This window comes from Sedimentimonas flavescens (genome assembly GCF_025154035.1).
In the GTDB taxonomy this organism is placed as follows: Bacteria; Pseudomonadota; Alphaproteobacteria; order Rhodobacterales; family Rhodobacteraceae; genus Rhodobacter; species Rhodobacter flavescens.
In genome coordinates this window covers 229,508-341,468 of the sequence record NZ_JAOALJ010000003.1, presented here as the reverse complement: position 1 = coordinate 341,468, position 111,961 = coordinate 229,508, and the positions used below count along the sequence as shown (strand labels likewise).

The following is a 111,961-nucleotide window of genomic DNA, read 5'->3' as shown; positions in this document are numbered from 1 at the left end:
CGCCCGCATCTCCACCGGGGCAAGCGACTTTCTCAGCTCGGATTGCGTCAGCTGCGGCGCCTGCGTGCAGGCCTGCCCGACCGCGACGCTGGTCGAGAAATCGGTCGAGGAGATCGGCACGCCCGAACGCTCGATCGTCACCACCTGCGCCTATTGCGGCGTGGGGTGCAGCTTCGAGGCACAGATGCGCGGCGATACGCTGGTGCGCATGGTGCCCTGGAAGGGCGGCGAGGCGAACCGCGGCCATTCCTGCGTCAAAGGCCGCTTTGCCTGGGGCTATGCTACCCACAAGGACCGCATTCTGAACCCGATGATCCGCGACAGCATCGACCAGCCCTGGCGCGAGGTCGGCTGGCAAGAGGCGCTCGACTTCGCCGCCGGGCGGCTCAAGGCCATTCAGGCCAAGCATGGCAAAGATTCGGTCGGCGTCATCACCTCGTCGCGCTGCACCAACGAAGAGACCTTCCTGGTGCAAAAGCTCGCGCGCGCAGTCTTTGGCACGAACAACACCGATACCTGCGCGCGGGTCTGCCACTCGCCCACCGGCTACGGGCTGAAGCAGACCTTCGGCACCTCGGCCGGCACGCAGAATTTCGACTCGGTCGAGCAGACCGATCTGGCGCTGGTGATCGGCGCGAACCCGACCGACGGCCACCCTGTCTTTGCCTCGCGGCTGCGCAAGCGGCTACGGGCGGGTGCGAAACTGATCGTTGTCGATCCGCGCCGGATCGACCTGCTGGAAACCCCGCATATGGGCGACGGCTGGCACCTGCCGCTGCGCCCCGGCACCAATGTCGCCGTGCTGACCGCGATGGCCCATGTCATCGTGACCGAAGGGCTGACCGACGACACCTTCATCGCCGAGCGCTGCGATCTGGACGAATGGGCCGACTATGCCGAGTTCGTGCGCAGCCCCGACTATGCCCCCGAAGCCGTCGAGGCCCTGACCGGCGTATCGGCCGCCACGATCCGCGAGGCTGCCCGCGCCTATGCCGCCGCCCCCAATGCCGCGATCTACTACGGGCTTGGCGTGACGGAACATTCGCAGGGCTCGACCACGGTTATCGCCATCGCGAACCTAGCGATGATGACCGGCAATATCGGGCGAGAGGGCGTGGGCGTGAACCCGCTGCGCGGCCAGAACAACGTGCAGGGCTCGTGCGACATGGGGTCCTTCCCGCATGAGCTGCCGGGCTATCGCCATGTCTCGGACGATACCGCCCGCGCGATCTTCGAAAAGGCCTGGGGCGTCACCCTCGACCCCGAGCCGGGCCTGCGCATCCCCAACATGCTCGACGCCGCGGTGTCGGGCGCGTTCAAGGGCATCTACATCCAGGGCGAGGACATCCTGCAATCCGACCCTGACACGCGCCACGTCTCGGCCGGTCTGGCGGCGATGGATTGCGTCATCGTGCATGACCTCTTCCTGAACGAGACCGCGAATTACGCGCATGTCTTCCTGCCCGGCTCGACCTTCCTCGAGAAGGACGGCACCTTCACCAATGCCGAGCGCCGCATCAACATGGTGCGCCGCGTGATGGCGCCCAAGAACGGCTATGCCGACTGGGAAGTGACCCAGATGCTGGCCAATGCCATGGGCGCGGACTGGCACTACACGCACCCAAGCGAGGTGATGACCGAGATCGCCGCGACGACGCCGGGCTTTGCCAATGTGACCTACGAGATGCTGGACGCGCGCGGCTCGGTCCAGTGGCCCTGCAACGATGCGGCGCCCGAGGGCTCGCCCATCATGCATGTCGATGGTTTCGTGCGCGGCAAGGGGCGCTTCATCCGTACGGCCTACGTGCCGACCGACGAGCGCACCGGCCCGCGCTTCCCGCTCTTGCTGACCACCGGGCGAACCTTGTCGCAATATAACGTGGGCGCGCAGACCCGGCGCACCGCGAACAGCGTCTGGCACGAGGAAGACCGGCTCGAGATCCACCCGCATGACGCCGAGGTGCGCGGCATCAAGGAAGACGACTGGGTGCGGCTGGCCTCGCGCGCGGGCGAGACCACGCTGCGCGCGACGATCACCGATCGCGTCTCGCCCGGCGTCGTCTACACGACCTTCCACCACCCGAACACGCAGGCCAATGTGGTCACCACCGACAATTCGGACTGGGCGACGAACTGCCCCGAATACAAGGTGACCGCCGTGCAGGTGGGGCTGTCGAACGGCCCCTCGGACTGGCAGGAGGATTACGCGGCCCTGTCGGAAGCCTCGCGCCGGATCGAGGCTGCCGAATGACCCTGCCGCGCGGAGCCACGCAGATACCACTGGCAGGCGGCGCCTCGGAGGTGCTGGCCGAAGAGGTGCCGGTGGCACTGGTCTATGACGGCGTGACGCAAGCGGTGATGATGGCCACGCCTGCGGATCTGGAGGACTTCGTTCTGGGCTTTGCGCTGAGCGAGGGGCTGATCGAAGCACCATCCGAGATTGTCCGCACCGAGATCGTGCCGCAGCAGCGCGGGATCGAGGCGCGGGCCTGGCTGGCGGCCCCGGCAGGTGCGCGCTTCAAGGAACGGCGTCGCGCGACCACCGGGCCGGTCGGCTGCGGGCTATGCGGTATCGACGGTCTCGAACAGGCTTTGCGCCCGCTGCCGCGGGCGCCCCGGAGCGGGGGTGCCGGGCTGGCGCCCGGCGCCCCCGCCCGTGCCCTCGCCGCCCTGCGCACGGCGCAACCGTTGCAGGACGCGACGCACGCGATCCATGCCGCCGGGTTCTGGGCCGAGGACTGCGGGCTTGTGCTGCTGCGCGAGGATGTTGGGCGGCACAATGCGTTGGACAAGCTGGCCGGCGCGCTGACACGCGCGGGGATTGCGCCCGCGAATGGGGCGATCGCGATGACCTCGCGCATCTCGATCGATCTGGTGCAAAAGGCGGTTACCATCGGCGCGCGGGCGCTGATCGCGCCCTCAGCCCCCACCGCGCTGGCCGTGGCCGAGGCGCGCGCGGCCGGGTTGCACCTGATCGCGCGCGCTCCGAGCACCGAAACCCTGATCGATTACACCGCGCCCGAGCGCACCGAGGAAGACGCCGCATGAGCACCGACAAGCTGATCCGCATGGCCAACCAGATCGCCACCTTCTTCGAGGTGCAGCCGGGCGACGGGGCTGCGGCCACGGCCGCGCATATCAACGATAACTGGTCGCCGCCGATGCGCGCGACGCTTCTGGGAATGATCGCGAACGGCTCGCCCGAATTGCACCCGCTGGTCGTGGCGGGCGCGAAACTGATCCGCCCCGCACCAAGCCGCTAGGCACGGGCCTTCGGGTCAGGATTGCAGGCGCTCGACCTGGGCGCGCAGCTCTTCCGCCTCATGGCGCGCGGCGCGCAAGCCATCCATCGCGGCGCGCAGCTCGGCCTCGGTCTGGGCAAGCTGATTGCTCAGCTCGGCCTCGCGCGCCTCGATATAGGTAACGGCCTGATCGCGAGTTTCCTCGGCCTCGTGCAGGGCCTGGGCCATCTGCTCCAGCTCGCCCATGTCGGCCTGGGTCACGCGGGTCAGCCGGTGGATCAGCCACGAGGCGAACCAGCCCAGACAGAAGGCGACGAAGAGGATGATCGCGGTGGCGAAGACGAATTCGGTGCGGTTCATGGCGCGGTCATCCTCAGTTCTGCTTGGGGATCAGGTTGTCCGGACGCGGCTTGGGCCGGGCCTTGGCTTCGGAGGCGGGGGAGACGGGAATTTCCACGGCCTGTTGCCCGTCGACATCGCCCTCGGGCGCAGGCTCTTCCATCGGAGCTGCGTCCTCCATAGGCGGTGCGTCGCCCTCGGGCAGGACCTCAGCAGGGTCTGCCTCGGTCATCTCGGGCGCAGCGGTTTCCGGAGCGATCGCTTCGGGGAGCTCTTCCTCGATCGGCTCTCCATCCAGCAGCACGAACTCGATGCGGCGGTTCGCTTCGCGGCCTTCCTCGGTCTCGTTATCGGCCAGGGGTTGCGTCTCGCCATAGCCCTTGGCGGTGATGTTGCCCACCAGAACCCGGCGGTCGCGCAGCGCGCTCAGCACGGCGGCGGCGCGTTCCTGTGACAGGTTCAGGTTCATCTCGTCGCGGCCCTGACTGTCGGTATGGCCCGCCAGTTCCATGCGGAAACCCTGACAATCCTTCATAGCCGCGGCCAGGGCGTCGAGCGTTTCGGCCCCGTCAGCGGCAATGGTCGAAGAGCCCGGCTCGAAGCTGATCTTGTGCTGCGCCAGAACCCCGTTCAGCCGCGCTACGCATTCGGGCCCGTCGGGCAGCGCCAGCACCGGGTCAAGCCGCTTGTCGTAGCGCACGTCAAGCTCCATCGCGGCCGCTTCGCCCAGATGCCCCGAGAGGATCCGCGCCACCGCGTCCGAAGCCTGCGGGCTGCCGCTGATACCGGTGACACGCACCACATCTGGGCGCACGACGACGCGGCCCTGCTCGACCTCGCCCAAGGCTTCCAGCGCCGCCAGAACACGGGTGGGCCAGCCAGCAGGCAGATCCGCATCGACGCGGGTCGCGCCATAAACCGCTTCGAACCCAAACTGGGCGCGGGCGAAGTTCTCGACCAGCCCGCGTTCGCGGTCGTCGAGCACCCGGCCGCGCAGCGTGACCCTGCCGGTCTCGCTCAGGATCGCCGAAAACTCGGGAACACCCTCCGATGTATCGGGTTTCTTCTGCAATTCGGCCTTCAGCGAGAACACCTCGGGCAGATTCGATTCCAGCTCGCCCACGGCCTTGTCGAAGGTCTCCGGCGTGACGCTGTCAGCGGCGATCAGCGCGATATCGGCATCCGAGTAGGTGATCGTGCCCGAACCCATCTCGTTGAGCGCGCCGATTCCCATCTCTACGGCGGCCGCCCAATCGGGCGAGGGCGTGCCCATACCGAGGGTACAGCCAAGCGTGCCCTTCGCCCCGGCCCCCCGAGCGGCGGCCAGGATGCGGTCGCGCGCGCGCTCGGTATCAGCCGAGCAGGCGTCGAAGCGCGCGCCCTCTTCGTCGATCAGGAAGCGCAGGGTGAAAGGCGTGATCACCGGACGCGGCGCCGAGATGTCGAAGCTCAGCTTCAGATCGGCCGGGCGGCGGCGCGCCAGCGATGTCTCGATACGCGCCTTTTCTTCGGGGCTGTCGGTGATGGCCGTGACAAAGACCTTGCCCGGCTCGACCGAGATTTTCGAGCGCGGAACGGTGCGCAGCGTTGCGGTGGCGAACGCGACAGCCTCGTCCCAACCCGGCGGGGCGGGGTAGTCGGCCGAGGCCAGCATGTCGGTAACGGTGCCCTCACCCACCAGCGCGCGCAACTCCTCGATCAGGGCCGTGCGGTCCACCCCGGCGGGCACTAGCCCGATCAGCGAGATGCCGTCATCGTTGCGCAGCACCTCAAGCGAGAAATCCGGCGCCACCAGCGCCTGCGCGCTTTCCACATCGGTATTGTCCACGACGCGCGCCCCATCGACCAACGTGCTGGCCAAGGTCAGCGCGCGGAACCGGTCGGCCTCGGAGGGCGCGGTGCCTAGCAAGATGACCTGCAAACCATCGGTCTGCACCCGCACCCAGCTGTGGCCCGCAGCCTCCATCGCCAGTCGCACGGCATTGCGCGAACGGATCTCGATCACCGTGGCCGAACCGCCTGCGATCAGCCCCGACAGCACGAAAGCCGTGGTAAAGGCTGCGGTGGTCAGGATCGTGTTGCGCAGGCGCATGTCGTCTGTGCCTCCCGGGCGGCTTGCGTTGCGCTCCGTCTTAAGGGCGCAACCCCTTGGGATCAATTACACGATTGCGCCAACGGCAAGAAACAGCGCAACGATCAGCCCGGTATCGCGGTTCGAGCGGAACAGCCGCAGGCAATTGTCGGGGTCATCGATGTCCAGTTGCCGCATCTGTCCATAGAGGTGCCAGCCAAAGGCCCAGGGAGCCGCCGCGCAGATCGCGAGCGTCAGCCCCGGCACCCGCGCGGGCAGCAGCGCCCAGAGGATCGCCGCCGTCATCAATATGACCGACCCGATCAGGAAGGCGTTGAGCCATCTGGCGCTATCGGCACCGAACAGCCGGGCGGTGGACTTCACGCCAATCAGCGCGTCATCCTCCTTGTCCTGATGGGCGTAAATCGTGTCGTAAAAGAGCGTCCAGACCAGTCCGGACAGGTAAAGCAGCACGGCCGCCGGGTGCAGACTGCCCGAATGCGCCACCCAACCCACCAGCGCCCCCCAGTTGAAGGCGATGCCCAGGAAGACCTGCGGCCACCAGGTGAAGCGCTTTGCGAAGGGATAGATCGCCACCGGCACCAGCGCGGCGATGCCCAACAGAATCGTCGCCCAGTTGAAGGTGAACAGAATCAGCGCCGAGACCGCCACCTGCGCCCCGAGCCAGATCAGCGCCTGGCGCACCGTCACCTGCCCCGACGGAATCGGGCGCGAGCGCGTGCGCGCCACCTGCCCGTCAATATTCCGGTCGGTGATGTCGTTCCAGGTGCAGCCCGCGCCGCGCATCAGCACCGAGCCGATCGTGCAGCCCACCGCCAGCCACAGATCCGACAGGCGCGGCGCATCCACCGCCGCCGCCAACGCGATGCCCCACCAGCAGGGCAGCAGCAATAGCCACGTCCCGATCGGGCGGTCGGCGCGGCTCAGCCGCAGGTAGGGTCGCCAGGCTGCCGGGGCGTAGCGATCGACCCAATTGCCCTTGACCGCATCCGCAACCTGCCCCTGAGGCTCTGGCTTTTCGATTGTGCCGGTCATAAGTTCGCCCCATGGAACGTGCCAAGATCAGATTGTGTGTAGAGCACCCTTTGGGTGAGGGGCAAGCCGTGCCGCTGAACGAGGCGCAGGCGCATTACCTTTTCGGGGTGATGCGGCAGGGTCCGGGCGCCCGCGTCGCGCTGTTCAACGGGCGCGACGGCGAATGGACGGCCGAGGTTGCCGAGGCAGCAAAGAAGCGCGGCACGCTGATCTGCCTCGGTCAGGCCGCGCCGCAGCTAAACCCGCCCGACCTGTGGCTCATCTTCGCGCCGATCAAGAAAGAGCGCACCGACTTCATCGTCGAGAAAGCGGCCGAGCTTGGCTGCGCGCGTATCCTGCCGGTGCAGACCGAATTCACCAACGCCGGCCGCATCAAGCAAGATCGCCTTCAGGCCCATGCGATGGAGGCCGCCGAGCAATGCCTTGGCACCTTCGTTCCGACCGTCGATGACATGGCCCCCCTGCGCAAGCTGCTCGACGGTTGGGACCCTGCGCGCCGCATCCTGTGGGCCGACGAAAGCCTTGTGGGCGCCGCCGAGACGCTGGCTGGCCTGACGCCCGGCCCCTGGGCCATCCTGATCGGCCCCGAGGGCGGTTTTTCCGAGTCCGAGCGGGCAAAACTGTGCGCTCTGCCTTTCGTCACCCCGGTCAGCCTTGGCCCGCGCATCCTGCGCGCCGATACAGCCGCCTGCGCGGCGATCACGCTCTGGCAGGCGGCACTTGGGGATTGGCGATGATCCGCCCCGAACTGCGCGCGACCCTCACACGCCATGCCGAGACCGGGGTGGCCTTGGCGGCAACTGCGCTTGGCCTCTGGATCGCCTCGCGCGGCGGCTACATCCTGATCCCCTTCGGGCTTGCGATGGCGGCGGTCTGCCTTGGCTGGGCCGCGCTCGCGTTTCGCCGCGCGCGTTTCGCCCGCCCGGTGTCGAACCCCGGCCTTGTCGATCTCGACGAGGGGCGCATCGGCTATTACGGCGCGGGTCAGGGGCTTGGCGGTTATGTCGCACTCGAAGACCTGACCGAGATCAGGCTGCTGACCCTCTCGGGCACGCAATACTGGCGGCTCAAGTCCTCTGACGGGCAGGCGATCATGATCCCCACGGCGGCGGCGGGCGGCGAGAAACTGTATGACGCATTCGCCACCCTGCCCGGTATCGACATGGGGGCGCTGACGGTCGCTCTTGATCGGCGCATTGCCGCACAAAGCCTGTGGACCCGCCCCGCGACGCACTAACTTGACACCGGGCGCCGATAGCGCCACCTGTTCCTTCCCGGTTCCGTAAGAAAGGCAAGCCCATGTCCATTCCCCAGCAAGGCGGTGGCCCTATCGAGCGGTTCGAGCAACTGGCCGAGTTTCTTGCCTCGGGCGAGAAGCCGCGCGATGCCTGGCGGATCGGGACCGAGCATGAGAAATTCGGCTATTGCCAGGATGTGCTCAAACCGCTGCCCTATGACGGCCCGCGCTCGATCAAGGCGATGCTCGAAGGGCTGCGCGACGAGTTCGGCTGGACCCCGGTCTATGAGCAGGACAACATCATCGGGCTGAGTTTCCCCGACGGATCGAATGTCAGCCTTGAGCCTGGCGGGCAGCTGGAACTGTCGGGAGCGCCGCTCGAAACCATCCACCAGACCTGCGACGAGGTGAACGAGCACCTGCGCGAGGTGCAGACCATCGCCGACCGCATCGGTGCGCGCTTCATCGGGCTTGGCGCCGCGCCGGAATGGCACGCGGACGAGATGCCGATGATGCCCAAGGGCCGTTACCGGTTGATGACCGACTACATGGACAAGGTCGGCACCATGGGCAAAACGATGATGTATCGCACCTGCACCGTGCAGGTGAACCTCGATTTCGGCTCGGAAGCCGACATGGTGCAGAAGATGCGCGTGGCGCTGTCGCTGCAACCGGTGGCGACGGCGCTATTCGCCAACTCGCCCTTCCTCGATGGCAAGCCCAACGGCATGAAGTCGTGGCGCGCGAATATCTGGCAAAACCTCGACCCGGCACGCACGGGTATGCTGCCCTTCATGTTCGACGAGGGCGCGGGCTATGAAGCCTATGTCGATTACGTCCTCGATGTGCCGATGTATTTCGTCTACCGCGACGGCAAGTATATCAACGCGCTCGGTCAGTCGTTCCGCGACTTCCTGAAAGGCGAGCTGCCCGCCCTGCCGGGTGAAAAGCCCACGCTTTCGGACTGGGCCGATCACCTGACCACCGTTTTCCCCGAAGCGCGTTCGAAGAAATATATCGAGATGCGTGGCGCCGATGGCGGCCCGTGGCGCCGGCTGTGCGCGCTGCCCGCGCTCTGGGTCGGGCTGATGTATGACCAGTCCGCGCTCGATGCCGCCTGGGATCTGGTGAAGGGTTGGGACCACGAGACCCGCGAGGCCCTGCGCCGCGCTGCGGCCAAGGATGCGCTGCAAGGCGAGGTCAACGGCATCAAGCTGCATGACATCGCGCGCGAAACGGTGGCAATCGCGAAATCGGGCCTCAAGGCGCGGGCGCGCCCCGGTGCGGGCGGGCTGATCCCGGATGAGACGCATTTCCTCAACGCGCTTGAGGAATCGGTCGAGACCGGCCGGGTTCCGGCCGATGAGCTGCTCGAGAAATACCACGGCGAATGGAACGGCGATCTGAGCCGGATCTACGCCGAATACAGCTACTGATCGCTAGCCGCGCGGCACCTTGGGGACTGAGCTTTCACCCCAGGGGTTGCCGCCTGCACCACCCGCCCCGCCCGAGCCGCCGCCAAAGCGGTTCGCGCCGGGCTGCGAGGGCTGGACGTAGAAATACAAGAGCACCAGCCAGCCAAAGAGCGGGATCAAGGCCGCCAGAAGCCACCAGCCCGACTTGTCGATGTCATGCAGGCGGCGCACCGCTGCCGCCAGCATCGGCAGGAGCATCGCCAGCGAGAAGATCCCGCCAAGCGGCCCGCCCCGGTCTTCATAGGCCCACATGCCGGGGCCACGCGTCATATGGCCGGTGCCAAAGATGATGTTGTCGAGGATCCCGAGCGCGATCTGGCACAGGAAGATGAAGAGTACGAAATACCAGTATTCCGAGCGCGCAGCGCGCCCCGAGAACGTCGCGTATTTCGACAGGCAAGTGCGAACGGCGCTTTTGAAATCCATCTTGGCCTCCAATCCTGGGGACCATTTCACCACCGTTGCGGCGGTTTTCCAATGGCCCTTTGGCTTAGAGGTTATCCTCGACCCGGAAGCCCTCGGGGATAGCGTCACGCCCGTCCAGCACCAGATCGGCCATGACCTGCGCGACCTTGGGCGCCATGCCAAAGCCGATCTTGAACCCGCCATTGGCGATGAAATGCCCCGCACGGCCCGGCCATTCGCCCAGCATCGGCGCGCGCGAACGCGCACGCGGCCGCACGCCCGCCCAACGGTCCACCACCTCGGCGCCCTCCAGCACCGGGCAGAGGCGCCGCGCCTTGGCAACCAGATCGTCAAGCTGCGCGTCGGTCGTGTCGGGCGCATCGAAATCACGCTCCGACGTCGAGCCGATGGCGATCGTGCCATCGGCATGGGGCACGATATGCACGCTCTCGGCATAGACCTGCGGCACCGCGCCGGCATCGAAGCGCAAAAGCGCCGACTGCCCCTTGATCCCGCCGCCCACGGTCTTGCCGAAGGCCGCGTTCAATTCCAGCAACCCCTGCCAGCCGGTTGCGTGGATCACCGGGCCGATCTCGGCGCCGTCACCGATCACGATCTCACCGCCCAAAGCAGTGATCGCGGCAGCCAGCGCCGCACCGGCGGCGCGGGGAGCCGCCCGCGCGCTCAGCGTGTCGTGGATCACAAGGCCCGTGGGCGAGAGCGGCGCGAGGGCGCCAAACTCGGACAGGGGCGCCACGCGCCAGATCGCGGCCGCACCCCAATGCGCGATGGCACCCGCCGCGCGTTCTTCGGCCCGTGTCACGGCGGCGGCATCGGCCAAGGGCTGAATCCGGCCAAGCCGCGCGTAACCCGCATCCTTGCCGCCCGCCTCGCGCACGCCCGCCCAGAAGACTTCGGCCATCAGCAGGCTTTCCAACTGGAATTGCTTCTTGGGGTTCCAGTTTTCGGGCACATGCGGGGCCAGCGCGCCCACCGTCCCGCCTGATGATCCGGCACCAAGCCGCACCGACTCGATCAGGCGCACCTTCACGCCCCGGCGCGCAAGCTCATATCCGCAGGCCAGACCGAAGGCGCCGCCGCCGCGCACTGTCACCCATTCGCCTCTTGCCATCGCCTGCTCCTTTCGCCAGTGTCGCGCGGACCTTTCGTGCAAGGCACTACCCCCGATGACCCTCCCTGACCAGAGCCAAGCCGCGCTCGACTGGCGCGACGGATCGACACCTGTTTCGACACGCTTCGACGATCCCTATTTCAGTCTCGCCAATGGTCTGGCCGAGACGCGACATGTCTTCTTGGCGGGCAACGGCCTGCCTGAGCGGCTGTGCCCGGGCTTTCAGATCGCCGAACTTGGCTTCGGCACCGGGCTGAACCTGCTCGCCACGGCGATTGCGGCAGGCGATGTGCCGATCCGCTTCACCTCCTTCGAGGCCTTCCCGATGTCGGCCCCCGAGATCGCCCGCGCCCTGACCGCCTTCCCCGAGGCGCTGGCCGTGGCCGCGCCCTTCCTTGAGGCATGGGGGCAAGGCCGCACCCGCTTCAGCATCGGCGCGATTGAGGTCGAGGTGATCCTAGGCGATGCGCGCCAGACCCTGCCCGCATGGCAGGGCCGCGCCGATGCCTGGTTCCTCGACGGTTTCTCCCCTGCCAAGAACCCCGAGCTATGGGGCGAAGATCTGATGGCCGAGGTCGCGCGTCACACCGCGCCGGGCGGCACCTTCGCCACCTATACCGCTGCGGGCTTCGTGCGCCGCGGCCTTGCCGCCGCGGGCTTCGCGGTCGAGCGCGCACCGGGACACGCCGGCAAACGCCACATGAGCCGGGGCGTCAAGCCGTGAGAGAGCAGAACCTGCGCGCCGGGATCGGCATGATGGTCGCCACGACCGTCGTCTTTGCCCTGCAAGACGGTATCTCGCGCCACCTCGCGGGGACCTATAACACCTATATGGTGGTGATGATCCGCTACTGGTTCTTCGCGCTTTTCGTGCTGGCGATCGCCGCGCGCAGCACCGGTGGGATACGGGGGGCCGTGCGCTCTCACCATCCGTTCCTACAAGCGTTCCGCGCACTGCTGCTGGTGGCCGAGATCTATGTGATGATCTACGCCTTCGTGCATCTGGGGCTGATCGACACCCATGCGGTCTTTATCTGCTACCCGCTTCTCGTGGCCGCCCTCTCGGGCCCGGTTCTGGGCGAGAAGGTCGGCTGGCGGCGCTGGAGCGCAATCGCCATCGGCTTTCTGGGCGTGCTGGTCATCCTTGAACCCGGCTCGGGCATGGTCTCGCTCGGCGCGGCGGTGCCGCTGCTCGCGGCGGCGATGTTCGCGCTTTACGGGCTTCTCACGCGCTATGTCGCGCGCAAGGACGCAGGCGAGGTGTCGTTCTTCTGGACCGGCATCGTCGGTGCGCTGTTCGCAACCGCCGTCGGCATGTGGTTCTGGCAACCGATGAGCGGCACCGACTGGCTCTGGATGGGCGTGCTGTGCCTGACCGCCGTGGCGGGTCACTGGATGCTGATCCGCGCCTATGAGATCGCCGAGGCCTCTGCGCTGCAACCCTTCGCCTATCTGCAGCTGGTCTGGGGCGCGGCCATGGGCATGAGCATCTTCGGTGATACGCTGCGCCCCAACGTAGCGCTTGGCGCGGCCATCGTCGCGTCGGCGGGATTGTTCACGCTGTGGCGTGCGCGGCAGGTGGCGCGTTAGGGCGCAAGCCCGCGCAACTCGTCCGAGAATTTCACCGCAGGCTTGCCAAGCCGCGCGCGATAGACCGGCAGGCTTTCGGCCACCCGCATGACGTAATTGCGGGTCTCGGTGAAGGGGATCATCTCAATCCAGTCCACGACATCGGCCGTGGGCAGGCGCGGATCGCCGCGCTCCTCGATCCAGCGGCGCGGACGTCCGGGGCCCGCGTTGTAGCCCGCCGCCACCAGCACCGGCGAGGCCCCGAATTCGTCGCGTAACTTGGCGAGATAGGCCCCACCGAGCCGCGCGTTATAGGTCGGGTCCGAGGTCAGCCGTCCGGCCTCGTAGGGCAGGCCCAATTGCGCGGCCATCATCTTGGCGGTGCCCGGCATCAACTGCATCAACCCGCGCGCGCCCGCATGGCTGACCACGGCAGGGTCGAACTCGCTCTCGCGCCGGGCAATGGACAGCGCCAGTTCCTCGGGCACGCCCAGATCATGCGTCGTCAGATCCGGAATCGGGTAATAGGCCGAGACCAGCACGACCCCCTCATTCGCGGCACGCTTGGCAAGGCTCAGCGCCAGATAGGCGTTCTTCCACTCAAGCGCGAGATCGGCCAGCGGCGCGATTTGGTCGGTGGGCAGGCTTTCCTCGAGATGAAGCAAAAAGCGCTCGGCCAATGCCTCCTGCCCCGCTTCGTTTAGAAGAACCGCCGCCTGAAACACCGAATGCCCGGTGTAGCTGCCCTGCCGCCAGTCGGGCAGCGCGGGCGGCGCGGCGAAGGCCGGATCGAGTGGCACCCCCGCGCGTTCGGCCGACAGCAGGCCGTAGAAGGCCGTCTGCCAGCGCGCACCCTCGGTATAGGCGGCCTGCGCCTCGACCGGCTTGCCCAGACGTTCCAGTGCGCGGCCACGCCAATAGGCCCCGCGCGAGGCGCTGATCGGGCTTTGCACGGCGGCGCTGAAAGCCTCGAAATGCTGCAACGCGACCGGAGCATCGCCCAGCTTCAGCGCGGCATAGCCCGCCAGCCATTCCAGCTCGGCATAATCGCCGCCCTGCGCCCCCAGGCGATGGCGCGCCGCGACCTTGTAGGCGGTGCGCGCGTCGCCCGCACGCAGGAACCAGCGCGCAAGATTGCCGCGCAGCTTGCTCCACAGCTTTGGGTCGCCCAGACTCTGCGCATCGGCCGAGCGTTCGAGTACAAGATCCGCCGCAGCCCCTTCAAGGTCATTGCGCCAGCGCCACATGGCCCGGTCAAGCGCAAGTCCGGGCGAGCCCAGCATCCGCTCGGGCACCGCTGCCACCAGCGAGTCCACGCCTTTTTCGCGCGCCTGCAAGGCGATCCGCGCTGCTGCAACTGCCCGCGTCCCCGGGGTCACCAGGTCAAGCATCCGCCGCGCCTGATCAAGCGCACCCGCGTCCAACATCGCCTGCATCCGCCCGCCGTGATGCTCGGCCAGAAGATCGCCGTGACGCGCCACGAACGCGGCCTGCTCGTCCGCGCTCATTTCCAGATTACGCCAGGCAACCGCGGCCACTGTCCCGGCGCGCTCTGCCTGCCCCGTAGCCTGCAAAGCTTCAACCAGCGCAATTGCGCCCTCACCGGTCTGCGGCGCACCGTGCGAGAAATAGGCGATCACCTGATCGGCAGGCGCCCCGGCCAGCGTGGCTTCGCCCTTGCGGCGCAACAACTCCATCCCTGGCCAATCGGCGCGACGGCGGCTGAAGTCGGCGTAATCGACAAATGCACCCTCGCCCGCGCGCAGCCTGTGCCACTCGACGATATCGAAGGCAATCGGCCCCGCTATGCGCGCATTGGATTGCGCTTTGTCCCAGTCGCCCGCCCCAACCGCCCGCATGGCCACGGCAAGGGCCTGCGGATCGTCCGCGCGGGCAGGCGCGGCAATGGCAAGGGACGCGGCCAGCAAGGCCGCTAGGGTAAGCTGTCGGATCATGGCCTGCTCGGGTGTTTTCCCCTTCCTGCCCGTTCAGGGGGGTCGATGCAATTCACAAGTTGGCAAGGGCGCGGCGCTCGCCTATGTTCCGCGCGATTTCAACGGGCGAATCCGCCCACTTCTCAAGGAGCGTGTCATGTTCAAAGGGTCCTTCCCCGCACTCATCACGCCGTTCAAGAACGGCGAGCTGGATCTGGACACGCTCAAGAAACTTGTCGAGTGGCATATCGAGCAGGGCAGCCACGGCCTCGTGCCGGTGGGCACCACGGGCGAAAGCCCGACCCTGAGCCATGACGAGCATAACCGCGTGATCGAAGAGGTCGTGAAGGCCGCTGCCGGGCGCATCCCGGTCATCGCCGGCGCGGGCTCGAACGCGACCGCCGAAGGGGTGGAGCTGATCCGCCACGCCGAGGCCGCCGGGGCCGATGCGGCGCTGGTCGTCACGCCCTATTACAACAAGCCGACCCAGGGCGGCATGATCGCGCATTTCACCGCGATGCACGATGCCAGCACTCTGCCGATCGTGATCTACAACATCCCCGGCCGCTCGGTCGTGGACATGCTGCCCGAAACCATGGGCGAGCTGGCGAAACTGCCGCGTATCGTCGGCGTCAAGGACGCGACAGGCGATCTGGCGCGCGTGGCCAAGCAGCGCCTGACCTGTGGGGCGGATTTCGTCCAGCTCTCGGGGGAGGATGCGACGGCTGTGGGCTTCAATGCCATGGGCGGCGTCGGCTGCATCTCGGTCACCGCGAACGTCACGCCCAAGCTTTGCGCGGAAATGCAGGAAGCAACGCTGGCCGGCGACTATGCCAAGGCGATGGAGTATCAGGACAAGCTGATGCCGCTCCATATCGCGATCTTCCTTGAGCCGGGTGTGGCCGGGGCCAAATACGCGCTCTCGAAACTCGGAATGTGCTCGGCCGAGGTGCGCCTGCCCCTCACCGAGCTTTCGGACGCGACCAAGACCAAGATTGACGCGGCCATGCGCCACGCTGGCCTGATCTGATACACCGCTGTATCGGAACGAAGAGAGGGGGGCTTTGCCCCCCTCTTTGCTTTCGCAAATTCACCCCCCAAGGTATTTCGACCAAGAAGAAAGACATACCGTTTCTTCTTGGCGGAAATACCTAGGGGGTCCGGGGGCAGCGCCCCCGGCCTTGGCCTGTTCAGACCGAGTGCAGGTACAGCTCGTAATCCACATCCGAAATCCAGCTGGCAACCCGCGCGTATTCGGCCGCCTTGATCGCGGTGAAGGTTCGGTGCATGTCCTCGCCGAGCGCATCCTTCAGGAAGGCCGAGTTCTGGGCAGCGCGGATCGCCTCGCGCCAGTCGCCGGGGATCGGCAGATCGTCTGACCCCTCGTAGCCGTTGCCCGTCGTCTCGGGGCCCGGATCGATACGGTTTTTCAGGCCATGCCGGATACCCGCCAGGACGGTTGCTGCGACAAGATAGGGATTCGCGTCGACGCCCGAGGGGCGATGCTCGACCCGACGCGCGGCCACGGCGCCCGCCGGGATGCGCAGCGCGACCGAGCGGTTGTTCACTCCCCAGCTGGGCGAGACCGGCGCATAGGACTGGTTGGCAAAGCGCCGCCAGCTGTTGCCATGCGGCGCGAAGACCAGCATCGACTCGCCCATGGTCTGGCGCAGGCCGCCGATCGCGTGGCGGATCGTGTCGGTCCATTCGCCCTCGACCGCCTCGGCGAAAACGTTGCGGCCCTGATCGTCTTGCAGCGAGACGTGGAAATGCATCCCCGAGCCCGCGTATTTCTCGATCGGCTTGGCCATGAAGCAGGCCACCACGCCGCGTCGGCGCGCCTGCATCCGCACGATCCGCTTCAGGCGCACCAGATCGTCGGCGGCCTCCATCACATCGGTGCGGTAATGCAGCGTCAGCTCATACTGCCCCGGTGCATATTCCGAGATTACCGTCTCGGCCTTGATCCCCATCGCCTCAGCGGCGCGGTAGATGTCGGAGAAGAGCGGCTCCATCCCGTGCAGGTGATCGACCGAATAGACCTCGGTCCATTCGGAACGGCGGCCATCGAGCACCGCCGCCGCCGGGCGCACGCCCTGCGCGCGGTCGGGGTCGAGCAGGAAGAACTCCAGCTCAAAAGCGCCCGCGGGCTTCAGCCCCTCGCCCGCCATGGCGTCGATCTGGCGTTTCAGCGCGTGGCGCGGGTCCGAGGTCATCTCGGCACCGTCGAGGTGATACATGCTCATCAGCACCTCGCCCCGCGCGGGGTTGGTGCCGTAAAGCGGCTTCAAGCTGCCCGGGATCGGCCAGGCGCGCAGGTCACCATCGCCCTGATCCCAGATCAGGCCGGTTTCGTGCACGTCCTCGCCCACGATATCGAGGCCGAGGATCGAGATCGGCAGGTGGCGGCCCGATTTGTAAAGGCCGAGCAGTTCGTGGCGGCGGATGATCTTGCCGCGCCCGATGCCATTGGCATCATGCAGCACGATGTCGAAGGCCTCGATCTCGGGGTGGAGGGCGAGAAAGTCTTCGGCTTCCTGAACGGTGGAGCCGGTCGGAGAGTTGGTCATTTTCAGGTCTCGAACAAATGGCCCAGCACATCGGCGAAGGCGGCGACCAGGCGGTCGATCTGCGCTTTCGTGGTGACAGGGCTGATCAGCATCATGTTGTGGAAAGGCGCGATCAGGCAGCCGCGGTTCAGCAGCCCGCGATGGATCGCGGCCTCAAGCGCGGGCTTGTGCGCGCCCTCGGCCTCGGCGCCGTTTTGCAGCGGGCCGGGCGCGCAGATGAACTCCACCCGCGCGCCGACGCGCACCACATGCCAGGGCGCAGCGAAGCGTTCGACCTGCTTTGTGAGCCCCGCGCTTAGTCGCGCGGCGCCCGCCTCCATCCGGGCATAATTCTCGGGCGTCATCACCTCGGAGAGGTTCGCCACGAGGCAGGCAAACTGCATCGGGTTGGCGGAAAGCGTCGTTCCCATGCCGGAATGCCCCGAAGGGCGGCTCGCGTCATAGTCGGCAAAGCGCGCGGCGACCGCATCGCTGACGCCCCAGACGGCGGTGGGCATCCCGCCCGCCACGCATTTGCCGACGACGAAAATATCCGGGCTCAGCCCGTGCACGCGGGTATAGCCGCCAAGGCCCGAGCTGATCGTATGCGTCTCGTCAATGATCAGGAGCGCGTCGTAGCGCGTCGCCAGCTCGCGCAGCCCCGCATGGAAGCCCGGTGCAGGCAGCACCATGCAGGAGTTGGTCATCACCGGCTCAGTCAGGATCGCGGCGACATCGCCCTTGGCCAGCGCCGCCTCGACCGAGGCGAGATCGTTGAACTCGGCCGCAACGGCAAGCTTCGTCAGATCTGCGACCTGCCCCACAAGGCCCGGTCGGGCCTCGGTCGCGCCATCATGCAGGTGCACCATCGCGTCGTCCACGGTGCCGTGATAGCAGCCGTTGAACACCAGAACCTTGGTCTTGCCGGTCACCGCGCGGGCCACGCGCAGCGCGAAGCGGTTGGCGTCGGTCGCGGTGGTGGCGATCTGCCAGCGCATCGGGCCGAACCGCTCCGAAAGCAACTGTCCGGCGGCCAGCGCGGCCTCGGTCGGCAGCATATAGGTCAGGCCCTGACCCGATTGCGCCCGGATCGCGCGCGCGACGGGGGGCGGCGAATGGCCGAACATCGAGCCCGTGTCGCCCAGGCAGAAATCGTCGATGCGATGGCCGTCGATATCCTCGATCACCGAGCCCTTGGCCCGCGCCACCAGCATCGGAAACGGTTGCGGCCAGTCGCGCATCCAGTGCATCGGCACGCCGCCCAGATAGCCCTTGGCACCTGCATCCAGTGCCGCGCGGGTGCGCGGACGGGCCGCGCGATACCGCTCGCCCTCAAATGCCGCGAATTCCGCGATCCGCGCCGCGCTGACGCCGCCGATCATATCCTGTCCCATGATACCTCCCCCGGGATAATCCGGCAGAGCCAATCATGCCGCCATTACGCCGTCAACGGGCCTCGTCACGTTCCGCTTCGGCAGCCTCTTCCAGCTCTTCGGCCGAGGTGTCGGAGAGCGGCGTGAAAACGGCCCAATCGCCCTCGCCCTCGGGCCTGGTCAGGGTGGTGCGATCGACATTGCGCAGCAGGTTCGCCTTGGCAAGGAAATGCGCGCTGATCGGGGCGGTCAGGAAGATGAACAGCGTGATCATCAGCTCATGCAGCGTCAGGCTGTCGCGGAACGCTGCGAAGTAGATCATCGAGGCGATCAGCACCGCGCCCACGCCAAGCGTCGCGGCCTTGGTCGGCGCGTGCAACCGCGTCATCGGGTCGGGCAGCTTGACCAGCCCGAAACTCCCAACGAGGCCGAAGAAGCCGCCGATCACAAGCAGCGCCGAAATCAGGATTTCCCAGAACAGATCCATAGCGCCCTCACTCGATGATATCGCCGCGCAGCAGGAACTTGCCATATGCCACGGTCGCCACGAACCCGGTCATCGCATACAGGATCGATGCCTCGAAAAAGATCGCCGTCCCCTCCCAGATGCCAAACAGCACCAGAAGCGCGATCGCATCCACCGCCATCGTGTCAAGCGCCAGAACCCGGTCGGTCACGCCCGGGGCGCGCACCACGCGATAGAGGTTGAACAAGAGCGCAAGCGCGAAGCATCCGATGGAGAAATAGAGCGCATAGGTGATCATTCGAAAATCTCCTTCAGCCGGCGCTCGTAGCGCTCCTTGATCTCGTCGCGTACGCCGTCGGGGTCGGGCGCGTGCAGGCAATGCACCAGCAGGCTGTGCCCGTCGGCGGACAGTTCGGCCGTCAGCGTGCCCGGCGTCATGGTGATGGTGCCCGCCAGAACCGTGATCGCCTCGGGTTCATGCAGGTCGAGCGGCACGGTCACCCAGGCCGGTCGCAGCTTGTCGTTGGGCACGAAGAGCACGATCTTCGCAACCGCGATGTTCGACTTGATGATGTCCCACATGACGATGGCGATATATTCCACGATGCCGGGAAAATTGCGGATCACCGGCCGGTCGGGCCAGTAGGGCGCGGTGATCCACGGAATCACGAGGCCCATCAGCAGCCCGAACACGAGCGAGTTGATCGTATATGCGTTGGCCAGCAGCAGCCAGACCACCGTCAGGAGCAGGGTCAGATGCGGGTGCGGCAGGAATCTCTTCAGCATCGCGTCCTCCCTCAATATCCGCTGGCCGGCTCAGCCGGGGCGTCAGTGCCGTGATCTTCGGCGGGTGGGTGGCCCTCGGCGGGTTCGTTCGCGTGGCTGTCCTCATGCCCCGAGGTCGCGGCCCAGGCCCGCTCATAGGCGCCCACCATCACCGCATCGATATAGGCCGAGGGCGTGTAGAGCTGCTGCGCCGTGGCATTCAGCCAGGCAGTTGTCGGGCCGGCAAAAACCGTCAGCGCAACAAGCCCCGCGATCAGCCCTCCGGTCGCGGTGAAGGCCAGACCCGGCGAGCTTGCATCCCTCGTGGGTTCCGGCTGATCGCCCGCAGCGGCATGGGCCTTCCAGAACACGGTCGAGCCCGCACGACCAAAGCCCACGATGGCGATAAGCGAGGTCACCAGCACGACGCCCCAGAGCCACCACTGGCCGCGCGTCGCATCGAGGATCATCAGCTTGCCGATGAAGCCTGACAGCGGCGGCATCCCGGCCATGGCGATAGCGCCCGCAAAGAACATCCCCGCGATCAGCCCGGCGTTGCGAATGGGCGGCACCGGCGTGATCGCAAGGCCCGCCGCCCCGCGCCGCTCGCGCACCAGATCGACGATCAGGAACAGCGCGGCCGCAGCCAGCGTCGAATGCACCATGTAGTAAAGGCCCGCGCCGGTCGCGCCTTCGGTGAATTGCGCGAAGGCCAGCATCATCGTGCCGACCGAACCGATCACCGAATAGGCCACGGTGCGCCCCATGTCGCGCGCGCCCAGAACGCCGATCATGCCGATGATCAGGCTGATGGCGGCGGCGGGCAGAAGCACCTCTTGCGCGAGCCAGCCGATCGTGCCGCCCGCCGGGAAGACCAGCGTATAGATCCGCACGATGGCATAGACGCCGACCTTGGTCATGATCGCAAACAGCGCCGCCACCGGACCGGGCGCGTTGGTATAGGTCGCGGGCAGCCAGAACTGGAACGGCACCAGCGCGGCCTTGACCGCGAAAACCAGCATCAAAAGCCCCGCGCCGACGCGCAGAAGGCCTGTCTCGCTGGCCGGCATTACCGCCACTTTCTGCGCCAGATCGGCCATGTTCAGCGTACCGGTGACCGAATAGATCGTGCCGAGCGCGAACAGGAACAGCGTCGAACCCGCGAGGTTATAGACCACATATTGCACGCCCGCCTTCAGCCGCGCCTCGCCGCCCGAATGGATCATCAGGCCATAGGAGGCAATCAGCAGCACCTCGAAGAAGACAAAGAGGTTGAACGCATCCCCCGTCAGGAAGGCGCCGTTGATCCCCATCATCTGGAACTGCATGAGCGAATGGAAATGCCACCCCCGCTTGTCCCATCCCGAACCGATCGAGTAGAGCACGACGGCAAGCCCCAGCACCGAGGTCAGCAGCAGCATCAGGGCCGAGAGACGGTCGAGCACCAGGACGATGCCGAAGGGCGCCTCCCAATTGCCAAGGCGGTAGACCTCGGGTCCATTGGTGCTGGCCGAAACCGCCAGCGCGATCGCCAGCGCGACCAGCGCGGTCATCCCCGCGACCGAGAAAACCCGCTGCGAGCGCAGATCGAAGCGCATCCACAGCACGATGAGCGGTGCCAGAAAAGCCGGCAGAACGACCGGTGCGACGATCCAGTGATCCATCACTTCTTCTCCTCCGGCCCGAGATCGATCCGGTCATCGCCTGCCTCGATGAAGGCGCCAAGCGACAGCATCACCACCACGGCCGTCATCCCGAACGAGATCACGATGGCGGTCAGAACCAGCGCCTGCGGGATCGGGTCGGTGTAACCGGCGGTCTCGGCACCCGCATGGCCGAGGATCGGCGGCAGGTTGACCGCCAGCCGTCCGGTGGCGAACAGGAAGATGTTCACCGCGTAGGACAGCATCGCCATGCCCAGAACCACCGGGAAGGTTCGTAGCCGCAGGATCAGATAGATCCCCGCGGCGGTCATGATGCCGACAGCGCTTGCAACCAGAGCTTCCATTATTGTTCCTCCCCACGCGCTTTCAGCCAGCGGCGCGGCAGCGGTGTGCCCTCAGGGTAAGCTACCGAGGAAACCGCCGCGACCTCGCGCGCCTCGGGTTTCTCGGCCACGATATGGGCACCTCTTTCCTCATCCAGCACGGCTGCGCGCCGGGCCAGACGGCTCAGCCCGCCCAATGCCAGCAGCACCGAGCCGACAACCCCCAGGAACACGCCCAGATCGAAGCCCGCCGCCGTGGCCAGCTCGAACTTCTCAAGCCCGGGCAGTTTGAAATAGCCGAAGTCCGAGGTCAGGAACGGCATCCCGTTGAACCAGGCGCCGGCGCCGGTGATCCCGGCGGCCAGCACCCCGCAGGCGATCAGCACATGGTAGTAAACCTTCTGCCGCGCCTGGGTCCAGGCAAAGCCCGAGGCCATGTATTGCATGACCAGCGCGATAGCGACCACAAGACCGGCGATGAACCCCCCGCCCGGCAGGTTGTGCCCGCGCAGGAAGATGAACACGCCAACCAGCAGCGCTATGGGCAGCAATACACGCGTCGCCACCAGAAGCATCAGCGGGTGCTTGTCGCCGCCGCGCAGCATGTCGGGGCGCCAGGCGATTAGCTTCTTCGAAGCCGTGCCATTCAGGAGCGCCTCGGTCAGCGCAAAGATCACCAGCGCGGCGATGCCGAGCACCGTGACCTCGCCGTAGGTATCGTAGCCCCGGAAGTCCACGAGGATCACGTTCACGACGTTGTCGCCGCCGCCCAGCTTGTAGGAGTTTGCCAGGTGGTAGTTCGACATTGTCTCGAAGGCGAAGTCGCGCACCATCAGCGCATAGATCAGCGCGCCAATCCCGAGACCGCCCGCAATGGACAGCACCGCGTCGAAGCCCTGCTTGAGGCGGCTCGACTCGATCTTGGTCGTCTTGGGCAGGAAGTTCAGCGCCAGAAGCATCAGCACCGCCGTCACGATCTCGACCGAGATCTGCGTCAGCGCAAGGTCGGGCGCCGAGAGATAGATAAAGCAGATCGATACGATCAGGCCGACGATCGAGATCAGCACCAGCGCAAGGAAGCGGTTATGGTGGAAGGCGACAACACAGCCCGTGGCGGTGATCAGCATCACCCAACCCACCAGCGCGACCGGCGTGATCGGAAGCATCTCGCGCGTGGGCGGACCCTGCGTGCCGCCGCTCCAGGCCCAGACACCCACGGCGATCGAAGCCAGCGTGAACATCATCAGGTAGCGCGCCATCGAACCGTTGTGCAGACCCGAGGTGATCCAGCTTGCCACGCAGGCGCAGCGCGCCACGATCCAGTCGAAGATCGCCTTGGCCTCGGGGCGCGGGGCGGCCTCCCACATGCGCTTAAGGGGGGCAAAGCTGAGCAGCAGCACGATACCGCCAGCCGTCGCGATCATCGACATGACGAGCGCCGGGGTCAGCCCGTGCCAATGTTTGATCGGATGCATGTGCAGCCCGCCGCCGACGACCGCATCGGCCGCCATCTGCACCACCGGCCCGGCGAAGGTCATCGGCATCAGGCCGATCAGCACCACCAGCACGACAAGGAAAGCCGGGCTCAGCCACATGCCGAAATTCGGATCATGCGGTTTGTGCGGATAGTCGTCGCGCACCGGGCCGAAGAAGCCATGCACAATGAAGCGGAACGAATAGGCGGCCGAAAACAGCGCCGCGATCACCGCGACCAGCGGCACCAACCACGCCGCACCCGCCCAGACGGTATGCGCGGCCTCCTCAAGCATCAGTTCCTTCGACAGGAAGCCGTTAAAGAGCGGGATCCCCGCCATCGACAGCGCCGCGATGGTGGCGATGGTCGCCGTCACCGGCATCAGGTGGCGCAACCCGCCGAGGCGCTTCAGGTCGCGTGTATGGGTTTCGTGATCGACGATCCCGGCACTCATGAACAGCGCGGCCTTGAAGGTCGCGTGGTTGATGATGTGGAAGACCGCCGCCACTGCGGCCGTCTTGGTGCCAAGCCCCAGCAGGAAGGTGATCAGGCCCAGATGCGAGACGGTCGAGAAAGCCAGCAGCGCCTTCAGGTCATCCTTGAAGAGCGCGATCTTGGCGCCGATCAGCATGGTAATGAGGCCGGTCGTGGCGACGATGTAGAACCACTCGGGCGTGCCCGAGAGCACCGGCCACAGCCGCGCCATCAGGAAGAGCCCCGCCTTCACCATGGTGGCCGAGTGCAGATAGGCCGAGACCGGCGTCGGCGCGGCCATCGCATGCGGCAGCCAGAAATGGAACGGGAACTGCGCCGACTTGGTGAAGGCCCCGCCCAGGATCAGGATCAGCGCCGGCAGATAAAGCGGGCTGGCCTGGATCGCGGCCTTCTGCGTCAGGATGACCGAGATGTCGTAGCTGCCCGCGATGTTGCCCAGGATCAGCATCCCCGCGATCATCGAAAGCCCGCCAAGGCCGGTCACTGTCAGCGCCATACGCGCGCCCTGTCGACCCTCGGGCAGGTGCTTCCAGAACCCGATCAGCAGGAAGGACGACAGCGACGTCAGCTCCCAGAACACCAGCAAAAGCAGGATGTTATCTGACAGAACGATGCCCACCATCGCGCCCTGAAACAGCAGAAGATAGGTGTAGAACTGCCCCGCCGGATCGGCCTTGGTCAGGTAGAAGCGCGCATAGATGATGATCAGGATGCCGATCCCCAGGATCAGCGTCGCAAACAGCATCCCCAGACCGTCGATCATGAAATTGGCATTCAGGCCAATCGCGGGCAGCCATTCGAACCGCGCCTGCACGACCTCGCCACGCATCACTGCGGGCAGGTGCAACAACAGCCCCAGCAGTGCCAGCCCCGAGGTCAGCCCCGCCGCGAACGCGGTATTCGAGCGACCCGTTCGGATCAGGATACCCGGCAGCAAGGCTCCGAGGAAGGGAAGGGCGGCGATAAGGGCAGGCGACATCTTTCTGGTCCGTTCTCCGGCGGGCCTTTGGAGGCGCACACCCCCGTCCGCTGTGACAGGCCGCGCGCGCCAAGCCTGTGGCGCTAGTGTTATCCCTAAGTGCGAAAGCCACCCCCGACTGTCAAGCATAACCGCCATGAAATCGGCGCGTGACGTCCGCTAACATTCGCCCGCCCGGCGCGACTCAGTGCTTGGGCGCGGCGCGCGGCGTTGCATGCGTCCGCCGAACACCACGCTGGATCGCGACAGAAAATGCCCGGAAAACGGGCTGCCAAGCAATAAATTGCCGACCTTTTGCTGCGGAGCGGCAACAACCCGCGGAAAGCTGCATTTCACATGCAGTTGACCCTTCTGTAACGCAATGCTCTCTTGCAAGTTTTTCAGCACTATGCGTAAGAAATTGGCGACAAGGCTGCCTGCGGGTGGCCTTTAGAACTATCTGAGATACCTTGGAAAATAAATGTCTGTAGCCCGGCCTCTTTCCGCATCTCTCTTGACCCGTCGCCGCCTGATCGCCGCACTCAGTGCGGGCGGAGCGCTTGCCTGCACCACAGCACTTCCGCGCATGGCCTTCGCGCAGGAAACGCCGGCCCCTGCGCCTGTCATTGCTGCGCCGCAGCAAGCGTTCAGCTTCGACGCCCTGTCCGAGGAAATGCGCGCGCTTTCGACGCAGCCTCCGGTCTCGGTCCAGATCCCTGAAAGCTTCCTGTCGGGTCTGACCTATGACGACTACCGCCTGATCCGCTTCAATCCCGAACGCGCACGTTTCGCTGAGATCGAGGGCGCACAGTTCCAGTTGCATGCCTTCCACATGGGCTGGCTCTTCAAGGAGCCGGTGCTGCTTTACGAGATCAACGACGGCCAGGCCCGGATCATGGGCTTCGACACCGACGATTTCATCTATGAGCGCGAGGCACGCGACCACGTGCCCGAACATGCGCAGCTGCCCGGCGTTGCCGGCTTCCGCCTGCACAACCCGCTCAACCGCCCCGATATCTTCGACGAGTTGGTCGCCTTCCAGGGCGCCTCCTATTTCCGCGCGCTCGGCCGCGGCTCGGCCTATGGTCTTTCGGCGCGCGGCCTGGCGGTCAACACCGGCCTTCCGGTGGCCGAGGAGTTCCCCCGCTTCACCCGCTTCTACATCGAGCGCCCGATGGGCGGCGCCGAGCAGATCGTGGTGCATGCCGCGATGGAAAGCGCCTCGCTGACCGGCGCCTATCGCTTCGTCATCACCCCCGGCGCCGAGACGGTGATGGACGTGACCGCCCGCCTCTTCTTCCGGTCCGACATCGAACAACTTGGCGTCGCGCCGCTGACCTCCATGTTCCTGTTCGCCGAGCGCAACCGCCACGAATTCGACGACTTCCGCCCGAACGTCCATGACAGCGACGGTCTGGGCATTGTGCGCGCGGATGGCGACATGTTCTGGCGTCCGCTCTCGAACCCCTCGCGCCTTGCGTCGAGCTATTTCGCCGAGACCGCTCCGAAAAGCTTCGGCCTGTACCAGCGCGACCGCGAGTTCGATCACTATCAGGACGCCGCCGCCTTCTATGAAAAGCGCCCCTCCTGCGTGGTCGAGCCGATGGGCGACTGGGGCCGCGGCGCGATCCGCCTGGTCGAGATCCCCTCGGATCTCGAGGTCAACGACAATATCGTCGCCTTCTGGGTGCCCGAGGGCGCCGTCAAGGCTGGCGAGAGCCGTGAATTCTCCTACCGCCTGCGGTGGGGCGATCTGGCCTATGATGAGCGCGACGACCGCGCGCATGTGCTGGAAACCCGCGCCGGGATCGGCGGCGTCTCGGGCGTCGAGAACACCGAGGGCACGCGCAAATTCGTCATCGACTTCAAGGGCGGGATGCTGGGCAACCTGCCGGGCGACGCGGGCGACGCGCTGAAGATCGTGACCACCGTCACCAACGGCGAGATAGAGACCCAGACGCTGTCGCATATCTGGGGCACCGACATCTGGCGGCTCGTGCTTGACGTGGCCGCCCCGAAAGGCGCAACCGTGGAGCTTTCCGCGCATATCGCGGGCTACGGCCGCAAACTGACCGAAACCTGGCTTTATCAATGGATCAAGGCATGACCGCACATACCCTCCCCACGGCGGCTACCCCGATCGACTATCTGGCCTCCCTGACCCCGGCGGATCTGGTTGCCGGCCCCTGCGCGCTGCCGCAGGCGCCGATGGCCATGCCGCCGCAGGTGATCGAGGCCCAGATCGGCCTGATGCGTCGCCTCTTCGGCAGCCTGCTGCCGCACCACCCCGCAGCCCCCTCGGCCGGGGCTGGCCTCTGAGATCGTGACGCGGACCGCGCGCCTCGGGCTTTACGCCCTGCGCGGGCTTGCGCTCGCGCTCAGCCTGATTGCCGGGCTGGGTGCCTTTGTGCTGTTCCTGCAGTTCGGTGAGGCCGACGGGCTCGATACGCTGGATATCCTGCGCGCGCTCTTGATCCTGATCTCGACCCTCTGGCTGGCCTGGGGCGCGGTGCAGGCACTGATCGGCCTGACCTCCTTCACGCGCCCGCCCGTCTATGACCCGAGCACCCCGATCCGTGGCCGTTCGATCGTGCTGGTGCCGGTCTATAACGAGGACCCGCTGGCGACCTTCTCGCGCGTTGCCGCCATGGATGCCTCGCTGGCCGCGACGGGCGATCCGACGCAGGTCCATTTCGCCATCCTCTCCGATACCCGCAACGAGACCATCGCCCGCCGCGAGGTGCAGATGTTCGCGCATCTGGTGCGGGACCGCGACGGGATGGGCCGCTTCTTCTACCGCCGGCGCGAGCAGAACGTGGGCAAGAAGGCCGGCAATATCGAGGATTTCATCACCCGTTCGGGCAGCGCCTACGATTACGCCGTGATCCTGGATGCCGACAGCCTGATGGAAGGCGAGACGATCCTCCAGATGATCCGCCGGATGGAGGCAGAGCCGCGCCTTGGCCTGCTGCAAACCCTGCCCAAGGTGATCCGTGCGCGCTCGCGCTTTGGCCGGGCGATGCAGTTCTCGGCCTCGTTCTTCTCGCCGGTCTTCGCGCGCGGTCTGGCCATGATGCAGGGCGGGACCGGCCCGTTCTGGGGCCATAACGCCATCGTCCGCGTGCGCGCCTTCGCCGAAAGCTGTGGCCTGCCCGCGCTGAAGGGCAAGCCCCCGTTCGGCGGCCATGTCATGAGCCACGATTACGTCGAGGCGGCACTTTTGGCGCGCGCAGGCTGGATCGTGCGGCTTGACGACGACCTTGGCGGCAGCTTCGAGGAAGGCCCAGAGAATATCGTCGATCACGCCAAGCGCGACCGCCGCTGGTGTCAGGGCAATCTGCAACACTCGCGCATCATCGGCGCGCCGGGGCTGCGGGCCTGGTCGCGCTTTGTCTTTGCGCAGGGCATCATGGCCTATATCGCGCCGCTGTTCTGGCTTGGCTTCATCTTGGCCTCGATTGCCGCGCCGCTGATGGCCCCGCCGCCCGATTACTTCCCCGAGCCCTACTGGCCCTTCCCCTACTTCCCGCCCTCCGAGGCGTCCAAAGCGGTGGGTCTGGCCATCGGCATCTTCGGCCTGCTGCTGCTGCCCAAGATCCTGATCGCCGCCCGCGCCGCATGGACCGGCCGCGCGCAGGGCTTTGGCGGATCGGGGCGCGCCTTCGCCTCGACGCTGGGGGAGCTTGGGTTCTCGTCGCTGACCGCGCCGGTGCTCTTGATGTATGCCACACGCTCGGTCTTTCAGGTGCTTCTGGGCCGCGATGGCGGCTGGCCCACCAACAACCGCGGCGATGGCACGCTGAGCCTGCGCGACAGCCTCGCCGCCTCCTACTGGATCGTGGCGATCGGCCTTCTGGGCCTGATCGCCACCTATGCCTTTGCGCGCGGTCTGTTCCTGTGGCTGCTGCCGGTGGGCGGGCCGATGATCTTCGCGCCGGTGCTGCTGTGGTGGTCCTCGCGCCCCTCGACGGGCCAGTTGATGGGCGTTCCGACTGAGTATTCCCCTGCACCGGTGATGCAACTGCATGATACGATTTTCGAGCGCTGGACCGCCGCGCTTGACCAGATCGAGGCACCCTCCCCCGCCGCGCCGGAGAAGATCCATGCCTAAGACCCACGCCCCCCTACCGACCGGTGCCCGCGATCCGCGGCTTGATTTCTTCCGCGGCCTGTCGCTGGTGATGATCTACCTCAACCATGTGCCCGGCACGATCTACGAGATGCTGACCTCGCGCAATTTCGGGCATTCGGATGCGGCCGAGGCGTTCGTCTTCATGTCGGGCGTCGCCGCCGCGCTGGCCTATGGGCCCAAGCTCAAGGACGGGTTGAACATCCCCGCCTTCCGCAAGATCTGGGGCCGGTCCTGGCTGCTTTACATGGTGCATATCGTCACCGCGATGCTGGCCATCGCCATCGTGGCCACCGCCGCAAAATGGTATGGCGGCGAGGCGCTGCTGACCCGCAACGCCTTCAAACCGCTCACCCAGGACCCGCTGGCCTTCCTGATCGGGATCGCCACGCTTGGCCACCAGTTGGGCTATGTGAACATCCTGCCGATGTACGCGGCGCTTCTGCTGGCGGCGCCCTTCCTGATCCGGTTGGGGCAGCGCAACCCGATGGGATTGCTGGGCTTTACTATCGGCTTCTGGGTGCTGACGGGGATGCTGCGGCTCAACTTGCCGAACTACCCGTTTGAGGGCGGCTGGTTCTTCAACCCCTTCGCCTGGCAGCTCTTGTTCAGCCTGGGCATCCTGACCGGCCTTGCCCTGCGCAAGGGCGAGCGGTTCGTGCCCGTCAAGCGCGGCCTGATCTGGCCTGCCGTCGCGTGGCTCGGGTTTTGCGCGATCTGGGTGAAGTCGGACTACCTGATGGCCACGCTCGGCCATGTCTCGTGGCAGCTGCGCCAGTGGGACGTGCCCTTCTTCCTGGTGGATTTCGACAAGACCTTCGTGTCGGGCCCGCGCCTCCTGCATATCCTTGCGCTGGCCTATGTGCTCAGCCTGCCCGGCATCGTGCCCGCCATCGCCGCCTCGCGCGTCATGGCGCCGGTGCGCCTGATGGGGCGCCACGGCCTGCCGGTCTTTGCCATGGGCACGGTGCTGGCGATCCTCGCGCAGGCGATCAAAGAGGTGCACCCGGGCGGTTTCGTGCAGGATAGCGTGCTGATCCTCGGCGGTCTTGGCCTGCAATACGGTTTCGCCCGCACCCGCGAGTGGCTGCGCAGCACCGATCACGCCAAGGCCCCGGCGCCGGTCACGCGCCCGGTGCAGGACATGCCCGCAGCGGCGCCACGTCTGCGCGCCAAGCCAGCGCGCTGATCACAGCATAGCGCAGCGCGTCGCCATTTCCTTGAGCACCTTCAGCGCCGCCTGAACCTTGGGCGTGCGGTGCAGGTCCACATGGGTCACCAGCCAAAGCGGCGATTCCCATTCCGGCCGCGGCCCCATCACCTCGACCAGATGCGAGGCCGCGCGCGCCTCAATCGCGGGCAGGAAGCCAAGCCCCACCCCGTTGCGTACTGCGGCACGCTGACCCTCCGGGTCATTGCCGCGCAAGACCACCTGTTCGGGTGGGATATGCTGCGCCATCCACACGAAGAACGGCGCGCGGCTATCGCGCTGCTCGGCGCCGATGAAGCGGTGGCTGGCCAGCGTCTCTTCGGTCGGCATCCCGTTGCGCTCGATGTAATCGTCGCTGGCGTATAGCCCAACCAGATGCGCGCCAAGCGCCTGCACCACGTTATCGGGCTCGGTCGGGCGCGAGCCCGCGCGGATCGCCACATGCGCCTCGCCATATTCCAGCCGGAACACCCGCTGGTCGGTCAGGTAGCGGATGCGCAGGCCGGGGTGTTCCGCCATCAGCGCACTCAGCGCGGGCAGCACGAAACCTGACACGGTCGGCAGCGAGGTCACGATCAACTCGCCGGTGATTTCTTCGCCCGCACCCGCGATCCGCGCGGCAAGTTGCGCGAACTGATCTTCGGTGGCCTTGCCGACGGAAAGAAGCTGCTGCCCCGCCTCGGTCGGCGTGTAGCCGCGGGGGTGGCGCTGAAACAGCTTGGCTCCCAGCCGGGTCTCCAGCGCGTCAACGTGGCGGATGACGGTTGCGTGGTGCACGCCCAGCACCTCGGCGGCGCCAGAAACCGTGCCCACCCGCGCCACCTGATAGGCCGTCCGGATCTCGTCCCAATTCTCCAATGGCATATGTGCACCTACGAACAAAACAAGTGCGATCATGCCAGTTGAGTTCACGAACGCAAGAGACAATCTATTCCGCAGATGCAAACGACCTCCTCCCAGCCGAAAGACACATACACATGACCAAAGTTCTGCGGATCGACAGCTCGATCAAAGGCCCCGCCTCGGTGACCCACAAGCTCACCGACTCGATCCTTGCCCGCCTTGGCGGCGAGGTAACCGAGCGTGACACCACCACCATTCCGCTGATCGACGGCACCTGGATCGGCGCCGCCTATACCCCGGCAGAGAACCGCACCGCCGCGCAGAAAGCGACGCTCGCGCTGTCGGACGAGCTGATCGCGGAGATCAAGGCCGCCGACGTGCTGGTGATCGGCATGCCGATCTACAACTTTGGCGTGACCGGCCCGCTCAAGGCCTGGATCGATCAGATCTGCCGCGTGGGCGAGACCTTCCGCTACACCGAGAACGGCCCGCAGGGCCTTGCCGGCCCCAAGCGCGTGATCGTGGCCTATGCCTCGGGCGGGGTGCCGCTCGGCTCGGCGGTTGATCTCGCCTCGGCCTATATCAAGCAGGTTCTGGCCTTCATCGGCATCACCGATGTGAGCTTTGTCGCCGCCGAAGGCGTAGCCGCCGACGAAGCCGCGGCGGTGGCTCGCGCCGAGGCGCAGATCGAAAAGCTCTCGGCCTGATCTCCCCCGCGCCGCGCGTCCCCGCCATCCCGTGTTCAGCAGGCGGAGGCGGCGCGGCGCTGCAAAGCCCCTCGGTTGACTCCGGGGGGCTTTTTGCTTAAGGAACCCCAGATTCCCCGGAGGCAGATTCCTCCGGTCCCCGCATGAAGCAGGGATCGCCACCAGTCAGCGCGTTGCGCCCACTGGTGCGCTTGTCGTTTGTTCGCCGGGTTTGCCGGCCACCTGAAGGAGGTGCCGATGTTCGAAAGTCTCTCAGAACGCCTTGGCGGCGTATTCGAGCGCCTGACGAAACAGGGCGCACTTTCGGCCGACGACGTGCGCACCGCGCTGCGCGAGGTCCGCGTGGCATTGCTTGAGGCCGACGTTTCGCTGCCGGTCGCGCGCGACTTCATCAAGGCGGTCGAGGCCAAGGCCACTGGCGCCGCCGTTACCAAATCGGTCACCCCCGGCCAGCAGGTCGTCAAGATCGTCCATGACGAGCTGATCGCCATGCTTTCGGGCGACGGCGAGGCCGATGCGCTGAAAATCGACAACCCGCCCGCGCCGATCCTGATGGTCGGCCTTCAGGGCTCGGGGAAGACCACCACCACCGCGAAACTCGCCCGCCGCCTGCGCGACCGCAATGGCAAGCGCGTGCTGATGGCCTCGCTCGACATCTACCGCCCGGCGGCGATGGAGCAGCTGGCCATTCTGGGCCAGCAGATCGGCGTCGATACCCTGCCGATCGTCAAGGGCGAAAGCGCCGTTCAGATCGCCAAGCGCGCCAAGCAACAGGCGACGCTCGGCGGCTATGACGTCTACATGCTCGACACTGCGGGCCGCCTGCATATCGACGAAGTCCTGATGGACGAGGTTCAGGCCGTGCGCGACGCGGTCAACCCGCGCGAGACGCTTCTGGTCGTCGACGGCCTGACCGGTCAGGTCGCCGTCGAGGTCGCGCAGGAGTTCGAGGACAAGGTCGGCATTTCGGGCGTCGTTCTGACCCGGATGGACGGCGACGGGCGCGGCGGTGCGGCGCTCTCGATGCGCGCCACCACCGGCAAGCCGATCCGCTTCGTGGGTCTTGGCGAGAAGATGGACGCGCTTGAGACCTTCGAGGCCGAGCGTATCGCGGGCCGCATCCTCGGCATGGGCGACATCGTCGCCTTGGTCGAGCGCGCGCAGGAAGTGCTGGAGAAGGAACAGGCCGAGCGCATGGCAAAGCGTTTCGCCAAAGGCCTGTTCAACATGAACGACATGAAGGGCCAGCTTGAGCAGATGCTCAAGATGGGCGGCATGCAGGGCGTGATGTCGATGATGCCGGGCATGGGCAAGATGGCCAAGGCCGCCGAGGACGCAGGCTTTGACGACCGCACCATCCGCCGCCAGATCGCGCTGATCAACTCGATGACCAAGCTCGAGCGCGCCAAGCCCGAGATGCTGCAAGCCAGCCGCAAGAAGCGTATCGCCGCCGGTGCGGGCCTTGAGGTGAGCGAGCTGAACCGCCTGCTGAAGATGCACCGCCAGATGGCCGATACGATGAAGAAGATCGGCAAGATGGGCAAAGGCGGCATGTTGAAGCAAGCCATGGCCGCGATGCAGGGCAAGGGCGGCGGCCTTCCGGCTGCGGGCGAGATGGACCCGGCCAAGATGGAAGAGGCCGCCAAGGCAATCGGCAAAATGCCGGGCCTGGGCAAGCTGCCCGGCATGGGCGGCATGGGCCTTCCGGGCGGGCTTTCGGGCCTTGGCCTCGGCAAGAAGAAGTAAGCCATGATCGCGCTTTCGCCCACTCCGGTTCTCGAGACCGAGCGTCTCGTGCTCCGCGCGCCCGCCGCGCGGGACTGGGAGCATTGGCGCGATTTCTTCATGTCGGAGCGTGGCAACTGGATCCGTTCCGCCGCGACCGCGCCGGAAGAGGCGCTGGCCTGGCGGGCTTGGGCGGGCGTTATCGGCCACTGGGTCATGCGCGGCTGGGGCAGCTTTGTCATCACCACCCATGACAGCGACCGCGGCCTTGGCATGACCGGCCCCTGGGCGCCGATCAACTGGCCGGAATACGAGATCGGTTGGACCATGTGGAGTGCCGAGAACGAAGGCAAGGGCCTGATGGCCGAGGCTGCCGCCGCAGCGCGCGACCACGCCTTCCGCACGCTCGGCTGGAAGACCGCCGTCAGCTATATCGCGCCCGCCAATACCCGCTCGCGCGCGCTGGCCGAACGTCTGGGCGCCGTGATCGACCCCAACGCCGCGCCCTTCCCGGGCGATGCAGAGGCGCTCGTCTACCGTCATCCCTGCCCGGAGGATCTCGCATGACCGATCCCGTCACCCGCGCCGCCGAGTTGCTGAAAGGGCATCGCGCCTCGATCGACCGGCTCGATGCGATCCTCGTCTATACCCTGGCCGAGCGGTTCAAGCACACCCAGTCGGTGGGCCGCCTCAAGGCCGAACATGACCTTCCGCCGTCCGATCCCACGCGCGAGGCGCAGCAGATCGAACGGCTCGAACGGCTGGCGAAAGAGGCCGACCTCGACCCCGAATTCGCCCGCAAATTCCTCTCGTTCGTGATTTCCGAAGTGATCCGGCATCACGAGAATTTCCAGAAATGACGGGCTGTTAGCCCGCACCAAGCCATCCAAAGGAGAAACACCATGGCTATGAAAATCCGTCTCGCCCGTGGCGGCTCGAAAAAGCGTCCGCACTACGCGATCGTCGCGTCGGACTCGCGCATGCCGCGCGACGGCCGCTTCCTCGAGAAGCTGGGCACCTACAACCCGCTGCTGGCCAAGGACTCGGAAGACCGCGTCAAGATGGACATGGAGCGCGTGCAGTACTGGCTCGGCCAGGGCGCCCAGCCGACCGACCGCGTGGCCCGCTTCCTCGAAGCTGCCGGCGTTCTGGCCAAAACCGAGCGCAAGAACATGAAGAAAGCCGAGCCGGGCGAGCGCGCCAAGAAGCGCGCCGAAGAGAAAGCCGCCAAGGCTGCCGCTCCGACCGAAGAATAATCTGGCCAAGCGCCTGATTTCGGCTAGAAATACGGGCCGGGCAGCGATGCCCGGCCCGCTCTGCTAGGAGGCTACCCATGTCGCAATCCGATCGTGTCTGTGTCGGCGCCATCGCCGGAGCCTTCGGCGTTCAAGGCGAGGTGCGGCTGAAAAGCTTCTGCACCGAACCCGAGGACATCGCCTCCTACGGGCCGCTTTACAGCGAGGATGGCAAGCGCAGCTTCACCGTCCGCCTGACCCGCCCGGTCACTGGCGGGCTTGGCGCGCGCCTCTCGGGCGTGCTCACCAAGGAGGATGCCGACGCGCTGCGCGGCGCAACTCTTTGGGTTGACAGGGAAAAGCTGCCCTCTCTGCCTGATGACGAGTTTTACCACACCGACCTGATCGGGCTGGAGGTCTTCGACGCTGGCGGCGCGCCCATCGGCCGCGTGCGCGCGGTGCAGAACTTTGGCGCGGGCGATATTCTCGAGATCTTCGCCCCCGGTCGGCGCACCACGCTGATGCTGCCCTTCACCCGCGCCGTGGTGCCGACGGTCGACATCAAGGCCGGTCGGATCATCGCCGACCCGCCCGAGGATGTCGAATGACGCATGTCATCGTCCATGCGGGCTTTCACAAGACTGGCACGTCGAGCCTGCAGGACTACCTGCGCGCCCATCGTGCCCGTCTGGCTGACCGCGTGACGATCTACCTCAAGGATGACTTCCTCGACGCGGGCAATGCCGCGCGGCGCTACGGGATGCGCCCGCATCCGTGGCGTCTATGGCGGTTTCGTCGCGCGCTGCGCGATTTTCTGAACGCGATCCCCGAAGCCCCGGTGATCTTCCTGTCTTGGGAGGGGTTTTCGGGCGTCATGCCCGGCCATCGCCGCCCACTAAGTGGCCCCGTGCGCGGCATGGCCCGCGCCGCCGTGCCGCTGGCGCGCGGGATCGTGGCCGAGTTGCGCCACCGTTTCGGCCCCGCCGCGCGGATCGAGTTCCTCTACACCCTGCGCGAGGGCGAAAGCTGGCTGCGTTCGGTCTGGGGGCATATCGCCCGCTCAATCCGCCTGACCGAGGATTACCCGGCCTTTCGCGCGGGATTTCCCACGCTGACACCACTGGACGCCGAGGCCGCGACCGTGGCGCGCGCCATCGCGCCGGTGCCGGTGCATACCGCCTGGCTCGAAGAGATCAGCGCGCTGCCTCAAGGCCCGGCCACGTCCGCACTGCGCCTGATGGGCTTTAGCGACGCTGAAATCGCCGCCCTGCCCCGCGCGAGCCATGTGAACCGGGGTAACTCGGACGCGGCCACCCAGACCTTCCTGCATCTCAACCGCACGCTCGCCGATCCGGCCGAGTTGAAGCAGCGCAAGGACGCGCTGGCACGCGACGACCATCGGAACCGCCCATGACCGACGACACCCCGAAACCCACAACCAAATCGCTCGGGCGGCTGAGCATCTCGGCCTCGTTCAAGCCCCGGGATCTGATGGCGGACATGCGCCTCAAGGGCGCCTGGACCGCCAAGATCGTCACCCTCTTCCCCGACGCCTTTCCCGGCGTGCTGGGGCTGAGCCTGACGGGCAAAGCGCTCGACATGGGGCTGTGGGCGCTGGAAACCATCGACCTGCGCCCCTTCGGCGTGGGCAAGCATCGCAATGTCGATGACACGCCTGCGGGCGGCGGCGCGGGAATGGTGCTGCGCCCCGACGTGGTGGGCGCAGCACTTGACCAAGCCGCGATCGGCACACCTGTCGAACGCGAGCGTTGGCCGGTTTTGTATATGTCTCCGCGCGGCAAGCGCTTCGATCAGGCCATGGCGCGGCGCTTTGCCGGGGCCGAGGGCATGACCATCCTGTGCGGCCGTTTCGAGGGCGTCGATCAGCGCGTGCTCGATCACTACGGTATCGAAGAGGTCTCGGTCGGCGATTTCGTTCTGACCGGGGGCGAGATCGCGGCGCAGATCGTGCTTGATGCGACGGTGCGCCTGATCCCGCAGGTTCTGGGCAATGCCGCCTCAACCGAGGAGGAGAGCTTTTCCTCGGGTCTGCTGGAATATCCGCAATACACCCGCCCCGCCGAATGGGAAGGGCGCGAGATTCCGGCGGTTCTGACCTCAGGCCACCATGGCGAGATCGAGAAATGGCGCCGGGCCGAGTCGGAAAAGATCACCCGCGAGCGCCGCCCCGACCTGTGGGAGGCGCATCTGGCGAGCCAGCCCCCGGAAAAGCCAAAACGCCAACGCAGAAAGGCCGATCCGGGCGCCGAAGACGCTTGACCCATCGGTGCCGGACCCGTATATCGCGCGGGTCCGGGGCAGAATCTGTCCACCGGACCCTTTCGCTATTGGCCGATGCTTCGGCACTTCCCCGATGACGGGCCAAGGGCAAGGGTTTCATAACGATGCCGCAACTCTGGCGGGCGGGCACTGGCCCGGACCCGAGGGAAGACCGAGAGCTCTGAGGCGCGCCAGACCATCGCGGAACCACCGCGAGCATTGAAAGGACAAGCGATGAACCTGATCGCGCAACTCGAGGCGGAGCAAATCGCCGCCCTCGGCAAGAACATCCCGGATTTCAAGGCCGGCGACACCGTTCGCGTCGGCTACAAAGTGACCGAAGGCACCCGTTCGCGCGTGCAGATGTATGAAGGCGTCTGCATCGCCCGCAAAGGCGGCTCGACCGTCGCCGCTTCGTTCACCGTGCGCAAAATCTCGTTCGGCGAAGGCGTCGAGCGCGTTTTCCCGCTCTACTCGACCAACATCGACTCGATCGAGGTCGTCCGTCGTGGCCGCGTGCGCCGCGCCAAGCTGTACTATCTGCGTGACCGTCGCGGTAAATCGGCCCGTATCGCCGAAGACAGCACCTACAAAGCCAAAGCCTGAGGAGCGGACCGATGAAAGCCGATACCCATCCCGAATACCACATCATCAACATCAAGATGACGGACGGGACCGAATATCAGACCCGTTCGACCTGGGGCAAAGAAGGCGACACCATGTCGCTCGACATCGACCCGACCTCGCACCCCGCCTGGACCGGCGGCTCGGCCAAGCTGATGGACACCGGCGGCCGCGTGTCGAAGTTCAAGAACAAATACGCCGGCCTGGGCTTCTGATCCCCGCCGAATGTATCGCGAAGGGCGCCCCATGGGGCGCCCTTTTGCTTTGGCTGTTGCCGAAAACACATCGTTTCCGCGCCGTTGCACGCTGCTTGCGAGCAGGTGCTTCCACCGGTTGGCTTGGCCACCTATAGTGCCAAAGCGCCGGAAGGGCGCGAGATGAAGGGAAGATCGACGTGGCGCATATCATCGTAACGGGGAACGAAAAGGGCGGTTCGGGCAAGTCCACCACCTCGATGCATGTGGCGACTGCGCTGGCGCGCATGGGCTGGAAGGTCGGCGCGCTCGATCTGGACCTGCGTCAGCGCAGCTTCGGGCGCTATGTCGAGAACCGTCTGGCCTATATGGCCCGCGAGGGGTTCGACCTGCCAACCCCCGATTACCGTCTGCTACCCGAGGTCGATCCTGCCAGCCTTACCCCCGGCGAGAACCCCTACGATCACCGCCTCTCGGCCGCCGTGGCGGAGCTGGAGCCGGTTTGCGATTTCATCATTATCGACTGCCCGGGCTCGCATACCCGCCTCAGCCAGGTCGCGCATTCGCTGGCCGACACGCTGATCACCCCGCTCAACGACAGCTTCATCGACTTCGACCTGCTGGCGCGGATCGACCCCGAGACCTCGAAGGTCACGGGCCCTTCGATCTACTCGGAGATGGTCTGGGCGGCGCGGCAATTGCGTGCCCGCGCGGGGCTCAAGCCCATCGACTGGATCGTCCTGCGCAACCGCCTCGGCGCGCAGCAGATGCACAACAAGCGCAAGGTCGGCGAGGCGCTCGAACAGCTCTCGAAGCGCATCGGTTTCCGTGTGGCACCGGGCTTTTCAGAGCGCGTGATCTTCCGCGAGCTGTTCCCGCGCGGCATGACGCTGCTCGATCTCAAGGATCTGGGCGTCGACAACCTGAACATCTCGAACGTGGCGGCGCGCCAGGAGTTGCGCGACCTGCTCAAGGAACTGCGCCTGCCCGGCGTCGAGATCAACTTCTGATCGCGCTCAGCGTGACCTGCGCGCCGGCGCCTTGAACAGCGTGATCCGTCGCTTGCGCGGTATGAACCGCGCGCGGCGCGTTGTCAGGGCCGCGTAGCGGTCATCGAGGCCGTCATCCTCGGCGGGTGCGAACAATCCCCACCGGGTCAGAAATGCGAAAGCACGGAGCATTTCGATCTCCACATGGTTGAGTGATTAACCATTCTTTCGCGCAAAATGCGACTAAAACGCGGCAAGCCTGCGGATTTGTCACGACACCCAAAAAAGGGGTTTGCGCCAGCCCGTTCAGGGGCTGGCGCGGCGTTATCAGCCGAAGACCGCGGTCAGGGCGCCGTCGATCGCATCGGTGATGCTGTCGATATCGTCGGAAGTCGCGATCAGCGCGGGGCTGAGGCAGAGCGTGTTGTTGAAGCCCGGGTTCGAGCGGTTCGTGACCCCGATGATCACGCCGCGTTTGCTGGCCTCGGCCACGACCTGCTGGGCAAGCTTCTCGGCCACCGGCTCCTTGGTCACGCGATCGGCGACCAGTTCGGCGCCCTGGAACAGACCCTTGCCGCGCACATCGCCAATCACCTTGTGCTTTTCCATCAGCGCATGAAGGTTCCCGTTGAGCCGCTCGCCCATGGCCAGCGTATTGCCCAGCAGATCCTCCTCCTCGATGATGCGCATGTTTTCCAGCGCCGCCGCGGGGCCCGAGGTGCAGCCGCCGAAGGTCGAGATATCGCGGAAATAGCTCATCGGGTCGCTCGGATCGTCCTTGAACATCTCGAAGACGCGCTCGGTGGTGACGGTGCAGGAAATCGCCGCATAGCCCGAGGCCACGCCCTTTGCCATGGTGACGAAATCGGGCTCGATCCCGTAGTTCTGGTAGCCAAACCACACGCCGGTGCGGCCAACGCCGCAGACGACCTCGTCGATATGCAGCAGGATATCGTATTTGCGGCAGATCTCCTGCACGCGCTCCCAATAGCCTTTCGGCGGCACGATGACCCCGCCGCCGGCGGTGATCGGTTCAAGGCAGAGCAGACCCACGGTATCCGGGCCTTCGCGCAGGATCACCTCTTCGATCGCATCGGCGGCACGCTCGCCGTAATTCTCGACGTCCCACTGCTTGCGGTATTCAAGGCAGTGCGGAACCTGCACGAAACCGTCCGGATAGGGACCATACATCGCCGCGCGCTCGGCCTGACCGCAGGCGGCCAGAACGCCGATCGTGGTGCCGTGGTAGTCGCGCTCGCGGAACAGGATCTTGGATTTCTTGCCCTTGTGATGGCGGGCCGAGATCTGGCGCACCATCTTGAACACCTTCTCGTTCGCTTCGGAACCCGAGTTCGCGTAATAGACGCGGCTCAGACCCGGCATCTTGTCCAGCAGACGCTCGGCGAAAAGCGAGCCGGGGATCGAGCCTGCAGCGGCGGCGAAGTAGTTCATCTTGATCAGCTGGTCGCGCACCGCATTGGCGATGGTCTCGCGCCCGTAGCCCACGTTCACCGTCCAGACCCCGCCCGAGACGGCGTCGATAAACTGGTTGCCCGCCGCATCCCAGACTCGCATCCCCTTGCCTTCGATGATGACGCGCGGATCGGTGGTCTCCAGCGCCTTGTGCTGCATCAAGTGGTGCCAGATATGGGCGCGGTCGGCCTCGATCACGTGGCGCAGTTCGTTGGTGGTGATGTTCATGGGACGAATCCTGACAGGGCCGGGTTGGCCCGGCGGTTTCCATCCCCACTGCGCCATGCTTCGTGCTTTCGCGCAATTCTGTTTCTTACCTCGCGCAGAGCATTGTATTTACACGCACCAGAAGCGCAGTATTGGTGAATACTGAACACCCTGAACGGAGCGGGCGCATGGATGTGGATATTGGCGGGCGGTTGAGGGCGCTGCGCGAGGCGCGCAACCTGTCGCAGCGGGCTCTGGCCAAGCGCGTGGGCGTGCCGAATTCGACCATTTCGCTGATCGAGTCGAACTCGATCAACCCTTCGGTGGGCGCGCTCAAGCGCATCCTTGACGGGTTGCCGATCGGCCTGGCCGAGTTCTTCGCCTTCGAGCCCGACGCGCCGCGCCGCTTCTTCTTCGCCGCCGAGGAACTGATCGAGATCGGCAAGGGGCCAATCTCGTATCGGCAGGTAGGCGAGCCGCGCGCGGGTATGGCGCTGCAAATGCTGCGCGAGGTCTACCAGCCCGGCGCCGACACCGGCCGGGTGCCGCTGACCCATCAGGGCGAAGAGGCGGGTATCATCCTGTCCGGCCGGCTTGAGGTCACCGTGGATGGTGAGCGCAAGGTTCTTGGGCCCGGCGATGCCTATGCGTTCGAGAGCGACCGCCCCCACCGCTTCCGCGCCGTCGGGCACGAGCCCTGCCACGTCGTCAGCGCCTGCACCCCGCCGAGCTTCTAGGCCCGAAGCCGCGCGGCGCCAAGCGCGCTTAGCGCCACCATCACCGCCGCCGTCGCAAGGCACAGCGCCAGCCCGCCGAACTGGTAGCTGAGCCCCGACAGAACAGTGCCCACCAGCCGCCCCGCCGCATTGGCCATGTAGTAAAAGCCCACGTCCAGCGTCACGCGATCCTCCTGCGTGAAGGCGAGGATGAGGTAGGAATGCAGCGACGAATTCACCGCGAAGATCGCGCCGAACACCAGAAGCCCGACGATCAGCGCCACCGTCAGCCAAGGTGCGGGTGCGCCCGCCCACCAGACCAGTGCCGCCAGAACGGAAGGCACGAATCCAAGCGCCACGACCCAATGGCGCGCCTCGGCGATGATCTCGGCCTCGGGGCGGGTGCGGGCGCGCAACAGGCGGGGTGCGGCGGCCTGTACTGCGCCGTAAAGGATGATCCACAGCGCCATGAAACTGCCGACCGTGAAAAAGGCCACCCGGTTCCCCTCGGGCGAGCCATCCGAGATGACGGCGGCGAAATAGACCGGAATACCAACCACGAACCAGACATCGCGCGCACCGAACAGGAAGAGCCGCGCGAAGCTCAGCCAGTTGATATTGCGGTTGTTAGAGAGCACCTCGCGGAACTTGGCGTCCTTGCGGCCTGCGGGCAGGCCCGAGGGCATCCGCATCAGCACCGCAATCAGGATCGCTGCCAGCACGGCGGCCATCCCCAGCACTGCCGCCTTGAACCCCGCCAGCGCCAGCAGCGCCGCACCAAGCAGGAACCCTAGCCCCTTCACCGCGTTCTTTGATCCGGTCAGCAGCGCCACCCAGCGAAACAGCCCGCCGTCGCCCTTGGGGGCCAGCAACTTGACGGCGGATTTGGCGCTCATCTTCGCCAGATCCTTGGCCACGCCCGAGGCGCCCTGCACCGCCATCACATAGACGACCGACAGGCCCACACCCCATGCCGGGTCTAGCATCGCCAGCGCCAGAAGAGCGGCCACCTGCAGCCCAAGCCCCGCATAGAGCGTCGATGTCAGCCCGAAGCGCGCCGCGATCCAGCCCGCCGAGAGGTTCGTCACCACCCCGGCAATCTCATATAAAACAAACAGATAGGCCAGCTGCACCGGCGAAAAGCCAAGCTCGTGGAAGTGCAGAAGCACCAGCATCCGCAGCGCGCCGTCGCTCAGCATGAAGGCCCAATAGGCCGCCGTCACCGCGATATAGGCGGCAAGGCCACGCTCGCTCACAGCGAGGCCCCGACCATCAGCGCCACATCGACCAGCCGATGCGCATAGCCCCATTCGTTGTCATACCAGGCATAGACCTTCACCTGCGTGCCATTGATGACCATGGTCGAAGGCGCATCAACGATGCTCGAACGCGGATCGTTCACGTAATCAGTGCTGACCAACGGACGCTCCTCATAGCCCAGGATGCCCATGAGCGGCCCCGCCGCCGCCGCCGCGAACAGCGCGTTCACCTCGTCAACGCTCGTCGGGCGCGACACCTCGAACACGCAATCGGTCAGCGAGGCATTCAGCAGCGGCACCCGCACCGCGTGGCCGTTCAGCTTGCCCTTCAGCTCGGGGTAGATCAGCGTGATCGCGGTCGCGCTGCCGGTCGAGGTCGGGATCAGCGAGTTCAGCGCCGAGCGCGCGCGGCGCAGGTCTTTCGCCGGACGATCCACGATGGTCTGCGTATTGGTCACGTCATGGATGGTGGTGATTGAGCCATGACGGATGCCGATGCCCTCATGCAGCACCTTCACCACCGGCGTGAGGCAGTTTGTCGTGCAACTCGCCGCCGTGACGATGGAATGGATCGCCGGGTCGTAGTCGTGGTTGTTCACGCCGAAGACGATATTGGCGGTCGGGCCGTCCTTGACCGGCGCCGAGACGACAACCTTCTTCACCCCCGCCGCGAAATAGGGGGCAAGCTTGGCCTCGGTCTTGAAAACGCCGGTGCAGTCGATCACCACATCGACGCCCTCAAGCGGCAGATCCTCGATCCGGCGGGCGTTGTGAACCGGCAGGCGGGTGCCGTCGATGGTGATGCTGTCGGCATCCGAGGCAAAATCCGCGGGCCAGCGGCCATGGACCGAGTCGAACTCCAGCAGATGCGCGTGCATCGCCGGATCGCCCACGGCATCGTTGATCCAGGCGATCTTGGCGCCGCGTTCCAGCAGCGGGCGCAGGGCAAGCTTGCCCATCCGGCCAAGGCCGTTGAGTGCATAGGTGGTCATGTCGGTATCTCCTCGAATTCTTCGGCGCCGATTTGATCGAGCGCCGCTTGCAATCCCGCGCGATCGAGCGCGTCGATCGGCAAGGCGGCCAGCGCGCGAATCCGCCGCTCCATAGTGTCGTAAGTTTGCTGAAAGACGGCACGAACCTCGGCGCCGCTGCCCTCGGCGCGCACCGGATCGGGCTGGCCCCAATGCGCACTGACCGGCACACCGGCCCAGACCGGACAATCCTCATTCGCGGCCTGATCGCAGACCGTCAGCACGATATCCATCTGCGGCGCGTTTGCGCCCAGAAACTCGGTGACCGATTTCGAACGCAGGGTGTCGATCTCATGCCCGACGGCGCGCAGCACCTCCAGCGCATGCGGGTTCGGGCGCCCCGCGGGACGGGTTCCCGCCGAAAAGACGCTGAAGCGATCCCCCGCGATGCTGCGCAGCAATTGCTCGGCGATCAGCGAGCGGGCCGAGTTTCCGGTGCAAACGAAAAGCACATTGGTCTTGAGACGATTGATCTCGGGCGGGACCGGGCAAAGATCGGCGCGACCGCGGCAGCAGTCGTTGACCAGAAATCCGAGCAACCCATGCACCGCCGCCAAATCAACGCGGTAGAGCAGCGCCGTGCCCTCGCGCCGCTGCGTGACCAGCCCGACATCGAGCAGCGCCGAGAGATAGACCGACATCGTACTGGGCTTGATGGCAAGCGCCTCCGATATCTCACCCGCGCGCACCTCGTCAGGGTATCGGCGCATCAAAAGCCGATAGACCGCGAGCCGGCCTTCATGGCTGAGTGCGAATAACCTTTGCGTCGATTTTTTTTCCATATTTCATGGATATTCGAAATAATAAGATTATACAATATCTTCGATGATTTCGCATCTTTTCTATATTTTTCTATCTGTTAGTCGCGACTCCCATGGCGCAGGGCAGCCGCACCGATTGCCGCACCAACAGCAAGACCAACCGCAACCGTCACCAAAGGATGGTCCTGCGCGAACTTCTTCGCATCCGTTCCAGCCTGAATTGCGGCGTCTTGCGCCTTCAGACGTGCGGCATAGGTCGCCTCGCGCGCGGCAATCACTCTGGCGCGGGTATCCTCACCCAACCCTTCGAGCCCGTCCGCGAAACGCGCCCGCAGATCCTGCGCGAAGGCGCCCATCATGTCGGCGCGCGCATCGGCAAGATCATGGGCAGCAGTTGCACCGCTGAGCGCCTGCGCCTCAAGCGCATGCAGGGCTTCGGAGGCGGCGCGGCGCAGCGTGTCGATCTGCTCGGCCCAGCCGTCCCCGGTCGTATCTGCCTGCGAGTCCTCGGGCTCCTCAGCCCCCGGCGCCGCTTCGTGACGGCCGAGCAGGATCCACGCAAGCCCCGCCCCGACCAGCGCCGCAGCCAGCGGATGACGCCGCAGGGTCGAACCCGCCTGACGCGCCAGAGGCACCGCGTTTTCCTGCGCCAGTTTCAACGCCTCATCCGCCAAGGCTCCAGGCGCGACCCGCCCCGCGATGGCTGCCAGCAGTTCGGTCAGCTCCTGACGCTGCTCATGCAGTTCTCGCTCCAGCTTTTCGATGCGGTTCTCCGAGGCCATGGCATCCCCTCCGCGTTATTCGTCAGCCGGGCGGCTGAGCGGGCGATGGAACGGGCGGCGCGCCCGGACCAGCAGGCGCGACACGCGCAGCCCCATCAGTAGTGCCACCAGAACGAACCCGCCCGAAGCCGCCAGCGCCGCATAGGCCGGGCTAAGTCCCCAAGCCACGAGCCCCGCGATCATAGCATCACGTAGCGCCCCCGCCGCAGCAAACAGCGCCGCCGCCGCCAACACCAGCCAAAACGCTGCTCCGCGCAGGGCCTGCAGGCGGTCCTCGGCCTCAACCCGCCAGATCGCCAGTTCCAGCCGCACCATCGCCTGCGCACGGCGCAGGGCGAGGCGGATGAGCATTTGAGTCGTGCCCCGGACCCGGCTTTCCTGGGTCTGATCATCATCCTGCATCCTGCGGCCCCCTTTTCACGTCCCGCGCCATTCTACGCCAAACCCACGACCCTCGCCACGGCGCCCATAGACGCAGCCTCAGCCGGTGCCGCGCTCATCGAGATGCAGCTTGCGCACCGCATCCTCGATGCGGTTGGCGTAATGCACCATCGGCGGCTTGAGCCCGTGCAGAAACAGATCCTCGCGGATTTGATGGGTGGTTCCGGTCAGGTAAAGCTGCACGCCGCGCCGCGCGGCCTTATGCGCCAGCCCCTCGATCGTATGGGCGGCAGTCGAATCCAGAAACGGCACCGCGCCGAAATCGACGATCAGCGCGCGGTGCGTATCGGCGATCCGGTCGAGCACCGAGCCGATTGACGCCGCCGCACCGAAGAAGAACGCCCCCGAGATGCGATAGACCACCACGCCGCGATCGCTCGCCGCCGGGCCTTCAAGCACGGGCAGCGTGGCGTCGGATTGATCCTGGCCGACGAAGGGCGCGTGCGTCTCGACCGCCGTCGTGTTCGACATGCGGTGGATGAACAGCACCGAGCCAAGCGCGAAGCCGACCACGATAGCCTCTGTCAGATCGCGGAAGATGGTGAGGCCAAAGGTGATCAGCAGCACCGCCGCATCCCCGCGTGAGGCGCGGAGCAGCGTGGCGAAGGCGTGTTTTTCGACCATGTTCCAGGCGACGATGGCCAGAACGCCAGCAAGACTGGCAAGGGGGATGTAGCTGGCCAGAGGCGCTGCAACCAGAATGAAGAGAAGCAGGAAGACCGCATGCAGCATGCCCGCGATGGGGCTGCGCGCACCTGCCCGCACATTTGTCGCGGTGCGCGCGATCGTACCCGTGACGCAGATCCCTCCGAAGAGCCCCGAGGCCACGTTTGCTACCCCCTGCGCCACCAGCTCGCAATTCGAGCGATGCCGCCGCCCGGTCATGCCGTCGGCAACGACCGCGGAGAGCAGCGACTCGATCGAGCCAAGCAACGCGAAGGCAATCGCACTGGGCAGCACGGCTTGCAGCTTGGCCAGGGTGATCTCCGGCAGATGCGGTTGCGGCAGGCCGCTCGGGATGCCCCCGAATTTCGAGCCGATCGTGGCTGTATCGAGCCCAAGCACCATCGCGACAACCGAGGTCAGCGCCACTGCGATCAACATGCCGGGCCAGCCGGGGCGGAGTTTTTTCAGGCCGTTGATCAGCAGTATAGTCGCCCCCGCCAGCGCGATGGTGACCGCATTGGCCGTTGGCAGCGCATCCCAGAGCACGGGCAGTTTCTCGGCCAGCGGCCCGGGCTCGGGGACGCTGAGCGTCAGGCCAAGGAACTCCTTGATCTGGCTGGCAAAGATGATCACCGCGATGCCTGCGGTAAAACCCACGGTGACCGGGTAGGGGATGAACTTGATATAGGTGCCAAGCTGCAAGAATCCGATGGCGGCTAGGATCAAGCCCGACAGGATCGTCGCCAGAAACAGCCCGTCCATCCCGTGCATCTGCACCGTACTTGCCACCAGCACGATGAAGGCCCCGGCGGGGCCGCCAATCTGGAAGCGGCTGCCGCCAAGCGCTGACACCAGGAACCCGCCGATGATCGCTGTATAAAGCCCCTGCGCCGGGGTGGCGCCAGAGGCGATGGCAATCGCCATCGACAGGGGCAGCGCGACGATAGCCACCGTCAGCCCCGCCAGCGCATCGGCCCGCAGGTCCCGCATCCCGTAGCCCTCGCGCAGGACGGTCACAAGCTTGGGCAGGAACAGCTCGGCGAAGGGCACGGGCGGTTGCTTGGTGGTCTGGCGGGTCATCTCCGGCGGCCTCTTGCAAGGCGGCGAACACCCGGAGCGCAGGCCCCGGCTATCCGACGCGGGTCATGATGTCTTCTTCGTTTCGACAGGCTCCTTCAGACGCACCCCCCGGCCCGAGCCACGGCTTGGCGCGCCCTCGGCGATCAGCTCGATCCCGGCACGGTCGAAGGCCTCGATCACCTTCATCAGCGTATCGACGACCCCGCGCACATTACCCGCGCTGGCCTCCATCCGCTGAATCGTCGGCACCGAGACCCCCGCCATCTCGGCCAGGGCTTTCTGGTCGATTCCCAGCAGGGCACGCGCCGCACGCATCTGAGCAGAAGTAATCATCACTATTCCGGTGCAGGAGTGAACTATTTCAGTAAATACCATGTAATATCATGTTTCAAACATCATTCTTCGCGCAGATGAGCACATTCGCGCGACCGCCTTGCGCAAATCGCTCAGGAAAAACCGGCAAATCGCACCCCCGTGAGCGCTGACATCCTTGCAGGAATGGCGATTCACCGGGTAAACACCCATCACACAGGGCAAATTCTGGCCGTCAAAGCTGGTTTTTCGCAGAATGCGCCTCGGCGCCTGCAACCAAGCCAGCCCCAGCCGGTCGATTAGTTTCCGCGGCGTCACAGAAAGGCTGAGAGCACATGGCTGAATCCCAAACCCCCGACATCATCTATACCAAGGTCGATGAAGCGCCGGAGCTGGCCTCGGCCTCGCTCCTGCCGATCATCCGCAGCTTTGCCGCCGCGGCTGGTGTTTCGGTCGATACCCGCGACATCTCGCTGGCGGGCCGCATCATCGCCACCTTCCCCGAGAAGCTGACCGACGCGCAGCGCCAGTCGGACGATCTGGCTTGGCTGGGCGAGCTGGTGAAGACCCCCGAGGCCAACGTGATCAAGCTGCCGAACATCTCGGCCTCGGTCCCGCAGCTGGTTGCCGCGATCAAGGAACTTCAGTCGCAGGGCTATGACCTGCCCGACTATCCCGAAGCCCCCGCGACTGACGCCGAGAAAGATGCCCGCGCCCGCTACGACGCGATCAAGGGTTCGGCTGTGAACCCGGTGCTGCGCGAAGGCAACTCGGACCGCCGCGCCGCCGCCGCCGTCAAGAAATTCGCCCAGAACAATCCGCACCGCATGGGTGACTGGGTTGCCGACAGCAAGACCCGCGTGGCCGCCATGTCGGGAGGTGACTTCTTCTCGAACGAGGTTTCGGCGACCCTGCCGAAAGCCGCCTCGGCCAAGATCGTGCTGGAAACCGCCGCGGGCGAAACCGTCCTGAAGGACGGCGTGAAATACCCCGAAGGCACCGTGGTCGACGCGACCTATATGTCGGCCAAGGCGCTCGGTGCGTTCCTTGACGAAGAGATCGCCAAGACCAAGCAAGAGGGCGTCCTCTTCTCGCTGCACATGAAAGCAACGATGATGAAGGTCTCGGACCCGATCATCTTCGGCTATGCGGTCAAAGCCTGGCTCAAGCCCGTCTTCGAGAAATACGGCGAGCAGATGAAGGCGCTTGGCGTCAATCCGAACTCGGGCTTGGGCGACCTGCTCAACCGCGTCAAGGACAATGCCGAGATCATGGCCGCCATCGACGCGGTCAACGCGACCCGTCCGCCGATGTATATGGTGAACTCGGACAAGGGCATCACGAACCTGCATGTGCCCTCGGACGTGATCATCGATGCCTCGATGCCCGCGCTGATCCGCGCCGGCGGCAAGGGCTGGGGCCCGGACAACAAGGAACACGATTGCGTCTGCGTGATCCCGGACAACTCCTACGCGCCGGTCTATGACGCGACGATCGAGTTCTTCAAGGCCAATGGCAAGCTGAACCCGGCCACCGCCGGCACCGTTCAGAACATCGGCCTGATGGCGCAAAAGGCCGAGGAATACGGCTCGCACCCGACCACCTTCGAGATCCCGGCCGACGGCACCGTCAAGATGATCCTCGACGATGGCACCGTGCTGCACTCGCATGCCGTTGAGCAGGGCGACATCTGGCGCTCGGCCTCGGCCCGCAAGGCGCCGATCGAGGACTGGGTCAACCTGGCCATCGACCGTCAGAAGGCCACCGGCTACCGCGCGATCTTCTGGCTCGATGCCGCGCGCGCCCACGACGCGCAGCTGATCGAGTACGTCAAGCCGATCCTCGCCGCCAAGGGCGTGGCCGACAAGTTCGAGATCATGGCCCCGCGCGAAGCCACCATCGCCTCGCTCGAGACCATCACCAAAGGCGAGAACACCATCGCCATCACCGGCAACGTGCTGCGCGACTACCTGACCGACCTGTTCCCGATCCTGGAACTGGCAACCTCGGCCAAGATGCTGTCGATCGTGAAGCTGATGCAGGGCGGCGGTCTGTTCGAGACGGGCGCGGGCGGCTCGGCCCCCAAGCACGTCCAGCAGCTGATGGAAGAGAACCACCTGCGTTGGGACTCGCTTGGCGAATTCTGCGCACTTGGCGAAAGCTTCCGCTTCCTCGCCGATGCGAAGGGCAACGCCAAGGCCCGCGTGCTGGGCGATGCGGTGGACGTGGCCACGCAGGGCATCCTCGACAACGACAAGTCGCCGGGCCGCAAGGTTGGCCAGCCCGACAACCGCGACAGCCATTTCTACTTCGCTCAGTATTGGGCGCAGGCGATGGCCGCACAGTCGGACGACGCCGCACTGGCCGCGCATTTCGCGCCGATTGCCAAGGCCCTGACCGAGAACGAAGCCACCATCGTGGCCGAACTTCAGGCAGGCCGCGGCAAGCCGGTCGATCTGGGTGGCTACTACCATGGCGATGCGGCCAAGACCGCAACCGTCATGCGCCCCTCGGCGACCTTCAACAAGATCATCGGCTAAGCCTTCGGGCCACCGCCAAGATCCAGGAACCCGGCTTCGGCCGGGTTTCTTTTTAGTTCATCACGAATTCGGCGTGCAACGCGCCTGCGGCGTTGATGGATTTCAGGATGTCGATCATGTCACGCGGGCTAACCCCAAGCGCATTCAGCCCCGCGACCACATCCGACAGCGAACTGGTTGACTGAACCTCGGCCATGCGAATGCCCGGATTTTCCTCGATCGAGGCCTGAGTGCGCGGCACGACGACTGTGCTTCCTTCGGCAAAGGGGTTGGGCTGCACAACGACGGGCGTTTCCTCGACCCGCAGCGTCAGGTTTCCCTGGCTGACCGCGACGCGCGAGATCCGCACATCCTCGCCCATGACAATCGTGCCCGAACGCTGATCGACGACTACGCGCGCGCGCCGTTCGGGCTCCACCGCGATATTCTCCAGCCGCCCGATCACATGCGCGGCGGAGCGCATCGACGTGCCTCCGACACTGACCGCCACGGTGCCCGAGTCCTGCATGACGGCGACGCGGCGCCCGAACTCCGCGTTGATGGCCTGTTCGATCCGTCCGGCGGTGGTAAAGTCGGGGGTGCGCAACGCAAGGCGGATGGTCTCCAGGCTGTTGAGTTCAAAGGCGATTTCACGCTCGATGCGCGCGCCGCCGGGAATCCCGCCCGAGGTCGGCACACCCTGCACAATCGAGGCGCCCTGCCCCTCGGCCGAGGCGCCGCCCGCGAGGATCGCGCCCTGCGCCACGGCGTAGATCTCTCCATCCGCCGCGTTCAGCGGCGTCATCACCAGCGTCCCGCCAAGCAGGCTTTTCGCATCGCCAATGGCCGAAACCGACACGTCGATCCTCCCGCCTGCCCGCGCGAAGGGCGGCAGCGTCGCGGTGACCAGAACGGCGGCCACGTTCTTGGGGCGAAACTGCTCGCCCGTCACGTTCACGCCCAATCGCTCGAGGATGTTCGACATGATCTCCTCGGTGAAGGGCGAGTTGCGAATGCCGTCCCCGGTGCCATTCAAGCCAACCACGAGGCCATAGCCCACGAGATCATTGCCCCGCACCCCGTCGAACTCGACCAGATCCTTGATCCGGATCGGCGCGGCGCTGGCCAGCACGGGCAACAACAGGAACAACAGGGTCAGGGCAAATCGCATCACAGGTAATCCGCTAAGCTCAGCGCCGAAAGGCGCGCGGTCAGGGTGTAGAGCGTTTCAAGCTGCGTCTCGACGGCCTGCAAGGCTGTCGCGCTTTCATAGGGATCGGCACCGATCAACTCGGCGCGGGCCAGTTCGAGGGATGACTTCTCGGCACTGTTGCGCGTGCGCGCATCGTCGATAGCCGCCTCGGCCACGCCCAGATCGGCGCGAAACGAGACCAGCGCGCTTTCCGCTGACAGCAGACGCTCCCCCGCCGCCTGCGCCAGATCCGCGCGCAGATCATCGTCTTGCGGAACCATGCCATGCCCGACCAGCGCGGCAATAGCGAAACCGCCCAAGGTCTGCCGCAGGCCCGGACTGGCCAAGGTCAAGTCAAGCGAAAGCCGCTCGCCCTCGGCGATCTGGACAGCGCCGCTTGAGGCGTCGCTGCCAGCATAGGCGATATCGAGAAACCCGCCCGCACCGCGCGGGGCGTCAAACCAGGTCAGCACCGCCGTCTTGATCGCCGTCGCACTGGTCAGTCCGGCAATCTCCGCCGAAAGCGCCGTCAGGATCGTACCCGTATCGGCAACGGGTCGCGTGTCACTGGCCGCACCCGAGAACAGATGCCGCCCCGCGACCTCGGTATTGAGGGCGGAAATCACCGCCTCGAACCGCTGCGCCGCATCGGCGAGCGCGGCCTGCACCGGCTGCGGGTTCGTGGCGCCGGACCATGCCAGAAGGCCCGTTCCGAGATCGGCGGCACTTTCCTGCATCAGGCCAAGGGCGCTCTGCATCCCTGCGGCCCGCAACCCAGCCTCCTTCGCGCTCAGATCATAGGCCTCAATCATGCTCAGCGAACGATCAATCGCGGCAAGCGGGCCGAAATTGCCCGCGACCGCTTTCGCGGCATCCTGTTTCACACCGGTCATGACCTCTTCGGTCAATTGGGTCATGACGGTCTTAAGCTGCGCCCCGTGCCGGCGCAGCTGGTAGCTTTGGGCCATGTCACCCACAGAAACGTAGTTCATTTCACAACCCCAGAAGTTGCTGGATCAGCGTATCGACGGTCTGGATGACCTTGGCATTGGCGGCATAGGCCTGCTCGACCCGCAGCAGCATTTGCAGCTCGTAATCACTATCGACCCCATCGGCGAGCGACAGTTCGGTCAGCGCTTCCTGCTGCGCGAGGCTGTAGCTTTCGATGCTTTGCGCGGTCAGCCGGTCCGACGACACCCGCGAGATCAGTTCCGCCGCCAGACCCGAAGCCGAGCGCGACGCCGCCCCGAAATCACCGGATGCCGGAACCCGCCCACGCCCAAGCGCCTCGGCCAGCGCCGTCAACTGCCCCGAGGCGCCCACTGGCCCCGGCGCCGAGGCCCCGATGCCATCGCGCAGCCGCCACAGATCGCCTCCGCGAGCGGGATCCACCGCGGCATTGACGGCGATACGGCCCGCAAACCCCGCCTCAAAAGCCGGATCGAAGCTGCCCGATCCATCCGTGAACAACCCCGCCGCCCCGGAGGCAAGCGTCGGGTCGGTTGCCGGATCGGCGAAACGCTCGATCAGATCTCGGGCGATCGCGTCGATGCGCGATTGCGCCTGCGGGGCAAGTTCATCGCGCACGGCAAACAGTGCACCCAGCCTGCCGCCGCCCATCACCCCGTCATCGCCGGGCGAGATCGCCATGCCGTTCAGCGTCAGGCCGGACAGATCGCCGTTCTCATAGCTCATATCAGCGCTGATCGCGCCCGTTGCCGAAAACCCGACCCGGACCGGAATATCCTCCAGCAGCACCGCGCCCCCGGTCGTGAACAGCGCAACCTGATTGTTGTCGCGCGTGACCTGACGGATCGGAACGATCTCGGCCACCAGATCGACAAGTGCCTGACGCTGGTCCATCAGCGCGGTGGCATCCTGGCCCGCCGCGCGCTGCGCGAGGATCTGCGCATTCAGATCGTCGATTTGCGAAAGCGCCTGGTTCAGCGCCTCGACCTGTTCGGCAATCTGCGCATCGGCCTCTTGCCGCATCTGCCCGACCGAGGCCGACATGGTATTCATCTGACCAGCCACCTTGGTCGCGGCATCGAGAACGGTTGCCAGGCGAGCCTCGCTCTCGGGTTGGCTGGCGGCCTGGACAAAGGCCGCCTCTAGCCCCGAAAGGCGCGCCGAAAGCGAGCCTGCCTCCCCCGGCGCGCCGATCATCTGCTCGACGCTTTCGAGAAACGCCACGCGCGTTGTCGCGTTGCTGGCTGCCGCATCGGCCAGACGGCGATCCTGCAAGACCCCCTCATTAACCACGCGGACCACCCCGTCGATCTGCACGCCCGCCCCGACACCGCCCAGGGATTGCGCCGACAAAGACAACTCGCGCCGGGCATATCCTTCGGTCAGCACGTTGGCCGTGTTCGAGGCCACGACATCCACCATCCGGGCCGCGGCATTCAGCCCGGACAAGGCGTTCGATAGCGATGTGGATATGCCCATGGCTCAGTCTCCGTCAGATTCTCAGCGTTTGATGTTCGTTGTCTCCTGCAACATCTCATCCACGGTCTGGATGACCTTGGCGTTCGAGGAATAGGCGCGTTGCGTCTGGATCAGGTTGGTCAGTTCCTCCGCGACATCGACGGTCGAGCCCTCGCGCGCGTAGCCCTGAATCCCCCCAGTCGGCCCGTCGCCCGCATCCCACAGGAAGAACGAGCCCGAGGTTGGCGAGACCTGGAACGTCTGGTTGTCGAGCGCGTTCAGCCCGTTCGGGTTGGGCACGTCGATCACCGGGATCTGGTAGACCGTGCGGATAAAGCCGGTGTCATAGGTCGCCTTGATATAGCCCTTCTCATCGATCTCGATCGCGGTCAGGTTCCCCACCGGCGAGCCATCCTTGGTGATCGAACTGGGCGCGAAAGAAGACGACAGCTGCGTCAGCCCGTTGGTATCGCCGATCTTGCCGATCGTGACCGACAAGGGCCCACCGCCCACCGTCAGATCGAGTGCGCCCGTCACCGGATCGTAGGCCCCGCCCGACACCACGTTGACCGAGGCCAGCGTGCCGCCATTGCCGCGGCTTTCGTCGAAGGTCATCTGGTATTCGCCGATAATGCTTTCATCCGCTGCCGTCGCCGGATCATCCTGCGTGGCGGAATCGCGGATCACCATCGTCCAGGCGTTCGACGCGCCGCTGGCCGGCACGCTCGGCGTGAAGGAGATGTTCAGCGTCTCGGGGTTGCCGAGATTGCCGAAATACTCGACCGTCAGGGGCAGCGTCTCGCCGCTCTCGCCGGCCTCGGTCGCGGTGGCGGGCAGGTTGACGCCAAGGTTCATCGTGGTGGTCGGATCCCCCGCCGTCTGGTTGGCGTTGATCACCACCGGCACGAGGCCCGTCACCGTATCGCGCGGCATGTTCGGGATATTGCCATCGGCATTCGCGGGCCACCCCAGCAGCACCAGCCCGGACGCGGTGCGCAGAACGCCTTCGCTGTCGGTATGGAATGATCCGGTCGTGGTCATCATCAGGGGCTGCTCGCCCAGGGTATTGCTGAGCGAGGCCGAGGTCGCCACCGGCAGAAAGCCACGGCCCGCAACCGCGATATCCATCGCGTTCGAGGTCGAAACCAGCGCGCCGCGTTCGTCTATCAACCGCCCGGTCGACGTGCGCACACCCCCGGCGGAATAGGCGCCCGCGTTGCTCGACTGGCTCAGTACCAGGCTCTCGAAATCCGATGTCGCGCGCTTGTAGCCATAGGTTGCCGAGTTGGCGATGTTATCCGAGATGGTGGCCAGTCGCGTCGCGTTCGCCGCCAACCCGGCGACGCCCGCATTGAGCGAAGAAGAAATGGACATGAATGCGCCTTTCTGCTGCTGCGTCCCTTGATCACCCCGCAGCGTGGCGCACGCGCCCTTAACATCGCCCTAACGACTCAAATTAAAGGGATTTTATCCCTCAGTTGCGCAGCAAGATCAGCTCAAGCCGATTGTTGCGCTCCGACATCGGCAGCCCGGTCGAGGGCTTGCGATCGGCGAATCCGCTGACACGCTGCACGCGCTTGCGGTCGAACCCGGCCCCTTCCAGCAGACCGCGCATCGCCTGCGCCCGCGCCAAAGACAGATCCCACATCGGGTTATGGCGCAGCACCTCGGGATAGGCGCGGGTATAGCCGTTCAGGGCCACTTCGTTTCGAACAATGCCGAAGACCCGCGCCAGCATGGCCGCGATTTCAAGCGTGACAGGCTCGGGTTCGGCGGTTTCGGGGGCAAAGAGCGGCGCGTCGGACAGATCGAAAAACTCGACGATCAGCCCCTCGTCGGTGACGCGGGTGACGATGTGGCGCGCGAGCTGGTCGCTGACCATCGACTCGCCTCCCACGCCCCTCAGAGCCTGCTCGATCTTCTGTGCGACGCGGTCGAATTCGTCGCGCGCGGGGTCTTTCGCTACCTCGGCGCCCTCTTGCCCGCGGGCCTGACGTTCGGTGCTGGGGCGATGCTGCGAGGCGCCGGTGCCGGTCTGCGCAATCTGCTGCTCGGAGAAGACCGAATCGCCGCCAAACGCCCCCTCGCCCCCGCCCGAGATCCGGTTGATCGGAATCGTCGGGTTGAAATAATCGGCGATGCCCTTGCGCTGTTTCTCGGTCGTCGCGTTCAACAGCCACATCAGCAGGAAGAAGGCCATCATCGCCGTGACGAAATCGGCATAGGCCACTTTCCAGGCCCCGCCATGATGCCCGCCACCCGCGACAATCTTCTTGCGCTTGATGATGATCGGAGCCGCGTTATCGCGCGCCGCCATATGCCACCTCGCTTTCACCCGGCCTCCGGTCTAGCATCGTGGCATTAATGCGCACTTAAGCGCCGAAGTTCGTCCGATCCCTTTGCGAAGCACACCGCCAGCACTATTGTCCCTTCATGCAAAAGCCCCCGATTGACCAGTTAATCGCCTGCCCCAAATGTGACGCGCTGCACCATGCCCGCCATTTGGGGGAGAACGAGCGCGCCGCCTGCGCCCGTTGCGGCACACTGTTGATCACGCCACGCGCGCGGTCGTTTCTGCATGTCATCGCGCTCTCGTTTACCGCGATGATCCTGATGATCGCGGCCGTCTTCTTTCCCTTCCTGAAAATCTCGGCGCAGGGCTTTTCTCATGCCAGCTCGGTCTTCGAGGTCGCCATGGCTTTCTCCGACGGGCTTCTGGCGCCGCTGTCGCTGGCGGTGCTGATGCTGATCGTGGGCCTGCCGATCGTGCGCTTCGGCGCGCTGATCTACACGCTCTGGCCGCTGGCCAACGCCCGCCCCGCCTGGCCCCACGCCCGCCGCGTCTTTCGCCTCGCCGAAGAGCTGGAGCCCTGGGCGATGGCCGAGATCTTCATCATCGGCACGGGCGTTGCGCTGGTGAAGATCGGCGGGTTGGCTTCGGTCTCGCTCGGGCCGGCCTTCTGGGCCTTCTGCGCCCTGATCATCGTGAATGCCCTCAAGAACGCTTTTCTGAGCCAGTGGACGATATGGGACGCAATCGGGCAGAAGTAACCGTGCAAACCGCGCGCGATGCGGGGCTGGTGGGCTGCACGCGCTGCGGCAAGGTCTGGCCTGCGCAGACCCGTGAGTGCGGGCGCTGCGGGGCAGCGCTGAAGCGCGTGGATACGGCCGGGCTGCAAGCGGTCTGGGCCTGGTGGTTCGCCGGGCTGATCTTTTACATCCCCGCTAACCTCTACCCGATGCTGCGCACCTCGACGCTGGCCGGAAACCAGCAAAACACCATCATCGGCGGTGTGATCGAGCTGATCACGCATCACAGCTATTTCGTCGCCGCCGTTGTGTTCGTGGCCTCGGTCGTCATCCCGGTGTCGAAGTTCATCGCCATCGCTTATCTCGCTTTGGCCGTCGGGAACGAGCACCGCGCGGGCGCGCACCGGCACCTGCACCTGTTCGAGGTGGTCGAATTCATCGGGCGCTGGTCGATGGTTGACGTTTTCGTTGTAGCGATCCTGTCAGCATTGGTGCAATTGGGAGCCGTTGTCTCGATTCATCCCGGCCCGGCCGCCGCCGCCTTCGCGCTTTCGGTTGCCCTGACCATGCTCTCGGCGCAAAGTTTCGATCCCCGCCTGATCTGGCGCGGCCCCGCAAGAACGACAGGACCATGACCGACGAACTCCGCCCCGCAGATCTGGAAACCAGCCCCGCCCCGAACCCGATCTGGACCCGCCTGTCCGTGATCTGGCTGGTGCCGCTGGTGGCGCTTGCGATCACGCTTGGTATCGCCTGGCAATCCTATGCCGACCGCGGCACGCTGATCGAGATCGACTTCGCGGACGCGACCGGCGTGCGCCCCGGCGAGACCGTACTGAAATTCCGTGAGGTCGAGGTCGGCCGCGTCGAGACCGTGGGCTTCAGCCCCGATCTCAGCTCGGTCCGTATCGGCGTGCGGGTGAACAAGGACGTCGCGCATTTCGTCGATAGCGAGGCGCGGTTCTGGCTGGTGCGCCCGCAGGTCTCGGCACAGGGGATCTCGCGGCTCGACACGGTGCTGTCGGGGACCTTCATCGAAGGCTACTGGGATGCCGAAAGCGCAGGGCCGCAGACCGAGTTCCAGGGCCTCGACAAGCCGCCGGTGACGCCTGACCCGACGAAGGGCACCTGGGTCGAGTTGCGCGCCGAGGATGCCGGCGGGCTGGCCGAAGGCGCGCCTGTGCTGTTTCGCGGTATCACCGTGGGCCGCATCCAGAACTTGCGCCTGAACGACGCCGATTCCGGCGTGATCATTGACGCCTTCATCGACGCGCCCCACGACCGGCGCCTGACCACCAACACGCGGTTCTGGGATACTTCGGGCATTTCGGTCTCGCTCAGCGCCTCGGGGGTCAGCCTCGACATGCGCTCACTGGCCTCGCTGGTGCAGGGCGGGATCGAGTTCGACACGTTCACCACCGGCGGCACCTTCATCCAGAACGGCTTCCCCTTCCGCCTTTATGGAACGTCAGAGGCCGCGCGAACCTCGATCTTCGGGTCGGATCTGGCGGAACCCGCGCGCTACACGCTGCTGTTCGACGACGCGATCGAGGGGCTCCAACGCGGCTCCAAGGTGCAATTCCGCGGTGTCGAGGCGGGCGAGGTCACCGATCTGTCGATCAAGGTGCTGACCGACAGCACCGGCACGCGCTATGCCCAGCAACAGGTCGTCATCGCGCTTTCGCCCGAACGCCTCGGCCTGGCGCGCGGAACCGAGCGCGATATCGTCAACGAATTCCTCGCAACCGAGGTCGACTCCGGGCTGCGCGCCCGTGTCGCCGGGGTTGGCCTGCTCGGCTCGACGCTGGTGATCGAACTGACCGACGTGCCCAATGTTCCGCCCGCCGTGATCAACCTGACGGCTCAGCCCTATCCCACCCTGCCCACTGCCGAGGCCAAGACGAACGATCTGGCAGCGTCAGCCGAAGGGGTGTTCCAGCGCATCGAAGCCCTGCCTATCGAAGAACTGATGGCCTCAGCGATCCGGTCGCTCGACAGCATTTCTGCCGTCGCCGAGAGCGAGGATACCCGCGCCGTTCCGGGCGAGCTTGCGGGCCTGCTGGAGGAACTCCGCGCGCTGGTGGAGCGCCTGAATCAGGGCGGCGCCTCCGAGAAGGCGATTGCGGCGCTTGACGGGATGACCGAGGCCGCCTCGACCGTGATGAGCGAGTTCGAGGGGCTGGCCGAGACGCTGGCGTCGACCGATGCCGCCGCGCAGGCGGTGGCCGAGATGCCGCTTGGCGAGATCGGCAACAAGATCGACGGCATTCTGGCCGATATCCGCACCATGCTGGGTTCGGAAGATGCCGAACGCCTGCCGCGCGCGCTCTCGGATACGCTCGAAGAATCCGCGGCGCTACTGGCCGAACTGCGCGAAGGCGGCGCGGCAGAGAAGATCAACGGCACGCTCGTGGCCGCGCAGGATGCTGCGACCGCCATCGAAAGCGCCTCCGAACGCCTGCCCGAGCTGACCGCGAAGCTGGAATCGCTGGTGACCACCGCCGAGCGTCTGGTGGCGTCTTATGGCGAGCGGTCGGCCTTCAACGCCGAGGTGCTCGACACGATGCGCGAATTGCGCCGCGCGACATCCGCCTTCGGGTCGCTCGCGCGCATGATCGAACGCAACCCCCGCGCCTTCATTCTGGGCCGCTGACAGGAGACACAAGATGATCCGCCCGTTCCTGCTAAGCCTTATCTGCGGCCTTGCGCTGACCGCCTGTTCCGATCCTGCGGCCACCGCGCGCTATGCGATTGCGCCGCAACCCGCCGCGAAAACCCTGCCCAACCGCCTCGGCCAGGCCGAGCTGCGCGAGGTGTCGCTACCGCAATATGCCGCGGGGCAGGAGATCTCCTATCAGACCGAGGACGGCGCGCTGCGCTCGACCCCGGACAATATCTGGGCCGACGACCCGCCGCGCGCGGTGACGCTGGCGCTGGCGCGGCAGATCTCGGCGGTCTCGGGCGCGACGGTGATCGCCGAGCCCTGGCCGCTCTCGGAAGGGCCGCAACGCCGGATCGAGGTGCGGGTCGAGCAGTTCCTTGCGCGGGCCGATGGTGTCGTGCAACTGACCGGGGTCTATTTCGTCACCCCTGCGGGGATTACGAGCGGGCGCGACGTGATGCGCAGCTTCGATGTGACCGTGCCGGTCGCGGAGGGAGGCCCGGCGGCTATTGCGCAGGCGCAGTCGGCAGCGGTTGCCGAACTGGCTCGGCGCATCGCGCAGCTCGATTAATCGAGCGCCGTGATGCGGCCGTAGCCACCGCGGAAGAAGGTCAGCGGCTCGCCCTGGCCCACCTGAAAACGGACGACGCGGCCGATGATGATGGTGTGATCGCCGCCTTCATGGGTGGCCTCGGTCACGCATTCGAACCGCGCCAGCGCGCCGTCCAGCAGCGGCACCTCATGCTCGTTACGCAGGAAGTCCAGCCCCTCGAACCCATGGCCGCGGCGGGTGAAGCGATCCGCAAGCGGCGCCTGATCGGCCCGCAGCACATGGATGGCAAAAGCAGGGGCCGCCGAGAAATGCTGATGTCGCAACGACGAGCGCGCCGCCGACCACAGCACCAGCGCCGGATCGAGCGAGACCGAGGCGAAGCTGTTGACGGTAATCCCCACTGGCGTCGTCGATCCCGCTTCGCAGGCGGTGATCACGGTCACCCCGGTCGCAAAGCAACCAAGCGCATCGCGCAGCTGGCGCGGCTGCGCCGGGTCGGGCACATGGCCGAGGCTGGATTTCTCGGCCCGCGTCATTGCCGCTTCGATCTCGTCGCTTTCCCGCATCGCTCTCCCCTTTCCCCCACAGATACGTGCTGGCGCGCAAAGGGCAACCCTTGGGGCGCACACAGAGCCATCAAGACCCGGTCAAGCGCGCCGCATCAGGTAGATGTCCATGATCCAGCCATGCTCGGCCCGCGCCTCGGCGCGGGTCCGGACGATCTGCGGGCCGACCTCGGAGAGGGGCCCCGCATGCAGGATCTGTTCGGACATGCCGACGAAGGCCCCCCACCAGATCTCGACCCCTTCGGGCGCGAGATGGGTGAACGAGCATTCTCCATCGAGCATGACCACGATGGTATCGACGCCCTCGGGCCAGCCGTGATCGCACAGCTGGCGGCCCGTGGTGATCTGCACCGGCGCGCCGATCTCATTGAGCGGGATGGCGTGCGCCGCGCACAGCGCCTGAATGGCGGTGATCCCCGGAATGACGCGGGTCGTGACCGGCATCACACGCGCCAGCCGCTCGGCCAGGCGCAGCGTGCTGTCGTAAAGCGACGGATCGCCCCAGACGAGCAGTGCGACCTTGCCGCTTTCGCCAACATGGGCGCGGATCTCACCCTGCCAGGCGGCGGCGATGGCGTCGTGCCAGTCGTCCACGCCCTGCCGGTAAGAGGGATTCGCCGCATCGCGCACCGGCAGCGCGAACTCAACCACCTTTGTCGCGGGATTGGTGATATGCGTTTCGCACATCGACCGGCGCAGCCCGGCCAGATCGGATTTGTCCGCCCCCTTGAGCGGGATCAGGATCAGCTCGGCCGCGTTCATCGCTTCGATCGCCTGCAGCGTCAGATGCCCGGGGTTTCCGGTGCCAATTCCGATCAGCGTCAGTTCGATCATCGCGTCTTCCTTACTGGCGGGAGGAGCGCGGCGCGCTCCTCCCAGTGTTTCGTTACGCCGTCCGGCTGCGCTCCCAGAGCTGCCCGGCAACCCAGCCAAGCACCGCCCAGACCGCAAGCCCGACCCCGAGCACACGCGCCGAGAACATGGCGCCGACCTCAGGCGGGGCAACGCCGTAATACTCGTCGATCGTGGGCGCGCCAATGATATGCGGCAGCGCAAGCATGCCCACGGCCAGCGGATATTTCCACGCATGGTGCCCGTAGGCCAGCAGCGCAAGCGCCGTGCCAGTCAGCGCCACCGCGCCCCACCACCATACCTGGCGATCGCCAAGATCGGCGGCCACCGTGCCCGGCAGTTCGGGCGGCAGCCCAAGCGCAGGGGCAAGCTGGAAGCTCACGAAGCCCGCGATACCCCAAAGCAACCCCTCGACCGCGCCGACCCGCTTGCCGAGCGTCTCGGCCAGACCGAAGCCCGCCACCAGCAGCCCCGCATAAGAGACGTAGATCAGGATGGTGAAGAGAACCGTCAGCCCATTGCGCGTCAGCGCACTCGGATCGGCAGCCTCTGCCCCCTGTACGTGATCGTCGGCCGCCCCGGCCTCATGCGCGTGATCGGCCGGAGCCTCCAGCGCCGAGCCCGAGAAATGCGTCAGTTCGCCAGTCTCGTAACCTTCACCAAGCAGGATAACCTCCTGCACGAAAGCGAAGTGCAGCAGAGCGGCAATCAGCCCTGCTGCACAACCGGCGAACAACGCGCCGGTCAACATTCGTTGGAACATGCGTGGCGGATCAGTGGCAGGGGAAGCCGGTCGCGTGACGCATATCGTGGGCGGCATCGTGCAGCGTCGCCGACTGCGCGTGGCCAGCCACGAACATCAGGACCACGCCCATCACAACCATCGCCAGAACCGAAGCCAGACCCGAGGTGGTTTTCACCGAGGAAAGAGTCGTCATTTCATATCTCCCAGCCGTCACACCCGACGGCGTTAAGTTACACCTTGCAGGGCCGGTCTCCTGGCTCGCGGGTCACAGTCGGTCCTCGCCTTCCCACCCTTGCAGGCAGTGGCATTCCGAGGACCGCTCTCCGCTGACAGTCGCGGGGGCGGCTGGGGCTCGGGGCGCCTCGATTGGTCCGCCCGTTCCCCATTCCCGTTTCAGTCCCGATGCTTTGCACCTGATGGGACACCTTGCCCTTCCATCTACTCAGCGGCGCCGCAGCCGGTCAAGGACAATCACGGCGCTTCAGGGCCGAATGCGACCCTCAGCCCGGAATCCGCGCCAGCGCCTTGGTGCGCAGCGCGCCAAGCGGGCGCGCATCGGCGAAGTTCCCGTCCGCCGAGGCCGCATACAGCCGCGCGAAGGTGAGCAGGTCGGGCAGGTCCTCGGGCGTCAGATCGCCAAACAGATAGGCGGTCTTGCCCTCGGCGCGGAAGGCCAGGCTCGAGGGGCGCGTGCAGCCCGACATGCATTCGATCCCCTGCACCTCGGCCACAATTCCGGCCTCGCGCAGCGCTTCCTCCAGCGTTGCGCCGAAACCCGCACGGCCAAGCGCGCAGCTGGTGCAGACCGAGATCCTCACGCGATCACATCCGACAACGGGCCATAGAGGATCAGCGCCGGGTGGTCCGAGCGCGCATCGGCCAGTTGCCGCGCCAGATCCGCGACGGTCGTGCGCTGGATGGTTTGTTCCGGATGGCCCACGGCCTCGGCCAGCATCGCGGGGGTTTCGGGCGCAAGCCCATGCGCCATCAGCCCCTCGGCCAGGCGCGGGAAGGTGCGCTTGCCCATGAAGACAACCGTCGTCGCCCCGGGATCGGCCAGCGCCGCCCAGTTGATCGATTCGGGCAGGCCGCCGGTCACATCGGCGCCGGTCACGAATTGCACCCGCCGCGCGGTCAGCCGCCGGGTCAGCGGAATACCTGCCGCTGCCGCCGCCGCACAGGCCGAGGGCACGCCGGGGATGATCTCGCTGCCGATCCCGGCCTCACGCAGGGCGACAAGCTCTTCCTCAAGCCGCCCGAACAGCCCCGAATCGCCGGACTTGAGCCGCACCACACGCTTGCCGGCCAGGGCATGCTCGACCAGCAGGGCATTGACGTATTCCTGCTTGGCCGAGGGCTTGCCCGCCCGCTTGCCAACCGCGATCAACTCGGCCTGCGGACCGGCATGGCCCAGAACCGGGCCCGAAGCGAGGTCATCGAACAGCACCAACTCGGCGCGCGCCAGCCGATCCACAGCTTTCAGCGTGATCAGATCGGGATCGCCCGGCCCCGAGGAAACGAAAGAGACGAAACCGCTCATGAACTGGCCTCAGCTATCAGGTGAAAGAAAGTGCCGCTGACGCAGCCGCCGCCCGGCATCTGCCGGAACGATCCGGTCTCGGGGACGGCGGCGCCGGTGGCATCGACGACCTGCGCCAGCGGCGCATCGGGTTGCGACAGGATCGTCGCATAGTGAAACTCATGGCCCCGCAGCGCGGTGCCAGCGGCCAACGGGCCGACGGGGGCCGCCAGCCGCGCAAGCCGATAGCCCAGATGCATGCGCCGCTTGGCAAAGGATGTCTCCAGCCCCAAGAGCCCCGCCATCGCGTGGCGCGTGCCATCCGCGGCAACCAGCCCCGCGCCAAGCGCCATGTAGCCTCCGCATTCGCCATGAACCGGACGGGTCTGCGCGAAGGCACATAGGCCCGCGCGGAAGGTCTCGGCGGCAGACAAGCGGCCCGCATGTAGCTCCGGGTAACCACCGGGCAGCCAGCAGGCATCGGCGCTCGGGTCGGGCGCCTCGTCGGCCAGCGGCGAGAAGGGCAGGATCGTCGCCCCCTCGGCGCGCCAATCCGCGATCAGATGCGGATAGACAAAGGAAAACGCGGCATCCCTCGCCAGCGCGATCCGCGCGCCCGGGGGGGCCAGGCGGGGGCGCGGGCCGGGCACCGGCCCGCGCCCCCGCCCCGCAGCGACCGAGATCATCCGATCGAGGTCGCAATGCTCGGCCACGATCCGCCCGGCCTCCGCCAGCAGCTTATCCAGCGCATCGGTTTCTTCGGCCTGCACAAGGCCCAGATGCCGCTCGGGCAGGGCGATCCCCGCCGCGCGCGGGATGACGCCCAGAACCTCGATCCCGGCCTCTTCCATGCCCGCGCGCACCAGTGCCTCATGCCGGGGCGAAGCCACCTTGTTCAGCACGACACCCGCCACCTGCACACCAGGGCGCAGCGTCGCGAAGCCCTTGGCCACTGCCGCCGCCGATTGCGCCTGCCCCGACACATCGAGCACCAGAACCACCGGCCAGCCCATCAGCGCAGCAATATCGCCGCTCGCCCCCGTCCCCGTCTCGCCGGGTTTGGCAACGCCATCGAAGAGGCCCATCGCCCCCTCGGCCACGATCAGATCGGCCTCGACCGATGCCAAAGCCTCCAACTGCCCGCGCCCCATCGCCCAGGCATCGAGGTTGAACGAGGCCCGCCCCGCCGCCGCCGCATGAAAGGCCGGGTCGATGTAATCCGGCCCGCATTTGAACGGCTGCACATCCAGCCCGCGCGCCCGCAGCGCTGCCAGCACCCCCAGCGTCAGCGTGGTTTTCCCCGAGCCAGAGGCCGGTGCCGATATGATCAGCCCGGGCGTCATTCAGGCCCCGTTCCGGGAAAGCGCGGCTCTGTGCCCACGGGCCGGTAGCGGCGGTCGTAATCGCCTGCGTACAGGCGGCTTTCGTCGAACTCCTCGGCGCCAATCGAACGCCCGACAAGGATCAGCGCCGTGCGCTCCATCTCTTCGCCAATCGCGGTCTCCAGCGTGCCGAGCGTGGCGCGCACCACACGCTCATCGGGCCAGCTTGCACGCCAGACGACCGCCACGGGGCAATCGGCGCCGTAATGCGGGGTCAGATCCTCGACCACGTTCGGCAGCACATGAACCGAGAGGTGAATGGCCAGCACAGCGCCGGTGCGGGCGAAATTCTCAAGCGTCTCACCCTCGGGCATCGAAGTCGCCCGCCCCGAGGTCCGCGTAAGCACGACCGACTGCACCACGCCGGGCAGCGTAAGCTCGGCGCACAGCGTGGCGGCGGCAGCTGCGAAGGAGGGCACGCCCGGCGTCACGTCATATGGGATATCCAGCGCGCGCAGGCGGCGCAGCTGCTCGCCCATGGCCGACCAGACCGACAGATCGCCCGAGTGCAGCCGCGCAACATCCTTGCCCTCGGCATGGGCGGCGGCGATCTCCGCGACAATCTGGTCCAGCGACAGCGGCGCGGTATTCACGATCTTCGCGCCCGGCGGGCAATGGGCCAAAAGCGCCTCGGGCACAAGGCTGCCTGCATAGAGGCAAACCGGGCAGGAGGCGATCAGGTCGCGCCCGCGCAGGGTGATCAGATCGGCCGCCCCCGGACCCGCCCCGATGAAATGCACCGTCATTGCGTCTTCCCTTCCGCTACTGCCACGCTCACACCGCCTTGGGCCACGCGCCCCATAATCAACCGCGCGCCAGGCCCCGCCGCCATCAGCGCCGCCGCCTCGGCGACCGAGCCGGTGCCGAACAGCGCCTGCACCCGGTCGGATTGCGAGGGCGTCGCCACCCCCGCCACGTCATGGCCGCTGACCGGCAGGCCAAGTGCCACTGTCAATTCGGCCAACCGATCTGCCTTGTGCCCGATGGTCGCGAGCGCGGCAACAGGCCCCGCAACGGTCTCGGCCGCGCGCAAGGCGGTGAGCACGCCTTCAGGCGTAGCCGCGCTATTGAACCCGACCCCGGCGACCCTCATTTCACCACGCTCCATTGCACCACGGGGCGCGCCGCGTTCCAACCGCGCATTCCGCCAAGGGGTGCTGCCTGCGCCAGATCAATCCGCAGCAGATCGCCGCCATGCGCCGCTTGCATCTGCGCCAGAAGCGCCTCGGTTTCCAGCGTCACGCCATTGGCCACAAGCCGCGTGCCTGCGGGCAGCATCGGCCACAGCGCCGCGTAAAGCGCCGCATTGCCGCCGCCACCCACGAAAACCGCATCCGGCAGGGGAAGCCCTGCCAGAGCCTCGGGCGCGCGGCCCTCAATCGCCTCCATCCGGCCATCCAGACCAAAGTCCGCGATATTGGCGCGAATGTTGGTCACGCGATCCGCGCGCGTTTCCACCGTGATCGCGCGACCGCCCGCAAGGCACCACTCGACCGAGATCGAGCCCGACCCGCCACCGATGTCCCACAGCAATTCGCCCGGACGCGGTGCAAGCGCCGAGAGTGTCAGCGCGCGCACGGGCCGCTTGGTGATCTGGCCGTCATGCTGGAATGCGTCATCCGGCAGGCCAGAGGCGCGTGATAGACCCGCGTCTTTGGGCAGATTCGCGCCGTCGATGGCCACCGCAACCGGCGCCGCTATGTCGGTAACGTCGAAGCCTTCGGCGTTGGCCTGCCGCAGCCGCTCCTGCGTGCCGCCGAGGCGTTCAAGCACCATCAGCCGTGCCGCACCGAAGCCCGCCGCAACCAGCCATTTGGCCAGCATCGCAGGGGCGGCACCATCGCGCAGCGTCACCACCGCGCACACACCGCGCGCCAGAACCGCGCGTAGCCGTGCAAATGCCGCCGCATGCAGGCCCATGCAAACCGTTTCCTCGATCTTCCAGCCCATCCGCGCGCAAGCCAGCGAGAACACCCCGGCCAGCGGGATCGCGCGCCACTCGCCCGGCTCCAGATGGCGGGCAAGCGTGCCGCCCGCACCGAACCAGAACGGGTCACCCGAGGCCAGCACCACGGTGGGACGCCCGCGCCATTCCAACACCGGGGCAATATCGAAGGGTACCGGCCAAGCACGCCCGCGCGCGTCCACCGCCACCAGATCCAGGTGACGCGGTCCGCCAAAGATCACCTCGGCGCCCGCAATCGCCGCACGGCTTGCATCCGACAGCCCTTCAAGGCCATCTTCGCCCAGACCGACGATTGTCAGCCACGGATCAGCCATGACGCGCATCCTTCTTCTGGGCGGCACCACCGAAGCCAGCCGCATGGCCCGCGCGCTGGCCGAGGCTGGCCTGCCCGCCGTCTTTTCCTATGCCGGCCGGACCGAAGCGCCCGTGGCCCAGCCGATCCCCACGCGGGTCGGCGGCTTTGGCGGCCCGGAGGGGCTGGCCGAATACATTCGCGCCGAGGCGATCACCCATGTGATCGACGCAACCCATCCCTTCGCCGCGCAGATGAGCCGCAATGCGATCACCGCCTGCGCGGTCAGTCACACGCCGCTGCTGGCATTGGAACGCCCCGCATGGGTGGCGCAACCGGGTGACAGCTGGACCCATGTGCCCGATATTGCGGGTGCCGTCGCGGCCCTGCCCGACACCCCGGCGCGCGTTTTCCTGGCCATCGGCAAGCAGAACCTGACGGCCTTTGCCGCCAAGCCCCAGCACCATTACCTGCTGCGCCTTGTCGATCCGCCCGAGGGCGCCCTGCCGCTGCCCGACGCGCAGGCCGTGATCGCCCGCGGCCCCTTCTCGCCCGAGGGCGACGAGGCCCTGCTGCGCGCCCACGCCATCACCCATATCGTCGCCAAGAATGCCGGCGGCGCCGGGGCCGAGGCGAAGCTGATCGCCGCGCGCGCTCTGCACCTGCCGGTGATCCTGACCGACCGCCCCGCCCTGCCCCCGCGCGAAACGGTGGCCAGTGTGGACCGGGCACTGGCGTGGATCGCCCATCACCGCCCCCCTGCCGAGCGCGGCGTGTAAACCCATCTGCCCACCCGCCGCGTCGCCGAATTACCGACGATGACGACGGTGCGCATATCGGCCATCTCGGGCGTGGCCTCGGCCAGCGGCACGGTCACGATCCGCTCTTCCGGGGTCGAGACCGCGCGCGCAAACAGGATCAACCGCTCGGGCTCGCATTCCTCGCGCAGCACTTCCAGCACCCGCTCGAACTGATGCGGGCGGGATTTGGAGCGCGGGTTGTAGAAGGCCATCGCGAAATCGCCCCGCGCGGCATGGCGCAGGCGATGCTCGACCATCTCGAAGGGTTTGAGGTTGTCGCTGAGGTTGATGGCACAGAAATCATGCCCAAGCGGCGCCCCGGCATGGGCGGCGGCCGCCAGCATGGCGGTGATGCCGGGCAGAATACGGATGTCGGTTTGCGCGAACTCGGGCGCCACCTCCAGCGCCTCGAAGAGCGCCGAGGCCATGGCGAATACGCCCGGATCGCCCGAGGAGACCACGACGACCCGCTTGCCCGCGGCCGCCATCTCCAGCGCGTGGCGTGCGCGGTCCAGCTCGACCCGGTTATCGGAGGGGTGCAGCGTCAGCCCCTCGCGCGCGGCGACGCGGGCGACATAGGGGATGTAGCCCACCACATCGGTGGCCTCGGCCAGCGCGGCCGAGACCTCGGGCGTCACCAGATCCTCGGCCCCCGGCCCAAGCCCCGCAACGGCGATCCAGCCGCTCATTCCGCGGCCTCCGCGATCTCGGGGCGGCGGCCCTGTCCGTGGACAAGGACGATAGCGAAATAGGGACAGTCGTGATCCTCGACCTCGGCCAGACGATCGACGCGCTGGCCCTTCATGGTGCCACGCTCAACCAGCCAGGCCTCGCCCAACCGGCCCGCGCGGGCCAGCGCGCGCTTGACGCGTGGCAGGTTGCGGCCGGTTTTCATGATCACGAGCGCATCCGAACCTGCGGCATGGGCGGCCAGTTCATCCTCGGGCAGGGTGCCCATCAGGATGGTCAGCACATCGTCGCCCCAGGTGATCGGCTGGCCGGTCACGTTCCAGCAGCCGGTCATGCCGGTGATGCCGGGGATCACGTCAACCTGCACCCGATCCTTGAGCCGGATGTAAAGATGCATGAACGAGCCGTAGAAGAAGGGGTCGCCCTCGCACAGCACGACGACCTCCTGCGTGGCGGCCAGATCGGCCAGGCGGTTCGCCCAGTCGTCGTAGAACTCGGCCAGCAGGCGGATATACTCGGGGCTGTCGAAGGGGATCTCGGTCGTGACCGGATATTCCATCGGGTATTCCAGCGCGCCCACGGCCAGCATCCCCTCGACAATCTGGCGCGCCTGACCCTTGCGGCCCTTCTTGCGGAAATAGGCGACATGGGTCGCGCCCCGGATCGCGCGATCCGAGCGCACCGACATCAGTTCCGGGTCACCGGGGCCAAGGCCCGCGCAAATGATCCTGCCCATTTCTCACTCCTTCCGAGAGGCGAGCGCGTTGACCGCCGCCACGGTGATTGCCGAGCCGCCCAGTCGTCCCTCGACCGCCATCGCGGGCACGGGGGCTGCCTCCATCAACGCCGCTTTCGATTCCGCCGCACCGATGAAACCGACGGGGCAGCCGATGATCGCGGCGGGGCGCGGGCAGGCCGGGTCTTCGAGCATGTTCAGCAGGTGAAACAGCGCCGTCGGCGCATTGCCGATGGCCACCACCGCGCCTGCAAGCTTCGGGCGCCACAGCTCCAGCGCGGCGGCCGAGCGGGTATTGCCCATCTCGCGCGCCATCTCGGGGACGCGGGGATCTTGCAGGGTGCAGATGATCTCGTTGTCCGCGGGCAGGCGCGCGCGGGTAATACCCTCGCTGACCATGCGCGCGTCGCACAGGATCGGCGCGCCGGCCTCAAGCGCCGCGCGGGCGGCAATCGCCATGCCGGGGGTGAAGCGGACGTGCTCCTCAAGCCCGACCATGCCCGCCGCATGGATCATGCGTACCACCACGACCTCCTCCTCGGGGGTAAAGCGGGCCAGATCGGCCTCGGCCCGGATGGTGGCGAAGGACTGCACATAGATCGTTGCGCCGTCCTTTTCGTATTCGTAAGGCATCAGGAGAACTCCGGGAGATCGGGAATTTCGGTAGGGTCGAGGGTCACGCGGGCGGGCGTATCCGCCGCCGTGCCATCGGTGACAAGGTCATAGCCGCGCTCGGTGGCGACCAGCGCCAGATCTGCGCGCGCAGGCCAGGCGCAGCCCTTGGCGCAGCCCGAGACATGCAGGATGCGCCCCTTGGGAACGCGCGGCGCAAGGGCGCGCGCCAGATCGCGCGTCGGCCCCTCGGCCTGAAGGCAGCCGGGCGCGCCGGTGCAGGCATAGACGCGCAGAAGCGGATCAGTGGCATCGATGATCAGGCCAGGCAGTTCGGGCATTTCGCGCAGGCCCTCAATCAGAACCATGCGCCAGGGCGTGATCCGCAGTGGACCAAGGCGGCCAAGCGCCCAGAAGGTCTCGGCCTGCATCTGGCCGAACTCGAAGGCCACAAGCGCGCCCTGCGCAACCAACCCCGGGCCGGAGGGTGCAAGGGCGGGCGCGGGCGCCAGCACCGCGCCTTCGGGGTATGCGCCGCGCGCGATCAGCGAGGCCATCCGACCCCGCCCGTTCACGACGCCGCCCTGATCGACGAACCAGCGCGCCAGATCGACGGCGGCCTGCACAGCAGCCTCGGGCGCGACGGGCGCGCCCAGGTCCATCCCCGCCGCGCGCAAGATCAGGCGCCCATCCGCCGCACGTTCAAGGCGAATGTCGGCGGGCGTGTCGGCCATCAGCGGCGCAGGCCCAGTATCGAGGGCAAAGCCGAACTTGCCGGGCAGTTCCGGCGCATCGGCCAGCGCCGCGACCAGATCAGCGGCGAGCGCATCGGTCTGCGCATCGGCGAAGGGGGTGACGATGACATTGCGCCGGGTCTCGGCGGCGATGTCGGCGTCGATCAAGCCAAGCGCGGTCAGATCGGCGATCAGCGCGGAGTGGGTTTCGGCGCTCACGCCCCGCAGCTGCACATTGGCGCGGCCCGACAGGTCGATCAGCCCGTTACCGTGGGCGCGCGAAGCCGTCGCGATCCCCGCCGCCTGCTCGGGCGTGATCCGCCCGCCGCGCGGGCGCACCCGCACCACGAGACCGTCGCCCGAGGCCATCGGGCGCAGCGCGCCGGGGCACCAGCCTTGCACCTTGAAGCTCATGGCGTGCCCTCCAGCGTTGCGGCGATCGAGTTGCGGCGCGTCGCCCACAGACCGGCCTCGGCCAGCCGCTGAAACAGATCGCGCATCGCGGCCAGCGCCTCGGGATTGGCCTCTTGCATGAAGGCCACGATCTCGTCGCGGCCAAGCGTCGCTTCGTGGTACAGGTCGAACAGATGCGGCGGCACCACCTGCGCCAGATGCGCGAAGGCCGCCATGTGATCGAGCGTCGCCGCGATTTCGGCCGCGCCGCGATAGCCATGGGCCGTCATGCCATCCGACCAGGCCGGATTCGCGGCGCGGGCGCGCACGACGCGGGCGATCTCTTCGGTCAGGGTGCGGGCGCGGGGGCGGTCGGGTTGCGTCGCATCCAGGTGGTAAAGCGCGGGTTTCGCCGCCCCAAGCCGTGCGAGCGCCGCGGCAAAGCCAGCCTCATGCGCGGCATAATCGGCGGCCAAAAGCACGTCGCTTTCGGGCAGATCCTGCGCATGAACGAAACTGTCGGCGCCCTTCAGGCGTGCCTCAAGCCCGGCACGGTCATCGCGGCTTTGCCCATCCGCGCCGATGGCGAAGGACGAGGCCGCGATCCAGGCCTCTCCGGCCGCGGCGCGGGCCTCGGGGGTGAAAGCGTCCATCGCGGTGCCCATGCCAAGGCCATACTGGCCGGGGCGCGGGCCGAAGACGCGGGCGGCGCGGGCCAGATAGGGGTTGTCCTCGGGCGCCTCATCGCGTGCGGCCAGTGCTGCGGCCCCGGTCTCGAAGAGCTGCGCAAGACCCGGGAACACATCGCGGAACAGACCCGAGACCCGTAGCGTCACGTCGATACGCGGACGGCCAAGCAGCGCCAGCGCGATCACCTCGACCCCGCTCACCCGGCCCGAGCTGGCATCCCAAACCGGCTGCAACCCGGCCAGATGCAGAGCCATGGCAAATTCCTCGCCCGCCGTGCGCATCGTGGCCGAGCCCCAGAGGTCAATCACCAGCCCCTTGGGCCAGTCGCCCTGATCCTGCAAATGGCGGCGCAGGAGTTCCTCGGCCAGCTTGACGCCCTGACCATGCGCTGCCCGGCTTGGCACCGCGCGCGGATCGACGGAAAAGAGGTTCCGCCCTGTCGGCAGCACGTCCGAGCGCCCGCGTGAGGGCGAACCCGACGGCCCCGGCGCAACGCGACGACCGGCAAGCGCATCGAGCACGCCCGCGCGTTCCTGCGCGCCGCAGATGCCGGTGCCGAACACATGCAGCCCCTCGCCGAACTGGCTTTCCTTGATGTCACATACAAAGCGGTCGATGCGGGTAATCGCCTCGGCAGCGCTGGCCTGCGCGGGAATGCCAAGGTCGTCCTCGACGCCCGAGGCGCGGGCCTCGGCACGAATGTCAGCGATCAGGCGATCACGCCGCGCGGGGTCAAGCCCGTCGGCAGTCGAGTATTCATCGAGCAACCGCTCAAGATGCGTCATCCCCTCGGGCACCGAGGCCGCGACCTGCGGCGGCGGCACATGGCCCACGGTGACCGCCCCGATGCGGCGCTTGGCCTGCGCGGCCTCGCCGGGGTCATTGACGATGAAGGGGTAGATCACGGGCGTCGCACCGATCAGCGCCTCGGGCCAGCAGGCGCCCGAGAGCGCCACGGCCTTACCCGGCAGCCACTCCAGTGTGCCATGCGCGCCCATATGCACCAGCGCGTCGATCCCCTGCGCGCGCAGCCACAGATAGAAGGCCACATAGCCATGGCGCGGGGTGCGCGTCAGGTCGTGGTAATCGTCATCGCGGGTGGTTGCATCGCCGCGCTCGGGTTGCAGCGCGACGAGGGCCGAGCCGCAGCGTAGGGCCGCGAAGTGGAAGGAGTTATCCGTCACCGAAGGGTCATCGCTCGGCGCACCCCATGTGGCGGTCAGATCGTCGCGCAACGCCTGCGGCAGGGTCGCCAGCGCGGCAAGGTAATCGTCCATCGGCCAGGAAACGCGCGTCTCGGCCAGCGCGCCCAGATCGGCCGGGGGGGCGATGTCATGCCCCCCCTTAGCCAGCGCGGTCAGCAGTTCCTCGGTCGAGGCCAGCGCATCGAGGCCCACCGCATGGGCCATCTGCCAGGCCCGCCCCGGATAGGTCGAGAGCACCACGGCCAGCTTGCGCTGTGCCGGTCCGAGCTGACCAAGCCGGTGCCAGGCGACGACGCGGGCCACCACGGCCTCGATCCGCTCGGCATCGGCGCGGTGGGCAAAGCGGGAATACTGAAGATCGGCGTCCTTGCGACCGGGTTGCTTGAAAGAGACAACGCCGCCAAACAACCGCCCGTCCACCTCGGGCAGAACCACATGCATGGCAAGATCGGCAGGGGAGAGGCCGCGCTCGGCCTCCGCCCAATCGCGGCGGCGCGCGGTGGACAGCGCCACCTGAAAGACCGGGCAACCGAAGGCGTCGAACGGCGTGCGCCCATCCAGCCCCTGCGCCGAGAAAGCGGTGGCATTGACCACGGCCACCGGCGCAAGCCCCTGCCCCGCAAGCCAATCGGCAAATCCCGGCGCCTTGAGCGAGGCCGCGAACACACCGCAGGCGGCGAAGCCCGCGCGGCGCAGCGCCGTGATCAGCGCATCAACCGGGTCGGTATCCGCCGCCGTCAGATACGAGCGGTAGAAGCTGACCAGAACCAGCGGCCCCTTGGGCGGCGTGTCGATCACACCTGCTTGCGGGTCGTAGAGTCCCATCGCCGGAACCTCGGTCGCGCCCTCGACGGGCGCGGCACTCAGCCCGGCGGCCTCGGCAAGCGTTGCCAGCGCGGCCTGCGCTGCCACCGCCCCGCCCGCATCGCACAGATCCTTGAGCCGCCGCAGCACTGGCACCGGCAGGGTCGAGACCTCATCGAGCCGCGCATCCTCGCGCCCGTCGGCGGGCAGTACCGCCAGCGCGATCCCGCGCCGCCGCGCGAGATCCTGAATCGAGGCGATGCCGTAGGGCCAATAAGGCTCGCCCCCGATCAGGCGGATCAGGATCGCCTTGGCGCCTTCCAGCGTTTGTTCAACATAGGTATCGACCGAGATCGGATGCTTGAGCGCCACGATATTGGCCAGCCGAAGCGTCGGCAGCCCGCCCGACGCGCGATGCCAGCCCGCCGAGAAAGCGCCGAGATCGGAATCCGAGAGGGACAGCACGACCATCTCTGCGGGCGTCTGCCCCAGATCGGTCGGCGTCTCGGTTTCCTCGAGCCCGTGGCTTTCGCGGAAGACGACATGCATCAGGCGGCAGCACCTTCCATCAGCACGGCGCGGATCGCGTCTTCGTTCACATCGTCATGCTCGGCGATGACAACAAGCGCGGTGCGGCGAGTGTCAGCGCCCCAGGGGCGGTCGAACTGGTGGCGCACGCGCTCGCCCACGGCCTGCACCAGCAGACGCATCGGCTTGCCCGACACGGCGACATGGCCCTTGACGCGCAGGATGTTCTGCTCCCGCGCGAGGCGTTCAATCGCGGCAACGAGGCGCGCGGGATCGGCTACCTCAGGCAGCTCGATCACGACCGTGTCGAAATCGTCATGCTCGTGGTCGCCATGGTCATCGTGATGCGAGGGGCGCGCGGCCAGATCGTCTTCGGCGGCGGCGCCAAGACCCAGGATCACCTTGGGGTCGATCACGCCCTCGGTCAGCGGCAGGATCGGAAGCTTGCGCGGCGCCTCGGCCTCGATCACCGCGCGCGCGGCGCTTAGGCCCGCTTCACCGGCAAGGTCGGCCTTGGACAGCAGCACGATGTCCGCACAGGCGATCTGGTCTTCGAACACCTCGGACAGCGGCGTTTCATGGTCGATGGAGTCGTCGGCCTCGCGCTGCGCGTTCACCGCCTCGACATCGGGGGCGAAGCGGCCCGCGGCGACAGCCTCGGCATCGGCCAGCGCGATCACGCCATCGACCGTGATGCGCGAGCGGATCGCGGGCCAGTCGAAGGCTTTGAGCAGCGGTTTGGGCAGCGCAAGACCCGAGGTCTCGATCAGGATGTGATCGGGGCGGGTCGGGCGCGCCATCAGCGCCTCGATGGTGGGGATGAAGTCATCGGCGACGGTGCAGCAGATGCAGCCATTGGCCAGCTCGACGATGTTCTCGTCGGGGCAGTTCTCATCGGCACACTGGCGCAGGATCTCACCATCGACGCCGACGGTGCCAAACTCGTTGACCAGCACGGCCAGCTTCTTGCCCTGCGGATTGGCCATCAGGTGGCGGATCAGCGTCGTCTTGCCCGCGCCGAGAAAGCCGGTGATCACGGTCACGGGGATTTTGGTCAGGTCGGTCATTGCTCACTCCTGCGGGGGAATACGGGCAAGGCTTTGCTTGCGGAAAATCACGGGGCGCTCGCGCCACGGCACAAGGCCGTCTTCGCTGGCGGCATAGGCGGCTGCGCCTTCAAGGATGTCGGCGGCATCGGCCGAGGTCATGCGGCCATAGACATAGGTCCATTTGCCCGGCGCGCTGAGCGCGACCGAGCAGCCATTGGAACAGGCCGAGAGGCATTCGACGGGTCGTATCTCGACGCCTGCGGGCGCGCCGCGACGTTCCAGAGCGCGGTACAGCATGGCACCCGCGCGCTCATCGCTCGCGACGTTCAGCGGACAACCCGCGCAACTGCCGTTTACGACCCGATCGTTCGGGCAGCCATCGCAAACCGTCTCCGAGGCGCGGCAGGTCGTACAGACATGTAGAATGGCGCTCATCGAGGCCCCTTTCGTGCGGCGACCGGGGCGCTATCCAGAGGCGCGCCCGATCGAGGGCCGCCTGCCGGTTGCGGAACACCCCGTCCGCCCGTTCATTTCCTCGCGCGGGCAGGTCTCCCGGCTTGCGGATCCCGGGCCCCCGAGGTGGGTAGGCCCATCGGTTGGCCCACCTTCCCGGCATCTGCCAGTGGTCGGGCCGACCTCTCCGGTCACGGTCGCGGGGGCGGCTGCGCTTCGGGTTTGGACGTCTCTCGGTCGCAAACCTTGTCGCATTCCCTCTTCACCTGTCATAGGACAGGACCAGCGCGCCCTTTCCCTGAGACAGGCGCCCCCCTTTGTCAAGAACGAGGACCGCCGCAATGACCACTGAAAGCGACGACCGTAAGGATTCCGACCGCCACGCCACCAAGATGGCAAAGAAGAAGGCCGCGCGGGACAAGATCATGGCAACGAAATCGGGCGAGAAGGGCCTGATCATCGTCCATACCGGGTCAGGCAAGGGTAAGTCCTCCTCGGGATTCGGCATGATTCTGCGCTGCATCGCGCACGGCATGCCGTGCGCCGTCGTGCAGTTCATCAAGGGCGCCTGGGATACGGGCGAGCGCCGGCTTCTGACCGAGAATTTCGGCGATCTTTGCCAGTTCCACGCGATGGGCGAGGGCTTCACTTGGGAAACCCAGGATCGCGAACGCGACATCGCCGCCGCCCGTGCGGGGTGGGAAAAGGCCAAGGAGCTGATCCGCAACCCCGAGATCCGCATGGTCTTGCTTGATGAGATCAACATCGCGCTGCGCTACGATTACCTCGACCTGAACGAAGTACTGGAGTTCCTGCGTAACGAGAAACCCGCCCTGACTCATGTCGTTCTGACCGGCCGCAATGCCGCCGAGGGTCTGATCGAAGCGGCCGACCTGGTGACCGAGATGACACTGGTCAAGCACCCGTTCCGCTCAGGCGTAAAGGGCCAACCGGGCGTCGAGTTCTAACAAAGGCCGGACCGGGGGCCAGCCCCCGGACCCCCGAGGTATTTCGACCAAGAAGAACGGAAAGGGTTTCTTAACCGTGATCAGCCAAGATGGTTTTGCGGTACAGGGAGAGGTCCCGATGACCGCCCAAGGAGAAAGCGCCGCGCCTCCCCCGCTTCGGCGGCCCGAGGTGCGGCGCCCAAATCTTCTCCCTTTCTTCTTGGCTGAAAATACCTCCGCCGGAGGCATCCGCAGTTTCAAACCGCGCAGCATCGGGAGGGTTTGATGACGGCGATCATGATCCAGGGTGCAGGTTCAAACGTGGGCAAGTCGATGCTGGTGGCGGGGCTGTGCCGCGCAGCATTGCGGCGCGGGCTGAGTGTTGCGCCGTTCAAGCCGCAGAACATGTCAAATAACGCAGCGGTGACGGCGGACGGCGGCGAGATCGGGCGGGCGCAGGCCTTGCAGGCGCTGGCCTCTCGGCTTGAGCCTATCACCGATATGAACCCGATCCTGCTGAAGCCCGAAACCGATGTCGGGGCGCAGGTCGTGGTGCAGGGTAAGCGGGTCGCGACTGTCAAGGCGCGCGACTATGCGGCGCTCAAGCCTCAGTTGATGGGTGCGGTGCTGGAAAGTTTCAACCGGCTCAAGCAAACGCATGACCTTGTGATCGTCGAGGGGGCAGGCTCTCCCGCCGAGGTCAACCTGCGCGCGGGCGACATTGCCAATATGGGATTTGCGCGCGCCGCCGATGTCCCGGTGATCCTGGCGGGAGACATCGACCGCGGCGGGGTGATCGCGCAGATCGTGGGAACGCAGGCCGTGCTCGACCCAGAGGATGCGGCGATGATCGCCGGTTTCCTGATCAACAAGTTCCGTGGCGACCCGAGCCTGTTCGACGACGGCTACCGGCTGATCGAGGCACGCACGGGCTGGCGCGGGTTCGGGGTGCTGCCCTGGTTTGCGCAAGCGCATAAGCTGCCCGCCGAGGATGCGCTCGACCTGCGATCCGGACCCTCCTCGGGCGGGGTCAAGATCGCCTGCCTCGCGCTTTCACGCATCGCGAATTTCGATGACCTCGACCCGCTGAAGGCCGAGCCGGGCGTCGATCTGGTCATGGTGCGCGCGGGCGAGACGATCCCCTGCGATGCGCAACTGGTGATCATTCCGGGTTCGAAATCCACGCGGGGCGATCTGGAGTTTCTGCGAGCGCAGGGATGGGACATCGACCTCATGGCGCATTACCGGCGCGGCGGGCATGTGCTGGGCATCTGTGGCGGCTATCAGATGCTCGGCCGTGTCGTCCGCGACCCCGGCGGGATCGAGGGCGCTCCGGGGGAAACGGCGGGCCTCGGGCTGCTCGACGTCGAGACAGAAATGACGCCCGACAAGCGCCTGACGCGCACGCGGGCGGTGCACGCCGCCTCGGGGTTGGAGGTTGAGGGCTACGAGATCCACATCGGCCGCACCGAAGGCCCGGACCGCGCGCGCGCCTTTGCGAAGGTCGAGGGCCAGCCCGAGGGTGCGATCTCGGCCTGTGGGCGTGTGACGGGCAGCTATCTGCACGGGCTCTTCGCCGCCGATGCCTTCCGCGCGGCCTTCCTTGGGCAGATCGGCATTGCCGCCTCGGGGCTCAGCCATTCGTCCGGGGTCGAGGCGGCGCTCGACGCGCTGGCCGATCACGTCGAGGCGCATCTTGACGTCGCGGGGATATTGTCGCTCGCGCGTTAGGCGCGGGGATATTGTCGCTCGCGCGTTAGGTCAGTGCCGATTGCAGGCGTTCCCATTCGGCGGGGGAGCCCGGTAGGCCAAGGCGGATCCAGCGGTCCGAATAGGGGAAGATGCGGCTCCAGATCTGATGGCGCGCGAGGTGCTTTTGCGCCGATGCGGCGTCGGGCGTCGCGTAGGTGCGGAAAAGCGCGCAGCCGCCGACCAGGGACCAGCCCGCCCTCTCTGCCATGGCGTCGATACGGATGACCTCGGCTTCAAGCCGCGCGATGGTGTCGCGCCGCCAATCGGCATCAGCCAGCGCCGCGCAGCCGATCTCGATCGCCGCGCCCGAGACGGGCCAGGGGCCGGCCATATCCGAGAGGCGGGCGATAAGGCCCTCAGGGCCGAAGGCGAACCCTAGGCGCACCCCTGCAAGGCCCCAGAACTTGCCGAAGGAGCGCAGGACGAGGATCGGGCCGGGATCGGCGATCACGGAAAGCGCGGGCGTCGGGTCGGCGAAGCTCTCATCAACGATCAGTTGGCCTACCTGTTGCGCTAGCGCGCGCAGAGCCTCGGGCGCATGACTGCGCCCATCGGGGTTGTTCGGATTGACCACGATGGCCAGATCCGCACCCGCCAGATCCTCAAGAGCCGAAACCTCGGTGACACTCCAGCCCGCCGCACGCAGCGAGGCCGCATGTTCGTTATAGGTGGGAGCCAGAACGCGGGCCTGACCCGGTGGCATCAGGCGCGGGATCAGCTGGATCGCCGCCTGCGCCCCGGCAAGCGCCACGCCCGGCGCCTTCGTTCCGAAAGCGGCTTGGGCGGTGCTCATCAGGCGCGCCTTGGCCTCGGCAGTGGGCAACATGGTCCAGGCCTCGGGCGGCAGGGCAGGCAGCGGATAGGGGACGCGATTGATGCCGGTCGAGAGGTCGATCCAGTCATCCCCGCCGTAATGGGCCTTGGCCCAGTCGATATTCCCACCGTGATCGCGCATCACATCCCCAGCACCGCCAGCGCCCCGATCAGCGCGGTCAGACCCAACATCGTGCGGCGGTAAAGCGCAAGTCCCCGGTCAAGGTCAACCGCCCCCGGATCGGGGCAGGCGCCGTTCACCCAAGGCTCCTCGGCCACGCGGTCGGCGTAGATGCGGGGGCCCGACAGCCGCACGCCAAGCGCCCCGGCCATTGCCGCCTCGGGCCAGCCCGCATTGGGCGAGCGGTGATGGCGCGCATCGCGCATCATGCAGGCCAGCGCCCGGCCCGCGCGCCCCGAGGCCAGCGCGAACAAAAGCCCGCTCAGCCGCGCGGGGATCAGGTTCACCAGATCGTCGATCCGGGCCGAGGCCCAGCCGAATTCCTCATGGCGCGGGGTGCGATGACCGATCATCGAATCGAGCGTGTTGATCGCCTTGTAGGCCGCAATCCCCGGCAACCCAGCGACCACGCCCCAGAACAGCGGCGCCACGATCCCGTCGGAGCTGTTCTCGGCGAGGCTTTCCAGCGCGGCGCGGGCGACACCGGCCTCGCCCAGACGACTCGGGTCGCGGCCGACGATCATCGACACGGCATGGCGCGCGGCGGGCAGATCGCCCGCCACCAAGGGGCGCGCGACCGCGACAACGTGATCATGCATCGAGCGCAGTGCCACCAGCGGCCAGGCCAGAATGCCGCCCAGAAGAATACCCGGCCAACCCTGCGGCAGGGCCGACTGCACGGCCAAGGCGATCCCCCCGGTCAGCCCGATGACAAGCAGGGCCGCAGCCACCCCGCGCAGGCGACGCGCAGGCCCCTCGAAGTTCCAGCTGCGGTCAAGCCAGCCGATCAGCGCGCCGATCCAGGTCACCGGATGGCCGATCCGCGCGTAAAGGGCAGCGGGCCAGCCGAAGGCCAGATCGCAGCCGATGGCCACCAGCATCATCGCGGCGAAACTCATGCCGAGCCTCCGCGAAACTGGATCACGCCGCGCAGACCTGCATCGCGCAGCATCTGAACAGCGCCGGCCGGAACGCATCCCGGCGCAAAGATCAGCCCGCGCGCCGCGCCGGTATGGGCGATGCAGTAGCCAAGGGCCCCTGCACGCCACGCAAGCTCGGCCGTCGGATCGCCAGCGGGGCCACGCAGCGCCAGCGTCCGCGCGGCGCTTTCCGAGGTAAGCGCGGCGAACCCGGCAAGATCGCTTGTCCCGCGCCAGGCCTGCACGAGATCGGCAATGTCGGGAAAGTCGCTATCCGTGGCAATCGTGCGCCGCGGCGCCCCCCAAAGGCCACCGATCATCTCGAAGCGCGGCACGGGCGGCAGCGACGCAAGGCACCGCCCCTGACGCGAGGCCCAGAGCATCCGCTCGGGGCGCACGAACATCAGCGGGTCCGAGGCGCCCTCGACATCAATACAGGCCGCCGCCAGATCCTGAGGGTGCCCGCGCCAGCCAGCCAGCAACGCCAACGCAACGAGGCTCGCCGTCGAAACGCCGGTACCGCAGCCGGGCTCAGCCATCGGGTGCAGGGCAAAATACCCGCGCGGGCGCAGGTTCAGCCGCGCCAGCATCTGCCGCGCAAGCGCAGGGGTCAGAAGCCCGCCATGCAGGTTCAGCCCCGCGCGCGGCGCGGATTGCCCGCGCACCCCAAGCGCCGGGCACGGCACCGAGATCAGCGCAACCGGACCCGAAGGCCCGATACGCCCCTGAAGGAACTCTCCGAAATGGCCTGGCACATGGATCACGCGAACACCCGATTTACCTCGGCCACCGACCAGCCTCCGCGCGGATGGACCTGCACCCGCGTCAGCGACAATGGCGCGATCTGAAACGCCAGACCGCCCGGAACCGACCCCGTCGCCAGCGCCAGCGCCACCCGCACGATCCCGGCATGGGCGACGATGGCCACCTGCCCGCCGCGCCCGCCGACATCGTGCAGGGCCGGGGCGATACGCGCATGCAGATCGGCAAAGCTCTCTCCCTGCGGCGGTCGGTGCTCGGCCAGCTCGGCCGTCGAAAGCGCGCCAATGTCGGGCAGATCGCCGAAGGGCAGCCCCTCCCACGCGCCGAAATCCTGCTCCCAGAACCTTGGATCGGTCTGTCCGGTCAACTCGGGCCAGAGGGTGCCCGCCGTCTGCTGGCAACGCAACGCGGGGCTGACCACAAGCGCAGGCGGCACACCCAGGGCCGCGCGCATCCCGGCGAAGGCCGCCGCATCCGAGCAATCCGCCGGAACGTCCCTGCGCCCCGCCAATCGCCCGCCATTGATCTGCGGCGCATGCCGGATCAAAAGCAGTTCGGTCGCCTCCTCACGGGCCATGGTCGCATTTCTCCTTCCGTCTTAGCGCCGTTTCTGCTTTGTCAGCGCGCAAGGAACAAGAGGCACGATGACTCGCATCATTCTGGTCACTGGCGGCGCCCGCTCGGGCAAAAGCCGTATCGCTGAGGAGCGGACGCTCGCATTCGGGCGCCCGGCCAGCTATATCGCGACCGCCCAAGCCTTTGATGCAGAAATGGAAAAGCGCATCGCAACGCATCAGGAGCGGCGCGGCGCCGAGTGGGTGACCCATGCCGAACCGCTCGATCTGGTCGGTGCGCTGAACCTGACCGAGGGCCAGCCCCGGCTGGTCGATTGTCTGACACTGTGGCTGACAAACCTGATGCTGGGCGGCCATGACTGGCAATTAGCAGGGCGCGAACTGGTTTCAGCCCTGCCCCGGCAGGCCAGCCCCGTGGTGCTGGTCACCAACGAAATCGGCGCCGGGATCGTGCCCGAAAACAAGCTTGCCCGAGACTTCCGCGATGCCGCGGGTCTTCTTAACCAATGGGTCGCGGCAGTGGCGGACGAAGTCACGCTTGCCGTCGCGGGCCTGCCACTGAAAGTAAAGTGATGCGCTTCGAGTCCCTGTCCCAGATCGCCGCCCTGGCAAACACCCTGCCCGCCCGCGATGCCGCCGCCCGCGCTGCTGCCCTTGCGCGGCAAAACAGCCTGACCAAGCCCCCGGGATCGCTTGGCCGGCTTGAGGATCTGGCGCTGTTCATGGCCGAATGGCGCGGCACCGACCGCCCGGCGATCACCAAGGCGCAGGCGCTGGTCTTTGCCGGCAACCATGGCATCTGCGCGCAGGGCGTGAACCCCTACCCGCAGGCCGTGACCGCGCAGATGGTGGCGAATTTCGAACATGGCGGCGCGGCGATCAACCAGCTTTGCCGCGCGAATGGCGCCGATCTGAGCGTGGTCGCGCTCGATCTGGACAATCCCACGGCCGACTTCACCACCGGCCCCGCGATGACCGAGGCCGAAACGCTCGACGCGATGAACCGTGGCGCGGCAGCGGTGGACACCGGCGCCGATGTGCTGATCCTGGGCGAGATGGGCATCGGTAACTCGACGATCGCTGCGGCGCTCACCTCGGCGCTGTTCGACGCGACGCCTGCCGATTGGGTCGGGCCGGGCACCGGCTCGGACGCGGAAGGCATTCGCCGCAAGATCGTGGCTATCGAAAAGGGCCTTGCGCGGCACGGTGGACAGAACGCCATGGCAACGCTGGCCGCCCTTGGCGGGCGCGAACAGGCGGCGATCTGCGGTGCGGTTCTCGCGGCGCGCGCCGCGCGTATCCCGGTGATCCTTGATGGCTTCATCTGCACCGCCGCCGCCGCGACCCTGCATGCCGCCGATCCGCGCCTGCTCGATCACTGCGTGGTCGGCCATGCCTCGGCCGAGCCGGGCCACCGCCGCCTGCTGGCCGCCATCGACAAGAAAGCCATCGTCGAGTTCGACATGCGCCTTGGCGAAGGCTCGGGCGCGGCACTGGCGCTTGGTATCCTGCGCGCGGCGCTGGAGTGCCACAACGGCATGGCCACCTTTGGCGAGGCGGGGGTCTCCGAGGCATGATCCGCGCGGCGCTTGGACAGGTGCAACTGGCGGTGATGCTGCTCACGCGGCTGCCCGCCGGACGCCTGCCCGAGCCCGCGCCCTCGATGGGCGCCAGTGCCTGGGCCTTTCCGCTGGCCGGTCTGGCGGTCGGTGCGATTGCTGCGGTTGTTCTAAGCGGCGCAATGGCGCTTGGGCTGCCGCCCATGCTGGCGGCCGGCCTCGCGCTGGCGGCGCAGATCGCCGCGACCGGCGCGCTGCATGAAGACGGTCTGGCCGATGTCTGCGACGGGTTCTGGGGCGGCCATGACCCCGCCCGGCGGCTAGAGATCATGCGCGACTCGCGCATCGGCTCCTACGGCACGCTTGGGCTGATCCTGTCGGTCGGGCTGCGCTGGCAGGCGCTCAGCCTGCTGGCAACAACAGCCCAGCCTTGGCTTGCGATTGTCGTCGTGGCGATGACCAGCCGCGTGGCCTCTGCCGCTCTATTGGCCGCGATGCCGCCCGCCCGCAGTGACGGGCTTGGCCGCGCAGCCAGTGGCGTCACCGCCCGCGCCGCGATCATCGCCGCCGTGATCGCAGTGCTACCCGCGCTGGCCGTTCCCGGTATGGGCGCGGCCATCGCCGTTCAGATCGTGCTCGGCCTCAGCCTCGCCGCCCTCGCCCGGCGCAAGATCGGCGGGCAGACCGGCGACGTTCTGGGCACCGCGCAGCAACTGGCCGAGATCGGCGCGCTCCTGACCCTCGCCGCCCGCGCTTAGCGTTTTTTCAACGCATCGAGCAGCGCCGCGCCGAACGCACCGGTATCGCCACCCTTCGGACCCGCCTGCATCGGCCCGCGCGGAGCCTTGCCCTTGGGCGCGCCCTTGTTGGCGTCCCGCGCGGCGCGATCCTCCTTGGCGCTGGTGCCGCCATCCTTGCGCATGGTCAGGCCAATGCGCTTGCGTGGCACGTCCACCTCGGTCACGCGCACCTTCACTACATCGCCCGCTTTCACCACCTCATGCGGGTCTTTGATGAACCGGTCCGCCAGCTGGCTGACATGGACCAGCCCGTCCTGATGCACGCCGATATCGACGAAGGCACCAAAGGCCGCGACATTGGTGACGGTGCCTTCCAGCACCATGCCCGGTTTGAGGTCGGTGATCTCCTCAACCCCGTCGGTGAAGGTCGCGGTGACAAAGCTCGGTCGCGGGTCACGGCCCGGTTTTTCCAACTCGGACAGGATGTCGCGCACGGTCGGCAGGCCAAAGCTTGCATCGACGAAATCCTCGGCGCGCAGGCGTTTGAGCGTCGCGCTGTCGCCCATCAGGGCGCGAATGTCGCGCCCGCAGGCCTTCACGATGCGGCGCGCGACGTCATAGGCCTCGGGGTGGACGGCCGAGGCATCGAGCGGCTCGGATCCATCGCGGATACGCAGGAAGCCCGCGCATTGCTCGAACGCGCGGGGGCCAAGGCGCGCGACCTTCAGCAGATCGCGCCGCGCGGCAAAGGCGCCGTTCGCATCGCGATGCGCCACGATGGCTTCGGCCAGCCCCGGCCCGAGGCCGGAGACATGCGCCAGAAGCGGCGCCGAGGCAGTGTTGAGATCCACACCCACCGCGTTCACTGCATCCTCGACCACGGCCTCAAGCGAGCGCCCAAGCCGGTGCTGATCGACGTCATGCTGATACTGACCGACACCGATCGACTTCGGCTCGATCTTCACCAGCTCCGCGAGCGGGTCCTGCAGGCGCCGCGCGATCGACACGGCGCCGCGCAGGCTCACGTCCAGATCGGGGAATTCACGCGCCGCCAGTTCCGAGGCCGAGTAGACCGAGGCCCCGGCCTCGGACACCACCACCTTGGTCGGCGCCATGACGGAGGCGGGCAGCGCGCGGATCAGGTCGGCGACCATACGCTCGGTCTCGCGGCTGGCGGTGCCGTTGCCGATGGCGATCAGTTCAACCCCGTGGCGCGCGATCAGTGTCATCAGCGCCGCCTGTGCGCCGCGCAGATCGTTCTTGGGCTGGAACGGATAGACCGTCGTCGTCTCGACCACCTTGCCGGTCGCATCGACCACGGCGACCTTGACGCCGGTGCGGATTCCGGGGTCTAGGCCAAGCGTCGGGCGCGCGCCTGCCGGTGCGGCCAGCAGCAGATCCTTGAGGTTACGGGCGAAAACCTGAATGGCCTCATCCTGTGCCCGGCCGCGCAGATCGCCTAGCAGGTCAAGCATCATCGACAGGCTCAGCTTGACGCGCCAGGTCCAGCCCGCCGCAGCCCGCAACCAAGCATCGGCCTTGCCGGTGCCGCGCGCCTCAAGCGCCGCGGCGACCATCGCCTCGGCCCGCGCGACGCCCTCTTCGTCGGGGGCGATGTCCAGCGTCACGACCCCTTCGTTCGAGGCCCGCAGCATCGCCAGCGCACGGTGCGAGGGTACATCCGCCCACCGCTCGCGATGGTCAAAATAGTCAGAGAACTTGGCACCCTTGTCTTCCTGCCCGGCGATGACCTTTGCCGTCAGCAGAGCCTCTTTCTGCAGGAAGGCACGCAGATCGCCCAGAAGCGCGGCGTTCTCGGTCAGGCCCTCGGCCACGATGTCGCGCGCGCCGGTCAGGGCATCCTTGACCGTGGGCACCGCCTCGGACAAATAGCCCGCCGCCAGCACCTCGGGGTCCGCCGCGCGGTCAGAGAGGATCGCCTCGACCAGCGGGCCAAGCCCGTTTTCCCGCGCGATCATCGCTTTGGTGCGGCGCTTGGGCTTGTAGGGCAGGTAGATGTCCTCCAGCGCCGCCTTGGTCTCGGCCTGCTGGATCTGACGCGCAAGCTCGTCGGTCAGCTTGTCCTGCTCGGAGATCGACTTGAGGATCGCCGCGCGCCGCGCCTCCATCTCGCGCAGATAGCCGAGGCGCTCGGCCAGCAGGCGCAGTTGCGTGTCATCCAGCCCCCCGGTGACTTCCTTGCGGTAACGCGCAACGAACGGAACCGTTGCGCCTTCGTCCAGCAGGGCGGTTGCCGCCCGCACCTGTTCGGGGCGCGCGCCAATGTCTTTGGCGATGGTCTGGGCAATGCGCTGTTCGGTTTCCAAGGCTGTCCTCCCGGCTGGCTGGGCAGCCTTCTTAGCGGGCGGCGGCGGCCGGGCCAAGAGGGCAGATCAGGGCTGCGCCTGCGGGGCTGAGAAACTCTCCATCAGCGCAGCGAAAGCCGCGCGCTCGGCCCGGCTGCGCGCTAGCAGCGCGCGCGAGGCCGCCAGCGGTCCGTCCTCGGCACCCGGTGGGGTGGAGTAGAGCGCCAGCAGGTCTCGCTGCGCCTCGCTGCCCTCTTGCGACACCGCATCCCAATCGGCGCTGCGCCAGGCGGCCGCGCGCGCACCATCCGTATCGCCCGCCTGAAGAAAAGCGTTGCGCGCCAGCACATATTGCCCCATCAGCGCCGCCGCCTGCGCGCGCAACGCGGCTACCTGCGCACCGTCGAGCGCCCCCAGATGCGCCAGCGCCGCCGGGCCATCGCCCTCCAGCAGCGCAGCGCGCGCCAAAAGCAGGCGCCCCTCTTCGCCCTGACCGAGCGCGCCCAAAGTTGTCCGCGCCGCCGGGGCAAACCCCTGATCGAGCAGCCTTTCGGCAAGCTGCAGGCGTGTAACCTTCGGCAATTCGGCCGCCTCAATCATGGCCCGCCGCGCATAGAAAGCGCGCAGGAACAGTGCATCGTCCGGCACATCGGACAATTGTCCGATCAGATCGGCGGTGGTTGTAACGCGCAACGTCTCGTCGGTCGCTTCGGGCCAGCCAGCGAGCGCGGCAAAGGCCGGATCGAACCGTCCGACCGAACCAAGCCCGAGGATCTGCGCGCGCAGAACGGCAACCCCCTTCGCGGAGGGCAGCAGCTCAACCGCCAGCGCCTCGGCCTGCGAAATGGTGCCGTCATCCATCGCCTCACCCCTCGCAAAGCGCCCCTCGACAAACTGGATCAGCGCGTCGACCGCGCTTTCCTGATTGCTCCGCATCAACTCGACCAGCTTGCTCTCGGGCATCTCGCCAAGCTGCGCACCAATCAGCCCGAGCGGCGCCGAAACCTCGGCCGGGGCGCGTTCGAGCGCCTTCCAAACCGCCTGCGCGGCATCCTCGGCACCAAGCGCGATCAGCCGATCGGCAAGCCGCCGCGCAATCACGGTGCGCAATCCCGGCGGCAGCGCGGCATTGGCGCGCAATACCGCCCCCAGATCGTAATCCCACCGCGACGGTGTGCCGCGCGCACCAAGCAGCGCCCAAAGCGCGACCTTGCCGTTGCACTTCCCCATCGTCAGGATCGCTTTTGCGTCGGGGCGCGGCAGATCCTCAACCACCGCTGCCATGAATTCGAGCGCGCGCGTCGTGTCGCTTGGCGCCGCGAGCGAGCGCAAGAGCAAACGCGCCTCGGCCCCGAAACCAAGCGCGACATAGACCCGCGCCAGGGCCACGACCTGATCGGGCTGCGGTTTGTCGAACTCGCCCAGAAGGCCGTTGCGCGCCGCGGCGATCTGCTCGGCCGGGGGCCTGTCATCAAGCCAGGCCGCCGCATCGAACAACCGGTCAGGCAGGCAGCGCTCACCATGGTCGGAAACCATCGGCTGATCCGCCGGGCCAACCCCTGCACGATCGAAAGCGGTTTCGGAATGCAGCGCGAGATGGTCGCCGATCTCCGCCGGGGGCTGTGGCGGGGCAACGGGTATCTCGGGCAGGCGCATCGCCGCAGGGTCAACATGGATCAGCCCCTGCGACGCGGCTCGCCCGATCTGGCGCAGCAGATCCTCTTCGGCGGCGCGGATGCGGCGATCCGGTTGCGGCAGGGCGAGGGCGGGTTCGGGCAGTTCCGACCTGCCGGGGGCCTCAAACGCCCGAAACCGTTCGGAATAGGACGGCAGAGCAGGGCGCGGAAACGGAGCGACATGCGGCTCAGGCGCCTCGCGAAAGTCGATCACAACGGCGCCACCCGCGGTCTCGAACGCGGTGGCCTCCACACCCTCGGCCACGCTTATCGAGACATCCGACTTGCCAGGAAGCGCAGCCACTTCGGTAACGCGGGTGCGCGGGATCAGCCGAAAGACCGCGCTCAGATCATAGCCATCGACCGGGCCATCTGGGCGCAGCGTGTAGACGCCGTCCGCATGATCGAGCCCCCACCCCATCCCCGACGGAAGGGGAAACACCAGCCGCGTGAACCCCTCATGCTCGCCCGAGCGCACCGCCACTGGCTCTGCCAAGACCGGTGCGGCCAGCGCCAGCACAAGCACGATCAAGGCCGCGCGGATCAAGCTGCTTCCGCCTTCACGGCCTTCAGCGCATCTTCGAGTTCCGAGAAGCTCGGGCGGATGTGATGCGGCGTGTTCTGGCGCCCGACCTCGATGCAGATATTGGTGGCGTGGTTGTGCAGATTAGCTACCAGCACCTCGCGGATCAGCTTGTAGAAATGGCTGTCCTCGTCGATGATCGCCTTGATCCGGGTCGCGAAGGGCGCGATGAACCCGTAGGCCAGAAACACGCCCAGAAACGTGCCCACCAAGGCGCCACCGATCATCTTGCCGAGGATCTCGGGCGGCTGGTCGATCGAGCCCATGGTCTTGATCACCCCAAGCACCGCCGCGACGATACCAAGCGCGGGCAACGCATCGGCCACGGACTGCATCGCATGACTTGAATGCATCGCGTGGTGGTAATTTGCCTCAAGCTGCTTTTCGAGCACCTCTTCGACCTGATGCGGATCGTCATAATTCATCGAAGCCGAGCGCAACGTGTCGCAGATCAGATCGACCGCCTCGTGGTCATGCGCGATCTTGGGATAGCGACCGAAGATCGACGAGGCCTCGGGTGCCTCGATATGCTCCTCCACCGCGACGGGGTTCTGCCGCGCCAGCCGGATCAGCTCGAACAGAAGGCACAGCAGATCGCGGTAATCCGAGGGTTTCCACTTCGGCCCCTTGAACACCTTGCCGACCGATTTCAGCGTGTGCTTGATCGCGGCGGTATCGTTCGACAGCACGAACGAGCCCGCCGCCGCTCCCCCGATCATGATCATCTCGAAGGGCAGGGATTTGAGGATGATCCCCATCTTGCCGCCGGCCGCGACATAGCCGCCGAACACCATGGCAAAGATGATGACGATGCCGATTATCCCGATCATGCGCAGACTCCATCGTTTGCGCGATCCTGCCCCGGCAGGATTAAGAAAAGCCTGCCTCGGTCAGTTTTTCGGCGCATTGGCATTGCGCCCCGCCAGAACGACGCTGATCGTGTAGGCGGTCTTCGGCTCCAGCCCCGCCAGCACCGCCGCCGCCGCATCGGGGCGCATCCTCGCCAGGAAGCCGGCAGCGAATTCCGGCGCCATCTCGGCGAACAGCGGCGCGGCCTCTTTCGGTTTCATGTTCTCGTAAAGCGTGATGAGCCGCGCGACATCCTCTTCGGCGGCGCCATCCGCGATCGCGACGGTGCGCGCGAGCTTTTCTTCAGCGGCGATCAGATCCGCCAGGCGCTCCTCAATCGCCTGCTGCGCAAGGTTCTGGGCCTGTTCGCGATCCGCCAAATGCCCCTCCCGTTCGATCAACCCCTGCTCGCGCGCCCGCAGATCCGCGAGCAACGCCATGGTGCCACCATCCGCCGGGCACTCTGCCGCAGCCTCGGCGGGGGCGCGGGCGAAAGCGGCGCCGACACCGACCCCGAACCGGATCAGCGCCGATCCCAGAAACAGCACCGCGATGAAGGCGAGCCCCCCGCGCGCTGCCCTGCCGCGCCGCCGGGCCGTCATTCCGCGCCCTCCAGATCGCCACGCGCGCGACGGCGCACAACCCGGTGACGGCGCGCCTCGCCCTCGGCACCCGGCAGATCGTGCAGCGAGGCCAGCATCAGCTCCAGCCGCTCGGCGCCCTGTTCGGCGCGCAGCGTCAGGGCCGAAAGCTGCTCGGCCGAGGCCGAGGCCGTCGCCTGCGCGTTTTGCAGCGCCCGCGTCATGTCATCGACCTGCGCCGAAAGTACCGCGATGGCGCCCCCCATCCCCGATTCGAGCCGGTTGAAGCGTTGCAGCCGCCGCGACAGGACGATGCAGTAGATCCCCGCCCCAAGCGCCGCGAGCCCGAGCAACATATCCGAGATAAACTCCATCGCGGCCTCCTCAGTTCAGCACGAATTCGATGACGAGCAGGTCGCGCACCCGGCCCTCGCCCACAACGATCTGCACCCGGCGCAGCATTTGCGCGCGCAGCCGGATCAACGCTGTCGGGTCTTCCAGTTCGGCCACGTCGACCGCGCGCAAATAGCCGTTCAGAACATCCATCACTCGCGGCGTGAGGTGCTCGACATCGGCCTGGTAGGCCAGCGGCACCTCCAGCTGCGCGTTGAACCGCAGGTGCCGCGCGGCGGTTCCACCCAGGGAAACCACCATCGGATCGAGCGGCACGAAGGCCACCTCGGGCAGCGCCTCGGGGGTCTCGCCAAGCGGTTCGGCGGTGTGAGGCGCACCGAGAATCAGGCCGGAATAGACCGCGTAGAAAGCCCCGCCTCCGAGCCCGAGCATCAGCACAAGCCCGATCAGGAGCGGCAGTTTCGATCTCTTCTTCGGGGTTTCCTCCCCGGCGGTGTCGGTCTCGGCCATGGCAAACCCCGTGTCGTGTCATCCCTGGCTATAACCCCGCAGCAACTAACCGATTATTAAGGGCAATCGCCGAAGGATGCTCCGGACGACCGGGCAGAAGCCCACGCAGCGGAGGTGCGTCTTGCAACAGCTCTTGACCGTCTGGCAGGCCCTCGACACAAGCCGTCGCATCATCGTGGGCGGTGTCACGATCCTTGTCTTCGCAGCGGTTCTGGGCCTGTCTGCCATGGCCTCGAAACCTGCGATGGCGTTGCTTTACGCGGGGCTCGAAGGCGCGCAGGCGGGCGAGATCGTCAGCGCGCTCGAGCAGCGCGGCGCGCTCTATGAGGTGCGCGGCGATTCGATCTATGTCGAGGCACCACGACGCGACGAACTGCGCATGACCCTGGCCGCCGAGGGGCTGCCCGCGACCGGCGGCGCAGGATACGAACTTCTCGATTCGCTTTCCGGGTTCGGGACCACCTCGCAGATGTTCGACGCCGCCTACTGGCGCGCGAAAGAGGGTGAATTGGCCCGCACCATCGTGTCGAACCCCGCGATTCGTGCGGCGCGCGTGCATATCGCCGCGCCCCCCGCGCAATCCTTCCGCAAGGATCTGCATCCGACCGCTTCGGTGACCATCCAGACCGCCACAGGGGGTCTGTCCGCGCAGCACGCAAAGGCCTTGCGCTACCTCGTCGCCTCGGCGGTGGCCGGGATGCGCCCCGAGGATGTCTCGGTCATCGACGGGGCGGGCGGGCTGATCGCCTCGGGCGAGGAGGACAGCGCCGCGCAGGGCGGCGAGGACCGGGCGACCGAGTTGAAGCGCAATGTCGAGCGCCTGCTTGAGGCGCGCGTGGGCTACGGCAATGCGGTTGTCGAACTGTCGGTCGAGACCGTGACCGAGCGCGAGGCGATCACCGAGCGCCGCTTTGACCCTGACGGGCGCGTCGCCATCTCGACCGATACCGAGGAGCGCGCGAATAGTGCCAATGACAGCAAGGCAGGCGCGGTGACCGTGGCCTCGAACCTACCTGAAGGTGACGCGGCGGTGGGTGGCCGGTCGCAAAGCAACGCCTCCGAGACGCGTGAGCGCACGAATTACGAGGTGTCCGAAACCACGCGGGAGGTGCTGCGCAGCCCCGGCGCGATCCGGCGGCTGAGCGTGGCGGTGCTGGTCGATGGCGTCGAAACCCTCGACGGCAACGGCGCCCCGCAATGGCAACCCCGCCCGGACGAAGAGTTGGAGGCGCTGCGCGCGCTGGTTGCCTCGGCGGTGGGGTTCGACGAGGCGCGCGGCGACGTGATCACCCTGCGCTCGATGGCGTTTGAGCCGCTGACCGCGGCCGGCACAGAGGCCGGAAGCGGGATCTTCGCGGGCGGTTTGGATACGATGCAGACGGTCCAGCTGGCCGTTCTGGCGGTGGTGGTTCTTGGCCTTGGAATGTTCGTCCTGCGCCCGATCCTGATGCAGCCGCGCCGGGCCGTGGCGCAGGCTCCGCCCGCGCTTGCGGGCAATGCCGCACCCCAGGCCCTGACCGGCGAGATTGCCGATGAGGATACATCGGGCGCCGACGCGCGCCCGGTGCAGGACGTCGCGCGCCGCGATCTGGCGATCACGCGCGAGCCGCCTGACGCCGCACCCGAAGACCCGGTGACCCGCCTCAAGCGCCTGATCGAGGAGCGGCAGACCGAGACGGTCGAGATCCTGCGCAACTGGATGGATGACAAGGAGCCAACCGGATGACCTCGCGCCTCGCACTTCAGTCCTTCGAACCGGTCGGGGAAGTGCCGGAACAGTTCTCTCTGAGCCCGGTCGAGCTTGAGGAACTGCGCCTGACGGCCTTCGAAAAAGGCTATGCCGCAGGCTGGGATGACGCCTCCGCCGCCCAGGACAAGGAGCACGCGAAGTTCCTGGGCGAGATCGCGCAGAGCCTGCAGGATATGGCCTTCGGCTTTCAGGAAGCGCGCCAGCATCTGTTGGCGGCGATGCAACCCCTGCTGACCGGCATGACCGCGAAGGTCCTGCCCGCAATCGTGCGCCAGACGCTCGCCCCGATCGTGGCCGAGCAGTTGATGCCGCTGGCAGCCGAGCAGGCGGCGGCGCCAATCACGGTCACCGCCAACCCCGACGCCCTGCCCGATGTGCGCGAAGCAATCGGCACGATCGCCGGCCTGCCTCTGACCTTCCTGCCCGACCCTCTGCTCAGCGGCGGACAGGTGCAGTTGCGAATGGGAGAGGCCGAGACACGGATCGACCTCGATGGCGTCATCGCCCTGATCGGGGAAGCCGTCGCCACCTATCTGAATACCCAGCATGAGGACACCCCGCATGGATAACGCGGCCACGCCCGACGCCCCCGGAAACCCTTTCACCCAGGTTCCGATCGAAATCACGATCTCGGTCGGCCGCGCCCGGCCACTGATCCGCGACCTGCTGCGGATGAAGCGGGAGACGGTGCTGCCGCTCGACCGCCGCGTCGAAGACCCGGTCGAGCTGTTCGTGGGAGACAAGCTGATCGCACGGGGCGAGCTGATCGAGACCGAGGGCGGGCAGCTTGCCGTGCGCCTGACCGAGGTCATCGATCTGCAAAACGGGCTCTGACCATGCGGTGGGTGCTGCTTTTTCTTGTGCTGGCCTCTCCCGCCTCGGCGCAGGAGATCAGCCTGTCGCTTGGCGGCGAGAGCCTCGCGCAGCGCTCAATCCTGTTGATCTCGGCGATCACGCTGCTCAGCCTCGCGCCGGGGCTGGCAATCATGGTCACTTGCTTTCCCTTCATCGTGACGGTCCTGTCGATCCTGCGTCAGGCGATGGGGTTGCAGCAATCGCCGCCCAATATGCTGATCGTCAGCCTTGCACTGTTCCTGACCTGGTTCATCATGGAGCCGGTCTTCATGGAAAGCTGGCGCCAGGGGGTCGAGCCTCTGGTCGCGGGCACATTGGAACTCGGCCCGGCGCTCGAACGCGGGATCGCACCGTTTCGCGGCTTCATGGCGCATCGCACCGACCTCGAGACGCTTGGCTCGCTGGCGCAACTGCGCGAGGGCGCGCCTTTCGAGGGCGAGGCGCAGGCGGCGCCGCTGTCGATGCTGGTCCCTGCCTTTATGCTATCGGAAATCACCCGCGCCTTTGAGATCGGCTTTCTGGTCTTCCTGCCCTTCCTGATCATCGACCTTGTGGTTTCGGCGATCCTGATGTCGATGGGCATGATGATGGTGCCGCCCGCCGTCGTAGCGCTACCCTTCAAGTTGGCCTTTTTCGTCGTCGCGAATGGCTGGGTGCTGATCTCGGACGCGCTGGTGCGCAGCTATTTTTGACGCCTTACTCTGCCGCTTCGGGCAAGCGAAAGCGCGTGATCAGGGCCGCCAGCTCGGGGCGGCACGATCCGCAGGAGGTGCCCGCGCCAAGCGTCTCGCCCAGGGCCTGAACCGTCAGCGCGCGGCCTGTCTCGATCGCTTCGCGGATCTGGTTCAGCCCCACGTTCAGGCAGGCGCAAACCGTCGGCCCCGGATCGGGCGCATCGGCACCCGGGCGCCCAGCGAGAACGGAGGCCGCATTCTCGGTCCCCACCCGCGCGACGATATGGGTGCGTGCAAGCGCGATCGGCTCGCGCCCGACGAACAGCGCGGCAAGCAGGCGGCCGTCTTCATGGAAGGCGATCCGTGCACCGCCCCGCGCGGGGTCAAGCACTGTCGCAACCTCGGCCTGCGGCAGGTTGAACAGGGTGCGCGCATAGGCCACCCAATCCTCGGGCGCCTCGGTCCCGGCAAGCTCCATCCGCCAGCCGCTCGAAGACCGCAGCCGCGTCCAATAGGGCGCGTCGGGCGCGGGCTCATCCTGACCGCTGACGGCAAAGCCATACCAGCTGGCGGCGAAGCGCTTCAGCGCCACGACCGAGGCCTTGCTTTCGGGCTGGCCCGAGACCGGATCGGTCACGGCCTTGACCAGCGCATCAATGCGCGCGGCCGAGGCGGTCTCGGCCGTCCAGTGCATGGGTGCGAAAACCTCGCCGGGGCGAACCGCGTCGGACAGAAGCACACGCAGCACCGCGCGGCCCTCGGGCGAGGTCACCTCGACCAGATCCGCCGCGCCAAGCCCGAGCGCGTCGGCATCAAGCGGGTGAATCTCCAGATAGGGTTCGCCCAGGTGCTGGTTCAGCCGCGCGGATTTGGCCGTGCGCGTCATCGTGTGCCACTGATCGCGCGTGCGACCGGTGTTCAGTCGATATGGGTAGTCCGCCGAGGGTGCGCTTTGCGGCGCGCGCGGGACGATGGGCAGCATCCGCGCCTTGCCGTCGGGGGTGTGGAACTGCCCGTCGGCGAAGAACCGGCCCCCCTTCTTTGTAGGCCCCTGCGGCCATGTGAACGGTGCAAGCCCCGCGTATTCCGACGGGGTGATCGCGGCGTGATCCGAGATATCGAAATCGACGCCCTGCACACCGGCGACACCCGAAAGAGCCGCATATTCGGCGAAGACTTCAGAGGTCAGAGTCCAGCTGAACTCTGCGTCCCAGCCCATGCGACACGCCACATCGGCCAGAATGCGCCAGTCGTGCCGTGCCTGCCCCGGCGCCGGAAGCACGCGGCGCTGGCGGCTGATCGTGCGATCCGAATTGGTGACGGTGCCTTCTTTCTCGGCCCAGGCGGTGGCGGGCAGCAGGACATGCCCCAGCTTTGCGGTATCCGTCCGGTCGGTGACATCGCTGACCACGACGAAATCGCAGCCCTCAAGCGCAGCGCGCACCGCATCGGCGTCGGGCATCGACACGACCGGGTTGGTGTGAATGATCCAGATTGCCTTGATCTTGCCCTCAGCCACGGCGCGGAACATATCCACCGCCTTGAGGCCCGGCTTGTCGGCAATGGTCGGTGCCTGCCAGAAGCCCTGCACGGCGGCACGATGGGCAGGGTTCTCGATATCCATGTGACAGGCGAGCATATTGGCCAGCCCGCCAACCTCGCGCCCGCCCATCGCGTTGGGCTGACCGGTCACCGAGAACGGCCCCATCCCCGGCTTGCCGATGCGGCCCGTCGCCAGATGGCAATTGAGGATCGCATTGACCTTGTCGCTCCCCGAGGAGCTTTGGTTGATCCCTTGGCTATAGACGGTGACGACCTTTTCGGTGCCGATCCACAGATCGCAGAACGCCGCGATCTGTTCATCGCTCAGCCCGCTCAGCGCCGGGTCTGAGGCCCGCGCGGCAGACAGCGCCTCATCGAAGCCGTTCACGTGGTCCAGATAGGCGCGGTCCACGGCACCGCGCGCTTCGATCGCGGCCAGAAGCGCGTTGAACAGCGCCGCATCTCCGCCCGAGGCGATGGGCAGGTGCAGATCGGCAATGTCGCAGGTCGCCGTGCGGCGCGGGTCGATGACGACGAATTTCATAGCGGGGCGGGCGGCCTTGGCGGCGACCAGACGCTGGTAAAGCACCGGGTGGCACCAGGCGAGGTTCGAGCCCGTCAGCACCACGAGGTCGGCCTCTTCCAGATCCTCATAGAGGCCCGGCACGGTGTCCGTGCCGAAAGCACGGCGATGCCCCGCCACCGAAGATGCCATGCAAAGCCTTGAGTTCGTGTCGATATTCGCAGAACCGATGAAGCCTTTCATCAGCTTGTTGGCGACGTAGTAATCCTCGGTCAGCAGCTGACCCGAGACGTAGAAGGCCACCGCGTCCGGCCCGTGATTGGCGATGACCTCGCTGAAACGCTCGGCCACAAGGGCCAGCGCTTCGTCCCATTCTGCCTCGCGCCCGTTGATCCGGGGCGCCAGCAGGCGATCATCAAGCGAGATCGTCTCGGCCAGCGCGGTCCCTTTCGAGCACAGGCGCCCGAAATTCGCCGGATGCTCGGGGTCGCCCTTGACCACGACCGTCCCGCTTTCATCGCGCCCGATCAGCACGCCGCAGCCAACCCCGCAATAGGGACAGGTCGAGCGCGTCATCGACGTGGGATTGATGCGGGCGGGGCGGATATTCATCTTGTGGCACTCCGAAGGAACGCTTGGCCAAAGCCACTGGGCGCGGCTTTGGGGATCTGTGTCTGGGGAAGGCCGTCGCCATCCAGCGCGCTACGCGGCAAGGCTGCAACGGCCACCCGAGGGTCCGCTGTATCGCTTCCCTGAAAACCGGGGCCGAAGATCAGCGTGTCGCGCATGGCCGAGATATCGGCGCGCTCCTTGATCAGGCCGAAGAACCAGTTGCTGTCGGCGGTGTCGCCATACATCACCGCGCCGATCAGGCGCTCTCCCTCAAGGATCAGTCGTTTGTAGATGCCACGGCCCGGATCGCGGAAGACGATGTCCTCGCGCCCCGACCCTTCGGCGAAATCGCCCGCCGAGAAGAGATCACAACCAGTGACCTTGAGCTTGGTCGAAACCTCGCGCGTGACATAGGCGGCCGCCTCGCCGCGCAGGGTTGCGGCCAGCACCTTGGCCTGATCGTAAAGCGGAGCGACGAGGCCGAAGATCTGGCCGTCATGCTCGATACATTCCCCAAGCGCGAGGATATCCGGGTCGCAGGTGACAAGCGCATCGTCCACCTGGATACCGCGCCCGCAGGTAAGCCCCGCCTGTTGCGCCAGCGCGATATTGGGGCGAATGCCCACCGCCATCACAAGGATATCGCAGGGCAGCTCGCGCCCGTCGCGCAGCTTCAGCGCGCGTACATGGCCGTCTTCTCCCAGGATAGCCTCGGATTGCGCCTCGCACAGAACCTCGATGCCGCGATCCTCCAGCGCGTGGCGCAGCAGGGCACCCGCGGCGGGGTCAAGCTGGCGCTCCATCAAGTGGCCCATGATATGCACCACGGTCACATCCATGCCGCGCATCTTCAGACCGGCCGCCGCCTCAAGGCCCAGAAGACCGCCGCCGATGACCACGGCCTTGCCTCCGCGCGCAGCCGCGCCGATCATCGCGTTGGTGTCTTCAAGATCGCGATAGGCGATGACACCTTTCAGATCGTGCCCCGGCATCGGGATGATGAACGGGGTCGAGCCCGTGGCGATCACCAGCTTGTCGTAGGGAACCGGCCCGTTCTCGCCCATCACCACCTTGGCGGCGCGGTCAATCGCGGTGACCTTCTCGCCAAAGCGGCAGGTCACGCCCTGCGCTTCATACCAGGCGTCGTCATGGGTGACGATGTCTTCGTAGCTCTTCTCGCCCGAGAGCACGGGCGAGAGCATGATGCGGTTGTAATTGCCGCGCGGCTCGGCGTTGAACAGCGTGACCTCATAGGCGCCCGGGGCTTCGTCGAACAGATGTTCGAGCATCCGCCCCGAGGCCATCCCGGCTCCGATGACGACAAGCCTCTGCGCCATCACGCGGCATCCTTCTTATGCGCGCCGTGTTCATATTCCTCGAGGAAATCGAGCACTTCCTGGCGGTAGTGGTAGTAATCCGGGTGATCGAGCAGCGCCTTGCGGGTGCGCGGGCGCGGCAGGTTGACCTCGGTGATCTTGCCGATGGTGGCGCGGGGGCCGTTGGTCATCATCACCACGCGGTCGGCCAGCAGGATCGCCTCGTCCACGTCATGGGTGACGCAGACGGCGGTGACGTTGGTGCGCGACCACACTTCCATCAGCACTTCCTGCAATTCCCACCGCGTCAGGCTGTCGAGCATCCCGAAGGGCTCGTCGAGCAGCAGCAGCTTGGGCGAGAGCGCAAAGGCCCGCGCAATGCCGACGCGCTGGCGCATGCCGTTCGACATATCCGAGGCGGGCTTATCCATGCTGTCGCCCAGACCGACGCGCTCAAGGTAGTATTCAACGACTTCCTGACGCTCGGCCTGCGTGGCCTTGGGGTAGACCTTGTCAACGCCGATCGCGACGTTCTCCTTGGCGGTCAGCCAGGGGAAGAGGTTGGGCGATTGGAACACCACGGCGCGCTCGGGGTCGGCGCCCTCGACGTGGATACCGTCAAGCTTGACCGCGCCTTTCGAGATCGAGTTCAGACCCGCCGTCATCGTCAGCACGGTGGATTTGCCGCAGCCCGAGTGACCGATCAGGCTGATGAACTCGCCCTTCTTCACCGTCAGGTTGAAGTCCTCGACCACGGCCAGCGGGCCTTTCGGCGTCGCGTAGATCTTGTGCAGCTGCGAATATTGCAGGTAGCGCTCTTCGGCAAAGCTTTGCGCGGCCGAGGCCTCCTCATAGGCCTTGGGCACCATCGCATGGCGCGGCGTGACGTTGGGCAGGCGGCGGGTTTCCTCGGCCTTGCCCTGGATACCAACATCCATCAGGTAGCTGGTGACGGCGGCGCGCAGATGCATGAAGGTCGGGTCTTCGTTCATCGCCGAGCGGTCGCGCGGACGCGGCAGGTCGACCTTGAAGACCTCACCCAGGGTGCCATCAGGGTTGAGGCAGACGATGCGGTCGGCAAGCACCAGCGCCTCGTCCACGTCATTGGTGATCAGGATCGCGGTGCGGCGGTCGGCTTCCCAGATCTGCTCGATCTCGGCGGCGACATTGGCGCGGGTCAGCGCATCCAGTGCCGAGAGCGGCTCGTCCATCAGGAGAACCTCGGGCTGCATCGCCAGCGCACGGGCCACGGCGACCCGCTGGCGCATCCCGCCCGACAGCTCCGCCGGACGGCGATCAACGGCGTGGCTCAGCCCCACCATCTTGATGCAGTTCGCCACGATCGCGGCGCGCTCTTGCTTGGTCTTCTTGCCATGCACGGCCTCGACGGCCAGCGCGATGTTGCCTTCAACCGTCAGCCAGGGCATCAGCGCGTAGGATTGGAACACCAGCCCCCGCTCGGGGCCCGGGCCGGTGACCGGGGCGCCCTTGAAGATGACCTCGCCACGGTTGGGCAGTTCCAGCCCGGCGATCAGATTGATCAGCGTGGTCTTCCCGGTGCCCGAGAAGCCGAGCACCACCAGAAACTCACCCTCTTCGACGCTCAGCGAGATGTTCTTGAGAACATGGGTGGCATTGTCGCCCTCGCCGTAGCTTTTCGAGACGTTCTTCAGTTCGAGGAAGGACATCGGCGCACCTCAGCGGTTGTTCGTGAAGGTGAAGAGCGATTGCAGCGCGAACATCACACGGTCGAGCAGGAAGCCGATGATGCCGATGGTGAACACCGCAACCATGATCCGCGCCAGCGACTGCGAGGAGCCGTTCTGGAATTCGTCCCAGACGAATTTTCCAAGGCCCGGGTTCTGCGCCAGCATCTCGGCGGCGATCAGCACCATCCAACCCACGCCCAAGCTGAGGCGAAGACCGGTGAAGATCAGCGGCAGGGCCGAGGGCAGCACGAGGCGGGTGATCTTCTTCCAAGCGCTGAGCTTGAGCACCTTCGAGACGTTGACCAGATCCTTGTCGATCGAGGCCACACCCAGCGAGGTGTTGATCAGCGTCGGCCAGAGCGAGCAGAGCGTCACGGTGACGGCCGAGATGATGAAGCTTTTCGAGAAGGCGCCGTCCCCGCCGACATAGACCGCCGAGACGACCATGGTCACGATCGGCAGCCAGGCGAGCGGAGAGACCGGCTTGAACACCTGCACCAGCGGGTTGATCGCGGCATTGGCGGTGGGCGAAAGACCTGCGACGATCCCGAGCGGAACGGCCACGGCGGTGCCGATCAGGAAGCCGAAGAACACCGTCTGGATCGAGGTCCAGATCTGCTGGTAATAGGTGGGCTTGCCGGTATAGGCGCGCTCTTTCACCTTGTCGGCCCTGCCATCGGCCACCAGTTGGGCGTTGCGCTCGTCCTGACGGGCGTAGAAATCTGCCTCTTTCTGTTTTTCTGCGATGGCATCCTGATGCAGGACGCCGACCTGCTCCCAGACCTGCGCGGGGCCGGGAACGGCGCCGAGCGAGGTCTGCACCATCGGCGCGAGCGCCGACCAGGCCGAAATGAAGGCCACGATGGCCACGAGCGGCACACCCAGAAGCCGCCAGACATCCTTAATCTGGTTGCGCGGATTGTCGCCCGCAATCAGGCGCAGGATCGGCGTCAGCCAGGGCAGGCCCAGAACCTTGAACCAGCCGTCAAGCTTGGTGATCCGGGCAAACCGTTTGGCCCGGCGGTCTTCGCGCGCGTTCGCTCCGGCGGCGTTGGTGGCAATGGGGTCAATGGCGGTCATTTTCATGTCCTGACTGAGAGAGATTCTGGAGAGGGGCGCCCCGACGAAGGCGCCCGCCGGAGTTAGTTGGAGACGATCTCGCCGCCCTCGACGAGCTCAGCGCCTTTCAGGCCGATGGTGAGGCTGTCGAGATAGGCGTTGGGCGCTTTCCCGTCATAGGCGACGCCGTCGATGATGTCGGCGGCCGGGGTCGGCTCGCGATAGCCGTCATCGTCAAAGTCGAACTGGTCGGCGGCGATAATGCCGTCGTCGATCAGCGACTGCGCGGCTGCCTGGTAGATATCCGGGCGATAGACCTTCTTGGCGGTCTCGTCATACCAGGCGTCGGGCTTGGCCTCGGCGATCTGGCCCCAGCGGCGCATTTGCGTCAGATACCAGACCGCGTCCGAGTAATAGGGGAAGGTCGCGTTGTAGCGGAAGAACACGTTGAAATCCGGAACGTCGCGCTTGTCGCCCTTTTCATACTCGAAGGTGCCGGTCATCGAGTTCGCGATCACCTCGGCGTCGGCGCCCACGTATTCGGGACGCGAAAGGATCTCGACCGCCTCGGCGCGGTTGGCGTTGCCTCCCGCATCGAGCCACTCGGCGGCGCGGATCAGCGCACGGGTCAGCGCCTTGACGGTCTCGGGGTTCTCCTCGTTGAACTTCGAGGTGATGCCGAAGACCTTCTCGGGGTTGTTCTTCCAGATCTCGTAGTCGGTCACGACCGGCACGCCGATGCCCTTGAACACGGCAGCCTGGTTCCACGGCTCGCCCACGCTATAGCCATAGATCGTGTCGGCCTCGAGGGTCGCGGGCATCTGCGGCGGGGGCGTGACGGACAGCAGAGCCTCGGCGCCGATCTGGCCCGAGACATCCTCGGGGCTGTAAAGGCCGGGGTTGATGCCGCCAGCCGCCAGCCAGTAGCGCAGCTCGTAGTTATGGGTCGAGACCGGGAACACCATGCCCATGTTGAAGGGCTTGCCCTCGGCGCGGAACTTCTCGATCACCGGCTTGAGCGCGGCGGCCGAGATCGGGTGCACCGGCTTGCCCTCGGCGTCCATCTCGACATAGGGCTTCATCATCTCCCAGATCTCGTTCGAGACGGTGATGCCATTGCCGTTGAGGTCCATCGAGAAGGGGGTGATCACGTCGCCTTGGGTGCCGTAGCCGATGGTCGCGGCAATCGGCTGGCCTGCCAGCATATGCGCGCCGTCAAGCTCGCCCGAGATCACGCGGTCCAGCAGAACCTTCCAGTTCGACTGGGCCTCGAGGGTGACATAAAGCCCCTCATCCTCGAAGAAGTGCTTTTCCTTGGCGATGGCCAGCGGGGCCATATCGGTCAGCTTGATGAAGCCAAGCGTCAGTTCATCCTTCTCGACATCGAAGGCCCAGGCGGGCGCGGCCAGAAGGGTGGTGGTCAGCAAGAGCGAAGCAAAACGTTTCATGTCATCCCTGTCGTGTTGTTTGCCCGTCGTGGGAGGAAAAAGAAAAAGCCGCTCAACCGGTCTTCTCGGGGGGAGAGGGGAAGACCTGATCGAACGGCTTTGTTCGGTATCCCCGGCGTCGGGGATCTGTGGGCTTCGGGACATCGTTGCCCCGCTGCTTTGATCCAATCATTTGCGTGCTGCAGCGCAGCGTCAACGCCGGATCAGAGCGATGCTGCCATGCAGCAAAAGTTTTTCGACCGACTCCGAGAAGCTGCTGAATTTTTCATCGCGCCGGCTCCGATGGGTCAAAAACGCGGCGATTGAAGAAGTGATCGGCGGGCAGAATCATGCTGCCGCGCTCCGAGGCAACGGGGGTCGGCATAGCCAATGCACCTTCCAGCTTCTCCGAGGCGCCGGGCAGATCGGCGCCGGCGTCGCGCAGGTGCTGGCGGTAAAGATCGGCACGGAACACCTCGCCCGCGACCCGCGCGGCCGAGGCTTGGTCCAGCCCGTGGCGCGCGGCCAGACGCACGCCGATCCAGGCGGCCTGACTGCGCCAGGGGAAGGTTGCGGCGCCTTCGAAGAATTCGATGAGATTGGGCACCTCGCGCTCTTCGCCGCTACGCGAGATGATCAGGCGCCCCGAGACCGCGCGGTCGATGACGTCGGCCGAGATTGGCAGGCGCCCCGGTGCCGAGAGGATGTCGGAGACCAGAAAGCGGTTCTCGGGCGCGCCGATCCAGCGGCAGGCACGCCAGACCGCGCGCATCATGCGCCCGGCAAGGTCGGGGTTCGCGTCGGCCCAGCCACGCCGCACCGCCAGAACCTTCTCGGGGGCAAAGGACCAGATCGCCGAGCCTGGCAGCAGCAGCGTGCCCACACCAAGCTCGACCGCGTGCGAGCCCCAGGGCTCGCCTACGGCGAAAGCGTCGATCTCGCCCGCCTCAAGCGCCTGCGGCATCAACGCGGGCGGCACGGTGCGGATCTCAAGCAGTTCGGGAAGCGGCTGGCCGAGGTTCTCAAGCCAGTAATGCACAAGCTCGGTATGCATCGAGAAGGGGAAGGGCACGCCGATGCGCAGCCGCCCCCCCGCAGCTTGCAGCAGCGCGCGGCCCGCCGAATACGCATCGGTAAAGTCAAAGGCGAACCCCTCGGCGCGCATCTTTTCGGCCAGCGGCTCGGATACGCCGATCACGTCGCCATTGGCATTGAGCAGTTGCAACGCGTCGAAGCGGGTCTTGGCCGCACCCAGCCCGAGCGCCATCGCGACCGGAACCGGCGCCAGCATCTGCGCCCCGTCCACGACCCCCATGGCCAGCATGTCGCGCAGCGCCGACCAAGACGGTGCGCTGTGCAGGCTCAGATCAAGGCCCTCCTGCTCGGCAAAACCGAGGGCCTGCGCGATGAACAGCGGCGCAGCATCGACAAGCGGCAGATAGCCAAGGCGAAGCGGAATGACATTCATTTGAGCAACTCCGCCGCGGTCACCAGAGCCTGGGCCACATCGGCGATCTTCTTACCCTGCGCCATGGCCGTCTTGCGCATCAGCGCATAGGCCTCATCCTCGCCCACGTTGCGGGCGCGCATCAAAAGCCCCTTGGCGCGGTCGATGATCTTACGCTCCTCTAGCGCGCGGCGCGTCGCGGCCAACTCGGCGCGCATCTTCTGCACCATTTGGAAGCGCGCGATGGCGGCATCGAGAATGGGCTTGATCCGCTCGGGGCGCAGCCCGTCCACCACATAGGCCGACACGCCCGCATCGATCGCGGCCTGCGTCATGCCGCCATCGGTGCGATCGACGAACATCGCGACCGGGCGATCCATCGGCGAGGTTGCCAGCGCCAGCTCCTCAAGCATATCGCGCGAGGGCGAGGCGAGGTCGATCAGCACAAGGTCGGGGTTTCGCGCGGCGATGCGGCGCGCAAGGCTGCTTTCGTCGCCGATCACGACGACATCGTGCTCGCCCGCCTCGCGCAACCCATCAACGATCATCAGGGCGCGTTCACGGTCTTTCTCGACGACGACAATGGAAAGCGGTCGGGGCATGGGGCACCTCTGTTTGCTAGTTGGGTCGTGCACCGGCCGAGGTTTGACAAGCTGCGCCCCGCCGCCCGCGCTGCCCGCCATCTGCCAAATCGGCAATCTGCCCCCCTTTTCATCGATACGCGCAAAACATGGGCTGCGGAGGAATCGCCCTCCCCCTTCCCCATCCGGGGTTTCACTGCCAATCATGCGCATACAACTTGCCGACCCGGAGAGACCGATGACCGAGCTACTGTTCCCCGCCCCCGCGCCGCGCACCGTGCCGGTCAACGGCGAGTCTGCGCTTTACCCGGTGCGGCGCATCTTCTGCGTCGGCCGCAATTACGCCGAGCACGCCAAGGAAATGGGCGCCGAGGTGGATCGCGAGGCGCCGTTCTACTTCACCAAATCGCTCGACGCGCTGGAGCCTTCGGGCGCAACGCAACCCTATCCGCCGGGGACCGCGAACTACCACTACGAGATGGAACTGGTGATCGCGCTTGGCGCTCCGGTTTTTCGCGCCTCGCCCGAGGCGGCGCAGGCGGCGATTTTCGGCTATGCCTGCGGGCTCGACATGACCCGGCGCGATCTGCAGGACGCGGCTAAGGCCAAGCGCCGCCCCTGGGATACCGGCAAGGATATCGAACGCTCGGCGGTGATCGGGCCGATCACACGTGCCGAGGAATTTGGCCCCGTCGGAGCGCAGCGCATCAGCCTGACCCTGAACGGGGCGCTGCGCCAGGATGCGCACCTGTCGGATATGGTCTGGTCTGTGACCGATCTGGTCAGCCATCTGTCCGGGCTTTATCATCTTGGGCCGGGCGATCTGATCTATACCGGCACGCCCGCAGGTGTGGGCGCCGTGGCACCGGGTGACCGGCTGGAAGGCCGGATTGACGGGCTGAGCCCGGTCTTGCTGAACATTGCGGTCGCGTAACCGCCGCGAGCGCCCTGACGGGCCCGCCCGCGCGGCGCCCCTGCGCGACTTGCCCGAGGGCTTCGTCCTCAGCGACGCGCATCCGCGATATCGCGTCGCGCATCGCGGATGATCACCCAGGCGGAATGCAAAAACAGGCCCGCGATGGCGAAGGCCACGATCAGATCGGGCCAGCCCGAACCCGTCACCGCCACCATCCCGGCAGCCACAACCACGGCCGCATTCCCGATCGCGTCATTGCGCGAGAACAGCCAGACGGCGCGCACGTTCGAATCCCCCGCCCGATGCGAGATCAGCACAAGCGCCGCCGAGATGTTCACGGCCAGCGCGATGAAGGCTAGAACCCCCATCAGACCCGCCTCGATGGGTTGCTGCGAGAATACCCGCCAGAGCGTGTTTCCCGTCACCCCCATGCCAAGCACCGCCAGAAACACGCCCTGCACCAGCGCCGAGCGTGCGCGCCAAAGCAGGCTCCAACCGATGGCGAGCACGCCGAGGAAGGTGATCAGCCCATCCCCGAGAAAGTCGAGCGCATCGGCCTTGAGCGCCTGCGAGCCGGTCAGAAACCCGCCCACCATCTCGATCACGCCGTAACCGACGTTCAGCACGATCACGATCCAAAGCGCTCGACGATAGGCTGCCGTGGTATGCGGCGCGACCTCGCCGATCCGGTCGCCTGTCGCGGCCTCGGCTGTGAGCCGATCAAGGTGATATCCGGCCTCGCCAATCGCATGTTCAACTGCAGGCAGCCGCGCATCATCGGCGCCAAGGTTCAGCGCGAGGATCTGCGTCGCGGTCGAGATTGTAACCTCATCGACACCGGCCGACCGCACCGCCTTTTCGATCTTGGCCGCGCAGGAGGGGCAATCCATCCCGGTCACCCGGTAGCGTATCACGTGACTCATTCGACCTCCGCCGATGCAGACGATAGTTTGCTCACCAAAGCTCGGGCCGGTTCAGGGCCGAAACGCAGCGCGACGGCCCGGCAAGAGCGGGCATCGCCTCCTCCGTCAGGGATTGCCCGAGCCAGCCATGCGGGAAGCTCAGAGGAAGGGGGGCGCGGGCTTGCTCTTCGGTGATCGGCGCAAACCCGACCCGACCATAATAAGCCGGATCGCCATATGTCACCGCGACATCGACGCCCTCGGATTTCAGCGCCGCAAGTGCCGCGCGCAGCAGGGCCTGGCCTACACCCTGCCCTTGGCGCTCCGTGGCCACCGCCATGGGCGACAGGATGAACACGCCGCGCGGATCCTCGGGGTAGTGCAGGCGTGAGAAGATCCCCGCGCCGATCAGCGCGCCGCCATCCTGCGCGCAGAAGACGCGCAGATCCGCCTCGGGTGTGTTTCCCAACAGGTCTCGGACAAAGTCGCCGATCAGCGCGCCCTCGTCCTTGCCTTCCGAAGCCGCGAAGGTTGCTTCGAAAAGCGCGACGATCTCGCCCTCGCGCCCGGCGCTGGTCGTCCTGATGTCCATGGTCGGCCTCCTTTGGGTCCGCCGATACATCCGCAGGGGCGAAGGCATCGACAGTCCCTGTCTAGGCGCAAACCGCGAAAAACGGAATGCGCCCAAACACCGCTCAACGCTCGCGGAAGCTTGCCCGGATACTGTCCGAGAAGGGTTTGAGCAGGAAGTCGAACAGCGTCCGCTCGCCGGTCAGGATCATGACATCCGCCGGCATCCCCGCGCTCATCTGCACGGCACCATCGAGGACATCCAGCTCCTCGGCGGGCACGACGACCTGCGCAAGGAAATAGGGCTCGCCTGTGCGCTCATCCGTCAGCCGGTCGGCCGAGACATTGCGCAGCGTCCCGAAGATGCGCGGCAGATTGCGCTGCGTATAGGCCGTCAGGATCACCTGGGCAGGCATCCCCGGCCGCACGGCGTCAATATCCTGCGGACGCAGACGCGCGTCGATGATCAGGTTCGTCTCGTCCGGCACGATATCAAGGATATCTCCGCCGGGTTTCAGGATGCCGCCGGATTCGGTGGTGACCTGAAGGTTCAGAACCTGCCCCCCGATCGGCGCCGTGATCGTGGAACGGGACAGCGCATCCAGACGTTCGGGCAACTGGCTGCGCAGCCCGGCCAGTTCGGCGCGCACGTCGGCAAGCTGGGTGCTGACCTCTTCGAGAGCCTGCTGATCGGTTGCCTGCAACTGCAACTCGGTCTCGCCGATCTGTTGCTTGAGCCGGGCGATGTTGGCGCGATGCGAGGCTTGCTCGGCCATGAGATCGGCCTCTTGCCGCTGCAACACCAAGAGCGGCGACAGACGTTGCAGCCCCTGTTTGTAGAGGTCTTCGGTCACGCCGATCTCTTGGCGCAGAAGCTCCAGCTGGACATTTTGCGAGGCGATGACACCGTCGAGGCCGATGATCTCTTCGCGCAGCTGCTCGATGCGGCTCGACAGGATCTGGCGCCGGGCAATCTGCGTCTCGCGGCGGTTCTCGAACAGACGGGTCTGGCCTTGCATAACCGACTCGATCTGGCGGCCGTGATCCACCTGCAATTCGGCAGGGAAATCGAATGCGATCTCATCTTGTCCGATTTCCTCGGTCGCCAGTCGCGCCTCGGTGGCCAGCAAGACCACCTGACGTTCGCGCAGCTCGTTCAGCCGCGTCAGCACCCGCACATTGTCGAGCGTGACCAGTGTCGCGCCGGCCGCGACCCGATCACCCTCGCGCACATGGATGGTGCGGATGATGCCGCCTTCAAGATGCTGCACCGTCTTGCGCGCGCCATCTGGGTTGACCACGCCGGGCGCAAGCGCAGCGCTGGCCAGCGGCGCATACCAAGACCACAGACCGAAGAGGCCAAAGAAGACCGCAATCGTCGCGAAGCCGGTCACGCGGGCGCGCAGCGTGGCCGCTTCCAGCGGCTTCCCACCCACCGGCACATAAGACCGCACGCGGCGCGAACGAACGCTCAGCGCCACGAGCAGAAGCGCCATGGCCGCGCCAATGAACGCGAGGGTTCCAACCGGGGAGGGCTGCGTAAAGGCTCGGACAAGCATCACTGTCATCGTCTCCTCCTCACTCGGCCACTTTGGCGGGATCGGCGGGGCGCGCCTTGCCCGGCGCCTTGCGCCCGCCCTGCATCATCTCGCGCAGCACCTCGTCGCGCGCACCGAACCGGGCCACCTTGCCGTCCTGCATCACCAGAACCTTGTCGGCGAGATGCAGAAGGTGCGGAAGATGCGAGACGATAACCACGGTCGTGCCGCGCGCCTTGAGCGCCCGAAGCGCCTGCAACAGCGCCATCTCGCCGGTGCCATCGAGGTTCGAGTTCGGCTCGTCCAGCACCACCAGCGCCGGGTCGCCGTAAAGCGCGCGTGCCAGCCCGATGCGCTGGCGCTGCCCACCCGAGATACGATCAGCAAAGTCGCCCACATCGGTCTCATAGCCATTGGGCAGCGCGAGGATCATCTCATGCGCGCCCGCGGCCTGCGCGGCGGTCAGAACGGCATCCTGGTCGATCTCGCCAAGGCGTGCGATGTTTTCGGCGACGGTCCCGGCGAACAGCTCGACCGTCTGCGGCAGATAGCCCAGATACCGGCCCAGTTCCTCGCTGTCCCATTCGGCCACATCGGCGCCGTCCAGCCGGATCTCGCCGAAGGTGGGGCGCCAGGCCCCAACAAGCAGCTTGCACAACGTGGTCTTGCCGCAGCCCGAGGGGCCAAGCAGACCACAGGCCTCACCGGGCATGAGCGCGAAGCTGACATCCTTGACGATCGCCTCTCCAGATTGCGGCGACATGTAGCGCAGGTTAGACGCCACCAGCTGCCCCTTGGGACGCGGAAGCGAGATGCGCTCCTGCGGTTCGGGGACGGCGCTGAACAGCTTGATCAGCCGGATACGCGCTGTGCGGTAAAGACCGTAGCTTTTCCACGCCGAGATCGCGCGTTCCACCGGCGAAAGCGCGCGCGACAGGATGATCGACGCCGCAATCATCCCACCCGAGGTCAATTCGGCCTGCAGCACCAGCCAGGCACCCGCCCCAAGGATCGCGATCTGCAAGGCAAGCCGCAGCACCCGCGAAATATTGTAGAGCAGCGACGTCATGTCCGCGGCCCACCGCCCGCGGCCACTGGCCAGCGCATGCCGCTCTTGCCAGCGCCGGATCACCGCATCCACCATCCCAAGCCCGGTCAGGGTCTCGGCATTGGCCAAGAGCCGCCCGCTGTCGGAGCGTGCATCGCGCAGCGCCCGCGCCTGTTCGGCGGAGCTGTTGCGCGTCAGCACATCGTTCAGCACACCGATGGCGAAGAGCACGATTGCCCCGCCCAATGCAATCATCCCCAGCAGAGGATTCATCAGCCAGATGATCGCAATAAAGATCGGCGACCATGGCGCATCGAGAAAGGCCAGAATGGCATCGCCCGCCGCGAATTTCTTGAGGTCGGAGACATCGTTGAGCCCGGCGAAGCTGTTGCCACGTGCCAGTTGCAGCCGGATCGTGCGGCGCATGACATGCGGCGAGAGCTCGGCCTCGATCCATTCGCCCGTGCGGGCCAGAACGCTGCGGCGCGCCATCTCGAGCACGCCGTAAACCACCAGCGCCACCAGCGCGATGACGGTCAGCCAGATCAGCGTATCGACCGAGCCGCTCGAAAGCACTCGGTCGAAGACCTGCATCATGTAGATCGAGCTGGCCAGCAGCAGCAGATTGCTGAAGAAGCTGAGCAGCACGAGCGCCGGAAGCTGCCGGCGACCCGCGCCCAGAACTGCCTCAAGGGCCGATTGTCGTGTCATGTGCGCATCCTCCCGTGAACGCTTAGTTCAGCGGTCCGGTGCCACTCGTCTGAATCCGGTTCGCCAGACTGTTGAGGTTGCGCAGCGTGTAAAGGTGCAGGTGGATCGCCTCGAGCGAGCCGTCCTTCTGCATCGCGCCCAGAACCTTGGCGGGCAGCTTGTCCAGCGCCTCGCGGTTGATCGCGAAGACGCCGCGCATGGCGCGCACGGTGCCGTCAGCGCGCTTCATCTCGGTGCGGATCGGGCTGAGCAGGTTCAGGTCGGCCAGCCGGGCACAGAAGCTCTCGGTGCGCAATGCCCCTTGCGCAACCCGCGATACGAATTGCTGGGCCCGGCTGACCAGGTCGCCCGGGCGACCATCCTCATCGAAAAGCGGGGCGCCCTCGCCTTCCGTGTTCAGGCCCGGATGGCTTTCCGAGATGCACAGCACCCCCTTCTTGCCATCCTTGCTGCGCCGCGCGACGAAAGGCTGCTGACGCAGGATCGCGGGCACATACTCGGCCTTCCAGCGCCCATCGGCGCCGACATAGAGATTTTCGTTCTCGGCCAGCCCAAGCAGCGCGGCGGGGGCAAAACCATCGCCCTGCTTGAGGAAGCCAATCACATAGTCATGCGCGAGCGCCGCGAACTCGTCGACCAGCACCGGCACCACATTCATGGTTCGGAACGCGGCATAGCCTTCGCCGGTTGCAAGGGAATAGCTGCCATGGCGCTCGGGGGTTAGCGGCACGGCGTCGGCAAGCAAGGAATGCGTGCTCATGGAAATCACTCCGGAAATTGGGGCATTGGGGCATGAAGGCCGGACCCGGGGCGGGCAACCCCGGATCCGGCAATGGTATGTCAGGCGACCGCGTCGTAATAGGCTTGCGCCGTGATGTCCGAGCCGTTGTCGCCATCGAAGGCCACGGAGTAGCCGTCGAGTTCGCCGGAATTGTTCCAGCCATCAAGCGCGGCCTGGATCGCGGCACCGGATTCAGTATCGATGGTGCCATCGTTGTCCAGATCAATGCCGTTCTTCCAAGCTGCGGAACCGTCTTTACGGTTATTGCCGTGGGTCTCGAAATACTCGAGATAGAGGATGGCCTGATCGATCCAGTAAGCCACATCTTCGCCATCGCCGGCGGGAGCATCCACTGGGTTTCCGGCCATATAGTTCAACCACGAAGCCACGAGGCTGCGCTCGACGGTCGAGAGCTTGGCGTAATCGGAACTCTTGCCTTTCGCGCTGGTCCCACCCTGCAGCGCGGCCAGCGCTTCATCCAACGAGTATTCGCGGATTTCGCCACCATCATCCTCAAGGGTGTTGAAGTTCCAGTCCCCGACCTGCAGGACCGGCTCGCCGTTCTCCGTTTTGAAGTTACCCTCATAGTTCAGCCAGAACACGTCGTCCTCTGCGAAGTTCTCGCCTTCCTTCTCTTCGGTGTTACCAGTCCCCGGGATGATACCGTCGTTATCTTCGTCACCATCCCAGTAGGTCTGACCGAGGTTCGACTGCCAGAAGCCCGGCGTGCGCACACCCGGCCCGTCGATCATGTCATTGCCGAACCACAGCATCCCGTCATTGGGCAACTCGTCATAGCTGCTCGGATCGGCGCTGACCGCTTCGATCACGACTTCGCCCGACTCGTCCACGACCACCTTGAAGACACCGTCACCGTTGAGCATGGGCGTCGTCTGCAGCCAGCCGGGTTTCATCACCTCCTTGACGAAGTAGGTGCCCAGGTAGAGCCCGTCGAACGACCACGAACCATCCTCACCCGAAACGTCGATCGCCATGACGGCCTCGCCGTTCAGGATGCCGTCGGCCACCTCACCATCGTCGAGGATCCCGTTGCCGTTCATGTCTCCGTCGAGATAGAGCTCAATGGTCCAGCCAAGCGCACCCTGTTCGTCTTCATCCCAAGTCCCGTCACGGTCCTCGTCGAAGAACTTGTAGCCTTCGATGGAGCCGAATTTCGTATTCGCAAAGTCCAGATTGGTCTGGTCCGCCCCAGACGTCCCGGTGATCGTGTAACCCGCGGTCCCGAGCGTCTGCACCGACCCGTCCGGCAGAACCTCCTGCACCGTGTAGCCCGCGTAGTTG

General features: G+C 66.4%; 109 protein-coding genes, 1 pseudogene and 2 riboswitches (1 of these 112 only partly in view). Of the genes and pseudogenes, 41 read left to right on the top strand and 69 right to left on the bottom strand.

Annotation, left to right across the window (positions count from 1 at the left end; genetic code table 11):
- The 3 genes in view from fdhF to N3C64_RS08230 are tightly spaced (each overlapping or abutting the next) and all read left to right on the top strand, a layout consistent with a single transcriptional unit that may run on beyond the window.
- Window positions 1-2,251 carry the 3' portion of a formate dehydrogenase subunit alpha gene (gene fdhF, locus N3C64_RS08240; protein WP_260013836.1) on the top strand. 626 nt of this gene lie to the left of the window's left edge, so 2,251 of the gene's 2,877 nt are visible here — the last part of the coding sequence; its start codon lies off the left edge, out of view; its stop codon occupies window positions 2,249-2,251.
- Complete coding sequence (gene fdhD / locus N3C64_RS08235) at window positions 2,248-3,048, top strand: formate dehydrogenase accessory sulfurtransferase FdhD (protein ID WP_260013835.1); 801 nt, start codon at window positions 2,248-2,250, stop codon at window positions 3,046-3,048. Before fdhF ends, fdhD begins: the two co-directional genes overlap by 4 nt.
- Entirely contained in the window at window positions 3,045-3,263 is a 219-nt protein-coding gene (locus tag N3C64_RS08230; RefSeq protein ID WP_218629878.1) for a formate dehydrogenase subunit delta, read from the top strand. Before fdhD ends, N3C64_RS08230 begins: the two co-directional genes overlap by 4 nt.
- A gap of 15 nt (window positions 3,264-3,278) precedes the next feature.
- Here N3C64_RS08230 and N3C64_RS08225 read toward each other — a convergent pair whose 3' ends face one another.
- The 3 genes from N3C64_RS08225 to ubiA all read right to left on the bottom strand — a co-directional run bounded on the left by N3C64_RS08225 (window position 3,279) and on the right by ubiA (window position 6,708).
- Window positions 3,279-3,602, bottom strand: coding sequence for a hypothetical protein (locus N3C64_RS08225; protein WP_218629879.1), 324 nt, complete (start codon window positions 3,600-3,602; stop codon window positions 3,279-3,281).
- A gap of 13 nt (window positions 3,603-3,615) precedes the next feature.
- Window positions 3,616-5,673, bottom strand: coding sequence for an OmpA family protein (locus N3C64_RS08220; RefSeq protein ID WP_260013834.1), 2,058 nt, complete (start codon window positions 5,671-5,673; stop codon window positions 3,616-3,618).
- A gap of 66 nt (window positions 5,674-5,739) precedes the next feature.
- Window positions 5,740-6,708: a 4-hydroxybenzoate octaprenyltransferase gene (gene ubiA, locus N3C64_RS08215; RefSeq protein ID WP_218629881.1), complete on the bottom strand. Its 969-nt coding sequence runs from the start codon at window positions 6,706-6,708 to the stop codon at window positions 5,740-5,742.
- 11 nt (window positions 6,709-6,719) lie between these two features.
- Between ubiA and N3C64_RS08210 the strand changes: the two genes are divergently transcribed.
- The 3 genes from N3C64_RS08210 (at window position 6,720) to N3C64_RS08200 (ending at window position 9,381) form a co-directional block, all read left to right on the top strand.
- Window positions 6,720-7,445, top strand: coding sequence for a 16S rRNA (uracil(1498)-N(3))-methyltransferase (locus N3C64_RS08210; protein ID WP_260013831.1), 726 nt, complete (start codon window positions 6,720-6,722; stop codon window positions 7,443-7,445).
- Window positions 7,442-7,945 (top strand): hypothetical protein, encoded by a 504-nt coding sequence (locus tag N3C64_RS08205; RefSeq protein WP_260013830.1) that lies wholly within the window; start codon window positions 7,442-7,444, stop codon window positions 7,943-7,945. The genes N3C64_RS08210 and N3C64_RS08205 overlap by 4 nt, the downstream gene beginning before the upstream one ends.
- Window positions 7,946-8,007: 62 nt before the next feature.
- On the top strand, window positions 8,008-9,381 hold the full coding sequence (locus N3C64_RS08200; protein WP_218629884.1) for a glutamate--cysteine ligase: 1,374 nt from the start codon (window positions 8,008-8,010) through the stop codon (window positions 9,379-9,381).
- Between the two features lie 3 nt (window positions 9,382-9,384).
- Here N3C64_RS08200 and N3C64_RS08195 read toward each other — a convergent pair whose 3' ends face one another.
- Both N3C64_RS08195 and N3C64_RS08190 read right to left on the bottom strand, forming a co-directional pair.
- Window positions 9,385-9,846 carry a DUF805 domain-containing protein gene (locus N3C64_RS08195; RefSeq protein WP_260013828.1) on the bottom strand — a complete coding sequence of 154 codons (462 nt, stop codon included), beginning with the start codon at window positions 9,844-9,846 and terminating at the stop codon, window positions 9,385-9,387.
- Between the two features lie 64 nt (window positions 9,847-9,910).
- The gene (locus N3C64_RS08190) at window positions 9,911-10,957 is read right to left on the bottom strand and encodes an NAD(P)/FAD-dependent oxidoreductase (protein WP_260013827.1); all 1,047 of its coding nucleotides are present in this window, start codon (window positions 10,955-10,957) and stop codon (window positions 9,911-9,913) included.
- 55 nt (window positions 10,958-11,012) lie between these two features.
- Here N3C64_RS08190 and mnmC2 point away from each other — a divergent pair, with 55 nt between their 5' ends.
- Both mnmC2 and N3C64_RS08180 read left to right on the top strand, forming a co-directional pair.
- Window positions 11,013-11,681 (top strand): tRNA (5-methylaminomethyl-2-thiouridine)(34)-methyltransferase MnmC2, encoded by a 669-nt coding sequence (gene mnmC2 / locus N3C64_RS08185; protein WP_260013825.1) that lies wholly within the window; start codon window positions 11,013-11,015, stop codon window positions 11,679-11,681.
- Entirely contained in the window at window positions 11,678-12,547 is an 870-nt protein-coding gene (locus N3C64_RS08180; protein ID WP_260013823.1) for a DMT family transporter, read from the top strand. The genes mnmC2 and N3C64_RS08180 overlap by 4 nt, the downstream gene beginning before the upstream one ends.
- Here N3C64_RS08180 and N3C64_RS08175 read toward each other — a convergent pair.
- Window positions 12,544-14,481, bottom strand: a complete 1,938-nt coding sequence (locus N3C64_RS08175; RefSeq protein WP_260013821.1) for a lytic transglycosylase domain-containing protein — start codon at window positions 14,479-14,481, stop codon at window positions 12,544-12,546. The two genes, N3C64_RS08180 and N3C64_RS08175, sit on opposite strands and share 4 nt — an antisense overlap.
- Before the next feature lie 136 nt (window positions 14,482-14,617).
- Here N3C64_RS08175 and dapA point away from each other — a divergent pair, with 136 nt between their 5' ends.
- A complete protein-coding gene (dapA, locus tag N3C64_RS08170; RefSeq protein ID WP_218629890.1) occupies window positions 14,618-15,490 on the top strand; it encodes a 4-hydroxy-tetrahydrodipicolinate synthase in 873 nt (290 codons plus the stop codon).
- A gap of 160 nt (window positions 15,491-15,650) precedes the next feature.
- Here the strand turns inward: dapA and N3C64_RS08165 are convergent, their stop codons facing one another.
- Genes N3C64_RS08165 through N3C64_RS08130 form a run of 8 tightly spaced genes read right to left on the bottom strand, consistent with a single transcriptional unit; the run spans window position 15,651 to window position 24,548 of the window.
- Window positions 15,651-17,030 (bottom strand): glutamine synthetase family protein, encoded by a 1,380-nt coding sequence (locus N3C64_RS08165; protein ID WP_260013819.1) that lies wholly within the window; start codon window positions 17,028-17,030, stop codon window positions 15,651-15,653.
- 2 nt (window positions 17,031-17,032) lie between these two features.
- A complete protein-coding gene (locus N3C64_RS08160) occupies window positions 17,033-18,403 on the bottom strand; it encodes an aspartate aminotransferase family protein (RefSeq protein WP_260013813.1) in 1,371 nt (456 codons plus the stop codon).
- 52 nt (window positions 18,404-18,455) lie between these two features.
- Window positions 18,456-18,869 carry a Na+/H+ antiporter subunit G gene (locus N3C64_RS08155; RefSeq protein WP_218629893.1) on the bottom strand — a complete coding sequence of 138 codons (414 nt, stop codon included), beginning with the start codon at window positions 18,867-18,869 and terminating at the stop codon, window positions 18,456-18,458.
- Between the two features lie 7 nt (window positions 18,870-18,876).
- Window positions 18,877-19,146 (bottom strand): K+/H+ antiporter subunit F, encoded by a 270-nt coding sequence (locus N3C64_RS08150; protein ID WP_218629894.1) that lies wholly within the window; start codon window positions 19,144-19,146, stop codon window positions 18,877-18,879.
- Complete coding sequence (locus N3C64_RS08145; protein WP_218629895.1) at window positions 19,143-19,634, bottom strand: Na+/H+ antiporter subunit E; 492 nt, start codon at window positions 19,632-19,634, stop codon at window positions 19,143-19,145. Before N3C64_RS08145 ends, N3C64_RS08150 begins: the two co-directional genes overlap by 4 nt.
- Window positions 19,635-19,645: 11 nt before the next feature.
- Complete coding sequence (locus N3C64_RS08140) at window positions 19,646-21,277, bottom strand: monovalent cation/H+ antiporter subunit D (RefSeq protein ID WP_260013810.1); 1,632 nt, start codon at window positions 21,275-21,277, stop codon at window positions 19,646-19,648.
- On the bottom strand, window positions 21,277-21,621 hold the full coding sequence (locus N3C64_RS08135; protein ID WP_218629897.1) for a Na+/H+ antiporter subunit C: 345 nt from the start codon (window positions 21,619-21,621) through the stop codon (window positions 21,277-21,279). The genes N3C64_RS08140 and N3C64_RS08135 overlap by 1 nt, the downstream gene beginning before the upstream one ends.
- Window positions 21,621-24,548: a monovalent cation/H+ antiporter subunit A gene (locus N3C64_RS08130; RefSeq protein WP_260013807.1), complete on the bottom strand. Its 2,928-nt coding sequence runs from the start codon at window positions 24,546-24,548 to the stop codon at window positions 21,621-21,623. The genes N3C64_RS08135 and N3C64_RS08130 overlap by 1 nt, the downstream gene beginning before the upstream one ends.
- Window positions 24,549-25,008: 460 nt before the next feature.
- Between N3C64_RS08130 and N3C64_RS08125 the strand changes: the two genes are divergently transcribed.
- The 4 genes from N3C64_RS08125 to N3C64_RS08110 are packed head-to-tail and all read left to right on the top strand — an operon-like array spanning window position 25,009 to window position 29,845.
- Window positions 25,009-26,634, top strand: a complete 1,626-nt coding sequence (locus tag N3C64_RS08125) for an OpgD/OpgG family glucan biosynthesis protein (RefSeq protein WP_260013805.1) — start codon at window positions 25,009-25,011, stop codon at window positions 26,632-26,634.
- Window positions 26,631-26,846: a hypothetical protein gene (locus N3C64_RS08120; RefSeq protein ID WP_218629900.1), complete on the top strand. Its 216-nt coding sequence runs from the start codon at window positions 26,631-26,633 to the stop codon at window positions 26,844-26,846. The genes N3C64_RS08125 and N3C64_RS08120 overlap by 4 nt, the downstream gene beginning before the upstream one ends.
- A 4-nt stretch (window positions 26,847-26,850) precedes the next feature.
- A complete protein-coding gene (gene mdoH, locus N3C64_RS08115; protein WP_260013803.1) occupies window positions 26,851-28,638 on the top strand; it encodes a glucans biosynthesis glucosyltransferase MdoH in 1,788 nt (595 codons plus the stop codon).
- Window positions 28,631-29,845 carry an OpgC family protein gene (locus N3C64_RS08110; protein WP_218629902.1) on the top strand — a complete coding sequence of 405 codons (1,215 nt, stop codon included), beginning with the start codon at window positions 28,631-28,633 and terminating at the stop codon, window positions 29,843-29,845. Before mdoH ends, N3C64_RS08110 begins: the two co-directional genes overlap by 8 nt.
- Here N3C64_RS08110 and N3C64_RS08105 read toward each other — a convergent pair whose 3' ends face one another.
- Window positions 29,846-30,763 (bottom strand): LysR family transcriptional regulator, encoded by a 918-nt coding sequence (locus tag N3C64_RS08105; RefSeq protein WP_260013801.1) that lies wholly within the window; start codon window positions 30,761-30,763, stop codon window positions 29,846-29,848. It abuts the gene before it with no gap.
- 80 nt (window positions 30,764-30,843) lie between these two features.
- On the opposite strand from N3C64_RS08105, the gene N3C64_RS08100 reads away from it, so the two are divergent.
- The 11 genes from N3C64_RS08100 (at window position 30,844) to N3C64_RS08050 (ending at window position 38,484) form a co-directional block, all read left to right on the top strand.
- Complete coding sequence (locus tag N3C64_RS08100; RefSeq protein ID WP_218629903.1) at window positions 30,844-31,416, top strand: FMN-dependent NADH-azoreductase; 573 nt, start codon at window positions 30,844-30,846, stop codon at window positions 31,414-31,416.
- 237 nt (window positions 31,417-31,653) lie between these two features.
- Window positions 31,654-33,162, top strand: a complete 1,509-nt coding sequence (ffh, locus tag N3C64_RS08095) for a signal recognition particle protein (protein WP_218629904.1) — start codon at window positions 31,654-31,656, stop codon at window positions 33,160-33,162.
- Between the two features lie 3 nt (window positions 33,163-33,165).
- Entirely contained in the window at window positions 33,166-33,708 is a 543-nt protein-coding gene (locus N3C64_RS08090) for a GNAT family N-acetyltransferase (RefSeq protein WP_260013800.1), read from the top strand.
- Window positions 33,705-34,001, top strand: coding sequence for a chorismate mutase (locus N3C64_RS08085; protein ID WP_218629906.1), 297 nt, complete (start codon window positions 33,705-33,707; stop codon window positions 33,999-34,001). Before N3C64_RS08090 ends, N3C64_RS08085 begins: the two co-directional genes overlap by 4 nt.
- A gap of 42 nt (window positions 34,002-34,043) precedes the next feature.
- Window positions 34,044-34,397, top strand: coding sequence for a 30S ribosomal protein S16 (rpsP, locus tag N3C64_RS08080; RefSeq protein WP_260013798.1), 354 nt, complete (start codon window positions 34,044-34,046; stop codon window positions 34,395-34,397).
- Window positions 34,398-34,474: 77 nt separating this feature from the next.
- Window positions 34,475-34,984: a ribosome maturation factor RimM gene (gene rimM / locus N3C64_RS08075; RefSeq protein ID WP_218629908.1), complete on the top strand. Its 510-nt coding sequence runs from the start codon at window positions 34,475-34,477 to the stop codon at window positions 34,982-34,984.
- Window positions 34,981-35,790 carry a hypothetical protein gene (locus N3C64_RS08070; RefSeq protein WP_260013796.1) on the top strand — a complete coding sequence of 270 codons (810 nt, stop codon included), beginning with the start codon at window positions 34,981-34,983 and terminating at the stop codon, window positions 35,788-35,790. Before rimM ends, N3C64_RS08070 begins: the two co-directional genes overlap by 4 nt.
- On the top strand, window positions 35,787-36,656 hold the full coding sequence (gene trmD, locus N3C64_RS08065) for a tRNA (guanosine(37)-N1)-methyltransferase TrmD (protein ID WP_260013791.1): 870 nt from the start codon (window positions 35,787-35,789) through the stop codon (window positions 36,654-36,656). The genes N3C64_RS08070 and trmD overlap by 4 nt, the downstream gene beginning before the upstream one ends.
- A 234-nt stretch (window positions 36,657-36,890) precedes the next feature.
- On the top strand, window positions 36,891-37,262 hold the full coding sequence (rplS, locus tag N3C64_RS08060) for a 50S ribosomal protein L19 (RefSeq protein WP_218629911.1): 372 nt from the start codon (window positions 36,891-36,893) through the stop codon (window positions 37,260-37,262).
- An 11-nt stretch (window positions 37,263-37,273) separates the two neighbouring features.
- Complete coding sequence (gene rpmE, locus N3C64_RS08055) at window positions 37,274-37,495, top strand: 50S ribosomal protein L31 (RefSeq protein WP_218629912.1); 222 nt, start codon at window positions 37,274-37,276, stop codon at window positions 37,493-37,495.
- A 179-nt stretch (window positions 37,496-37,674) separates the two neighbouring features.
- On the top strand, window positions 37,675-38,484 hold the full coding sequence (locus N3C64_RS08050; protein WP_218629913.1) for a division plane positioning ATPase MipZ: 810 nt from the start codon (window positions 37,675-37,677) through the stop codon (window positions 38,482-38,484).
- Between the two features lie 6 nt (window positions 38,485-38,490).
- On the opposite strand, the gene N3C64_RS08045 is transcribed toward N3C64_RS08050, so the two are convergent.
- Both N3C64_RS08045 and N3C64_RS08040 read right to left on the bottom strand, forming a co-directional pair.
- Complete coding sequence (locus tag N3C64_RS08045; RefSeq protein WP_260013790.1) at window positions 38,491-38,655, bottom strand: hypothetical protein; 165 nt, start codon at window positions 38,653-38,655, stop codon at window positions 38,491-38,493.
- A gap of 135 nt (window positions 38,656-38,790) precedes the next feature.
- Window positions 38,791-40,164, bottom strand: a complete 1,374-nt coding sequence (locus tag N3C64_RS08040; RefSeq protein ID WP_260013788.1) for an aminotransferase family protein — start codon at window positions 40,162-40,164, stop codon at window positions 38,791-38,793.
- 167 nt (window positions 40,165-40,331) lie between these two features.
- Here N3C64_RS08040 and N3C64_RS08035 point away from each other — a divergent pair, with 167 nt between their 5' ends.
- Window positions 40,332-40,880: a cupin domain-containing protein gene (locus N3C64_RS08035; RefSeq protein WP_218629916.1), complete on the top strand. Its 549-nt coding sequence runs from the start codon at window positions 40,332-40,334 to the stop codon at window positions 40,878-40,880.
- Here the strand turns inward: N3C64_RS08035 and arsJ are convergent.
- The 7 genes from arsJ to N3C64_RS08000 form a co-directional block, all read right to left on the bottom strand.
- Window positions 40,877-42,115 (bottom strand): organoarsenical effux MFS transporter ArsJ, encoded by a 1,239-nt coding sequence (gene arsJ / locus N3C64_RS08030; RefSeq protein WP_260013787.1) that lies wholly within the window; start codon window positions 42,113-42,115, stop codon window positions 40,877-40,879. The two genes, N3C64_RS08035 and arsJ, sit on opposite strands and share 4 nt — an antisense overlap.
- Window positions 42,112-43,110 (bottom strand): ArsJ-associated glyceraldehyde-3-phosphate dehydrogenase, encoded by a 999-nt coding sequence (locus tag N3C64_RS08025; protein ID WP_260013784.1) that lies wholly within the window; start codon window positions 43,108-43,110, stop codon window positions 42,112-42,114. The genes arsJ and N3C64_RS08025 overlap by 4 nt, the downstream gene beginning before the upstream one ends.
- Window positions 43,107-43,931, bottom strand: coding sequence for an arsenate reductase/protein-tyrosine-phosphatase family protein (locus N3C64_RS08020; protein ID WP_260013775.1), 825 nt, complete (start codon window positions 43,929-43,931; stop codon window positions 43,107-43,109). Before N3C64_RS08020 ends, N3C64_RS08025 begins: the two co-directional genes overlap by 4 nt.
- 77 nt (window positions 43,932-44,008) lie before the next feature.
- Window positions 44,009-44,692: a hypothetical protein gene (locus N3C64_RS08015; RefSeq protein WP_260013772.1), complete on the bottom strand. Its 684-nt coding sequence runs from the start codon at window positions 44,690-44,692 to the stop codon at window positions 44,009-44,011.
- A 15-nt stretch (window positions 44,693-44,707) separates the two neighbouring features.
- Window positions 44,708-45,094 (bottom strand): hypothetical protein, encoded by a 387-nt coding sequence (locus tag N3C64_RS08010; RefSeq protein ID WP_260013770.1) that lies wholly within the window; start codon window positions 45,092-45,094, stop codon window positions 44,708-44,710.
- Between the two features lie 78 nt (window positions 45,095-45,172).
- Window positions 45,173-46,879, bottom strand: a complete 1,707-nt coding sequence (locus N3C64_RS08005; protein ID WP_260013769.1) for a SulP family inorganic anion transporter — start codon at window positions 46,877-46,879, stop codon at window positions 45,173-45,175.
- Between the two features lie 63 nt (window positions 46,880-46,942).
- Window positions 46,943-47,212 (bottom strand): helix-turn-helix domain-containing protein, encoded by a 270-nt coding sequence (locus N3C64_RS08000; protein WP_218629923.1) that lies wholly within the window; start codon window positions 47,210-47,212, stop codon window positions 46,943-46,945.
- A 314-nt stretch (window positions 47,213-47,526) separates the two neighbouring features.
- Between N3C64_RS08000 and N3C64_RS07995 the strand changes: the two genes are divergently transcribed.
- Entirely contained in the window at window positions 47,527-49,731 is a 2,205-nt protein-coding gene (locus N3C64_RS07995) for an NADP-dependent isocitrate dehydrogenase (RefSeq protein WP_260013768.1), read from the top strand.
- A gap of 52 nt (window positions 49,732-49,783) precedes the next feature.
- Here N3C64_RS07995 and N3C64_RS07990 read toward each other — a convergent pair whose 3' ends face one another.
- The 5 genes from N3C64_RS07990 to N3C64_RS07970 all read right to left on the bottom strand — a co-directional run bounded on the left by N3C64_RS07990 (window position 49,784) and on the right by N3C64_RS07970 (window position 55,646).
- Window positions 49,784-50,881, bottom strand: coding sequence for a flagellar basal body P-ring protein FlgI (locus N3C64_RS07990; RefSeq protein WP_260013767.1), 1,098 nt, complete (start codon window positions 50,879-50,881; stop codon window positions 49,784-49,786).
- Window positions 50,881-51,894, bottom strand: coding sequence for a flagellin (locus N3C64_RS07985; RefSeq protein WP_260013765.1), 1,014 nt, complete (start codon window positions 51,892-51,894; stop codon window positions 50,881-50,883). Before N3C64_RS07985 ends, N3C64_RS07990 begins: the two co-directional genes overlap by 1 nt.
- Window position 51,895: 1 nt before the next feature.
- The gene (flgK, locus tag N3C64_RS07980) at window positions 51,896-53,350 is read right to left on the bottom strand and encodes a flagellar hook-associated protein FlgK (RefSeq protein WP_260013764.1); all 1,455 of its coding nucleotides are present in this window, start codon (window positions 53,348-53,350) and stop codon (window positions 51,896-51,898) included.
- 21 nt (window positions 53,351-53,371) lie between these two features.
- On the bottom strand, window positions 53,372-54,703 hold the full coding sequence (locus N3C64_RS07975) for a flagellar hook protein FlgE (protein ID WP_260013762.1): 1,332 nt from the start codon (window positions 54,701-54,703) through the stop codon (window positions 53,372-53,374).
- Between the two features lie 100 nt (window positions 54,704-54,803).
- Entirely contained in the window at window positions 54,804-55,646 is an 843-nt protein-coding gene (locus N3C64_RS07970) for a flagellar motor protein MotB (protein ID WP_260013897.1), read from the bottom strand.
- Window positions 55,647-55,762: 116 nt separating this feature from the next.
- Between N3C64_RS07970 and N3C64_RS07965 the strand changes: the two genes are divergently transcribed.
- From N3C64_RS07965 to N3C64_RS07950, 4 genes are read left to right on the top strand one after another with little or no spacing between them, the layout of a single operon-like run.
- Window positions 55,763-56,380: a paraquat-inducible protein A gene (locus tag N3C64_RS07965; protein WP_218629929.1), complete on the top strand. Its 618-nt coding sequence runs from the start codon at window positions 55,763-55,765 to the stop codon at window positions 56,378-56,380.
- A gap of 2 nt (window positions 56,381-56,382) precedes the next feature.
- Entirely contained in the window at window positions 56,383-56,994 is a 612-nt protein-coding gene (locus N3C64_RS07960; RefSeq protein WP_375546103.1) for a paraquat-inducible protein A, read from the top strand.
- Complete coding sequence (locus tag N3C64_RS07955) at window positions 56,991-59,012, top strand: MlaD family protein (RefSeq protein ID WP_260013759.1); 2,022 nt, start codon at window positions 56,991-56,993, stop codon at window positions 59,010-59,012. Before N3C64_RS07960 ends, N3C64_RS07955 begins: the two co-directional genes overlap by 4 nt.
- A 13-nt stretch (window positions 59,013-59,025) precedes the next feature.
- Window positions 59,026-59,592: a PqiC family protein gene (locus N3C64_RS07950; protein ID WP_260013756.1), complete on the top strand. Its 567-nt coding sequence runs from the start codon at window positions 59,026-59,028 to the stop codon at window positions 59,590-59,592.
- On the opposite strand, the gene N3C64_RS07945 is transcribed toward N3C64_RS07950, so the two are convergent.
- From N3C64_RS07945 to cbiE, 10 genes are all read right to left on the bottom strand, one after another.
- Complete coding sequence (locus N3C64_RS07945) at window positions 59,589-60,110, bottom strand: flavin reductase family protein (protein WP_375546104.1); 522 nt, start codon at window positions 60,108-60,110, stop codon at window positions 59,589-59,591. The genes N3C64_RS07950 and N3C64_RS07945 overlap by 4 nt on opposite strands.
- A gap of 111 nt (window positions 60,111-60,221) precedes the next feature.
- The gene (gene cobF / locus N3C64_RS07940) at window positions 60,222-60,974 is read right to left on the bottom strand and encodes a precorrin-6A synthase (deacetylating) (protein WP_260013752.1); all 753 of its coding nucleotides are present in this window, start codon (window positions 60,972-60,974) and stop codon (window positions 60,222-60,224) included.
- A 52-nt stretch (window positions 60,975-61,026) separates the two neighbouring features.
- A complete protein-coding gene (locus N3C64_RS07935) occupies window positions 61,027-61,743 on the bottom strand; it encodes a CbtA family protein (protein WP_311201872.1) in 717 nt (238 codons plus the stop codon).
- A 22-nt stretch (window positions 61,744-61,765) separates the two neighbouring features.
- On the bottom strand, window positions 61,766-61,930 hold the full coding sequence (locus N3C64_RS07930) for a CbtB domain-containing protein (RefSeq protein WP_260013749.1): 165 nt from the start codon (window positions 61,928-61,930) through the stop codon (window positions 61,766-61,768).
- A 33-nt stretch (window positions 61,931-61,963) separates the two neighbouring features.
- Window positions 61,964-62,181: riboswitch (cobalamin riboswitch) on the bottom strand.
- A 56-nt stretch (window positions 62,182-62,237) separates the two neighbouring features.
- Window positions 62,238-62,555: a DUF1636 family protein gene (locus tag N3C64_RS07925; RefSeq protein ID WP_260013747.1), complete on the bottom strand. Its 318-nt coding sequence runs from the start codon at window positions 62,553-62,555 to the stop codon at window positions 62,238-62,240.
- Window positions 62,552-63,277 (bottom strand): uroporphyrinogen-III C-methyltransferase, encoded by a 726-nt coding sequence (gene cobA / locus N3C64_RS07920; protein ID WP_260013743.1) that lies wholly within the window; start codon window positions 63,275-63,277, stop codon window positions 62,552-62,554. Before cobA ends, N3C64_RS07925 begins: the two co-directional genes overlap by 4 nt.
- The gene (locus N3C64_RS07915; RefSeq protein WP_260013741.1) at window positions 63,274-64,599 is read right to left on the bottom strand and encodes a cobyrinic acid a,c-diamide synthase CobB; all 1,326 of its coding nucleotides are present in this window, start codon (window positions 64,597-64,599) and stop codon (window positions 63,274-63,276) included. Before N3C64_RS07915 ends, cobA begins: the two co-directional genes overlap by 4 nt.
- Window positions 64,596-65,384: a precorrin-4 C(11)-methyltransferase gene (cobM, locus tag N3C64_RS07910; RefSeq protein WP_260013738.1), complete on the bottom strand. Its 789-nt coding sequence runs from the start codon at window positions 65,382-65,384 to the stop codon at window positions 64,596-64,598. The genes N3C64_RS07915 and cobM overlap by 4 nt, the downstream gene beginning before the upstream one ends.
- A complete protein-coding gene (locus tag N3C64_RS07905; RefSeq protein WP_260013736.1) occupies window positions 65,381-65,731 on the bottom strand; it encodes a cobalamin biosynthesis protein in 351 nt (116 codons plus the stop codon). The genes cobM and N3C64_RS07905 overlap by 4 nt, the downstream gene beginning before the upstream one ends.
- Entirely contained in the window at window positions 65,728-66,918 is a 1,191-nt protein-coding gene (gene cbiE, locus N3C64_RS07900) for a precorrin-6y C5,15-methyltransferase (decarboxylating) subunit CbiE (protein ID WP_260013734.1), read from the bottom strand. Before cbiE ends, N3C64_RS07905 begins: the two co-directional genes overlap by 4 nt.
- Between cbiE and N3C64_RS07895 the strand changes: the two genes are divergently transcribed.
- Window positions 66,917-67,675: a cobalt-precorrin-6A reductase gene (locus N3C64_RS07895; protein ID WP_260013732.1), complete on the top strand. Its 759-nt coding sequence runs from the start codon at window positions 66,917-66,919 to the stop codon at window positions 67,673-67,675. The two genes, cbiE and N3C64_RS07895, sit on opposite strands and share 2 nt — an antisense overlap.
- Here the strand turns inward: N3C64_RS07895 and cobJ are convergent.
- Genes cobJ through N3C64_RS07860 form a run of 7 tightly spaced genes read right to left on the bottom strand, consistent with a single transcriptional unit; the run spans window position 67,645 to window position 75,572 of the window.
- Window positions 67,645-68,385, bottom strand: a complete 741-nt coding sequence (gene cobJ / locus N3C64_RS07890; RefSeq protein ID WP_260013731.1) for a precorrin-3B C(17)-methyltransferase — start codon at window positions 68,383-68,385, stop codon at window positions 67,645-67,647. The genes N3C64_RS07895 and cobJ overlap by 31 nt on opposite strands.
- Window positions 68,382-69,122: a precorrin-2 C(20)-methyltransferase gene (locus N3C64_RS07885; protein WP_218629943.1), complete on the bottom strand. Its 741-nt coding sequence runs from the start codon at window positions 69,120-69,122 to the stop codon at window positions 68,382-68,384. The genes cobJ and N3C64_RS07885 overlap by 4 nt, the downstream gene beginning before the upstream one ends.
- 3 nt (window positions 69,123-69,125) lie before the next feature.
- Window positions 69,126-69,755 (bottom strand): precorrin-8X methylmutase, encoded by a 630-nt coding sequence (locus N3C64_RS07880; RefSeq protein WP_260013728.1) that lies wholly within the window; start codon window positions 69,753-69,755, stop codon window positions 69,126-69,128.
- Window positions 69,755-70,882 carry a precorrin-3B synthase gene (cobG, locus tag N3C64_RS07875; protein ID WP_260013726.1) on the bottom strand — a complete coding sequence of 376 codons (1,128 nt, stop codon included), beginning with the start codon at window positions 70,880-70,882 and terminating at the stop codon, window positions 69,755-69,757. The genes N3C64_RS07880 and cobG overlap by 1 nt, the downstream gene beginning before the upstream one ends.
- A complete protein-coding gene (cobN, locus tag N3C64_RS07870; protein WP_260013724.1) occupies window positions 70,879-74,109 on the bottom strand; it encodes a cobaltochelatase subunit CobN in 3,231 nt (1,076 codons plus the stop codon). Before cobN ends, cobG begins: the two co-directional genes overlap by 4 nt.
- Window positions 74,109-75,155, bottom strand: a complete 1,047-nt coding sequence (gene cobW, locus N3C64_RS07865) for a cobalamin biosynthesis protein CobW (protein WP_218629947.1) — start codon at window positions 75,153-75,155, stop codon at window positions 74,109-74,111. The genes cobN and cobW overlap by 1 nt, the downstream gene beginning before the upstream one ends.
- Before the next feature lie 3 nt (window positions 75,156-75,158).
- Window positions 75,159-75,572, bottom strand: coding sequence for a DUF1636 family protein (locus N3C64_RS07860; RefSeq protein ID WP_260013722.1), 414 nt, complete (start codon window positions 75,570-75,572; stop codon window positions 75,159-75,161).
- Window positions 75,573-75,662: 90 nt separating this feature from the next.
- A riboswitch (cobalamin riboswitch) is annotated at window positions 75,663-75,892 on the bottom strand.
- Between the two features lie 39 nt (window positions 75,893-75,931).
- On the opposite strand from N3C64_RS07860, the gene cobO reads away from it, so the two are divergent.
- Window positions 75,932-76,558, top strand: coding sequence for a cob(I)yrinic acid a,c-diamide adenosyltransferase (gene cobO, locus N3C64_RS07855; protein ID WP_260013720.1), 627 nt, complete (start codon window positions 75,932-75,934; stop codon window positions 76,556-76,558).
- Between the two features lie 264 nt (window positions 76,559-76,822).
- Window positions 76,823-78,268, top strand: coding sequence for a cobyric acid synthase (locus N3C64_RS07850; RefSeq protein WP_260013718.1), 1,446 nt, complete (start codon window positions 76,823-76,825; stop codon window positions 78,266-78,268).
- 25 nt (window positions 78,269-78,293) lie between these two features.
- Here the strand turns inward: N3C64_RS07850 and cobD are convergent, their stop codons facing one another.
- From cobD to N3C64_RS07830, 4 genes are read right to left on the bottom strand one after another with little or no spacing between them, the layout of a single operon-like run.
- Complete coding sequence (gene cobD / locus N3C64_RS07845; RefSeq protein WP_260013714.1) at window positions 78,294-79,244, bottom strand: threonine-phosphate decarboxylase CobD; 951 nt, start codon at window positions 79,242-79,244, stop codon at window positions 78,294-78,296.
- Window positions 79,244-80,182: an adenosylcobinamide-phosphate synthase CbiB gene (gene cbiB / locus N3C64_RS07840; RefSeq protein ID WP_260013713.1), complete on the bottom strand. Its 939-nt coding sequence runs from the start codon at window positions 80,180-80,182 to the stop codon at window positions 79,244-79,246. Before cbiB ends, cobD begins: the two co-directional genes overlap by 1 nt.
- Window positions 80,179-80,967 carry a propanediol utilization protein gene (locus N3C64_RS07835; RefSeq protein ID WP_260013712.1) on the bottom strand — a complete coding sequence of 263 codons (789 nt, stop codon included), beginning with the start codon at window positions 80,965-80,967 and terminating at the stop codon, window positions 80,179-80,181. The genes cbiB and N3C64_RS07835 overlap by 4 nt, the downstream gene beginning before the upstream one ends.
- Window positions 80,964-81,542: a histidine phosphatase family protein gene (locus N3C64_RS07830; RefSeq protein WP_218629954.1), complete on the bottom strand. Its 579-nt coding sequence runs from the start codon at window positions 81,540-81,542 to the stop codon at window positions 80,964-80,966. The genes N3C64_RS07835 and N3C64_RS07830 overlap by 4 nt, the downstream gene beginning before the upstream one ends.
- 67 nt (window positions 81,543-81,609) lie before the next feature.
- On the opposite strand from N3C64_RS07830, the gene cobU reads away from it, so the two are divergent.
- From cobU to cobS, 3 genes are read left to right on the top strand one after another with little or no spacing between them, the layout of a single operon-like run.
- The gene (gene cobU / locus N3C64_RS07825; RefSeq protein ID WP_260013711.1) at window positions 81,610-82,113 is read left to right on the top strand and encodes a bifunctional adenosylcobinamide kinase/adenosylcobinamide-phosphate guanylyltransferase; all 504 of its coding nucleotides are present in this window, start codon (window positions 81,610-81,612) and stop codon (window positions 82,111-82,113) included.
- Window positions 82,113-83,117: a nicotinate-nucleotide--dimethylbenzimidazole phosphoribosyltransferase gene (gene cobT, locus N3C64_RS07820; protein ID WP_260013709.1), complete on the top strand. Its 1,005-nt coding sequence runs from the start codon at window positions 82,113-82,115 to the stop codon at window positions 83,115-83,117. The genes cobU and cobT overlap by 1 nt, the downstream gene beginning before the upstream one ends.
- Window positions 83,114-83,857, top strand: coding sequence for an adenosylcobinamide-GDP ribazoletransferase (gene cobS / locus N3C64_RS07815; RefSeq protein ID WP_260013707.1), 744 nt, complete (start codon window positions 83,114-83,116; stop codon window positions 83,855-83,857). Before cobT ends, cobS begins: the two co-directional genes overlap by 4 nt.
- Here cobS and N3C64_RS07810 read toward each other — a convergent pair.
- From N3C64_RS07810 to N3C64_RS07785, 6 genes are all read right to left on the bottom strand, one after another.
- Window positions 83,854-86,166, bottom strand: a complete 2,313-nt coding sequence (locus N3C64_RS07810; protein ID WP_260013705.1) for a Tex family protein — start codon at window positions 86,164-86,166, stop codon at window positions 83,854-83,856. The genes cobS and N3C64_RS07810 overlap by 4 nt on opposite strands.
- 66 nt (window positions 86,167-86,232) lie before the next feature.
- Window positions 86,233-88,368 (bottom strand): hypothetical protein, encoded by a 2,136-nt coding sequence (locus tag N3C64_RS07805; protein ID WP_260013704.1) that lies wholly within the window; start codon window positions 88,366-88,368, stop codon window positions 86,233-86,235.
- The gene (motA, locus tag N3C64_RS07800; RefSeq protein ID WP_260013703.1) at window positions 88,365-89,234 is read right to left on the bottom strand and encodes a flagellar motor stator protein MotA; all 870 of its coding nucleotides are present in this window, start codon (window positions 89,232-89,234) and stop codon (window positions 88,365-88,367) included. The genes N3C64_RS07805 and motA overlap by 4 nt, the downstream gene beginning before the upstream one ends.
- Window positions 89,235-89,294: 60 nt before the next feature.
- On the bottom strand, window positions 89,295-89,855 hold the full coding sequence (locus tag N3C64_RS07795; RefSeq protein ID WP_260013701.1) for a MotE family protein: 561 nt from the start codon (window positions 89,853-89,855) through the stop codon (window positions 89,295-89,297).
- Window positions 89,852-90,208: a hypothetical protein gene (locus tag N3C64_RS07790; RefSeq protein WP_260013700.1), complete on the bottom strand. Its 357-nt coding sequence runs from the start codon at window positions 90,206-90,208 to the stop codon at window positions 89,852-89,854. Before N3C64_RS07790 ends, N3C64_RS07795 begins: the two co-directional genes overlap by 4 nt.
- 10 nt (window positions 90,209-90,218) lie before the next feature.
- Window positions 90,219-90,698, bottom strand: coding sequence for a flagellar basal body-associated FliL family protein (locus N3C64_RS07785; RefSeq protein ID WP_260013698.1), 480 nt, complete (start codon window positions 90,696-90,698; stop codon window positions 90,219-90,221).
- Window positions 90,699-90,774: 76 nt separating this feature from the next.
- On the opposite strand from N3C64_RS07785, the gene fliF reads away from it, so the two are divergent.
- From fliF to fliP, 4 genes are read left to right on the top strand one after another with little or no spacing between them, the layout of a single operon-like run.
- Entirely contained in the window at window positions 90,775-92,424 is a 1,650-nt protein-coding gene (fliF, locus tag N3C64_RS07780; protein WP_260013696.1) for a flagellar basal-body MS-ring/collar protein FliF, read from the top strand.
- On the top strand, window positions 92,421-93,017 hold the full coding sequence (locus N3C64_RS07775) for a FliH/SctL family protein (protein WP_260013695.1): 597 nt from the start codon (window positions 92,421-92,423) through the stop codon (window positions 93,015-93,017). The genes fliF and N3C64_RS07775 overlap by 4 nt, the downstream gene beginning before the upstream one ends.
- The gene (locus N3C64_RS07770; RefSeq protein WP_260013693.1) at window positions 93,010-93,282 is read left to right on the top strand and encodes a FliM/FliN family flagellar motor switch protein; all 273 of its coding nucleotides are present in this window, start codon (window positions 93,010-93,012) and stop codon (window positions 93,280-93,282) included. The genes N3C64_RS07775 and N3C64_RS07770 overlap by 8 nt, the downstream gene beginning before the upstream one ends.
- 2 nt (window positions 93,283-93,284) lie before the next feature.
- Window positions 93,285-93,995, top strand: coding sequence for a flagellar type III secretion system pore protein FliP (gene fliP / locus N3C64_RS07765; protein WP_260013692.1), 711 nt, complete (start codon window positions 93,285-93,287; stop codon window positions 93,993-93,995).
- A 4-nt stretch (window positions 93,996-93,999) separates the two neighbouring features.
- Here the strand turns inward: fliP and N3C64_RS07760 are convergent, their stop codons facing one another.
- The 7 genes and pseudogenes from N3C64_RS07760 to N3C64_RS07730 all read right to left on the bottom strand — a co-directional run bounded on the left by N3C64_RS07760 (window position 94,000) and on the right by N3C64_RS07730 (window position 104,214).
- The gene (locus N3C64_RS07760) at window positions 94,000-96,654 is read right to left on the bottom strand and encodes a nitrate reductase (protein WP_260013691.1); all 2,655 of its coding nucleotides are present in this window, start codon (window positions 96,652-96,654) and stop codon (window positions 94,000-94,002) included.
- Window positions 96,654-97,991: pseudogene (locus N3C64_RS07755) on the bottom strand (NAD(P)/FAD-dependent oxidoreductase); the annotation flags it as partial. The pseudogene N3C64_RS07755 and the gene N3C64_RS07760, both read right to left, overlap by 1 nt.
- Window positions 97,991-99,658, bottom strand: coding sequence for an ABC transporter ATP-binding protein (locus tag N3C64_RS07750; RefSeq protein WP_260013690.1), 1,668 nt, complete (start codon window positions 99,656-99,658; stop codon window positions 97,991-97,993). The pseudogene N3C64_RS07755 and the gene N3C64_RS07750, both read right to left, overlap by 1 nt.
- A gap of 9 nt (window positions 99,659-99,667) precedes the next feature.
- A complete protein-coding gene (locus tag N3C64_RS07745) occupies window positions 99,668-100,759 on the bottom strand; it encodes an ABC transporter permease (RefSeq protein WP_260013683.1) in 1,092 nt (363 codons plus the stop codon).
- Window positions 100,760-100,821: 62 nt separating this feature from the next.
- Window positions 100,822-102,186 carry a CmpA/NrtA family ABC transporter substrate-binding protein gene (locus tag N3C64_RS07740; protein ID WP_260013681.1) on the bottom strand — a complete coding sequence of 455 codons (1,365 nt, stop codon included), beginning with the start codon at window positions 102,184-102,186 and terminating at the stop codon, window positions 100,822-100,824.
- Between the two features lie 265 nt (window positions 102,187-102,451).
- Window positions 102,452-103,633, bottom strand: coding sequence for a CmpA/NrtA family ABC transporter substrate-binding protein (locus N3C64_RS07735; RefSeq protein WP_260013680.1), 1,182 nt, complete (start codon window positions 103,631-103,633; stop codon window positions 102,452-102,454).
- Entirely contained in the window at window positions 103,630-104,214 is a 585-nt protein-coding gene (locus N3C64_RS07730; RefSeq protein WP_218629974.1) for an ANTAR domain-containing response regulator, read from the bottom strand. Before N3C64_RS07730 ends, N3C64_RS07735 begins: the two co-directional genes overlap by 4 nt.
- Window positions 104,215-104,431: 217 nt before the next feature.
- Between N3C64_RS07730 and N3C64_RS07725 the strand changes: the two genes are divergently transcribed.
- Complete coding sequence (locus N3C64_RS07725; RefSeq protein ID WP_260013678.1) at window positions 104,432-105,127, top strand: fumarylacetoacetate hydrolase family protein; 696 nt, start codon at window positions 104,432-104,434, stop codon at window positions 105,125-105,127.
- Window positions 105,128-105,195: 68 nt separating this feature from the next.
- Here N3C64_RS07725 and N3C64_RS07720 read toward each other — a convergent pair whose 3' ends face one another.
- The 6 genes from N3C64_RS07720 to N3C64_RS07695 all read right to left on the bottom strand — a co-directional run.
- Entirely contained in the window at window positions 105,196-106,032 is an 837-nt protein-coding gene (locus N3C64_RS07720; RefSeq protein WP_260013677.1) for a cation efflux transmembrane domain-containing protein, read from the bottom strand.
- A 31-nt stretch (window positions 106,033-106,063) separates the two neighbouring features.
- Window positions 106,064-106,603 (bottom strand): GNAT family N-acetyltransferase, encoded by a 540-nt coding sequence (locus N3C64_RS07715; protein WP_260013675.1) that lies wholly within the window; start codon window positions 106,601-106,603, stop codon window positions 106,064-106,066.
- Between the two features lie 103 nt (window positions 106,604-106,706).
- Window positions 106,707-108,149, bottom strand: coding sequence for an HlyD family type I secretion periplasmic adaptor subunit (locus tag N3C64_RS07710; RefSeq protein ID WP_260013673.1), 1,443 nt, complete (start codon window positions 108,147-108,149; stop codon window positions 106,707-106,709).
- Window positions 108,150-108,159: 10 nt separating this feature from the next.
- The gene (locus tag N3C64_RS07705) at window positions 108,160-109,878 is read right to left on the bottom strand and encodes a type I secretion system permease/ATPase (RefSeq protein WP_218629978.1); all 1,719 of its coding nucleotides are present in this window, start codon (window positions 109,876-109,878) and stop codon (window positions 108,160-108,162) included.
- Between the two features lie 22 nt (window positions 109,879-109,900).
- The gene (locus N3C64_RS07700; RefSeq protein ID WP_218629979.1) at window positions 109,901-110,638 is read right to left on the bottom strand and encodes a SapC family protein; all 738 of its coding nucleotides are present in this window, start codon (window positions 110,636-110,638) and stop codon (window positions 109,901-109,903) included.
- Window positions 110,639-110,718: 80 nt separating this feature from the next.
- The coding region (locus N3C64_RS07695) for a hypothetical protein (protein WP_260013669.1) at window positions 110,719-111,961 on the bottom strand (1,243 nt) is incomplete at its 5' end.

Coding starts and splice junctions, on each gene's coding strand:
- fdhD (WP_260013835.1), top strand. CDS start 2,248: ATGACCCTGCCGCGCGGAGCCACGCAGATACCACTGGCAGGCGGCGCC.
- N3C64_RS08230 (WP_218629878.1), top strand. CDS start 3,045: ATGAGCACCGACAAGCTGATCCGCATGGCCAACCAGATCGCCACCTTC.
- N3C64_RS08225 (WP_218629879.1), bottom strand. CDS start 3,602: ATGAACCGCACCGAATTCGTCTTCGCCACCGCGATCATCCTCTTCGTC.
- N3C64_RS08220 (WP_260013834.1), bottom strand. CDS start 5,673: ATGCGCCTGCGCAACACGATCCTGACCACCGCAGCCTTTACCACGGCT.
- ubiA (WP_218629881.1), bottom strand. CDS start 6,708: ATGACCGGCACAATCGAAAAGCCAGAGCCTCAGGGGCAGGTTGCGGAT.
- N3C64_RS08210 (WP_260013831.1), top strand. CDS start 6,720: ATGGAACGTGCCAAGATCAGATTGTGTGTAGAGCACCCTTTGGGTGAG.
- N3C64_RS08205 (WP_260013830.1), top strand. CDS start 7,442: ATGATCCGCCCCGAACTGCGCGCGACCCTCACACGCCATGCCGAGACC.
- N3C64_RS08200 (WP_218629884.1), top strand. CDS start 8,008: ATGTCCATTCCCCAGCAAGGCGGTGGCCCTATCGAGCGGTTCGAGCAA.
- N3C64_RS08195 (WP_260013828.1), bottom strand. CDS start 9,846: ATGGATTTCAAAAGCGCCGTTCGCACTTGCCTGTCGAAATACGCGACG.
- N3C64_RS08190 (WP_260013827.1), bottom strand. CDS start 10,957: ATGGCAAGAGGCGAATGGGTGACAGTGCGCGGCGGCGGCGCCTTCGGT.
- mnmC2 (WP_260013825.1), top strand. CDS start 11,013: ATGACCCTCCCTGACCAGAGCCAAGCCGCGCTCGACTGGCGCGACGGA.
- N3C64_RS08175 (WP_260013821.1), bottom strand. CDS start 14,481: ATGATCCGACAGCTTACCCTAGCGGCCTTGCTGGCCGCGTCCCTTGCC.
- dapA (WP_218629890.1), top strand. CDS start 14,618: ATGTTCAAAGGGTCCTTCCCCGCACTCATCACGCCGTTCAAGAACGGC.
- N3C64_RS08165 (WP_260013819.1), bottom strand. CDS start 17,030: ATGACCAACTCTCCGACCGGCTCCACCGTTCAGGAAGCCGAAGACTTT.
- N3C64_RS08160 (WP_260013813.1), bottom strand. CDS start 18,403: ATGGGACAGGATATGATCGGCGGCGTCAGCGCGGCGCGGATCGCGGAA.
- N3C64_RS08155 (WP_218629893.1), bottom strand. CDS start 18,869: ATGGATCTGTTCTGGGAAATCCTGATTTCGGCGCTGCTTGTGATCGGC.
- N3C64_RS08150 (WP_218629894.1), bottom strand. CDS start 19,146: ATGATCACCTATGCGCTCTATTTCTCCATCGGATGCTTCGCGCTTGCG.
- N3C64_RS08145 (WP_218629895.1), bottom strand. CDS start 19,634: ATGCTGAAGAGATTCCTGCCGCACCCGCATCTGACCCTGCTCCTGACG.
- N3C64_RS08140 (WP_260013810.1), bottom strand. CDS start 21,277: ATGGATCACTGGATCGTCGCACCGGTCGTTCTGCCGGCTTTTCTGGCA.
- N3C64_RS08135 (WP_218629897.1), bottom strand. CDS start 21,621: ATGGAAGCTCTGGTTGCAAGCGCTGTCGGCATCATGACCGCCGCGGGG.
- N3C64_RS08130 (WP_260013807.1), bottom strand. CDS start 24,548: ATGTCGCCTGCCCTTATCGCCGCCCTTCCCTTCCTCGGAGCCTTGCTG.
- N3C64_RS08125 (WP_260013805.1), top strand. CDS start 25,009: ATGTCTGTAGCCCGGCCTCTTTCCGCATCTCTCTTGACCCGTCGCCGC.
- N3C64_RS08120 (WP_218629900.1), top strand. CDS start 26,631: ATGACCGCACATACCCTCCCCACGGCGGCTACCCCGATCGACTATCTG.
- N3C64_RS08110 (WP_218629902.1), top strand. CDS start 28,631: ATGCCTAAGACCCACGCCCCCCTACCGACCGGTGCCCGCGATCCGCGG.
- N3C64_RS08105 (WP_260013801.1), bottom strand. CDS start 30,763: ATGATCGCACTTGTTTTGTTCGTAGGTGCACATATGCCATTGGAGAAT.
- N3C64_RS08100 (WP_218629903.1), top strand. CDS start 30,844: ATGACCAAAGTTCTGCGGATCGACAGCTCGATCAAAGGCCCCGCCTCG.
- ffh (WP_218629904.1), top strand. CDS start 31,654: ATGTTCGAAAGTCTCTCAGAACGCCTTGGCGGCGTATTCGAGCGCCTG.
- N3C64_RS08090 (WP_260013800.1), top strand. CDS start 33,166: ATGATCGCGCTTTCGCCCACTCCGGTTCTCGAGACCGAGCGTCTCGTG.
- N3C64_RS08085 (WP_218629906.1), top strand. CDS start 33,705: ATGACCGATCCCGTCACCCGCGCCGCCGAGTTGCTGAAAGGGCATCGC.
- rpsP (WP_260013798.1), top strand. CDS start 34,044: ATGGCTATGAAAATCCGTCTCGCCCGTGGCGGCTCGAAAAAGCGTCCG.
- rimM (WP_218629908.1), top strand. CDS start 34,475: ATGTCGCAATCCGATCGTGTCTGTGTCGGCGCCATCGCCGGAGCCTTC.
- N3C64_RS08070 (WP_260013796.1), top strand. CDS start 34,981: ATGACGCATGTCATCGTCCATGCGGGCTTTCACAAGACTGGCACGTCG.
- trmD (WP_260013791.1), top strand. CDS start 35,787: ATGACCGACGACACCCCGAAACCCACAACCAAATCGCTCGGGCGGCTG.
- rplS (WP_218629911.1), top strand. CDS start 36,891: ATGAACCTGATCGCGCAACTCGAGGCGGAGCAAATCGCCGCCCTCGGC.
- rpmE (WP_218629912.1), top strand. CDS start 37,274: ATGAAAGCCGATACCCATCCCGAATACCACATCATCAACATCAAGATG.
- N3C64_RS08045 (WP_260013790.1), bottom strand. CDS start 38,655: ATGCTCCGTGCTTTCGCATTTCTGACCCGGTGGGGATTGTTCGCACCC.
- N3C64_RS08040 (WP_260013788.1), bottom strand. CDS start 40,164: ATGAACATCACCACCAACGAACTGCGCCACGTGATCGAGGCCGACCGC.
- N3C64_RS08035 (WP_218629916.1), top strand. CDS start 40,332: ATGGATGTGGATATTGGCGGGCGGTTGAGGGCGCTGCGCGAGGCGCGC.
- N3C64_RS08025 (WP_260013784.1), bottom strand. CDS start 43,110: ATGACCACCTATGCACTCAACGGCCTTGGCCGGATGGGCAAGCTTGCC.
- N3C64_RS08020 (WP_260013775.1), bottom strand. CDS start 43,931: ATGGAAAAAAAATCGACGCAAAGGTTATTCGCACTCAGCCATGAAGGC.
- N3C64_RS08015 (WP_260013772.1), bottom strand. CDS start 44,692: ATGGCCTCGGAGAACCGCATCGAAAAGCTGGAGCGAGAACTGCATGAG.
- N3C64_RS08010 (WP_260013770.1), bottom strand. CDS start 45,094: ATGCAGGATGATGATCAGACCCAGGAAAGCCGGGTCCGGGGCACGACT.
- N3C64_RS08005 (WP_260013769.1), bottom strand. CDS start 46,879: ATGACCCGCCAGACCACCAAGCAACCGCCCGTGCCCTTCGCCGAGCTG.
- N3C64_RS08000 (WP_218629923.1), bottom strand. CDS start 47,212: ATGATTACTTCTGCTCAGATGCGTGCGGCGCGTGCCCTGCTGGGAATC.
- N3C64_RS07995 (WP_260013768.1), top strand. CDS start 47,527: ATGGCTGAATCCCAAACCCCCGACATCATCTATACCAAGGTCGATGAA.
- N3C64_RS07990 (WP_260013767.1), bottom strand. CDS start 50,881: ATGCGATTTGCCCTGACCCTGTTGTTCCTGTTGTTGCCCGTGCTGGCC.
- N3C64_RS07985 (WP_260013765.1), bottom strand. CDS start 51,894: ATGAACTACGTTTCTGTGGGTGACATGGCCCAAAGCTACCAGCTGCGC.
- flgK (WP_260013764.1), bottom strand. CDS start 53,350: ATGGGCATATCCACATCGCTATCGAACGCCTTGTCCGGGCTGAATGCC.
- N3C64_RS07975 (WP_260013762.1), bottom strand. CDS start 54,703: ATGTCCATTTCTTCTTCGCTCAATGCGGGCGTCGCCGGGTTGGCGGCG.
- N3C64_RS07970 (WP_260013897.1), bottom strand. CDS start 55,646: ATGGCGGCGCGCGATAACGCGGCTCCGATCATCATCAAGCGCAAGAAG.
- N3C64_RS07965 (WP_218629929.1), top strand. CDS start 55,763: ATGCAAAAGCCCCCGATTGACCAGTTAATCGCCTGCCCCAAATGTGAC.
- N3C64_RS07955 (WP_260013759.1), top strand. CDS start 56,991: ATGACCGACGAACTCCGCCCCGCAGATCTGGAAACCAGCCCCGCCCCG.
- N3C64_RS07950 (WP_260013756.1), top strand. CDS start 59,026: ATGATCCGCCCGTTCCTGCTAAGCCTTATCTGCGGCCTTGCGCTGACC.
- N3C64_RS07945 (WP_375546104.1), bottom strand. CDS start 60,110: ATGACGCGGGCCGAGAAATCCAGCCTCGGCCATGTGCCCGACCCGGCG.
- cobF (WP_260013752.1), bottom strand. CDS start 60,974: ATGATCGAACTGACGCTGATCGGAATTGGCACCGGAAACCCCGGGCAT.
- N3C64_RS07935 (WP_311201872.1), bottom strand. CDS start 61,743: ATGTTGACCGGCGCGTTGTTCGCCGGTTGTGCAGCAGGGCTGATTGCC.
- N3C64_RS07930 (WP_260013749.1), bottom strand. CDS start 61,930: ATGACGACTCTTTCCTCGGTGAAAACCACCTCGGGTCTGGCTTCGGTT.
- cobA (WP_260013743.1), bottom strand. CDS start 63,277: ATGAGCGGTTTCGTCTCTTTCGTTTCCTCGGGGCCGGGCGATCCCGAT.
- N3C64_RS07915 (WP_260013741.1), bottom strand. CDS start 64,599: ATGACGCCCGGGCTGATCATATCGGCACCGGCCTCTGGCTCGGGGAAA.
- cobM (WP_260013738.1), bottom strand. CDS start 65,384: ATGACGGTGCATTTCATCGGGGCGGGTCCGGGGGCGGCCGATCTGATC.
- N3C64_RS07905 (WP_260013736.1), bottom strand. CDS start 65,731: ATGAGGGTCGCCGGGGTCGGGTTCAATAGCGCGGCTACGCCTGAAGGC.
- N3C64_RS07895 (WP_260013732.1), top strand. CDS start 66,917: ATGACGCGCATCCTTCTTCTGGGCGGCACCACCGAAGCCAGCCGCATG.
- cbiE (WP_260013734.1), bottom strand. CDS start 66,918: ATGGCTGATCCGTGGCTGACAATCGTCGGTCTGGGCGAAGATGGCCTT.
- cobJ (WP_260013731.1), bottom strand. CDS start 68,385: ATGAGCGGCTGGATCGCCGTTGCGGGGCTTGGGCCGGGGGCCGAGGAT.
- N3C64_RS07885 (WP_218629943.1), bottom strand. CDS start 69,122: ATGGGCAGGATCATTTGCGCGGGCCTTGGCCCCGGTGACCCGGAACTG.
- N3C64_RS07880 (WP_260013728.1), bottom strand. CDS start 69,755: ATGCCTTACGAATACGAAAAGGACGGCGCAACGATCTATGTGCAGTCC.
- cobG (WP_260013726.1), bottom strand. CDS start 70,882: ATGAGCTTCAAGGTGCAAGGCTGGTGCCCCGGCGCGCTGCGCCCGATG.
- cobN (WP_260013724.1), bottom strand. CDS start 74,109: ATGCATGTCGTCTTCCGCGAAAGCCACGGGCTCGAGGAAACCGAGACG.
- cobW (WP_218629947.1), bottom strand. CDS start 75,155: ATGACCGACCTGACCAAAATCCCCGTGACCGTGATCACCGGCTTTCTC.
- N3C64_RS07860 (WP_260013722.1), bottom strand. CDS start 75,572: ATGAGCGCCATTCTACATGTCTGTACGACCTGCCGCGCCTCGGAGACG.
- cobO (WP_260013720.1), top strand. CDS start 75,932: ATGACCACTGAAAGCGACGACCGTAAGGATTCCGACCGCCACGCCACC.
- N3C64_RS07850 (WP_260013718.1), top strand. CDS start 76,823: ATGACGGCGATCATGATCCAGGGTGCAGGTTCAAACGTGGGCAAGTCG.
- cobD (WP_260013714.1), bottom strand. CDS start 79,244: ATGCGCGATCACGGTGGGAATATCGACTGGGCCAAGGCCCATTACGGC.
- cbiB (WP_260013713.1), bottom strand. CDS start 80,182: ATGAGTTTCGCCGCGATGATGCTGGTGGCCATCGGCTGCGATCTGGCC.
- N3C64_RS07830 (WP_218629954.1), bottom strand. CDS start 81,542: ATGGCCCGTGAGGAGGCGACCGAACTGCTTTTGATCCGGCATGCGCCG.
- cobU (WP_260013711.1), top strand. CDS start 81,610: ATGACTCGCATCATTCTGGTCACTGGCGGCGCCCGCTCGGGCAAAAGC.
- cobT (WP_260013709.1), top strand. CDS start 82,113: ATGCGCTTCGAGTCCCTGTCCCAGATCGCCGCCCTGGCAAACACCCTG.
- cobS (WP_260013707.1), top strand. CDS start 83,114: ATGATCCGCGCGGCGCTTGGACAGGTGCAACTGGCGGTGATGCTGCTC.
- motA (WP_260013703.1), bottom strand. CDS start 89,234: ATGATCGGGATAATCGGCATCGTCATCATCTTTGCCATGGTGTTCGGC.
- N3C64_RS07795 (WP_260013701.1), bottom strand. CDS start 89,855: ATGACGGCCCGGCGGCGCGGCAGGGCAGCGCGCGGGGGGCTCGCCTTC.
- N3C64_RS07790 (WP_260013700.1), bottom strand. CDS start 90,208: ATGGAGTTTATCTCGGATATGTTGCTCGGGCTCGCGGCGCTTGGGGCG.
- N3C64_RS07785 (WP_260013698.1), bottom strand. CDS start 90,698: ATGGCCGAGACCGACACCGCCGGGGAGGAAACCCCGAAGAAGAGATCG.
- fliF (WP_260013696.1), top strand. CDS start 90,775: ATGCTCCGGACGACCGGGCAGAAGCCCACGCAGCGGAGGTGCGTCTTG.
- N3C64_RS07775 (WP_260013695.1), top strand. CDS start 92,421: ATGACCTCGCGCCTCGCACTTCAGTCCTTCGAACCGGTCGGGGAAGTG.
- N3C64_RS07770 (WP_260013693.1), top strand. CDS start 93,010: ATGGATAACGCGGCCACGCCCGACGCCCCCGGAAACCCTTTCACCCAG.
- fliP (WP_260013692.1), top strand. CDS start 93,285: ATGCGGTGGGTGCTGCTTTTTCTTGTGCTGGCCTCTCCCGCCTCGGCG.
- N3C64_RS07760 (WP_260013691.1), bottom strand. CDS start 96,654: ATGAATATCCGCCCCGCCCGCATCAATCCCACGTCGATGACGCGCTCG.
- N3C64_RS07750 (WP_260013690.1), bottom strand. CDS start 99,658: ATGTCCTTCCTCGAACTGAAGAACGTCTCGAAAAGCTACGGCGAGGGC.
- N3C64_RS07745 (WP_260013683.1), bottom strand. CDS start 100,759: ATGACCGCCATTGACCCCATTGCCACCAACGCCGCCGGAGCGAACGCG.
- N3C64_RS07740 (WP_260013681.1), bottom strand. CDS start 102,186: ATGAAACGTTTTGCTTCGCTCTTGCTGACCACCACCCTTCTGGCCGCG.
- N3C64_RS07735 (WP_260013680.1), bottom strand. CDS start 103,633: ATGAATGTCATTCCGCTTCGCCTTGGCTATCTGCCGCTTGTCGATGCT.
- N3C64_RS07730 (WP_218629974.1), bottom strand. CDS start 104,214: ATGCCCCGACCGCTTTCCATTGTCGTCGTCGAGAAAGACCGTGAACGC.
- N3C64_RS07725 (WP_260013678.1), top strand. CDS start 104,432: ATGACCGAGCTACTGTTCCCCGCCCCCGCGCCGCGCACCGTGCCGGTC.
- N3C64_RS07720 (WP_260013677.1), bottom strand. CDS start 106,032: ATGAGTCACGTGATACGCTACCGGGTGACCGGGATGGATTGCCCCTCC.
- N3C64_RS07715 (WP_260013675.1), bottom strand. CDS start 106,603: ATGGACATCAGGACGACCAGCGCCGGGCGCGAGGGCGAGATCGTCGCG.
- N3C64_RS07710 (WP_260013673.1), bottom strand. CDS start 108,149: ATGACAGTGATGCTTGTCCGAGCCTTTACGCAGCCCTCCCCGGTTGGA.
- N3C64_RS07705 (WP_218629978.1), bottom strand. CDS start 109,878: ATGACACGACAATCGGCCCTTGAGGCAGTTCTGGGCGCGGGTCGCCGG.
- N3C64_RS07700 (WP_218629979.1), bottom strand. CDS start 110,638: ATGAGCACGCATTCCTTGCTTGCCGACGCCGTGCCGCTAACCCCCGAG.